We start from the raw sequence: 107,617 nt of genomic DNA on the forward strand, positions 1-107,617 counted from the left end.
GGTTGGGGGGGGGGGCGGGTTGAGGTTAGGTGGTTGTGTGGTTGGGTGGTTGTGAGGCGCCGGGGTTTGCCACGTTGGTCGATTCGTGAGGGCGTTGGGGGGTGTGCGGGTTGAGGTTAGGTGGTTGTGTGGTTGGGTGGTTGTGAGGCGCCGGGGTTTGCCACGTTGGTCGATTCGTGAGGGCGTTGGGGGGGGGGCGGGTTGAGGTTGGGGTGACCCACGGTCGGGAGAGGTTGTGTGGTTATGCGGGTTTGAGGAGGTTGAGGGGGCCTGATTGGGTGGCGTCGGGGGAGAACTCGGCGGGTTGCTGGAGGCGAGCCTGGGGGTAGGTGCAGTAGAGAGGGGCGAGGATGGCGGCGGGGCGGTGGTTGCCGCTTTTTTTGGTGCCGCCGAAGGGGAGGCGGCTTGAGGCGCCGACGGTGGAGCGGTTGAGGTTGAGGATGCCGCAGTCGAGCTCGTAGGTGAGGGCGTCGAAGCGCTCGGGGTCGGCGGTGAAGACGCTCATGGCCAGGCCGTAGTCGGTGGCGTTGGCGATGCGGGCGGCGGTGGACTCGTCGGAGGCTTCGTAGAGGACGATGTCGGGGCCGAAGAGCTCTTCGCTCTGGTGTTCGCCCTCCGGGTTGAGTTGGGAGGCGCGCCAGAGGGCGGGGCGAACAAAGTAGCCTTTTTGAAGATCGGGGTGGGCGCCGCCTTCGAGGATGGGGATGAGGGTGCCTTCGTCGTCTTGCTGCTGGGCGTTGAGGAAGTTCTCAAAGCCGCGGCGGTCGGCCAGCGGGCCCATAAAGGGGGCGGTGTCGCCCTCGGTGGTGGGATCGCCGGTGGTGACGCGCTCCAGGAGGTCGACCAGGCGTTGCTGGAGGTCGTCGATGATGGCCGCGTGGGCGACGACGCGGCTTGTGGCCGAGCAGCGCTGGCCGGTGGTCAGGCAGCTGGCCAGCAGGATCTCGTGGGCGGCCTGGTCGAGGTTGGCGTCGTCGAGGACGATCGCGGTGTTTTTGCCGCCCATCTCCAGGGCCAGCAGCTTCCAGGGCTGGTCGAAGGTGGCGCGGCGGATGCGTTGGGCGGTGGCGAAGGAGCCGGTAAACAACACCCCGGCGACCTTCGGGTGGGCACATAAGGCCGCGCCGACCTCGCCGGGCCCCTGCACCAGGTTGAGGACGCCGGGGGGGAAGTCGGCCTCCTGGGCGCACTCGAAGTAGAGCTGCATGGAGAGGGGGGCGAGCTCGGAGGGTTTGACGATGAGGGTGTTGCCGGTGAGCAGCGCGGGGATGATGTGGCCGTTGGGGAGGTGGAGCGGGAAGTTGTAGGGGCAGAGCACGGCCAGAGGTCCGAGCGGGCGGTGGTGCCAGGAGCCGCCTTTAAGTCCTTTGGGGTGGACGGGGCGGGTGAGGTCGAGGCCCTCGGTGCTCATGATGTCGATCTTGGCGGTCAGCGCGCCGGCTTCGCCGCGGGACTCCCAGAGGGGTTTTCCCATCTCGGTGGTGATGGCGCGCGCGAGCTCGTCCTTGCGGGCGTCGAGGGCCTTGCGGAAGCGCTCGACGTAGGGGAGGCGGCCCTCCACGCCGAGCTTGTCCCAGGCGGGCAGGGCTCTTCTGGCGGCGTCGACGGCCAGGTTGACGGCGTCGGTGGACCAGGGGGTCTCGAAGATCAGCTCGTCGTTTTGAGCGGGGTTCTCGCGGCGCAGGGTGTTCTGGGCGCGGTCGGGGGTGGTCCACTGGCCGGCGATGAAGTTTGCGCGAGAGGGGATCATGAGACCTCGGGAGGTGGTTGGAGATGTGCGGAACAGGTTGGCAGGCGGCTCTATTGTGGCGACGTGGGGCGGGATGTCCAGTGGCGCGCGGAGGTTGCTCCGGCGAGCGAGGTCAGAGTGGGCCGCATAAACACAGGGCGTTGCGCGACCCCGGGTCAGGGCAGTGAGGCGACCCGGGGTCAGGGAAAGGTGAGCAGGGTGGGGAGGTGGGAGGTGAATTGGCGAAGGCGGTCGGCCGGGGGGGCTGCGATGGCGTGGCCTTCGAGGACTGACGCCGGCTCGTTGTGTGGGGGGATTGTGTGGCGGCGAAGCGTCTCGGGATTAAAGCCCCGGAGGCCGTCGGTTAGTCGCGGTGTCCGGGGTGAGGTCTGAGGCTGGCGAGGTTGTCGCGATCTGAGGGCTGCCCTAGAGTTTGCAGGCGTTGCCGGAGGGGAGGGGATGGGGTGGCGGAGCGTGTCGGACGATAAGAACTTCAGCGATGGTCATGTATGCACGATGAGACGAAGCAGCCGGAGAGCGGGGCCCGGGATGGCGGGGAGGGGCATGCACCGCAGGAGTCGGTGGCCCAGGGCCCGACCGAGGCCTCGTCGGGGGGCGTTGCGGGCGCCGATGTGAGCTCGTCGCTGACGGCGTTGAAAGCGTTGCTAAGGCGCACCGAGCGCGATCTTCGCCGGCCTGTGCTGGTGGAGGGGGCGTTGTGGGCGATGTCGGCGGCGGTGGCCGTGGCGTTGAGCGCGCTGGCCGTTGCGGCGGTTTATGAGACGCAGGGGGCGCTGGTCGCGCGGTGGATCCTGGCGGTGGGGTTTGGGGCGGTGGGGGTGAGCGCGGCGGTGGCCTACACGCTTTTTCGGGCGAGGCGGCGCGGGGAGCTCGCGTCGGCCCGCATCGTTCAGGCGCACGCGCGGGAGTATCGCAACGATCTGGTGGCGGCCCTGGAGTTTGGCGAGCGTCTGGGGGCAGCGGGGGCCGATGAGGAGCTCAAGCGTCAGGGGGTGAGCGCGGCGTTGGCCTCAGCGCACGTGCGTCGCACGGCGAAGAAGGCGCTCGCGGGCGCGAAGGAGCAGTCGCTGGCGCATGTGGTGCCGCCTCGCGATCTGCGCGCGCCGGCGGGAGCGGCGGCGCTCGTCTCGGTGGTGCTTCTGGGGGTGATGGCCTGGCAGCCGGGCTGGACGCTCGGGGTGCTCAGCGGCGACCGGGTGGGGGCGTCGGTGGTGGGGGATCGGGCGCGGGTGCGGCCGATCGTGGGGCAGATCGACGCGATTTTTGTTTACCCGGAGTACACCGGGATGCCGCGGCAGATGGCGCGGCTGGGTTCGGGGTTTGTGGAGACGCTGGAGGGCACGCGGGTGCACCTGCAGCTGGGGCTGTGGCCGCAGGACTGGCAGAAGGTCGAGCTGGTGCGCCGCTGGCAGGGGGAGGCTGGTGAGGAGCAGGAGGTGCTTCCGGTGCAGCTCGGTGAGGGGCATCAGGGGAGCGTGAGCCTGACCTTAAAGGAGAGCGGAAGTTATGCGTTTCGGGCGGTGACGGCCGAGGGCGTGCCGGTGGAAGACGGGGTGGAGCGCACGATTCGCGTGGTGGCCGATGCGCCGCCGCAGGTGCGCTTGACCTCGCATCAGCCCGGTCCGGAGCCGCTGATCGTGCAGCCCGATGATGTGCTGGAGCTCTCGGTGGAGGCGCTCGATGACTTCGGGTTGAGCGGGCTGAGTCTCGTGCATCAGTTCGGTGACGATGAGGAGGGGGCGAAGCGCCAGTCGCTGGATCTGAGCGAGCTGGCCGCGAAGCCCCAGGGGGTAGAGCACAGCCTGAGCTTTGATCTGGCGGAGCTGAACTTGCAGCCGAAAGATCAGGTCTCGATCTATTTTTCGGCCACGGACATCAACACGGTGACCGGCCCGGGGGAGGGGCGCAGCGAGGCGCTGGTGATCTATGTGGAGAGCCCGGAGGACCAGCATCTGCGCAACATCGCCGACCAGCAGGCGCTGCTGGAGGCGCTGCTCTTGCACCTGGCCGATGTGCTGGAGGCGCCGGTGGGAGAGCGGGTGGCCAAGGGGGATGAGGGCTACCGCATGGAGGTGGACGCCGGGCTGGATGCGGCCGCGCGCAGCGCGATCTACGAGCAAGGGGTGGCCCATCATCAGGCCCGCGAGCTGATCTTGAGTGAGCTTGAGGGGCTGCGCGAGCGGGTGGCCGAAGATCCGATGATGAGCGGGCGAAACGCCGCGCTCTTTGACGGGCTGGCCGCGCAGCTCAGCGGCCTTCAGGAGGAAGGCACCCGGCTGTGGGAGAGGTTGCAGGCGCGCTCGGAGCGCGGCGATCTGACGATGGGGCATGTGCAGACGCTGGCGGATTTTAGCCTGCAGGTCGAAGACGAGCTGGAGAAGGCGCTTTTGCGTTTTGATGAGCTTCTTGCCCGCCAGAAGATGGAGCTTGTGGAGGCGACCGCCGAAGATCTCAAGGCGATGCGCGAGCGCTTGCGCGAGCTTCTGGAGCAGTACCGCGACACCGAGGATGAGGCGCTTAAAGAGGCGATCAAGCGCGAGGTGCAACGACTTCGTCAGCGCATGGCCGAGCTGATGGCGCGGATGCAGATGCAGATGGAGCAGCTGCCTCAGGATCACGTCAACATGGAGGCGCTCGAGCAGATGCAGATGGAGGGTGAGGCGCAGCAGATGGGCGACCAGCTGCAGTCGATCGAGGAGCTTTTAGAGAAGGGAGATATTGACGGGGCGCTGGCCGAGCTCGACCGGATGGATGAGCTGATGGAAGGGCTCAACTCGGAGGTGGAGCAGGGCATGGAGCAGGCCGCCCCGCAGGGCATCTCGGAGCTCGATCGGCAGATGGGCGAGCTGATGGAAGATGTCAGCCAGCTCCAGGAGATGGAGCGGGCCATCGAGCAGGAGACCCGTCAGATGGAGGATGCGCTGGCCGAGGAGCGGCGCGAGGCGATCCAGGAGATGGTGGCGCCGGCGGTTGAGGAGCTTTTAAAGAAGGTGGCCGAGCAGGAGCGCGATCTGGGGCGGATGGAGGGGCTCGAGCTGCCGGTGCGAGATTACGGGCAGATTGAGTACAACGCCGAGCAGGTTGAGCGCTTGCGCGAGATGCTTGAGCAGCAGGATTTGCAGCTGGCGCTGGAGGCTGCGGAGCTCTCGGAGCGGCGACTTCGGGGGATGCGCAGCACGTTGAGCCTCTCGGAGCGCTATGTGCGCGAAGACGCGCAGCGCAACGCGCTTCGTCGCGCGCACGCCACGAGCGATACGATGGCGGGTCGGGCCGAGGAGATCGTGGAGATGCTCCAGGAGTTTAAGGAGCAGGCATCGGAGCAGCGCCAGCAGGAGCAGGGCGACCAGCAGGAGCGCTACGAGGAGCTGGCCGAGCGTCAGCAGCAGGCTCGCCAGCGCGCCGAAGCACTTCGCCAGAAGGTCGAGCAGACCGGGGAGCGTTTTCCGATGGTGCGCGACCAGGTGATGCCCTCGCTGGAGCAGGCCACCGAGGCGATGCAGCAGGCCGAGGAGCGGCTGCGCCAGGGCGAGGGGCAGCAGGCGCTGGATCGGGAGCGCTCCGCCCTCGATCAGCTCGGGCAGCTTGGCGAGCAGATGCGCCAGGCGATGCAGCAGGAGCGGCGACAGCAGCGTCGCTCCGGGCGTCAGCAGAAGACCGAAAAGGTTGAGATCCCGGGGGAGTCGAGCCGGGAGGCTCAGGAGCGGCTGCGTCGCGAGATGATGGAGGGGATGCGCGAGGGGCGGCTGGAAGATTACGACTCGGAGATCGAGCGCTACTACCGGAGTCTGGTCGAGTGAAAGGAGAGCATGTGAGAGGACGCGCGACGATCGTTTGGGTGGTGATGGTGATGGCCCTGATGTGGGCAGTGCCGGTGTGGGGGCAGAGCTCGCTGGAGGACTACCGTCAGGCCGAGGCGATGCTCTCGGCCTGGCAGCTCGATGAGGCGCGCGAGGCGATCGACCGGCTCAGCGCGAAGGAGCCGGGGCTAGCCGAGATCGATTATCTGGAGGCGCGCTACGCCTTTTATGACGGCGACTACGAGCGCGCGCTGGAGCGCATCGATAGGGCGCTGGAGGCACGTGAGGTGGGGAGCTGGCAGGCGTTGCGCGAGATCATCGCGGAGACGATCGCGGTGACCGAGCCCTATGTGCGTCACGTCAGCCCCTCGGGGCGTTTTGAGGTGTTTATCGAGCCGGGGCGCGACGAGGTGTTGTTGCCCTATGCGTTTGAGGCGCTGGACGCGGCCTACGAGGAGTTGGGCGAGGAGCTGGGCTACTACCCCTCGACGCCGATTCGGGTGGAGGTGTACCCGCGCACGGCGACGCTGGCGCAGGTCTCGATGCTGACGGACGAAGAAATTCGCACCTCGGGCACCATCGCGCTGTGTCAGTACAACCGCCTGATGATCACCAGCCCGCGGGCGGTGTTGCGCGGCTACGGGTGGGTGGACACGCTGATTCACGAGTATGTGCACTATGTGATCAACCGCAAAACCTACAACCAGGTGCCGATCTGGATGCACGAGGGGCTGGCGAAGTTTTTGGAGCGGCGGTGGCGCGGGGAGGATGAGGCGCAGCTCTCAGCGAGCTCGGAGCATCTGTTGCATACGCGGCTCAAAGCCGATGATCTGATTTCTTTTGAGGCGATGCACCCCTCGATGGCGAAGCTTCCCAGCCAGGAAGATGCGGCGGTGGCCTTTGCCGAGGTGTATACGACGATGGAGTATTTGCGCGCGCGGGTGGGGCCGGGGGCGTTCGGGCAGCTGCTGGATACGATCAACGAGGGGTACGGCGCTCAGGAGGCGTTTGCGCGCGTGCTGGGGACGAGCTGGGCGCGTTTTGAGAAGGACTGGCGCGCGTATTTGCATACGCGGCCGGTGGTGGAGTTTGAGGATGAGGCCGAGCCCTTTGAGGAGCGGCTGGTCTTTGAGGATGAGCGCCACAGTGGCGGGGAGCTCGATCAGGTGGAGGCGCCCGGGGCGCAGGATCACATCAAGCTGGGGCAGATGTTTCAGGTGCGCGAGAGGTTCGGGGCGGCGGTGGTGCAGTATGAGAAGGCCACGCGGCTGATCGGTCAGCGCAACCCGGTGCTGCAGGGGAGGCTGGCGCAGAGTCTGATCGCCACTGGCGAGCCGCAGGCGGCGGTGGAGGCGCTCTCGGAGGTGCGGGAGCTCTACCCGGGCTATGTGACGACGTGGCTGGAGCTGGGGAACGCCTATCTGGCGCTCGGGGAGTATGCGCTGGCCCGAGAGGCGCTGGAGGAGGCCGCGCGCATCAACCCCTTCGATCCGGGGGTGCATCAGGGCTTGAGTCGGGCGTACTCCGGGTTGGGAGACGGCGCGCAGGCCGAGCGTGCGCGAGGGGCGGAGCGCCTGCTCCAATGATGTTGATGAGGAAGTAAGGTGGGGGGGCCAGGGTGCGCTATTCTGACTCCCGGTCGCGCGAAAAGCTGACTCCCGGTCGCGCGAAAAGCTGACTCCCGGTCAGGAGAAGTTCAGTGTTTATGCGGTGAAGCGAGGGTTGAGGGTTGACCCCCGGTCATCGCACAAGCTGCCCCCCGGTCGTCGAAAAGCTGCCCCCCGGTTGTCGGGGTAGCAGACCGGGGGTTGGGTGTGTTTCAGGGCTTGAAACGTCTTGAAACGTTAAGATCTACCAGGGGATGACGTCGCGGTGCTCGGCCAGGCCGCCCCAGTGTCCGGCGCCGATCACGGCGAAGGAGGCCACCCACCAGAGCAGGCCGCCGAAGCGACGCCAGTCGGCGATGTCGCGGCGCGTGCCGTAGTCGTAGCTCAGGGCGGCCAACGCAATGACTGCGAAGGCGGTGATGCCCAGCAAGCGGTGGTGGGAGAGGTCGTCGGAACCGCCGGAGAAGCCCCCGGCGACAAGACCGGAGAACACGGCCAGGGTGGTCATGGCGAGGTTTGCCAGGCCGCCCCAGCGCAACAGGGGGATAAGCGTGGGGGGCTCGTCGTTGCGCAGCGCGTAGGTCGCCGCGGCGGCCAGGGCCATGGAGACGACGATGGGGAAGTGCAGCGAGAGGTGGTGCAGAAAGGAGGGCCACATCGCTCAGCTCCCCCGGTGCACGAAGGCGATGGTGACGCCGTCGCCGCCTTCTTCGCGTTCGCCGCGACGGAACTCGCGCACGTAGCGGGACTGGGGGAGGTGGCCGCGCACGGCGCGTTTGAGGGCGCCGGTGCCGTGGCCGTGGATGATGTAGACGCCTTCGATGTTCTGGAGGTAGGCGCTGTCTAAGAAGAGGTCGAGCTTGTCGAGGGCCTCATCGGCGCGCATGCCGCGCAGGTCGACGGAGTTGTCGGAGGTCTGGGGCAGGAGGACGGCGTCGCCGGAGGGGGAGGCGGTCGGGCCGGGGGCTGTGCGTCGGGAGGAGCCCGAGGAGGTGGGGCGGCCGCGGCGGTGGTTGCGGCGCTCGGACTCGCTGACGTGGAAGAGGTCGTCGGTGTTGACGTTGACCTTGAGATCGCCCAGCTGCACGCGGGCCTGGGCGTCGCCCGGGGCGTATTGAAGCACCCGGCCAGCGCGCTTGAAGGGGCGGCAGTAGACGGTCATGCCCTCTTCGAGCTCGTCGGGGGTTACCGGGCTCAAGCCCTCGGGGCCGGAGCGCGGGGGGCGCGTCTTTTCCTGGGTCTTTTCGACAGTCTCTTCGGCCGCTTTGAGGCGTTTTTGCATGGCCTGAAGTTCGTGTTCGGTGCGGTCACCGGCCTCGACGGTCTTCTGGCTCTTGAGCGTCTTGAGCTCCTGGCGGATGCGCTCGCGGGCCTGGCGAAGATCCTCGCGAAGTTTGCGCGTCTCGCCAAAGAGCTGGTCGCGATCTTTTTGCAGAAGCTCGGCGTACTTCTTTTTGTAGCGAGCCGCGCGGGTCTCGGCCTCCTGGCGGGTCTGGCGCAGGCGGTCTTTTTCGAGGTGCAGCTCGCGGACCTGATCTTCGAGGCTCTCCAGGACCTCTTCGACGCTGTGGTGGTCCTGGCCCTCCAGGATGGCTAAGGCGCGGTCGATGAGGGGCTGCTCCATGCCCAGTCGTGCGGCGATGCGCACGGCGAAGGAGCTGCCGGGGATGCCCATGGTCATCTGGTAGGTGGGGCTGAGCGAGTCGAGGTCAAAGCCCATCGACGCGTTGGCAAAGTGCTCGCTCTGGTAGGCCAGGGTTTTGAGGCCTTCAAGGTGGGTGGTGACCACGGTGGTGGTGCCGCGGCTGGCCAGGTTCTCGAGCAGCGAGACGGCCAGGGCGGCGCCCTGCATGGGGTCGGTGCCCACGAAGAGCTCATCGAGGAGCACCAGCGAGCGGGGGCCGCAGCGGTCGAGGAAGCGGTTGATGTTGGTGACGTGGCCGGAGAAGGTGCTCAGGTCGCGCTCGATGGACTGCTCGTCGCCCACGTCGGTGTAGATCTGCTCGAAGAGGGGGATGGCGCTGCCCTCGTCGGCGGGGATGGGCAGGCCGTGGCGGACCATCATGGCGAGCAGGCCGGTGGTTTTGAGCGAGACGGTCTTGCCGCCGGTGTTGGGGCCGGAGACGATGAGCACGCGGCGCGGTGGGGTGATGGCGATGTCGTTGGGGACGGTCTCATTATGCGGTCGGCCGTCGGGGAGCTCGCTGGCGAGCTTGAGAAAGAGCAGGGGGTGGCGGGCCTGGCGAAGCTCCAGCGGGCCCTCGGTGAGCGTGGGGACGGTGGCGCGCAGTTTGCGGCTTAAGCGGGCGCAGGCCAGGACCACGTCGAGGTAGGCCAGAAGCTCGACATTTCGGAAGAGCGTGGCGGCGTGCGTGGCGACCAGGCCGGAGAGGCGTTTGAGGATGCGCTCCTCCTCGTCGGCCAGCTCGATCTGGGCCCAGCGCAGCTGGTTGTTGAGTTCGACAAGCTCGGTGGGCTCGATGAAGAGGGTCTGGCCGCTGGCGGAGTAGTCGTGGACGATGCCCGGGACGTGGCCTTTAGCGCCGGCGCGGATGGGGATGACGTAGCGGTCCTCGCGCACGGTGACGTAGTCGTCGCGCAGGGCGTGGTCGAGATCGCGGGATTTGAGCAGGCGGTCGACGCTGGAGGCGATGCGATCTTGCTGATTTTGCACCGCGCGGCGAAGTTTGCCGAGGTCGGGGCTGGCCTGATCGGAGAGGCGTCCGCCGGGCTCGATGGCAAAGGCCAGCGTGGAGCGAAGATCGCTTAAAGGATCGACGAGCGCGCCGATGGCGCTCAAGCTCGGGAGCTCGGCGCTGCGGCTTGTGAAGTAGCGGGCCACCCGGGCGGCGACGTCGCAGTTGCGGGAGATGGCCTCGAGATCTTCGGCGCGAAGCGCGCCCTGGCGGGTGACGTGCTGCAGGGCGCGGCGGATCTCGCGCAGGCCGCCCAGCGGGGGGGCGTCGTCGGTTTCGAGCAGGGCCATCAGCTCGGCGCACTCCTTGAGGCGGCGCTCGACCAGGGGGGCGGCGGGCAACGGGCGCAGCTCCTCGATGAGGAATTGCCCCTCGGGGGTGCGGGCCAGGCGATGGAGCTCTTCGAGGAGCTCTGGCCACTGCAGATCGCGCAGCGACTTTTTGGGGATGTCGCGCTCGGTGTCGGCGGGCTCTTCGACCAGGGGGCGCAGCGTGGCCTTGAGCAGGCGCGCGGCGTCGGGGGGAAGTTGGTCGAGGACGGCGTCGCAGGCCAGCGACGAGGTGGAGGCGTTCTCAGAGGTCATAGCGAAGCTTAAGCTTAGGAGCGCTTGGAAGCGAGGTAAGGAGGATGGGACGGGGTGTCACTGGGCCGGGGCGGTGGGCAAATAGACGCGCACGCGGGTGCCCTGGCCGGGGGTGGAGTCTACGGAGATGTCGCCGTCCATGCCGGCGACCAGCCCCTGGCAGACGAAGAGTCCCAGGCCGGCACCGTCGCCGATCCCCTGGGTGGTGAAGAAGGGCTCAAACGCCCTGGCGAGGACGTCTTCGCCCATTCCGCGGCCGTTGTCACGGATCTCGAGCAAAACGAAGTCCTCGCGATCGCTGAGTTTGAGGGTGACGTCGATGCGGGCGTTCTCCGGGCTGAGGTCGCTGACGGCGTCCGCGGCGTTGTCGATGAGGTTCCAGATGATCTGGACGACGCCGATCTCGCTGGCCCAGACCTGGGGGACGTCGTCGATGCGGGTGACCAGGCGAGCGACCGGGAGGATGCGAGACTCGGCTCGGCGCAGCGCCCAGGTGGTGAGTCGGGCCATATCCAGGTGTTCGGCGCGGCTCTGCGCGGCGTCGGAGAAGGAGCGAAGATCGTCGATGATGGAGCGGACCCGGTCGATGCCGGTCTGAACTTTGAGGATGGCCTGTTGGATGTCGTCGACGGCTTCGGTCACGACGTGGTCGGCGGCGTAGGCCTGGTGAATGGCGACGAGCTCTTCGGTCACAAACTCGAGGTTGGCGAGCACGATGGCCAGGGGGTTGTTGATCTCGTGGGCGACGCCGGCGGCCAGGCTTCCGACGGCGGCCATTTTGCTGCTGGTGAGCAGGCGCTGGCGCAGCCGGTGCAGGTCGGTGACGTCGAAGATGGCCCCGTCGAGGTAGGTGATCTGGTCGACGCCGGCGTAGACCGCGCGGCCGCGCTCCCAGATATGACGCACCGAGCCGTCAGTGTGGATCATGCGGTAGTGCAGCTCGAAGGGCTCGTGGCGGGCGACGGCGCTGGAAATCTCACTTCGAATATAGGCGCGATCCTCGGGGTGGGTGACCTGATCGAGGCTCGTACGGTGCTCGAGGAAATCGATGGCAGGGCGTCCGACGAGCTCCTCGATGCGCTCGGAGATAAAGATCGCGCTCCAGTCTTCGTCCATCCGGCAGCGGTAGACGACCCCGGGGAGGTTCTCGACCAGGGCGCGAAAGCGCTGCTCGCTCTGCCGCAGGTTGTTGCGCTCGCGGAAGGCGGCGGTGACGTCGCGCAGGATCAGCAGGGCGCGCTCCGAGCTCAGTGGCGAGAGTCGGGCCTCGATGCTGGCCAGGTTGTGCTCGTGGGGGACCAGGCACTCCAGGGTAACGCTCTGCTGGAGGGTGAGCGCGTCGGTCAGCGCCGACTGAAGTCGGTCGGCGGTTGCGCGGGGTAGAAGATCGCGCAGCGCGTGGCTTTCAAGGGCTTCGGGAGGGTGCGCGAGCACGGCGCCAGGGCTTCCGGCGTGGTGCGCGCAGATGGTTGCGACCGCGTCGAGCTCCAGGATGAGGTCGGGGAGCGCGGCGAGGATGGCGGAGGCGCCGGAGGGGGCCGGAGTCTCGGAGGCGGCGATGTCGGGGTGTTTGCGCGCAGACATGAGGAGCTCGCGATGAGTCGGTTTCCGAGGCGGTCGGCCGTTGCCAGAGTCATGAGGCGCGCACCCGACAAGGCCGATGTGCTCGCCCCTTCGCTATCGTAGCCTTGATGCTCGCGAAAAGTCGAGTTGACCGAGAGGTGAAAGCCCCGTCGATCAGGCGTTGGGGTAGGTGCGACCGGCCCAGGTGAGCTGGCCACGAAGGGTCTGGCGAAACGAGTTTAAGGCAATCGCGATCAGCGCCAATACACCCAGGGGGTGAAGCAGCACGCTTAAGGGGGGGTGAGCGAAGCGGATGGCGAGCAGCGTGCGGTAAAGGAGGTTAAGCGCGACGGCGACCAGGAGCGGGGTGGTCGGCGGCGCGAGTGCGGGGAGGAGCACGCTGAGGGGCAGGAGGAGAAAGGGCAATACAAAGGCGCTGAGGTAAAGGATGACGACCAGAAGGAGCAGGGCGGGGTTTTTGCCCATGCCCGGGTAGATGTTTTTGGTAAACCCCTCCCAGACTGAGGGGGCGTCGCGGTACATGCGGCATCGCGCCAGATGGGTGCCGTCGGCGAACGCGACGGTGAGGCCGGCCTCTTTGGCGCGGCGACCGAAGGCCATATCATCGACCAGGGCGTCGCGGATGGCCTCAAAGCCGCCGATGCGCGCGTAGGCCTGGCGCGAGGTCATGAGGATCTGGCCGTTCATGGCCAGGAAGTCAGCGCGTCGGGTGTGGGGGATGAGCAAGAGCGGCAACCAGCTCACGTACGTCAGGTGGAGCAAGGGCAGGATGAGGTGCTCAAAGAAGGAGCCTGTGACCTGAGCGGGTACGGCGCTGACGACGTCGGCGTTGTAACGCTTCTGCCAGGCGGCGAGCTGCGAGAAGGCGTCGGGGAGGAGCCGTACATCGGCGTCGATGAAGAGGAGGTGTGGATGGGTGGCGTGGCTGGCGAGCTGGTGGCAGGCGTGACATTTACCCGCCCACCCGGCGGGCAGCGGCTTTGCTGCGGGGAGGCGCAGCGCGGGGAGCTCGCTGGCGAGCGTCTGGAGGATGTGGGAGGTGCGGTCGGTGGAGTGGTCGTCGTAGGCGATGATCTCGAGCTGCATCTCGGGGTGAGCTGCGGCAGCCGTGGCCACGCTGCGGACGCAGTCTTCGATGTTGGCTTCTTCATTGCGGGCCGGGATCAGCACGGAGATCGCCGCCGGGGGCGCGGCGGCCCGGAGGCGGCGCGGCCAGGTCAGCAGGTTGAAGAGACCGATGGCGGTGGCCAGGGCGATAGGGGCCACAATCAGGGAAGTCAGGAGCACGGCTGGCCTGCTTGATAAGGAGCGAGAGGGAGAGGCGACGACACCAACGGCGCCAAGATGGTCTCTGCGCACACTATGTCCAGCGCGAAGTGGTGAGGGGGGGGTGGGGTATGACGCCGTGAGCGATCGTTGACGGCGTGTCTGCTGCGTTGAGAGCACCTCGGGCAGGGTTGCAAAGCCTCGACGATGCTGCCGCATTCTCTTTCGTTTCTCGCCTTGCTCGAGACGCTCTCAACCTCGCCGTCATCGACATCCATTTCTGCCCACGGCGTCGTAGGGGGTGTTATCGAGAAGGCGCGTCGGGTAGAGAGAAGGGGACGTGTATCTGTGTGGCGAGGTCAGAGGTGGTGGACGTTCGAGACATTCGAGGGAGGACGAGGCCGGGGCGGCTGCGGATGCTGGATCGTTTTGTCGTGGCGCGACTTCTCGGCGCCTTTAATACGGGCTCGACCGAGGTTGTGGTGGACGTGGGGTTTGGGCAGGAGGGGTGGACGACGCGGGAGCTTTTTGAGGCGCTCTCCGAGGCGGCGGTGGCCTGCGAGGTGGTCGGTGTGGAGGTGGAGCCCGGGCGGGTGAGGGCGGCGCAAGAGTTGGCCTGTGAGGGGCTTCGCTTTGTGGAGGGCGGGTTTGATTTAAAGCGGGCGGTGGGGAGGGAGGCCCGGCTTGTGCGGGCGATGAATGTGCTGCGTCAGTACGGGCCGCATGAGGTTGCCGAGGCGCATCGTGCCTGGGGAGAGGTGTTGGGCGAGGGGGGCTATCTGGTGGAGGGGACCTGCGATGGGGAGGGCGCGATTGGCTCGGCGCACCTGATGCAGAAGCGTCAGGGCCGAGTTGAGAAGGTGGGGCTTATGATGTGGACGGATTTTTCCAAAGGGTTTGGCCCCTGGATGTTTCGGGACTGGCTGCCGGCGGATCTTCGCCGAAGTCTGCGGCCGGGGCGGCAGGTCGACGGGGTGGAGATGTACGGGGTGTTGCAGCGCTGGGCGGAGCTCGCCGGTGAGGAGCGGCGGGCAGGCGTGCGAGGGAACCGGGAGGTGTTTGAGCGCTCGCTTGCGCGGCTCGCCGACGAGGTGGGTGTGCTGGAGGAAGGTCGGGCGTTGTGGGGCGAGGGGATTGTGGTTGTGGGTGGGGCGTGTGGGTGATTTGGGTGTGGTGGAAAGGTGTTGTTTTTCAGTGGTTTAGGCGCATTAAGGGCAAGGCGTGGAGAGGCCGAGGGTCAGGTTTTGCGGTGTTGTGAGGGTGACCGGGGGTCAGGTTTTGCGGTGCAGTGAGAGTGACCGAGGGTCAGGTTTTGCGGTGCAGTGAGAGTGACCGAGGGTCAGGTTTTGCGATGATGTGAGCGTGACCGAGGGTCAGGTTTTGAGGTTCGGTTTCGTGTGCGGAGCGGTTGAGGATGGACGAAAAACGTGGAGCAGCGGGGCGGATTCTGGTGAGCGCGTGTTTGCTCGGCCGGGAGGTGCGCTATGACGGACGAGCGTCGCGGGTGGAGGAGGACGAGGGGAGCCGCTGGCTGCAGCGTATGCAGGAGCAGGGGCGTGTGGTGATGGTCTGCCCGGAGGTCTCGGGAGGGCTGGGGGTGCCTCGGCCGCCGGCGGAGCTTGTGGGTGGGGATGGGGAGGCGTTCTGGCGCGGGGAGGCGCGTGTGATGACGCGCGAGGGCCAGGATGTGAGCGCGGCCTTTGAACAAGGGGCTCGGGTGGCGCTGGAGCTCGCGCAGCGTCACGGGGTGTGCGCAGCGGTGCTCAAAGCACGCAGCCCCTCGTGTGGAGGGGCTGCGGTGTACGACGGACGTTTTCAGGGGCGGCTGGTCGCAGGGCAGGGCGTGAGCGCGGCGCTACTACGACGCGCCGGCATCCAGGTCTTCAGCGAAGAGGAGCTGGACGCAGCGCGCCGTTTTGTCGAGGGGGACGGCGTGCCCGGCTAGCGCTCAGACGCTCTGGCCGCTGGGGCCGCTCTTGATGAGCTGAAGCTCAAACTGCCCGACCGATTCGCCGCCGAAGCTGGTGACGACGACCTTGTAGGTGCCCGGGGTGAGCTGGCGGTTGATGCGAGAGTCGGTGGTCTGGCCGTTGTCGTCGTTCTCTTCGATGAGCTGGTTGTTCTCGTCGAGGAGCACCAGGTAGGTGTCGAAGGCGTCGGAGCGAAGATCGATCTGGACCTGCGAGGTCTCGTCGACTTCGAGGGTGTAGACCTTGCCGACACCGGGGCGGTTGGGCAGACCGCTGTCGGCCGGGAGGATGAAGCTGGAGAAGGAGTCGCCGGGGGTCACCGAGGTGCGATCATCGAGGGTGATGTGCTCGGTGTTGAGCGTGTAGGGGCCCGAGGGGCGGTTGGCAATCGAGCTTGCGACCAGAGTGTAGTCGCCGGCTTCGAGCTGCTGGACGATCCGGGGGTTGAGCGCGCCGGCGGAGTCGTCATCTTCGGCCACCACTCGCCCGTTGCTGTCGAGCAGGTAGAGGTAGGCGTCAAAGGAGGAGGTCTCCATTTGAAGGCTGACCGCGCCGGCCTCATCGAGGGTAAAGGGGAAGGCGAAGCCGGGGCGGCTGGCCGCGCCGTGCACCGTCGGCGCCAGGCCATAGATGCCGCGGTAGGGCTCGCCGAAGATGAACTTCTCGGAGACCTGGGCGTTCTCGGTGGCGACGTCCAGGATGAACGCGCCCTGGCCCTGGCCCTGGTAGGAGTTGACCAGGATCTGGTAGGTGCCCGCCGGGAAGAGCGAGAGAATGCGCGAGTTGGTGGAGGCGGCGGCGACCGGGTCGTTGGCGTCGTCGTTTTCGGCCAGAAGTTGCGAGGTCTCGGCGTCGAGGACGCTCAAGTAGGTGTCAAACTCGGTGGAGCGGGCGCTGATGTTGAGCAGGGCATCGTCTTCCAGGGTGAGGGTGTAGGAGGCCGCGGGCACACCGCTGATGGGGTGGGCGCTCATGCCCTGGAAGAGAAAGCCGGTGGCGGAGCCGGGAAGATCGACGTCTTCCTGCATCGCGAGCAGAGAGGTTTCCAGCGAGAAGCTGCCGCTGCCGCCGGGGCTCTGGCTGGAGAGGACGATCAGGTAGGTGCCGGCGGTGGGGGCCTGGGCGATGAGGCGGGCCTGGGCGTCGGCGCTGGTCTGATTGAGGGTGGTGGCCAGCGGGGTGTAATCGGGGGCAAAGACGGTGAGCGCGGGGCTAAAGCCGTTGGCCGTGGATTTGACACGCAGGACCTGGCCGGCGTCGAGGTCGACGGCGTAGGTGGTGTAGCGCGAGCCGTTGTTAGGGCTGATGAGTCCGGAGGCGCTTAAGGTGCCCGAGGCGCTGTCGTCGGCGCCGATGGTGCCGAGGTCCTCGGTGAGGAAAGGCCCCGAGGAGGAGGCGCAGGCCACGCTGAGCGAGGTGCAGAGGGTCAGGGAGAGACCGAGCAGAGAGTGTTTGGTGAGGCGCGATGAGAGCGAGAAAGACACAGCGAACTCCGGGAAAACAAAATCCAGTGATGAAAACACGTCGGTGACCATCGAGAGGCAGGACTATAGTTGAGGAAGCGCGTGCATAAAAGGGGCAAGGTGGGTGGGCGCGGAAGGTGATGTGGTCACGAGCGCTCAAGGGGTTAGGTTCCCGGGGAGAGGGGTGGAGCGATGACGCGATTGAGGGAGGGGCGGGATGGAGGTGCCGGGCTGGCTGTGGGCGGGGTTGGGGCTGGGGCTGTTGGTCGGGGCGATGCTCGATCTTTTCTGGACGACGTTGTGGCAGGACGGGGGAGCGGGGCCGCTGACCACGCGACTGGGCGCGGGGTTGTGGTGGTTGGGGCGATCGGCGCTGGGGAAGTTGGCCGGGGTTCGGCTGAGCTTGATGGGGCCCTTTATTCTGCTGGCGACGGTGATGATGTGGATGACGATGTTCTGGCTGGCGTGGGTGTTTTTGCTCAGCGCCAGTCCGGTGCTGTTGGCCCCGGCGTTCGGGGAGGATGGGGTGGCGAGCTGGCCGGAGCGCTTCTATTACGTGGGCTCGGCGTTTTTCACGCTGGGTAATGGCGACTACCAGACGGCGGGCGAGTTCTGGCAGATCAGCTCGGTGTTGTGTGCGGGGAGCGGGATGCTGATGATCACGCTCTCGATCAGCTACGTCATCGCGGTGCTCTCGGCGGTGGTGACCCGGAGGCGTCTGGCGACGCAGATCTTTGCGATCGGCTCGACGCCGGAGCAGTGGGTGCTCAACGCCTGGGATGGAGAGAGTCTGTCGGGGAGCGACGGGGTGTTGCCGGCGATCGCCGAGCTGCTTACGGAGGTGACCGAGCAGCAGCTGGCCTACCCGGTGGTGCACTACTATCACGCCGATGCGCCCTATAAGGCGATGCCGATGGCGGTGGCGATGTTTGATGAGGGGTTAACGCTGATCGAATGCGGGGTGGAGGAGAGCTGCCGGCCGGGGCGGTTGACGATGCTGCTGGCGCGCAACAGCGTGCAGCGCTACCTGAGCACGCTTCGGGAGGGGTGGATCTCCCCGGAGAAGCCGATGCCGGAGTTTCCCAACCTGGGGGAGCTTCGGGAGTCGGGGATGGCGACGTTGGACGAGGTCTTTTATGAGGCGCAGGTTCACCAGCTGGAGCGCCGCCGCAAGATGTTACGGGGAGCGGTCGAGCATGATGGGTGGGAGTGGGATGATCTGGGACGGGTGGGACGGTCGGTGGCCGGAGGCGGAGCGACAGAGTGACGAGTGAGGTGTGGAGGTCCCCGGTCGCGATGAGGCGACCGGGGAGAGCGCGCGATCAGAGCCGTGGGGGCAGGGGCTCGGACTGGTGTTCGCCGCGGATGCGGTTCCAGCCGAAGCGGATGGCGTCGCGGAAGAGGGGCCAGGGGCCGGTCTCGCGGGTCTCCCAGCTCTGGTGGGCCATGGGTTCGACCTGGTCCCAGGTGTGGTCTTCGTAGCGGGGCTCTTCGGCCAGGGCGACGCCGTAGCGGTAGGCCAGGGCGAAGTCCTCGTAGGCGTAGCGGCTGTCGGCGAAGTTGCGCTGGTAGTGCTCGCGGAAGCTGCTGTCGAAGCGGGAGACGTCGTTACGGGAGGCGGAGCGCTCGGCGGTGCCGGCGACGGTGGAGCTGCCGGAGAGGCGAGGCTGGTGGCTGGTGCTCTGGGTTCCGGAGGTCACCTCGCTGCTGTGCGGGATGTTCGAGGAGGTCCGGGGGCCAGCAGCGCTTGAGCTGGATGCGGTGGTCGGCTCGTCGACGAGCGAGGAGGTGGAGATGCCCTCGGATTTGGCGCTCTCGATGATGCCGCTGCCATGCCTTCGCCCCAGCTTTTCGGGGGTGGAGGGGCGGCCCGTGAACGCTCGCCGATCCATGATCTGGCGGGCGGTGTGGGCCTGAGCGTCGTCGTCGAGGTCGACGATGATCAGATCGCAGCCCTGGCGCACGCCGCTTGCGTAGCGGCGGGCTTCATCTTCGCGGATGCCGCGTGAGGTGAGCTCGTTGAGGGATTTTTTGGCGTCTTTCTGGCTGTCTTCGCGACCGGAGAAGAGGCCCTTGAAGATGCCGGTGTGCTCGTTGCCTGGCGAGGCGATGTGCTCGATGTGGCGTCGTTTGATGCCGGCGTCTTTGAGCGCGTCGATGGTGTCTCTGGCGCGTTCTTCGTTCTCATAGAGAGCGAGTATGAGGGTGTTCATAAGTGCCTCAAAAGACGGGGGAAGTTGTTGTTGTGGGGCGCTCTGTGGAGCTGTTGGGCTAAATGTGTGCGCGAGGTCGCGAAGGCATAATGATTGGCGGGTTGGGAAGGCGGGGAATCTGTGTGCGGGGGGCCTGTTTGACCGGGGGCGATGCCCGTGCTAGTCGGGGCCGAGCGAGGTGCCCGAAATTGGCAGGGGCATTGAGGACGATGGTGGCCGCCGGGTGGTGGCGTGAACAGTTAGCGAGCAGGAACACAGCGATGATCACAACCTCTGGCGTGATGGTGAACTTCAGCGGGCAGCCGCTCTTTGAAGATGTGAACGTGAAGTTTCTTCCGGGGAACTGCTACGGGCTCATCGGGGCGAACGGCGCGGGGAAGTCGACGTTTTTGAAGGTCCTCTACGGAGAGCTGGAGCCCTCGGCCGGGGTGGTGAGCATTCCCTCGAACCTGCGCATGGCCAGGCTGGAGCAGGATCAGTTCCGCTACGACGATGACGTGGTGATGGACGTGGTGCTGCGCGGGCATCCGCGCCTCTTTGAGGTGCATAAGGAGCGCGAGGCGCTCTACGCCAGCGCGGACTTCAGTGAGGAGGACGGCGCGCGGGCGGCCGAGCTGGAGATGGTCTACGCCGATCTCAACGGCTATGAGGCCGAGGCCGAGGCGGCCATTTTGCTGGCCGGCCTGGGCGTGGGCGATGAAGAGCATCACCGTCGGATGGGGGATCTGGAGGCGGGGCAGAAGGTGCGCGTGTTGCTGGCGCAGGCGCTCTTTGGCAAGCCGGATATTTTGCTGCTCGATGAGCCGACGAACAACCTGGATGTGCACACGATCGCCTGGCTGGAGGATTACCTGCAGCGGCTCGAGTCGCTGGTGATCGTGGTCAGCCATGACCGCCACTTCTTGAACAATGTGTGCACGCATATTGCGGACATCGATTTTCGGCGCATTCGCATCTACGCGGGCAACTACGACTTCTGGTTGCAGGCCGCCGAGCTGGCGTTGCAGCAGCGCCGCGATGCGCAGAAGAAGGCCAGCGATAAGGCCAAGGATCTGAAAGCCTTCATCGAGCGCTTCAGCTCCAACGCCTCGAAGGCGCGTCAGGCGACCTCCCGTAAAAAGCTGCTCGACCAGCTCACGCTCGACGATCTGCCGGTCTCCACGCGCAAGTATCCGCATATTCACTTCGGGTATGAGCGCGAGTGCGGCAAGAAGGTGCTCTTGCTCGAAGATATCAAAAAGTCGATCGATGGCGAGGAGCTGCTCAACGGGTTCAGCCTGAATGTGCAGTCGGGCGATCGCATCGCGTTTGTGGGGCCGGACGGGCGTCCGCGGACCACGCTCTTTCAGATTCTTGCCGGCGAGCTTGAGCCGGACAGCGGCAACGTGGAGTGGGGGAGCACGATCACCAGCGCGTATTTTCCCAAGGAGAACGACGCGTATTTTAAGGATGTGGATCTCAACCTGATCGACTGGTTGCGCCAGTTTACGGTGGATATGCACCTGGAAGATGTGCGCGGCTTTCTGGGGCGGATGCTCTTCAGCGGGGAGGACACCAAGAAGAGCGTCAAGGTACTCAGCGGTGGGGAGAAGGTGCGTTGCATGCTCTCGAAGATGATGCAGGTGGGTGCGAACCTGTTGATTCTGGATGAGCCGACGAACCACCTGGATCTGGAGAGCATTACGGCGCTGAACAAGGGGATGCAGGCGTTTAGCGAGAATAACGTGATCCTCTTTGCCAGCCACGACCGTGAGCTTGTGCGGACGGTGGCCAACCGCATCATCGAGATCGGTCCGAACGGGCATCTGGATTTCTACATGCCCTTTGATGAGTACGTGACCAGCGAGCGGGTGGCCGAGGCGCGGCGCGAGCTGCACGGCGCGGATCTGGGCCTGTAAGTCAGGTCGGGCGTGGAGAGGGGGAGCGGGTTATTGCCGGAGGTCGCGCGGGGCGCGGCCTCCGGTTTTTTGTGGCTGCGCGCCCCCCGGGGCCGGAGCGGGCGACGACTTCTGGGGTGGGCGGAGGCTGGATCGGGGGACGGAGGACGTTGAGTCCGGGCGCGGTGATCGGCGGTGTGCGCCGGGCGGCTGCGAGTATCGACGGGGTCGATTTGCGGGGCCCTGTGGAGGTGTTCGGGAGGGTGATGTGTGCGTTGACCAATGTCATACATGTACCTACATTGCGCGGCGGAGGTCGGGTTTGAAGGAAAGCGGAGGCAGGATGCGCGTTCTATGCAAGATCGGGGCGATGCTTGGGATGGTCGCGGTGCTGGCGGGATGTGAAGGTGGCGAGCCGCAGGATGTGGCGGTGGGCTATCTGGAGGCGATGCGCGATGGCGAGATGCGCGAGGCCTGGGAGCGGGTGCGGGCGGAGGATCAGGCGGCGATGCCGCCGGGTGTGCTCCAGGCGCAGGGGGAGCAGGCGGCCGCTCAGGTCGAGGCGATGGCGGGGCGAGTGCGCTTTGAGGTGCTGGGGGTGGAGACGATCTCGGAGGAGGAGGTCGTGGTGCGGGTGGATGTGGTGATGGACGGGCAGTCCGGCGCGCAGGTGGAGGAGGTCCGTCTGTGGAGGGAGGCGCAGGGGTGGCGTGTGGATACGGACTGGTCGGAGCGAGAGGCCGGGGTGTTGGATCGTCCGGAGGACGAGATCACGAAGCCGTGATGGGAGCGGGGGAGGTCGGGTAGCCATTGCATAGCGCCGACGCCAGGGCGCGGTGAGGATCGGGAGCAGGTATGGATGAATCAAAGCAGTACCACGCGGTGTTGGCCCACGAGCTTGAGCAGGCCGGTCTGAACGATTCGGGGGTGCCTGATGAGGAGGCCTGGCGCGCGTTTCTGGGGCGCGTCTCGCATCGTCTCCATGAGGCGTACGCCGGGACCGTGATCCTCGATGAGCGTTTTGACAAGATGATTCGCCATGCGGTCGATCCCTTCTTTTTGCACGACACGGAGGGGCGAGTGATCGAGGTTAATCACGCGGCGTGTGAGATGCTCGGTTATACGCGGGAGGAGCTGTTGGAGATGGGGGTCGGGGACTTTGAGATGGATCTGGCGCCGGGGGCGATCTGGGATCGGATGCGGGTCGACGAGGTGTTTACGGTGGAGGGGCGTCACCGGAGCAAGGGGGGGCGAGTCTATCCAGTGGAGACGCGGGTGGGGGCGTTTATGGCGGGGGGGCGCAAGGTGATTCTGGCCTTGTGTCGGGATGTGAGCGAGCGGGTGGAGCGGGCCCGTGAGCTCGAAGCGCTGAATCAGGCGCTGGAGCGTGCGCGCGATGAGGCGGTGATGGCGAGCTCGTCGAAGAGCGCGTTTCTGGCCGATATGAGCCATGAGTTGCGCACGCCGCTCAACGCGGTGATCGGTTATTCGGAGTTTGTGCTCGAGCAGATGCAGGATGAGGGACCGGTGCGCTACCGCGACGAGCTGGAGCGCATTCGCGTGGCCGGCCAGCATATGCTCTCGTTGATCAACGATGTGCTCGATCTCTCGAAGATCGAGGCCGGGAAGCTGGAGGCTCGGGCGGCATCCTTCGACCTCTCTGAGCTCCTGGGGGACGTGGAGAGTACGGCGGAGCCGCTGGCGATGGTCAACGGCAACCGGCTGGAGATTGCGTGTGCGCCCGGGGCGTTTGCGATGCACACCGACGCGACGAAGTTGAGGCAGATTCTTCTGAACCTGCTGGGGAATGCCTGCAAGTTTACCGAAGGAGGAGAGGTGGGGGTGCGGGCCACCTCGGACGAGGCGGGATGGGTGGAGTTGCAGGTGTGGGACACCGGGGTGGGGATGAGCAAAGAGGCGCTGGGGCGGGTGTTTGAAGCGTTTGAGCAGGCCGATGAGCAGACCGAGGAGCGCTACGGGGGGACGGGGCTGGGGCTGACGCTGACCGAGCGCTTCTGCCGCCTGTTAGGCGGACGGATTTCGGTGCGCTCGCAACCGGGAGAGGGGACGGAGTTTCGGGTGCGACTTCCGCAGGTGCTGCCGGAGCTCAGTGAGGTTTGAGGGAGGGCGCCTGCGGGGGGCGTTATTGTCAGCGTACATTGGGCTGGAGGGGATGGCGTCGCGTTATCAGGCGGTCATGACGTACGCGTGAGGCCATTGGCGGGCGCCGCAGCGGAGCGTGTTTAAATCCCATGATTTCGAGCGAATGCGTTTCGTGGGCAGCGCTTTAGTGCCGGACGCTCTTCTGAGCCTGTGGTTTTCTGGGCCGGCAGGTTTTCACTCACGTGCGCGTCGCACGCTGCGATGGTTTTCATCCGTCAGTCTGCGTCCCGGGCGGACAGTCGACGACGTTGTCGCGCGACCAGCAACCAGCGCCGAGTCTCGCCGCAGGTCATGTGCGATGGGTCAGGGGTTGAAGGGGCGGTCGCCATTTGGGAGCGCGATATCGCGCTTAGTTTCCTGGTACAGGTGGAGAGGTTGCCGGGAGCGGACCATGAAGAGTCAAGAGCAGATCGAGGCGATGGACGACCCGCCGGAGGATAGCGCGGAGAAGCGCACCGATTTTGCGTATGAGCGGACGGTGCAGGCGGCGAGTCGCACGCTTATGGCGGGGGTACGGACATCGATCGCGATGATCGCGTTTGGGTTTACGATCTTTAAGTTCTTCGACTACCTGGAGCAGGGGCCCTCGGACATGTTGGGGGAGCTGTCGGCGCAGGGGCCGGCGAATGCGGGGTTATTGCTTTTCGGGGTGGGGATGATCGTGCTGTTGCTCTCGGTGGTCGATCACGTACGGGATATGTATCGGCTCAGCGATCGGGAAGATGAGCGTTTTCCGTTTACCGCGTCGCTTGTGGGGGCGGTGCTCCTGCTTGTGTTGGCGGGGTTGGTGCTGGTGAATCTGCTGACAGGGGTGGGCCCGCTTTAGGGACTCGGGTAGGACCGGGGGTCAGGAGTTTGACCGGCGGTCAGGGGTAGGACCGGGGGTCAGAGGTTCGACCGGGGGTCAGAGGTAGGACCGTGGGTCAGGAGTTCGACCAGGGGTCAGGGGTTCGACCGGGGGTCAGGAGTTCGACCGGGGGTCAGAGGTAGGACCGTGGGTCAGGGGTTCGACCGTGGGTCAGGGGTTCGACCGTGGGTCCGACCGTGGGTCAGGGGTTCGACCGTGGGTCAGGGGTTCGACCGTGGGTCAGTGTGTTCGGCCCGCGCCAGTGCGTCTTTGCGGGGATTGCGCGGGCCTGAAACGTTTTTGAAACGTTGACCGGGGTTCAAGCGAAGACGTTGACCGAGATGATGAGGACGGCGGTGAAGAGAATCGTCATCGCCGTGCCGGCTTTGAGGAAGTCGCGCACGCCGTAGCCGCCGGGGCCCATCAGCAATGCGTTGACCTGGTGGGTGGGGAGAAGGAAGGCGTTGGAAGCCGCCAGCGCGACGATGAGACCGAACTGCGCGGGGTCTGCGCCGACCCCTACGGCCACGTTGGCTGCCAGCGGTACGAGGAGGACGGTGGCGCCGACGTTGGAGATGGTCAGTGTGAAGGCGGTGGTCAGCAGAGCGATGGTGAGTTGAACGCCCCAGATGGGGAAGGCGGAGGTCAGGCCGATGACGCGCTCGGCGATCCAGGCGGCGGTGCCGGTATCTTCGACGGCCTGGCCCAGCGGGATGAGTGCGGCCAGCAGAAAGACGGTCTTCCAGGAGACAGCGCGGTAGGCCTCGTCGGCGGTGAGCACGCCGGAGATCAGCGCGATGACCGCGCCGACCATCAGGGCAAGCGAGAGCTGCATGGACGAGAAGATGACCAGCGAGAGGGCTACGCCGAAGGCGAGGAGTGCCCAGGGCGTCTTGTGGGTACGAGGGGGCTCGGCGGGATAGTCGGTGAGGACCACGAAGGCTGCTTCACGGGCGAGCGTTTGCAGTCGCTCCCAGGGGGAGAAGAGGACGAGGACATCGCCGGCCTCCAGGACGATCTGGCGCAGATCTTCGGTCAGCAGGGTGCCTCGGCGGTGGACCCCGAGCAGGGTGACGCCGAAGGCTGCGCGAAGTTTGAGGTCGATGACGCGTTTTCCGACGATGTCGCTTCCCGGGCGCACCAGGACTTCGGCCAGACCGGCGTGCTGATCGTCGTGCAGGGCGGCGAAGGCGGCGTTGGAGGAGAGTTCAAGGCGTTCGGTTTGCGCGAAGTGCGCGACGTGATCGGTGGGGCCAACGACAGCGAGGACATCGCCGGCGGCGATGCAATGCTCGGCGGTTGGTGCGCGGGTAAGGGCGTTGTCGCGTTCGATCGCGAGCAGAACGATGCCTTGTCGCCGGGCCTCAATGGCCTGGACGCTGCGGCCGGCAAGAGGGCTGTGTTCGGGCACGGAGAAGGCGTGAATGGTCTGGTCGATGCCGTAGGTCGCAGCGAGGTCGGGGGCTTGCGCGCTGCTGGAGGGTTGAAGCGAGGGAAGCAGCCACTTGCCTGCCACGGCGAACATCGCGATGCCTGCCACGGTCAGGGCGATGCCGATGGGGGTGGGGGTGAAGAGGCCGAGAGGTTCGATGTCGACGCCGAGGTTCTGAGCGCTGGCGGCGAGCAGATCGTTGAGGAGGATCAACGGGCCGGAGGCTACCAGGGTGATGGTGCCGCCGAGGATGGCCGCAAAGCCCATGGGCATCAGGATTCGGGAGATGGAGATGCCCGTGCGTTCTGCCAGGCGCTCGCTCACCGGCAGAAAGAGAGCGGCCGCGCCGATGTTTTGCATAAACGCGCTGATGGTCGCGACGCTCCCGGAGATAAGCGAGATGATACGGCCTTCGGTGCGCCCGCCGACGCGCAGCAAAAAGGCGGCGACGCGTCGCATGATACCGACGCGGTCGAGCGCAGCACCCAGGATCATCACGGCGATAATGGAGATGACGGCGTTAGAGGCGAAGCCATCGAAGAGTTGAGTGGCGTCGACAAGGCCGGTGAGACCGACGGCGACCATGATGATGATGGCTGCGACATCAATACGTACGATCTCGGAGACGAAGAGGTAGATGGCACTGGCGAGGATCACCAGGACTGTGATCATGTCTGGCGTGAGAGCTTCCATAGGTATGACTCCTGGCAGATACACGGCTATTGGGATGCGCGATGCGTCGAGGGTGACGCTGCGTTCGGGGGCAGCTCTTGCATTGATTGTGCCAGGTGCTGGTTATGGTGGGTTGAGTGTAATGATTTCAGGGGTTTGAGGGGTCTTGGAGGGGTTGGGGAGCGGATGTGGGGGTGTGGTTAACGGTGTTGAGGGGGAGGATGTTTCACGGGTGTTTCAGTGTCGAGGTTGCGCGTTTCGGAGGATGGGAGGTGGGTACAGTGCGGGGCGACCCGGGGTTGGGAGAAGGTAACCCGGGGTTGGGAGAGGGTAACCGGGGGTTGGGAGGGAATGACCGGGGGTTGGGAGAGGGCGACCCGAGGTTGGGACGGGGCGAGTGGGTTCAAATGGGCGCATTGTTGGGTGTAAATGCGACGCGAGAGCCGTCGGAGAGCCGGTGTTTTGCGAGCAACGTCGGGAGATGGATACACCAGGGCCTTCACGGCACCGGAAGGTGACATACTGGTGCCAGGGCGCGACGGTGGGGGGACCCGCGCGTGGGAAGGATGCGTGATGTGTCGCGATACGTGCGATGAGCCGGAGGCGTGCGACGGGATGACGGACGTCTCCTCCGCGCTTTATGCGCTCATGGCGAGCTTAGCAGACACCTGCGAGCGTAGCGTTTGATTCTGGCGAGTCGCCCGACCTGCGTGAGCGGGCTATCCGGGGGAGGCGGAGCGCATGGCACGGCGCTGTGACGTCGAAGTGCGATGGTTCCGCAAGGGAAGGTGCAGTCACGTTCGCCTGTTTTCCACCGGCTGCGTTGAAAGGCATAGGCCTCAAGAAAGTCGCGTCGGGCCGCTTCGGCGCGCTGCATGAGCTCGGCATCTCTGGTGGCGAATCGGGGAATGAAGCGTCTCGCTGCCGTCGGCGTGTCGGGCGAGGCAAAGGGGTCGAGCTGTTGAAGTGCCTCGCTTGCGTACTCAACCTTCGCACTCTCGTTCTTACGTGCCGCAAGGATTTCGAGGCGCGCTTCTTCGATGCGTGCTTCGAAGTGGGCGATAGTCTTGTCGAGCGGCCAGTCTTCGTATCCAGGAGGAGGCTCCGGCGTCAGCTCAATCGACTTCGGAGCGTTGTTGCCGAAAAACCGGGAGGGACGGGTAATCTGGAGGGGCTTTCCCCAGTCTTTGGGCTGGATCATGAACCCCGGCCAGTCTTCAAGGCGATCGACAAGGCCTGCTCGCACCGGGTTAAGGAGGGTGTAGATGAGCTTGCGATCGCTGGCGTCCTGGTCGAGCAAAACGCAGTCGCAGTAGGTTCCAGCCTCCCAGAAATGGCCTTTGCGCTCGAGAGCCTTGTTTCGGGCCCGCGCGATGCTCGCAAAGCTGTCTCGAGCCATACTGCTGCGCTCTCCTGTGCTGTCCGTGAGGACGAGGTGGACGTGGTTGGACATGACCGTGACCGCGTGAATCGTCTGGCCGTGGCGGGTAGCGGCGCGGGCGAAAGCGTATGCCGTTAACTCGGCGAGTTCCGCGTCAGGACGCAGAAAGTAACGTCGTTCCGAGGTGCGTCGTGTGATAAATACCAGCTGATCGGGGAGGTGTTGGCGAGGCGCGGTCATGGCAGTTCTCCAAGAGTGGTGATGGTAACAGCGCTGTGTGACTGTTATCGCGGCTCACCGGAGAAGTTTGCGCGACGCCCTTACTTTTTTGACGGAGCGGGACGTTTTTCGAAGCGCGAGTCACGAGTGGATCCATGTTTCACACGTGAAACATGGGCAAGTGACGCGCGTTGCCCGTCGACAACCGTCGGGAGTTGCGAGGGTGACCGGGGGTTGGATGACGGGCCGGGGGTTGGACAATTGACCGAGGGTTGGTGTGGGCGTGATCGAGACGAGCGAGGTGGACGATGCAACAAGACGGGGGCAAGGCTGATGCGCAACCGTTCTGGACCCTGGAGCATCCGGGGGAGGCGGAGTTGGTCGTTGAACGAAGCAGGTTTATCGGCTTTGCAAGTCGGGTCAGCACCGAAGAGGATGCACTGGCACGTGTCGATGAGATACGACGGCGGTTTCATGACGCGCGTCATGTTTGCTACGCGATGCGAATCGGACGAGGAATCGAGCAGGTTGAGCGCGGCGCGGATGATGGGGAGCCGAGTCGTAGCGCGGGATTTCCGATGCTTCAGATTCTGCAGGGGCGTGAGCTATGCGATACGCTGGTCGTTGTCGTACGCTACTTTGGCGGGATAAAGCTCGGGGTTGGGGGACTTGCCCGTGCGTATCGAGAAGCAGCGAGGATGGCGCTTGATGATGCCGTAGCGGTTGAGCTGTTTCCGGAGGATGTCGAAGACTTGGTGATTCCCTACTCGGTGCAAGCCCAGGTGGAGCATCTGCTCGATGGTCAGCAGGGGGTGCGCATCATCGCAACGGACTATGGCGCGGCGGTGCGTATGCGGCTGGCGATTCGCTGTGTGGATCGACGGGCTATTGAGAGTCGTCTCGCCGCCTTATTGCAGCGTGATGAGCGTGAGGTGTTTGAGGAGCGCGCACAGGTCGATGCGTCTGAGTGACGGAATCACGTCGCGAAGAGGCGGTGTGACAGCTTCGCGTTCGCGGCTTTTTTGACGTGCTCCTGACCCCCGGACGTCCTCCTGACCCCCAGACGTGCTCCTGACCTCCGGTCGTCTCCCCAACCCCCGGACGTCTCCTCAACCCCCGGTCGTCTCCTCAACCCCCGGTCGTCTCCCCAACCCCCGGACGTGCTCCTGACCCCCGGATACAAGTCTGTCGGCGGGCGCCCTGCTGTCGGGAGCGTGTGCTCGCACTCCCATGCGGTCAGGGACGGGTTGCGATCCAGACGAGATGTCGGCGGCCACGATCGCCGGCGGCGTACGACGTGTGGCGTTTGACCTGAAAGCGCGCTTTTTTAAGGCGCCGGGAGAACGCCTGGTCGTCGGAGACCGACCAGACTCCCAGGACTCCGCCCGAGCTCAGTGCGTGAAAGGCCCGCTCCAGCCCCGTCGCGCCGTAGAGCCCATCATTCTCGCGGGCGGTAAGGGCTTCAGGGCCGTTGTCGACGTCCAGAAGAATCGCATCGAAGCGTTCCTGCGTGCGGGCGATATGTGTCGTGACGTCGCCTTCCAGCAGCGTGACGCGCGGATCGTCGAGAGGGCTGCTGGCAAGGGGAGCCAGAACGCCTCGGTTCCACGCGATGATCTCAGGGACGAGCTCGCTGATGAAGACCCGGGCATCGGGACGAAGGGCATCCAGCGCGGCCCGCAACGTGAACCCCATACCCAGCCCACCAATGAGGACGCGAGCGTTGGGGCGATGCGCGATCGGGGCGACTCCACGAATGCCCAGCGCATCTTCCGAGCCGTGCGCACGCGAGGTCATCAGCTCGACGCCGTGGGCGCGCAGCACGTACTCCTGATCACGCTGTTGAAGAAGTAGCTCTCCGCCATCGGGAAGCGTCGTGCGTTCCAGGGTGAACCACGGTTTCATGCGAATCTCACAGGGGGCAGGCAGGGAAGCGCCAACAGGCGCAGGGGGCAAGGAGTAGCGCTGCGGGCCACGCGATCTCGCGCGTACTCTTAGCGTTTTGAGAGGGGGGCGCGCTAGCGCAAAAGCAGATAGATCGCCGCGACGGGGGCTGTCATCAGAAGAGAGTTCACGGTGGCGAGGACGACAAGCGGCGTGAGTGCGATCGTTCTGGTTTTGTTGCGCAAGCTCAGCAGCCGCGAGTGCGCAGCGCTGAGGGATTCGAGTGCGGTCCCGGCCTGCATCGCCTGTGCGCCCTCAGCGGAAGGCCGAGAGGAAGAAGGCTCCGGCGTCGGTGCAGGAAGCATGCGCGCGATAAGACGTGCGATGGTCTTGTCGAGCGCCCAGGTCACCGGCCGGGCGAAGACGCCCGCGGCTTGCCGTGCCGCCCGACGCACCACCGGGTAGAACAAACCCTGGTAGAGCGTGTGGGAAAGCGTCTGCAGACTGTCGGCTGAGAGTTTGCCTCGGCGAAGGGAGTCGACCTCGGCAAGGGCGGACTCGATCCCTTCGAACACCATCACGACGAGCTGCCAGATGCTGTCCATAGCGAGGTCAACCACGCGCACCGCGCCCCAGGTGGCCCCGAGGCCCAGACCGATGAGGGCTCCGTAGAGGATGAGCAGGGTCTGGGGAATCACGCTCAGCGGCGCAAAGATCCATGCGGAGAGCGCCACGCTGAGGATGATGGCAACCCCGCACCATCGCGCCATCAGGAAGAGCGCGGAGGGAAGACTGAAGACGCGCTGGGCTTGTTGTCGAAGAGCGTTGCCAGACTTCCATTCGTGCCACCATTCGGATGGAAGGGGGGCACCAGACTCGTTATGCGCCGGAAGGTTCGGGGATGTTGAGGGCGCTGACGCGCGTGCTGCAGGTGCAGGTCGGGCGTCGGACTGGCGTGGGGTGCCGAGCATCATCGGGGTCTCGGGTCAGAGGGGCAGGCCAGGACTAATCAAGCTGGCCGGCAAGCGTCGTCCAGGCGAGTGGGTCGTCGGTGACCATGGTCTGAAGGGCATTGGTGGAGAGCTGCCCGACGGAGACAGGCTGACGCCCGGCGGCAGGCCAGACCGTGCGCGCAAGAAGGGCCTCAAGATCGGGCTGACACTCGCATGTCATCCACGCATCGACCAGGTCATCTCGGACCGCCGCAGAGCCCTCGGCCGGGGGCAGAGTAGCGACCCGCTCCATGAGGAGATCGACCGCGGGGCAGGTTTGAGGGTTGGCAAGGTGGCCGGAAGCCGCGGCGCGCTCGAGCGCCTCGTCAGTGGGAGGGGCGGCCCGCTCGACAGGCGCCGGGGCGGGGACCACAAAGAGCACCGACTCGCCGAGTTCATCGCGAAGTGCCCTGAGAACGCCGTTCATGCGCTCGGCCGAGGTGGGGCCGTCGATGCGAAAGGCGATTGTCGCCGGCTCGCCATCAGGTTGTTGCGCTTGCGCCTCTCGAAGCGCGTCGGCCGCCGCGCCGAGGTCGTCTTCAAAGTCGCGACGCAGAAGACTCAGTGAGCCGTCACTGACGCCGATAAGAATCCGCGGCGCCTGACGGGTAGGGCTGAGTGCGTTGATGCCGCGCAGCGTCTGATCGGAGGACGCCGGGCGCGTGGCGTCGATCCAGGCCTGCGCGCGCTCGGCGCTGGCCAGATCGCAGCTCCAGTCATTGGAGGGGAAGGGAAGCGGTGAGGAGGCGTCGGCGACGACATCGTCCTCGGGGGCCTGATACGGTGACGTCAGTTCCTGAGACGTCTCGATGACCTGCTCCGCCGCGGGCTCCGCGCGGTCACAGCCCACACCGAACAAGGTCAGCAAGATCGCACAGGTTGCGGGAGAGCGTCGGCGTTGAAGCAGGCCGGGCGATGAGAGCAGGAACGACGAGCAGGTCACAGTAGGCTCCACAACGAGAGGTCAGGTTACTCCGACGTTCGACGTCCGACACTCGCCCTAAATTCAGCGCGTTATGGCGAGTCATCAGCGGCGATCTCTTCGGAGTTGAGAGCCTCCACAATCGCCTGCCCGACGCCCGTGGCCGAGGCCGGGTTTTGGCCGGTGAGCAGCCGGCCGTCCACGACCACGTTTTCCTGAAAGTTGTCCGCGCCGTCAAAGGTGGCGCCACGCTCCCGAAGTTCACGCTCCAGCAAAAAGGGAACCACCTCTTCGAGCTCCACAGCGCGCTCCTCGGCGTCAGTAAAGCCCGTGACCTCGCGGCCAGCGACAAGCCATTGACCGTTGGAGAGTTTGACGTTGAGCAGGGCCGCCGGACCGTGGCAGACCGCAGCGACCGCACCTCCGGCCTCCCAGATGCGAGCGGTGAGCTCTTGCATGGCGGCGTTGTCTGCGAAGTCCCACATGGTGCCGTGGCCGCCGGCAAAGAAGATCGCCTGGTAGTGTTCCGGATCGACCTGATCGATGGCCAGCGTGGTCTGGAGCCGGCTGCGCCACGCCTCGTTTTCCCAGAACGCCGCGTTGATCGGGTCATCCATGTCCAGGCTTTTGGGGTCGGCGGTGACCGGCCCGCCCTGCGGGCTGGCAACATCGATGGAGTAGCCGGCCTCGCTAAGCACGGACCAGGGGTGCGTAACTTCGCTTAAGTAGTAGCCGGTCGATGTGCCGGTATCGCCCAGCACGGTGTGGTTGGTGAGCACGAAGAGAATCTTACCTTCGTTTTGCTCCGACGCCTCTTCGGAGGGCGTCGCCGAAGTGTCGGTAGCCTGTGTCTCGGTCGAGGAGCCGGTAGCGCAGGCGGTAAACATAAACACAAGCGCAGAGACAAGGAATGTGGCCAGCGGGGAGAGGAGAGGGGGCAGTCGCATAAGAAGATCGCGTCAGGGGTCGATGTGAGCCAGAGACATGCGCACCTGGCTGAGGTGAACAAAAAGGTATCCTGCGCACCGGTTCAGCGTTGGCCAGAAAGCTTTTCCGAATTTCAGGAAGGCGCAATGGCGAGGCGATCGCGATGGACATGTCGCCTCACGGCGATGGTGGTCACGTTGAGTCGACCGGAGGTTAGCTATTCGCGGGCGAATGCGTCGACCGGGGGGCAGCAATCTGCCGGCCAGGCAGGCGACCGGGGGTCAGCTATTCGCGGTCGAATGCGCCGACCGGGGGTCAGCAATCTGCCGGGCCGGGAGCCGACCGGGGGTCAGCTTCCCGGGGGGGGCTTCAGTGCCCCGATGGCGCGGCAAGCCCGACGCGATCGATCAGCCGCTGGCTCTCGGCGTTCAGACCGGTGAGCACAACCTCTTTGCCCAGGGCGCTGTACCGGGTGATGACCCGCGAGATGGCGGCGACCGCCGAGTGGTCCCAGACATGGGAGGCGGAGAAGTCGATCTCCACGCGCCCGGGGTCGGCCTGCACGTCGAAGGTCTCGCTGAAGTCGGTGCAGGTCGCAAAAAACATCTGGCCCTGAACCCGGTAGCGCTTGCTGCCGCACTCCATAAGTTCGTCGGCGATGGCCAGCCGCGCGATACGCCAGCCGAAGATCAGCGCGCTGAGGATGACGCCCACCGCTACGCCTTTGGCAAGGTCGTGGGTGTAGACGACGGTGGCGACGGTGGAGAGCATCACCACCGAGTCGGCCGCCGGGATTTTGCGAAGATCGAGCAGCGAGTTCCAGTCAAAGGTTCCCACGCTGACCATGATCATCACGCCGACGAGCGCGGCCATCGGGATGCGCATAACGAGATCGCCGAGCACCAGAATCAAGAACATCAAGAAGATGCCGGCGACAAGCGCGGAGAGCCGCCCCCGCCCCCCACTCTTCACGTTGATCACGGACTGCCCGATCATCGCGCAGCCGGCCATCCCGCCAAAACATCCGGCGATGGCGTTGGCGATGCCCTGACCGCGCAGCTCTTTGTTTTTGTCGCTGCGCGTGTCGGTCATGTCATCGACGATCGAGGCGGTGAGCAGCGACTCCAGCATCCCCACCATCGCCAGGGTCAGCGAGTAGGGCAGGATGATCAGCAGCGTCTCTATCGAGAGCGCAACCTTCGGCAGCGCAAAGAGGGGAAGCGCCCGGGTGACCCGGCCCATATCGCCCACGGTCTTAAGTTCCCAGCCCGCGAAGAGCACGACGGCGGTGATGATCACAATCGCCATCAGCGCCGAGGGGAGCGCGCGGGTCAGCCGGGGCAACCCGTAGATGATCGCCAGCGTCGCTGCGACCAGCGCGTACATCAGCCAGCCGGCACCCTCAAAATGTGGGAGCTGCGCCATAAAGATCAGGATCGCCAGGGCGTTGACAAAGCCCAGCATCACCGAATGTGGGATAAAGGTGATGAAACGACCCAGCTTGAAGACCCCGGCGATAAACTGAATGACACCGGTGAGGATGGTCGCAGCCAGCAGATACTCCAGCCCGTGGTCGGCAACCAGCGTGATCATCAGCAGCGCCATCGCCCCGGTCGCCGCCGAGATCATGCCGGGACGCCCCCCGGCGATGGCGGTCGTGACCGCGATGCAGAACGAGGCGTAGAGCCCCACCATCGGGTCGACGCCGGCGATGATCGAAAACGCGATGGCCTCCGGAATCAGCGCCAGAGCCACGGTGATGCCGGCCAGAATGTCGCCGCGAAGGTTGAAGAACCAGGTGTCACGAAAAGATTGAAGAGCGGGGTGCAAAACGTCTGCCTTGGAACATGAAAACGAACGAGGGGAAGGTCGCGCGCCTCCCGACACAGAACTCGCCATGCCGCAGCTTGAGGCCGCAGCGGCGCGTGCTCCCCGCCGTGATGGGGCGGGGCGATAACCTCGCGATGGCTTTTGGAGGGGCACAGCGAAAGGAGGGAGGACGGAGGCGTCCTGTGAGGCACGCGCCGGCGTTCCGGCATCGCCGTAGACCCGCGCACGTGACGCGGCCAGTTAACGCAGACGCCGCGGTTACGCAAGTCCGGGCTGGCGTGCGGGGGGGGCTGCGCGAGGGCAGGAGGCGGAGGTGACAGCCCTCCGGGCGCCGTCGTTGAAAGGCTCCTGCAGCCATCCGCGTCGGATGGCTGTCGGATTACCAGTCGATGGAGGAGCCGTCCCAGGCGAAGAAGCGCCCGGAGTCTTCGGGGCGCAGCCCGTCGATGACGTCGAGAAGTTGTGTCGCGGCGCGCTCGGTCGAGAAGAGCTTTGAGGCGGGGACGTGGGCCTGAAAGGGCTTTGAGAGCCCGGTGTCGACTGTCCCCGGGTGCAGCGCCACGCAGATGAGCTCGCCCATGCGCCGATGTTGGCCGAGCTCAATGGCCATCGTGCGCGTGAGCATGTTCTGAGCGGCCTTGGAGGCGCGGTAGCTGTACCAGCCGCCCAGGTTGTTGTCGCCGATGCTGCCGACGCGCGCCGAGAGGTTGGCGATGACGGTGCGCTCTGTGTGGCGCAGGAGCGGGGTGAGATGTTTTACGACCAGGGCCGGGCCCAGGGCGTTGACCTGCATCAGGGCGTTGAAGGCGGCCGGGTCGAGGTCGCCCAGGCGCTTCTCCGGGGTGATCTGGCGCGACGCATCATGAAGCAGCCCGGCCACGTTGCAGACCAGGTGCAGACGCTCAACCTGCGTCCCGAGCTCGCGTGCGGCCGCCTCAATGGTGTGCTCGCGCGTCACGTCCAGGTCGACGCAGACCAGCCTCCCGGGGTGCTCCTCCTGAAGCTCCGCCAGCGCGGCGGTCGTCGTCGCGTTGCGTGAGCAGGCGACGATCCGGGAGAAGTGCGGCGCGCCGAGCAGGGCGCGGGTCATGGCCAGGCCCAGGCCGCGGCTGGCCCCCTGAATCAGGGCAAAGCTCGGATCGGGGAAGGAGGTCCATCGCGCGTCAGACATGGTATGGCGTCCGGGTTTGAGAGGTTGAAGCCAATGGGAGCGTTGACTGCCCAAAGCTCGGAACGACCTTAGGCCCGGGCAAGGCGATCGGCCTTTGTGGGGGGCTTTAACGGTGTGTATCGAGCGACTTGGTGAGGAGTTCAGGATGGGAGTATCATTCAAGATGGTGGCGTCGCTCTCGGTCGTGGCGCTGGGGGCGCTGGCGTGGGCCGGCTGCGCCAGCACCGGTGGCAGCGGGTCGAGCGTGAAGGTCGTCGACGAGCTGGAGATCGAGCGCTACCTGGGCACCTGGTACGAGCTGGCCTCGGTGCCTCTGCGTGCGCAGCGCGATTGTGTGGGTACGACGGCGACCTACTCGCTGCGCGATGACGGGGATATCCGCGTCTACAACCGCTGCCTCAAGGGAGGTTTTGATGGCAAGGTCAGTGACATCACGGGCCGAGCGTGGGTGGATGATGGGCGCGATCCGGCGAAGCTGAATGTGCGCTTCTTCTGGCCCTTTAAGAGCCCCTACTGGGTGGTCGCGCTCGATGCGGATTACCGGTGGGCGGCGGTCTCCGGGCCCGATCAGGAGAACCTGTGGATCTTAAGCCGAACGCCCTGCATGAACGCGCAGACCTTCGCGCAGATCTATGAAGATCTGGACCGGCGCGGCTTTCCGGTGGACGCGTTGCGCGTCACGCCCCAGCAGGATGAGAATGGGAAGCGCTGTGAGGTGAGTTTGCCACCGGAGGTGGCTGAGGTTTCCGAGTAAACTTGATACGTTTGCGGCCGCGCCTCTTAGACCGCTGCGTTGAAGTCACCGCTGCCTCAATGGCGCCAGCGAGCCGTGTGAAAAGGTTCGTGATGGGAGTGTTCGCAGAGATGCAGGGAGTGTGCGATGCGTCGTGATGTTGCAACAACGCTGTTAGCCAGGAAGAACGCGTGGAAGGCCGCTCTACTCGCCGGAGCCATCGCCTGGGGGACGCTCAGCTGTGCGCAGGGCTCCCATAACGATCTCAACCCCGACCCCGGTGAGAATCTGGCGGAGCAGCATGCCGCCGATCAGGATCGGGAGCGTGAGATGCGACGCTCGCAGTGTGCCGCCGGAAAGACGCGTTGCAACGAGTCGTGTGTGGATCTGCAGTCGGACGCGTTTCACTGCGGCGGCTGTGGGGAGGTCTGCGCGCCTCCGGGGATCTGTTATCACGGTCAGTGTTCGCAGGGAGAATGATCGTCGGGGGGCCGCGCTGGTCGGCCCTTGATGCGCACTCCGGCCAGCCCGAGCGTTGACTCCCGGTCGTGGTCAGCTCGGCCTCCCCGGTGAGTGGAGAACGGGGTTTTGCGTTGTAAGGTGTTGATTTTTAAGGGGTTTTGTTTCTTTTTTTTCGGGGCGTCGCGACGATGGGGAGCGGCAGGAGATGCCCGATTGCGCCGAGGCGTCTCTTCGAGGTGGGACACGCACCTTGCCCGAAAGTCCCCTCCCCGGATTGCAGGCGCGTTGCGGGTTGTCGTGTTGCGATCAAATTGTCACAATTGACGCATTCGCCAGAACAATAGCTTTGCCGTGGAGGGGGAGCCATGGTGTCTGCACGATCTGTGACGAGGACGAGATGGCCGCGCGATATATTTTGAGCCAACCGGTGGCATTGGCGGTCGACGTGGCCATCGACGAAGGGCTCGATGTGGACGCCCTGGCGCGAGGTCTCGAGCTCGATCACCGAGCGATCCAACGCACCGCCTATATGCGAGTGCCCTGGGAGAGTTTTGTGATCTTTTTAGAGCGCATGGAGGAGGCGCTCGGTGGCGAGCTCGTCCCTGCGATGACACGGCGATTTGTGGAGAAAAATCCTTTTAGCAATTTTGCGCGTGTCGGTGGTCTCTTCTGCAGCCCGCAGCTCTTATACAGGATGGCGAACTATGTCTTCGGACCGATGATGTTTCCCGTGGCGCGATTCGATGTCGAGGAGCTGGGGAGCATCGGGTTTCGGGTGATGTTGACGCTGCCGCCGGACGTTCGCGACTGCCCCGTGTTTTTTCGTATTTGTGGTGAGTTCTTGCGCCACTCTCCGGCGTTGATCGGGATGAAACCGGCGCGGGCCCATCACATCTTCGGTGTGAGGCAGGCGACCTTTCAGATCGACTACCCTCCCTCGCTCTCGCTGCTGGCGCGTCTGCGCCGTTTTACGGATGCGGCCCTGGCCAGCCGCGCGTTTATGGAGGAGTTGCAGGCGCAGGGAGAGCGTCTGCGGGAGAGCTATGACGCGCTGCAAGAGTCTGAGGAGACCTTCAGGACGATGGTGGAGCGCAGCCCGGATGGGGTGATGGTGCTTCACGAGGACGCGATCATCTTTGCCAATGACGCGCTCGCCAGGATGCTCGCGTTGCGTGGTGGGCCGGAGCTTGTGGGAGAGCGCATCGAGACGTTGGGCGCGCCGGGCTACGATGTGTCGGGCCTGCTGCGTGAGGCGCAGGAGCATGGCGAAGCGGTCGCGTTGCGCTTGCGCGTGCCCGAAGATGATACCGCGGCAGCGGTGCCGGTGGAGGCCAGAGCGCTTCGCGCGCGCTTTCTGGGCCGCGACGCGCTGATCGCCACGATGCGTGATGTACGGGAACGCGAGGCGTCGATGGCACGGGCGATCGACACCGATCGTCTGGTCACGATGGGAACCCTGGCCGCCGGTGTGGCCCATGAGGTCAACACCCCGCTGGGCTACGCGCAGGCGAACCTCGAGTTCATCGACGAGCTTCTGGAGGACACCCCCGACCTGCGTGAGCTGGATGCGGAGGCGCAAGCCGACGTGCTCGCCTCGCTGCGAGATGCTCGAAAAGGGTTGGAGCGGGCGATCGAGATCGCGAGCGATCTCAAGGAGATCGGGCGCGAGGGCGACGTGCGCGGCGAGGTGCTTGACCCTCGCCAGTCTGTGGAGGGCGCGCTGCGCTGGGCGCGCGCTGAAGTGCTGCAGGTGGCCCGGCTGCACATGGCCCTGGAGGCGTGTGGCGAGGTGATCGCCAGCCGGCGGCGTTTGAGCCAGGTGGTTCTCAACCTGCTGATCAATGCGGCGCACGCGATGAGCTCGGACAGGAGGCACCAGAACCTCGTGGAGATCACGACCTTCGCCTCCGACGAACACGCCTGCATTGAGGTGTGCGACAACGGGCCAGGTATGACGCCGGAGACCCTGGAGCGCGTGTTTGAGCCCTTTTACACGACCAAGGAGCCCGGGCGAGGCACCGGACTGGGTCTCTTTGTGAGCCGTGAGATTGTGGAGGAGTTCGGCGGAACGCTGCACCTTGAGAGCGAGCCGGGGCGAGGGACGCGGGCGACGATCCGGTTGCCGCAACGCCAGGCGGTGACCAGTAAGACTGCGACGACATCGGCATCCTGAGCGGTCGAGCGGCATGGCGCCGCGTCGCATCATGTCGCAATAAGGTCGGGGAACGTCTTCAGCCACCCCACGGCGTGGACACCCCAGAGGCCGATCAAGATGGCCTCGGCCGCGTCGTGCCGGAGGGTGGTGGGGGCGGGGGCGCCCGACCAGGCGATGACCTCGCGAGCGACGTGGTCGGCGGCGGCTTTTGCGTCGGCGCCGCTGCGTTGCTGGCGATCGAGGAGCAGCGCCTGGCGCCAGCGCTCCGGGGCCACCTGAAGCATCTCGGCGCCCTGGCGCGTGGCGGCTTTCTGCCAGATCTCGGCCAACCCCCGGTCGCCTTCGAGCACCACGTATGCCAGCGGGGCCTCATCGCGAAGCACCGCCCAGGCGGCGTCGCGCAGCCGTCGTTTGGAGCCGAAGTTCGTCGATCGGTAGCGCAGCAGGCGGCCCTCGGCGTTGTAGGTGGCGAAGCCGCAGCGCAACCCCAGGTCGATCGCGAGAAGATGGGGGGACATGGTCTTGAACTCCTGAAAATGCGTTTACCCTTCCCCGGAGTCGTTCGTGACAACGGTGATCTCCGGTGGCCCACCATGAGGCCACGCCGGGAGGCGTCAAGCATGAAGGAGAGCGGGTGCGAGAGGCAACGATGTGGAGAGCGGGAGGGATCGTCAGAGGCGTGATGTGGGCGGGGGCGCTCACCGCCGCAACCTTCTGTGCGGTCGCCGCGCTGAGCCGTCCGGCGCTGGCGGCTGAGCCCGCAGATGCCCGGGCCGAGGCCGATCCATCGCCCGAGTCGCGCGCGTTGCCCACGTCAGCCGCGGCGCAGACCTCGCCGGGCATCACCCGTTGGCCCTCACCCGCGGAGCTTCGCCGGGTCAACCAGGCGCGCCTCGATCGTCAGGCTCGCGGCATGGGTGTGCTGCTCGGCTGGTCGGCGCTCAACATCGGCGTCGGAACCGCGGGCTACCTGATGACCGACGGTCCTCAGCGCTATTTTCACCAGATGAACGCCGCCTGGAATGTGGTCAACGCTCTGATCGCCGGGTTCGGGCTGCGTGGCGCGCTGCGGGACGACGCGGCGAGCTTCGATGGGCTGGAGACGCTCGAGGAGGGGCGCTCATTTGAGCGCATCCTGGCCATCAACATCGGTCTCAATGTGGCCTACATGGCCTCGGGGGCGTTTATGTGGGAGCGGGGCCTGCGCCGCGATGATGATCGCCTCCAGGGCTACGGGCCCTCGCTGCTCGTGCAGGGGGCGTTTTTGCTCGTCTTTGACAGCACGCTCTTCACGCTGCAGCGACGCGCCTCGGCGCGTTATCTCGAAGGGGTTCAGGTGGGTATGGGGCCTGATGGAGGGCTGCAACTGGGCTATGGCGCGAACTTCTAAGGTCGCTGCGTGACGAAGGTATGGAAGTTCTGAGAGGTGCGGAATGAGTGTGTTTTTTGAACATCTGCGCGAAGCCCAGGCGTCGCTCCGCGAGGGGAAGCGGCGCTGGATCTACGTGGCCTACGATCAGCTCAACGCGGCGCTGGAGCCGCTGGCGTCGACCCCGGCTGAGGAGCTGGGGGTGGTGCTCGTTGAATCCCAGGCCAAAGGTCGCCGGCGGCCCTATCATAAACAGAAGCTGCTCTGGGTGCTTGCCAGTCAGCGTCATTTTGCCCTGGAGCAAGCGCGGCGTGGGGTGCAGATCCATTACGCGATAACCTCGGAGGATTACGCCACGTGCCTGCGTCAGATCTGCGAAGAGCTGGGTTCGCTGGAGGGGATCGAGCCCGCGGAGCGCGAACTTCGCAGCGAACTTCAACCCCTGGTGGAGGAGGGGCTGCTTCGCTGGCATGACCACAGCGGCTGGCTCTCCCGCGCCGAAGACTTCCTCAAGAGCCAGAAGCATAAGGAGGGGCCCTGGCGCATGGACGCGTTCTACCGCTTCATGCGCAAGAAGACCGGCATTCTGATGGAGCAGGGAAAGCCCCGGGGCGGCAGCTACAGCTTCGATGATCAGAACCGTGAGCCCTGGTCGGGGGAGCCTCCCGCGCCGGAGATGCCTGTCTTTGAGCCGGACGCCATCACCAGGGAGGTGGCGGAGATGATCGCCTCGGTCTTCGCCGATCACCCCGGAGCGTTGCACCCCGAACATGTTGCGGCGAGCGCGGAGGATGTTGACGCGCTCTGGCGTTGGGCAAAAGACGCCTGCATGACTTATTTTGGCCCCTACGAAGACGCGATGAGCCACCGGTCGCGCGGGCTCTTTCACACGCGCATCTCCGCGGCGATGAACCTTCACCGGCTGATGCCGGCGCGTGTGATCGAGGAGGTGTGCGCGCTGGAGATCCCGCTCAACAGCAAGGAGGGGTTTGTGCGGCAGGTGCTGGGCTGGCGCGAGTTTATGCGCCATGTGCATCGTCAGACCGACGGGTTTCGTGATCTCCCCGGGGAGCGGGCCGAGCGGCGTTCGGACCAGGCCGCGCCGAACTTCTTAGGGGGCGCCCACGATCTTCCGGCGGCGTACTGGGGCGAGCCCTCCGGGCTGGTGTGTCTGGACACGGTGGTCGCCTCCGTCCTCGACGAGGGCTACAGCCATCACATCACTCGCCTGATGGTGCTGGCCAACCTGGCGACGCTGCTGGATGTCGAGCCCGGACAGATCAACGACTGGTTCTGGGAGCTCTACATCGACGCGTACGACTGGGTGGTGGAGCCCAACGTGTTGGGCATGGGCGTGTTTGCGCTGGGGGATCTGTTCACGACCAAGCCTTACGTCAGCGGATCGAACTACATCGCGAAGATGAGTGATTATTGCGGGACGTGCGCGTTTGATCCGGGCTCGGACTGTCCGATCCGCGCGCTCTACTGGGCGTTTCTCGCCAGGCATGAAGCGAAGTTGCAGGAGCAGGGGAGGATGAACCTTGTGATGGGTTCGTTGCGTCGGCGCTCGGAAGAGCAGCGCGCCGCCGACGGCCGGGTCTTCGAGCTCTTGTGGGAGCAGCTCCGGCGGGGAGAGCCCGCTGCCCCGGCGATGTTTCGGAAGAAGGATGGCCAGGAGAGCCTCCCGGGGCTCTCGTCATCCTGAGCGCGAGCGGGCTGCCGGTGTGGCAGCCCGCTCGCGGGTTTTCCAACGTCGGGGCCTTGCACGTGGTCTCAGGCCGACTCGGAGTTGGAGGAGAGTGAGGAGCCGTTGGAGGGGCTGCGCGCGCCGCGGTTGACCGCGTCGCGCACCAGCCCGAGGAGATCATCTCGGCTGTAATGACCCTTGTTGAGCACATGGTGCACTCGCTGGGTGAGCCGGGAGCGATCGCGCTGGTTGAGATCCATCGCGGTGACCACGACCACCGGGATGTCTTTCCAGCGCGGGTTCTCCTGGAGGCGGTCGAGGACCTCGAAGCCGTCCATCTCGGGCATCATCAAGTCGAGGAGGATGAGGCTGGGCATGGCGCCTTCATCCAGAAGTTCCATCGCGACGCGGCCGTTGGGTGCGCTCTCTACCTTCCAGCCGGCCTGAATCACGGTGCGTTCGAGCACGTCGCGGGTGGCGTCGTCGTCTTCGACGATCATCAGGCTCTGGCTGCTCTTGCGGCCCTGGCCAAAGATGTCGAGCACGCGGGTCAGACGGCTGCGGTCCACCGGTTTGAGCAGGTACTCGGAGGCGCCGAGCGCGTAGCCCATGCTCTTGTTGCTGACGATGGTGAGCATGACGACGGGGATCTCGGCGATCTCCGGGTCGGCTTTGAGGCGAGTGAGTACGGTCCAGCCGTCCATCTCGGGCATCATCACGTCGAGGGTGATGACGTGCGGCTGCAGCTCGCGGGCCATATCCAGGCCCTCGGAGCCGCTGAGCGCGGAGCTGACGCGGTAGCCTTCGCGGTTGAGGAAACGTCGCATCAGTGCGTGCACGGTGGGGTCGTCGTCGATCACCAGCACCGAGGGGGCGTGCTCGGGAAGGTCCACGCTGAGATCTTCGATCTCTTCGTCGAGGATCAACGGATCGTTCTCGGCCAGCTCCACCTTGCTGGGCAGGCGCACCCGGAAGGTGGAGCCCTCGTCGACCTGGCTTGTCACGGAGATGGCGCCGCCCATCATCTCGGTGAAGTGGCGGGTGATGGTCAGGCCCAGGCCGGTGCCGCCGAAGCGGCGCGTGGTCGACTCGTCGGCCTGGGTGAAGGCGTCGAAGAGCGCCTCGAGTTTCTCCGGGGAGATGCCAATGCCGCGGTCCTGGACCTCAAAGACGCACCACTCACGGTTGTCGGCCGACTCACTGTAGACGTTGAGGCGCACCACGCTGTTATGCGTAAACTTGGCAGCGTTGGAGAGCAGGTTGAAGAGGATCTGCCGCAGCTTGGTGAGATCGACGACGATCGCGGTGGGCGCGAGCTCGGCGTCGACGCTGAAGCGGTTGCCGTTTTTCTCGATGAGGGGCTTGATGGTGGCTTCGACGCTCTTGAGCAGATCGGGCAGGTTGATGGTCTCCAGGTACATGTCCATCTTGCCGGCCTCGATCTTGGCCAGGTCGAGGATGCCGTTGATCAGGCTGAGCAGGTGGTTGGCGGCGCTGCCGATCTTCTGAAGATCGTCGAGGTACTCCTTCTGGCCGTCCATGGCCATCTCTTCGCTGATGAGCTCGCTGTAGCCGATGATGGCGTTGAGCGGGGTGCGCAGCTCATGGCTGGTGTTGGCCAGAAAGGCGCTCTTGGCCTCGCTGGCCTGCAACGCGGCGTCGCGGGCTTCGCGCAGCTCCACTTCGGCCAGGCGACGCTCGGTGATGTCGCGCAGGATCACCACGCGGCGCTCCTCAAGGTCGCTCTCAATTCGGCTGACGGAGAGCTCCACCGGGAAGCGTTCCCCGCTCGATCGCACCGCGTCGGATTCATGAAGGTCGCCCTCCCAGGCGGCGATGCCGCCCGGGGTGTTCTGCTCGGCGAAGAGGCTTTTTGTGGGCTCTTCGGCGGTGTCTTCGGTGCCCTCTTTTAAGGGGCTGGCCGCGTGCGGTCGCCCGGTGATCGCCGGCACGATCGCGCTGAATGGCGAGCTGACGATGGCATCCTGCGGGTAGCCGAAGATGCGGGCAGCTGCCGGGTTGAGCTCCTCGATCTGGCCGTTGGCGCGGATGGTGAGGATGCCGTCGGCGGCGGTCTCTACGATCGCGCGGGTGTGCGCTTCGCGGCGCTGCATCTGGCTGACCGCCCAGTTTTTAAGCGCCTCGTAAGCCAGGGTGAGGCTGAGCACCAGCACGTAAAGTCCGGCCAGCACCGTCATCTCAAAGATGATGGACTCGCGCTCTCCGAGCGAGGGAGAGCGCTCGCTGCCGGAGAGCACCTGGATGTAATACGTCGCCGACGCCGTCAGGCTGAGCACCAGCCAGACCACCCCGGAGCGGATGTTCGCCACCAGAATCGCGAGCATCGGGACCACCGCCAGCCATAGCAGCGGTGGGGAGCCGAACCCGGCGACCATCGTCACAAAGATCATGACCCAGTAGACGTTAAAGGCCAGCCAGTTGCCGATCACGTTGAAGCTGACGTTCTTACGCAGCATCAAGATCGAGGCGCAGACCATCGCCGCGCAGATCATCACACCCAGCGCGCTCACCCAGGTGCTGCTGAGCGCGTACATGATCACCGAATAGATCGGCGCCCAGATGGCCAGTGAGAGGGAGAAGACGATGACGATCTTCGCACGGAACGCTTGCTCTACGGGGGCATCGGCGAAGGAGGGGGCGACGCGGGCGAGCAGCCCGTCGAGGAGGCCGCTGCGGGTGGTGCCGGAGGTGGTGCTCATGAGGGAGATCCTGAATGGGTACGACCATCGCGCTCCCGATAAGGGGCGCAGGTTGTGCACGGGCGTTCACCTGACCCCCCGGTGGCGAGCTGCCCGGGCACTGGTTACGGCTTCGTTGTTTCGCAGACCTTAAGGTAATAGCTGCCGGGTGCGCTCGACGGCAAGCGCGCTGAGTGTCAGAAGTTGTTTTCTTATGTGACCGACGCGGGTGCGCACGAGCGTTGGCCAGTCGCGTGCATTGCGAAGCTGGTCGGTCTCGGCCAGTCGGCGGGTGTGCTGGCGTTTGATCTTGCCGCTGGACGTCTTGGGGATGGAGCCGGGCGGGACCAGCTGAAGATCGGCCAGCGCCAGCCCGAAATGATGCTGGAGGGTGTGGCGAACCTCGCGCTCCAGCTCGTCAAACGAGCGCCAGGTGCCCGGGGAGATCTCCGCGACCAGATGCAGGGCCTGGGTGCCCAGCGCGTTCGCTCGGGTGTAGGCGACCACCCGGCCCAGTCGCAGCCCCCGGACCCGGCCGACGTGACGTTCGATGTCGGAGGGGGCGAAGTTCTGGCCGGCGATGATGATCAGATCTTTGAGGCGATCGATGATGTAGAGCTGATCGTCGGCGACGTAGCCAATGTCGCCGGTGGCGAGCTCCGCGTCGGGATCGACGTCTTTGCCCCAGTAGCCCGGCGAGACCGAGGGGCCGCGGACGTGAATCTGGCCCACCTGACGCTCGCCGAGAGCCTGACCGCTCTGAAGATCGCGTAGAATTAAGGTGTGCTCGGGCACCACGTGCCCCACGCTGACGGATGTGAGCGCGTGGGTGGCGCTGGATTCTTCGCAGGGGGCACGGCGCTCATCGGCGACCGCGTGACGGTCGACGCTGTCGTAGCGCACCCGGGTGTTGGGCCGCGGGAAGGCGACAGCGAGCGTGGCCTCGGCCAGCCCGTAGACCGGGAAGAAGGCTTCGCGCTTGAACCCGAAGGGCTCAAAGCGGTCGAGGAAGGCGTCGACGGTGCGATGGTCGATGGGCTCGGCCCCGTTGAAGGCCAGACGCACCGAGGAGAGGTCGACACCGTCGAGCAGGCGCTCGGGCAACTTCTGTGCGACCACCGCGTAGGCGAAGTTCGGTGCGACGATGAAGGTCGCGCCAAAGCGGGTGATGCCTTTGAGCCAGCTGTCCGGGCGCGCCACAAAGCCCGAGGGGCGCATCAGGTAGGGGGCAAAGCCCACGAAGAGCCCCAGCAGCGGGCCGCCAATAAGGCCCATGTCATGGTAAAGGGGCAGCCAGGAGAAGGAGCGGTCGGCTGTCGAGAAGTGCCCGGCGAGCGTGCTCGCGCGCAGGTTCGCCACCAGGTTCTTCTGCGTGACGATGACGCCCTTGGGCGAGCCGGTGGAGCCGGAGGTGTACTGCAGGTACGCGGTCTGGTGGAGGGGGCGCTGCCAGTCTTCTTCAGCCACAGGGTCGCCGGGGGCATCGCCATCGAGGAGCGCCGGGCCGTCGAGGAGCGCGGTGGTGCCGAGGCTTGCCAGATCGAGGGCGTCCCAGCGGTCTCGGTGGTCGGCGACAAGGGCGCGAGGCTGGCAGTCGGCGCAGACCGCGCGGATGCGCTCGTTGAAGCTGCGCGAGAGCTTGAGCTCGGTCAGCGGAGGCAGCGGCACGGCGATGGCCCCGAGCGTCATCGACGCCAGCATATAGGCCATAAAGATGTCGACGTCGTCGAGCGAGAGGATCACACGTTCGCCCTCGGTGACGCCGTGATCGCGCAGCGCGAGTCGGGCGCGCTCCACCGCGCGCACCATGTGCTCAAAGCTGATGGGCGAGGCGGTGGGACCGTCGCTGCTCAGGGTGACGTCGTAAAAGGCGGGCTTCTCGGGTGAGGCGTTGGCACGCCGCCAGAAGATTGCGGCGAGCGATTCGTCGGGAGAGGGGATGGCGTCGAGGACCGCCTGCGGCGTATCGAGGGCCGAGGCCGGGCGAACCCAGCAGGGTTCCGAGAGGGGCGTCGGAGCGGTGGATGTGGACATGGCAAACCTCAGAACGACGGGTGGGAGGGCTCAGACGTAGAAGGCGCGGGCGTGCTCGACGAAGGCCTGCGCAAGCGCGATGTGGGCGGTCGGGAGCAAGCGCGGGTCGACCTGCTCAAGCATCGTCTCGACCCGAGCGGGGGTCAGGTGCTCGCAGAGGCTTGTGCGCCCGACCGGGTAGCCGAGGAGCTCACGGGCGATGACGTCAGAGACCGTCGGGTGGGCCAGCTCGCCGCGCTCGCGGGCGGTGAGGATCGTCGCCAGCAGGTTGAGGTGAATGGCCGCGTCGAGGCGCGCGGAGGGGGCGCCGGCTTGCGCGGGGCGATCGTCGAGAAGATCGCTTAGATGCTGGCCGACAGGCCCCTCCCAGGTGTCGGGAAGGTGGGGGGCAAGCGCGCCTTCGAGGTCGTCGGGTGTGAAGCTCTGGCGAGCGCTGAGAAGTGGCGAGGGGACCATGCCCATGTGGCGGATCGTGGCGTGCACATCGCCCGGGCTCAGCCCGGCGCGGAGGCTCGCAAGCGACGTGGCGAGGGTGGCCAGCAGAAAGCGATCGCTGAGGAAGGTGGCTCTGGCGCGGGAGAAGATCACCGCGAACCCGCAGGCATCAAGCCACTCAAAGAGGTGGCCCGGGGCGCGTTCGCCGCCCGACGGCAGGCGCACCTCCAGCAGGGGGCGGGTGCCGGTGCCGGGGAGGGCGCGCTCGCAGGCTTCCAGGGTGAGCCCGGGAAGCGGTCGGCGCAACCGGAAGACGGCGTCGTCGGGGAGGGCGGTGGGCGGCGCGCCGCCGTGCATGGCAAGGGCGATGGGGGGCGGTGCTTCGGTCTCGTCGGCGTCGCGGGTTGGGGTGAGGTGCAGCGAGAGGGGGGCGTCGCTGGCGAGGGCGTCGGCGCGGTAGTGGACGAGGCGAAGAGGCCGCGCTTCGAGCTCGTCGAAGAAGGCGTCGGCGTGGACATCGACGCCGCGCCGAAGGGTGAGCTCAAGGGGTTGGCGCGCCGGGAGGCGGCGCACATGAACGCGCTCGGCGACCTGCCGCAGGTAGAGAAACGAGCGGGCCGCCTGGGCCTGCTGCTCCACCAGGGTCTCACCGGCGGCGGCGAGTTCTCGGCGAAAATCGTCTTCGGTGGGCGGATGCGCGCCGCGTTTTGCGGCGAACACCATCAGATCGAGGCAGCGGGTGTAGATGCGGTGGTAGTCGTCGGGGAGGCGGTCGATCAGCGCGCGTGTTGCCCTTGCGATGCGAGTGATGTCGTCGGCCGACTCCACCTTCGGGGCGTGAGGCTGAAGATGATCGCGTTGGATCTGGTCGATGAGCGCATCGAGCGAGGCGTCGATGTCATTGAGGGGGAGCAGCGCATCGATGAGGCCGTGATCCAGCGCGCGTTTGCCCCACAGGCGGTGCCCCCAGAGCAGGAAGCCCAGTCCGCGCTCCAGGCCCATCATTGCCGGCAGCCGCTGGGTGCTGCCGAAGGCCGGGGTGTTCAGGTAGTCGGCGATCTCGGTCATGTAGAACGTGGCGTCGGGGCTGTCGGTGGCCACCCGGAAGTCACAGTTGAGCGAGAACTCCACGCCGCAGCCGTAGCACGAGCCGGTGACCAGGGCGATGGTGGGCACCGGGCAGCGTTTGACGCTGGCGTAGGCGCGGCGCAGCAGCGCGGTCATCTCAAAGATGCTCTCGGGAGACTGCACGGCGCTCGCCAGCATCAGCTGCGCGCCGTTGATAAAGCTGCGGGCTTTGGCGCTCTTAAAGACGAGCGCGCGGGTGGTCTGCGCATCGACGGACGCCATCAGCTCAATGAGCTCTTCGGCGGCGCGGGCGCTGAAGATGTTGACTTCGGAGCCCGGCGTATCCATCTGCACATGCAGCACGCCGCCGGCGTCGAGATGGGTTGAGAAGATCGGAGGGCTCATGCGCTCACCACCTGGTCGAGGTAGTCGCAGAGCGAGCCTACGGTGAGGTCGGTGGGGTTGGAGGCCGACTCCACCCAGCGATTCAGGAGCACCGGCTGGCCCACGTAGCCTTCCAACTCCAGGGTGAGCACGGTGATGGTCAGCGAGTCGAAGCCCAGGTCGAGCAAGAATGAGTGATCTTCGCGGATCGTCTCCGGCAGGGGGTTGCTCGCAGCGGCGCGGATCGCCTTTTCGACGGTAGAGAAGGACGCTCTCACGGTACACCTCGTGGGGGAGGATGGGCCTTAAAGGGCTCATCGCGTGGGCGGAGCTGGAAAGTGATGTTAGCGACTTCAGTATCGTGAGCGTTGTCGTTGGTTTCAAGTTCTTTTTTTGGGTTTTTAACGATCGGTAAGAGTTGAATTGGTGGGCGACGCGCCGATCAGCGCCTGATGAGGTGCGACGCGAGGTCGCCAGATCGGCAACGGAGAGTGTGACGGCTGTGTCGTGCTACAGGTTGTTGATTTTTATGGTCTTTTTGTGCGGCCTGTGCGGGCTGGTGAAAAAAACTTCTCCGAAAGTTGACGCAAAGCTTGAGTGGTCGTAGAGTTTCAGGAGACGAAGATTCAACAGAGTGAAGCGCCGCTGTCGCCGCAATTTGTGCGTTTGCGGGTGATGTGTGGTTTTAAGTTAAGCGTGCCTCGCGTTGTGGTGAGTTGCGTCTTCGAGATGCCATGAATTTCCCCCAGAAGTGGTGTGCGCGCGATGTCTTTGCCTCCCCGACCCGACCTCTCCAGTGCCCAGCAGACCCTGCAGTGGATGACCCGACCGTACGGGTTTCTGGAGGAGTGCGCTGCGGGGCTGGGTGAGACCTTTGCGCTGGACTTTCGCGGCTACGGCGTCGGGGTGATCTTCAGCAATCCAGACGCGATTCAGGAGGTTCTGGGGGGTGATCCGGAGGTCTTCTGGGCGGGGGCCGGGAACGGCATCCTCAAGCCCTTTCTCGGGGAGAACTCCCTGCTCTTGCTGGAGGGTGAGCGTCACCGCCGCGAACGCAAGCTGCTGATGCCGAGCTTCGGACGGGGCAGGGTGCAGGCCTACGGGGAGCTGATCCACCGGGTGACCGGCGAGATCTGTCGGAGCTGGGCGTACGACGAGCCCTTCGCGGTGCGGCCTTCGATGCAGAAGGTGGCGTTTCGGTTGATCATCGAGATGGTGTTCGGGCCGGAGCGCACCGAGCGCAGGCGGCAGCTCTCCCGGGCGTTTGCGGCGGTGCTGGACGACGAGCTCTTTAACCTGGCGCTGCTCAGTCAGCGCGCCGGGGGGGAGGCTGCCGGGCAGCGATGGACGCAGTTCGTGGCGCAGCTCGATGAGCTCTCGGCGTTGATTTATGAGGAGATCGACGAGCGACGCACCACGGATAATCAGGACCGGGCCGACATCCTGGCGGTGCTGCTGGAGGCCCGTGATGAGCAGGGCCAGCCGATGCTGCGCGAGGAGATCCACGACGAGGTGCTCACGCTGATGGCGACCGGGCATGAGTCGACGGCCACGGCGTTGGCGTGGGGGATCTACTGGTTGCTCAGCTCACCGGAGGTCTACGAGCGGGCGCGGCGCGAGATGATGGCGTTGGGGCCGGAGTGTACCGGGGCGCAGATCGCGCGCAGCGATTATCTGGAGGCGGTGGTCAAAGAGATCTTGAGGCTGACCCCGGTGATTCCGGTGATCGCCCGACAGGTGCAACGCGAGGTGCGGGTGGGAGGTTATACGTTGGAGCCGGGGATGGTGGCGATGCCCGCGATTTATCTGGCGCATCGGCGCGCGGAGGTCTTTGAAGAGCCCGAGCGCTTCTGGCCGGAGCGCTTTCTCGATCGCACCTACCGATCCCATCAGTTTTTGCCCTTTGGCGGCGGGGTGCGTCGCTGCATCGGCGCGCGGCTGGCGATGTTTGAGATGAAGATCGTCCTGGGCACTCTGCTCCGAAACGTGGCGTTGGAGTTGGACGGGGAGCGCGCGCTGCGCCCGGTGAGACGACTTGTGACGATTGCCCCCTCGGGAGGAACTCAAGTGGTGCGACGTCGGGTGACGGAAAGGATCGAAAACGCTTGATCGTCGGCGGTCAACCTGTCACCCTGAAGAGGTAAACCTTTACGAGACAAGTCATCTGGCTCGCCGTTGCGAGTCTTGGAAGCCCGAAGAGACTGGCGAGTTGCGTCTGTGTTTTGGTGGCGTTGTTGTCCCTGGCTGCAGGAGGTCGAGATGCGTGGTGTGCGTATGAAGACGGCGGTAGGTTCGAGTGTGTTGGTGGCGGCGATGGCGTTGAGCGCGACGTCGTGGGCGCATGGGCCTTCGAGCGATGAGCCGATCTGTCGGTCGATCAGCGCGTCGCTGAGCGCGACGTTTTTTGCCGAGGGTTGCGAGAGCGCGGTGGGCCTTTGCACCGCCGGCGACCTGACACAGCGCGGAGGTCGTGTGGTCGGCTCGACGCGTTATGTGGCCGATGGGATCGGCGGCGGGGTGATTGGCGAAGACAGCGTGGTGTTTCCGCCGGTGGAGCCGGCGACCACCTGGACGTACGCCGGTGTGCTCACGCTGATCACGCCCTACGGGGAGCTTCAGAGCTCGGATGCGGGCATTCTGGATAACGCCGCGGGGATCTTCACCGAGTTCAACCGCGTTCAGGGAGGCACGGGGATCTTCGAGGGGGCCAGCGGTACGTTCTACATCAACGGGACGACGTTGGCCGACGGCAGCGGCTTTGAGGCGGAGATCACCGGTGAGGTCTGCGTGACGAGCTGGTGGTCGGCGATGAAGATGCGGCGGGTGTTCTTGCCCTGAGCGATGCGGGTGTGAGGGCCGATGCGCCGGGAGGTCGCCTCCTGGCCGGCGCTTCACACCCCTTCTTCGTGGCGGCAAGGCTGGTGGGCGCGGAGCGCGCTCGCCAGCCTTTTTTATGCGCTCCGTGCCGATCTTCTTCGACCTTTGCACACGTGGTGCGTGGAGAGCGCGTGTGTTCCGGGGGCCTGAAGTGATGCGTGAGGGGCAGGGCCGGAGCGCGTTGAAGACGATGCGCGCTTTGGCAGGAGGGCGTGGTCCATTCTCATATCGAGGCTTGAAAGCTTGTCCGGCGAGTTGAAGATTGCGTCGTGAGTCTGCTCCGAGGCCTCTCCAGGGCTTCGAGGTCGTGAACCGAAAGAACGGTTGAAGAACAAGGGTGGTGTGAGATGAAAACGTGTAACTGGTGGGTTCTGGTGCTTGTGCTTTCGGTGTCTGCTGCGGGCTGTGATGGGGCTTCGAACGACGGGGAGGGCAGCGTCGGTGGCGAGGCCCCCGCGCTCCAGGAGGGGGGTGAGGCGGGCAGTCAGGAGCGGGCCGAGGAGGAGCTTCCGGTGGCGCCGACTCCCAGGGTGGAGGGGCCGGCTGGCGAGCTCGCGACGGGCGTATTTGAAGCGCACGGCGGTCCGCGCTGGCCGCAGGTCGAGGAGCTGGGGTTTCGTTTCGTCGTCAAAAATGAGGGTAAGGAGGGCTTCGCGGCCACCCATGACTGGAAGGTGTGGGAAGGGGTCGATCGGGTGCGCTGGACCGACGAGAATGGTGTGGCCTGGGATGTGACCGTCAACCTGGATGATGGGGTGGCCACCGAGGCCAGCCGCGACGGGGAGGCGCTGGAGGGGGAAGCGCTGGAGATCGCCGGGAAGGGCGCGTACACCCGCTGGGTCAACGACGCCTACTGGCTCCTGATGCCGCTCAAGGTCTTTGATCCGGGCGTCTCTCTGAGCCTTGGGGGGCAGGTCGAGCGTGAGGGGGAGACTCTGGAGGTGCTCGAGTTGAGTTTTGAGGGGGTGGGGTTGACGCCCGGAGATCGCTACCTGGTGCAGGTCGATCCGGAGAGCTACGAGGTTCGCGCCTGGGAGATGCATCTTCAGGGTGATCGTCCGCCGCAGCTGGTCTACTGGGAGGACTATGAGACGCTCGGGCCGCTGCGACTTCCGGTCACGCGCAACTTCGAGGGGACGGAGCGTCAGATCATCTTCGATGAGCTTCGTGTGAAATAGATCGTCGCCGTCTCACCGGGGCAATTCGCCACATCGCGGTGTCGCTGCAGCCCTTCTATGGTGCTTCTGAAGCGCTGATGCGGACTCCAGGTGGAGGTGGATGATGAGTGAGCCAGTTGTGATTGTGGGAGCGGGGATCGGGGGGCTGAGCGCGGCGTTATGCCTGGCGCAACGCGGCTGCCCGGTCGTGGTGGTCGAGCGATTCGCTGAGGTTCGGGAGGTCGGCGCCGGGATTCTGCTGGGGCCCAACGCCTCCGGCGTGCTCTACGGCTGCGGTCTTGGTGAGGCGTTGGAGGGCGTAAGCGCGCCGATGACGCGACTGGGCATCGGAGCGGATCGGGGGGAGCTCTTCGTCGCCAAAGACGTCGACGCATCCGACGACGCTCCCTTTCGCATGGTGCATCGCGCCGCATTGCACGGGGTGCTCTATGAGGCGGTTCAAGATCATCCGCTCGTGGAGGTTGAGCTGGGGCGGCCCGTGGAGGGCTTTGAGCAGGATCGTGAGGGAGGGCGTGTGCGGGCGCTTGGCCCGGGGCTGTCGAGCTGTTGGGGTGTGGCGTTGGTCGGCTGCGATGGGTTGCACTCCGCGGTCCGCGCGCAGCTTCACCCCGGAGAGCGCGAGCCTCTCTACCACGGCTACACCTGCTGGCGAGGCATCACCTCGTCGTTTGAGCATGAGGGGTTCCCGCCGGGGAGTTTGCTGGAGCTGCAGGGGCGCGGTCTGCGCACGGGGATGGGCTACATTGATGAGGATCGAGTCTACTGGTGGGCGACGGCCAACGCGCCGCAGGGAGAGCGCGACGGTGAAGATGTGATCGCGCGTTTGCAGCAGCGCTTTGAGGCGTTTCCCGACTACTTTCGGGCGATGATCGCGGCGACGCCGCCCGCGCAGGTCTTGCGCAATGACATCTTCGATCGCGCCCCTCTAAAGCGCTGGGGCCAGGATCAGGTCACGGTCCTCGGGGATGCGGCGCACCCGATGGCGCCCAATCTCGGGCAGGGGGCGTGCTCGGCGATCGAAGATGCCGCGATGCTCGGCCGGTGCCTGGGCGAGCTCTGGGAGGAGGGTGGCACGCCTCAGCCGGACGCGGTGAGCGCTGCGTTGAGGCAATATGAGGCCGCGCGCCACAAGCGCACCGCGACCTTACAACGCCTCTCTCGTCGGTTCGGTACGGTGGGGCAGCTGGAACATCCACTGGCGGTCTGGATGCGCGAGCAGGCCATGCGGTGGACCCCGCAGGCGCTCCTGGATCGGCAGCAGGCCGCGATCTGGGAGTACCGGGTCGAGATGGCGTCGACGCGTCGGTGACGATGTGACGATCGACCTCAACGATCGACCGGGGGTCAGGTTTCGGGCTGACCCCCGGTCGCGAGATGTGGGTCGCGAGATGTGGCGAGGATAAAGGCCGATCGGCGGTCAGGGCTCAGGTAGTGGGCTGACCCCCGGTCGGTCATTTCTCTGGCCGGTTTTAGACCTTGGAGAAGCCCGCGTCGGCGATCGGATCAACCTGAGCGGACGCGACTTCGGGGCCGTCTTCGTCGAGCTCGACCATGGGCGTGGGCAGGCTGAGTTCGTTGGCCGAGTAGACCGCCTCGTACTTGATGGCGCTGGCCACATCGGGGGTGACATGTTCGCAGAGCAGGCGCACGGCGCGCTCCACGGTGGTCTTGCCGAGTGAGGTGATCTCGACGCTGCCGGAGTTCACCGAGAGGATGCCGCTGAGGTTGGGATCGGCTTCGAGCAAGGCGTAGACCTCATCGCCGATGGCCTGGCGTGCGACTTCGACCAGGCGGTTGAGCACGGTGGTCCAGGCCTGCAGCTCTTCGGGGCTGCTGTGGCGGTCGTCGAGGATGTCCAGCCCCACCGGCAGGTTCCAGAGGCGGTCGATGTACTCTTTGACCCAGGGGCCGCGTAGTACGCGGCCGTGCTGGGGGGCGATGATCTCCACGGCGGGGCTCAGCTCGCGGATCTTGCTCAGAGCGTAGCGCACCGCCCCCTGGGTGGGCATGTAGATCTGGTGGAAGGCGCGCATGCCCGCCCAGTCGGACTCGTCGACGTAGAGGCCTTCGGCGTCTTTGTCGGTGAGGCTGCCGAAAAGATCGCCGGTGAAGAGCACGCGGGTGGCCGGATCGTAGAGCATCATCGCGCCGACGAAGTGGCAGAAGGGGCTGGGGACCGGGCGCACGACGTCGCCGGTGGGCAGCTTGATGCCTCGGGGAAAGCGCTCCAGGGCCACGAAACGCTCGCGCGGCACGTTGTAGTACTGGATCAGCCGCCAGGTGTCTTCGGTACAGAGCACGTGGGCGTTGGGGGTGTGGCGCCCCAGGAGCACACCGACCGAGGAGCCGACGTCGGGATCCTGGTGGTTGATGAAGATGGAGCTGAGGTTGTTGATCGTGCCGATGACGCGTCCGACCTTGGCCTGGACCACGCTGAAATCTTTGGTGGAGCCGGGGTCGATGATCAGGTTGAAGTCCTCCTGGCCCTGCTCACCAGGGAAGTGGCGCAGGTAGGGGTTGGCGTAGAAGATCTCGTTGGGAGGGCGCTTGCCGACCCAGTAGGTGTGGGGGGCGATCTCGACCGGTTCGGTCACAAGGTTGGGGGTGGGGATAGTCATGGTGGGCTCGGCAGTTGGGGGCGCGTAAGCGATGGTTCTCGAAGATGTTTTGGAAGTCGGGTCGGGACGTTGCTGCGCGAGCCACTGCTCAAGTTCGGTGGCGAGCTGGGCAGCGGAGGAGGGGCGCAGATCGCGCTCGCGGGCAAGAGCGCGATCGAGGATGGCGACAAGCTCGGGAGCCGATGTGGATTGACCCAGAAGCTGCACCTCGCCCAGCGGATCGTGGGGCTCGCTCATCAGGCGATGGGCGACGGCCAGCGGGGAGCGCCCCGGGAAGGGGAAGCGGCCGCTGAGGGCGTAGTAGAGCGTGACGGCGGCGGAGTAGATGTCGGCGCGAGCGTCCACCTCTTCGCCCCGCCATTGCTCCGGCGGCATGTAGTAGGGGGTGCCGACGACGGCGTGTTGGGCGGTCAACTTCTGGGTGGCCTCGGTGTCTTTGACGAGGCCGAAGTCTAAGAGGCGCGCGCGATCGGAGGCGTTCTCGACGATGATGTTGTCGGCTTTGACGTCGCGATGGAGCATGCCCTTCTGGTGAGCGTGCTCCAGGCCGCGCAAGACGCCTACGATGTAGGGGATGGCGCGCTCTGCCGGCAGCCGCTCGTGGCGGGAGAGGGTGTCTTCGAGGCAGACGCCGTCGACGAACTCCATCACCAGATAGTAGAAGTCGTTGTGTTGATCGGCGGTGATCACCCCGACGATGTTGGGGTGTTTGAGGCGCGTGGCGTGGCGGGCTTCCTGAAAGAAGCGACGCGTGAGCTGATCGTTTCCGACCCACTCGGGGTGGAGGATCTTCAGGGCGAACTCGCGGTCGAGGATCTTGTGGTGGGCCAGGTAGACCTGTCCGGCGGCGCCTTCACCGAGCTTGCGGATGACGTGGTACTGGCCCACGGCGCTGCCGGGGGGGAGGGTGTCGGTCTTCACAACGTGTTGCCTTTTGCTGAGGAGGGATGGTGAGGAAGGGGGGATTACGAGAGTGGGTCGACCCCCCCCCGGGGGACCGCGACCCTCGCAGGTCGGATCGGTGGCCCAGCAAAGGTCGTGCCAGAGGTGCGAATAGGGAGAGATAAGGGCGAGTGGTGAAGAAGTTTTCGCCTAACGCCGTTGTTACGCGCAGGGGAGGGGAGGCCCTGTGAGGTGCAGGTTTTGCGTCCGCGGACGTTGGGCGTAAAAAATTGCGTTGAGCGAAGCCCATCCGCAAACACGTGGTGCAGCGCCCGAGGGTGGCGTCTTGCTTCGGTCGCTTCGATGCCCAACACTGACGCCAGCGCAGGCCAGGGGTAGGCCCCTGGTAAGTTTGTAGAGCGTGACGACGATGTCTGAATTCGTACGAGGTGGAGCGATGCGGGTGAACGAGAAGCGAATGATGGTGGATGCAGCGGGTGATGGGGCGGGCTTGCGAGGCGCGCGCGCACTGGTCGCCGTGATGGTGTTGGCGTGGGCGTGCGGTGCGGGTATGGGGTGTGAGCGCGCGCCCGAATCGCAGCCGGAGGCTCGGGCGACGGAGGTGGAGGCTTCGGAGGCCACGCCCGAACCCGGCGATGGAGAGGGCGAGCACGACGAGGACCACGCTCACGATGAGGTGCACCTGGGCGCGCATATGTTTGAGATCGGTCGCCGATACGCGGCGGTCTGGTACGCGGGGGAGGCGGGCAATAAGGCGATGGTCGACTATCAGATCCACGAGATCGAGGAGGTCATCGAGGAGCTGCGCGAAGCCCAACCGGTGGAGGAGGGCGTGGACGTGGTCGACTACTTCGATCGCAGCGTCCTGCCGGGCCTGGAGAAGGTCGAGGAGGCCATTGAGGCTGGCGACAGCGCGACCTTCGAGCGCGAGTACGACGCGGTGATCGCCCAGTGCAACGCCTGTCATACCGCGACCAAGCACGCCTTTATCAAGATTGGCCGGCCCGCGTTTAACCCCTACGCCAACGTGAACATGGACACGAAGTAAGTTGGCGCGGGCTCGCGGCGCGGGCGCGGTATGGCGAGCGCCGCTTTGTGACCGGCGCGGTGCCGGCGAGAGCGGTTGCGAGTCTCAGCGCATCGCAAAGGCGTCAGAGATTGTGTGATCGCCGGAGGTCACCTCGGCTTGCAGTGGCGAGGCGTCGGGGTGCTCGACGAGATACGCGATGAGGGCGGCAACATCTTCGCGGGGGATCTCGCCGGGGGCGACGCGCTCGCCAAGCGTGATCCTGCCGGTGCCGGTGTCGTTGGTGAGTCGGCCCGGGCGGATGATGGCGTAGTCGAGGCCGCTCGCTCGGAGCGCGGCGTCAGCCTGGGCTTTGGCGTCGACATAGGCGGCGAAGACCTCGTCGTCGTAGTTGCGGTCCTCATCAACCCCCATCGCGCTGAGCATGATGTAGCGATGAATGTCATTTGTTTTGGCCGCCTCGATCAGCTTGAGGGCGCCGTCGCGGTCGACGGTGTACTTGCGCGCCTTGCCGCTTCCGGGCCCGGCACCGGCGGCAAAGATGACGACGTCGGCCGGGCCGATGGCCCCGGCCAGATCCTCATCCTTCTCCAGGTCAAAGATGATGGGCTCTGCACCCGCTGCGCGTAGCTCATCGGATTGCTCGGCCTTTCGGATCACGCCGCGCACCGTGTGGCCGCGCTCGCTGAGCATGGGGTGCAGGTGCATGGCGACGGTTCCGTGGGCTCCGACGATGACGACATCCATAGGGTCTTTCCTTAGGTTGGCGGCGAGGTTACGACACGCGTTGAATGTGCGAGCGCGTCGGTTCACTCCAAAGGAAAGCACAAGGGGCCGTAGAACAACGTCATCGGGTGCGATTGGGGAGGGGGCGAGGCGGGGAGGCGCACGCATCGCATGGGGTTTGTGGAGCCGGGATAGATACGCGCCCGACCTGGTCATTAAGGCCCTGCTTGTGAGCCACCCGGTCTACGCTAAGTTCATCCCGAAAATCTTGCTTCAAAACAGACCCATCCGCGTCCTGCCCCCTCCACCGCTCGCGGGGAGGAGGGGAGGGAGTCGGGATCATGCTACGGCCAGGCCCCCGTCGACCGACAGCACCTGTCCGGTCACCCACGTAGGCGAATCCGCAAGTTCCACGACCCACCGCGCGACCTCGTCGGGATTGCCCAGCCGTCCCAGAGGCATCTGGGCGGTCAACTGCGCGTTGGATGCTTCGAGCATCTCGCGGGAGAACCCGGCGCGCTCCAGGATCGGCGTTCGAGTCGGTCCCGTGGCGACGGCGTTGACGCGGATACCTCCGGGCCTAAGCTCGATATCCAGTTATATTTGACCGACACGGTGGTCGACATCGTCTATGATGCTTTTGATGTCGCCATCCGCATTGGCTCATTGGACGACTCCTCGCTCATCTGTCGTCGGCTCGCCGCCAACGACTATGTGGTGTGCGCCTCCCCCACCTATCTCGAACGTTACGGCACGCCCGAGCACCCCGAGGCGTTGCTCGGGTACAATTGCCTGACGGCTCTCAACTGCGAACCGCTAAGAGAGTGGCGATTTCTCACCGACAAGGGCGAGCAGCGCATTTCCGTATCGGGCACCCTGTCGACCAACAACGCCCTGGTGATGCGACAGGCGGTGCTCGACGGCGAGGGCATTGCGATGCTCCCGCGTTATATGGTCGTCGAGGATCTGGCGAACAAGAGGCTGACAAGCCTCTTCGATGGACAGGTGCCGGCCAACGGCGACATCTGGGCTCTGTATCCAAGCCGCCAATTGTTGCCGCGTCGGGTCGAGGCTTTTCTGGAGCTGCTTGGCGAGCATTTCGCCGAGGTGGTGTGAGGGCCCCCCCTGAGGGCGCTCCATTCTCCGACCGCCGTCGGGGACGAAACGTCTTCGATGGTCTTATGCAGGATCTGGCGCTTTATATCTTGCTCTCCCGTCGGGTCTTCCAACGTCCAGATGGTCTGACATCGAAGGGTGACAACACAAAAAAGCCCGCCAAACTCGTTGAGTTTGGCGGGCTTTTTAAAGTCGGGGCGAGAGGATTTGAACCTCCGACCCCTTGCTCCCGAAGCAAGTGCGCTACCAGGCTGCGCTACGCCCCGACAAGGCGTTCACCGGCGACAGGCGCCGAGTGAGGACTGTATATAAGGGGGCGTTTGCAGGGTGTCAACCCGTTCTGCGCATCCCGGTGCGATTTATCGCTGGCGGGCGTGGAGGGTCAGAAAGAGGCGCAGGGCGCGCAGGTATTCGGTGCGGTTGGCCTCGAAGATCGAGTTGTGGTCGCCGTTCTCAAAGATCGCCAGGCGCTTCTGGTAGGAGCGTGACCAGGCGTGCATGCGGCGCGCGTGGCTGACGTCGACGAGGTGGTCGCGTAAGGCGTGCATGATCAGCAGAGGCTTTCCAAAGTCAGCGAGCTTGGCTTCGTGATCGAAGTAGCGCCGGGTCTCGCGCTGAACCTCGTTAAAGGTGGTGTCGAGGTCGGAGGGGCTCACGCGCAAGAGCACGCGCTCGAGCACATCGGCGATGCCGCTCTCCAGGACCAGGCCGGCGATCTCGGGGTGGCGGTGGGCCAGCTCAAGCGCATAGATCGAACCGATGGAGCGACCGAACGCGAAGAGGCGATCGGCGGGCTGGTCGATGGCCTCAACGATGGCGTCGACGTCGTCGAGCATGCTGACGAGCCCGGGGCATCCGGTGGAGCCGCCGTAGCCGCGGTACTCGACAAAGAAGCTGTTGAGGCCGAAGCCGGCCAAAAGATCGGCCATCCAGGGGATGTAGTCGGCGACGACTTCGCCGTTGCCGTGAAAGTGCACCAGTGTGTGGGCGTCGGGGTCGTGCACGTGGCTCGCGCAGGCCAGGCGGGCCTCGCCGCTGTGCACAAAGGTGATGTCGTCGGGGGTGTCGGCGCGGGGGAAGAAATAACTGCGCGTGATGCGGGGGTGCTCAAGGATGGAAGTGCTCATAGCGGGCCTGCAGAAAACGGGGAAACGACGGCGTGCTCGAAGCAACCTAAACGCGCTCAGCTGCGTTTCGAGCGTCCGTAGTCGCGGGCCAGTCGAAATCCGGTGCCGACCGAGGTGGCGGTGCCCGAGCGCAGCTCGCGCGAGGTCAGCCGGCAGTTCTCAGGGGTGGCGAACCAGAAGCCGCCGCGGTGGGGGTGGGTGGGGTTGTCGGAGGCACCGATGGTGTCGGCGCACCAGTCGCGGCAGTTGCCGGCGGCGCCCCTCAGTCCGTAGGGGCTCTCATCATCGGGGAAGGCGTGGACGGTGGTCGGCGTCTGTGTGCCGGAGTGGACCATGTTGCACCAGGTGGGATCGAGGAAGTCACCCCAGGGGAAAAAGCGGCCGTCGACGCCGCGGGCGGCTTTCTCCCACTCCGCTTCGGTGGGGAGGCGCCAGGGCTTAAAGGTGCGGGCGCTCTCCCAGGCGGCAAAGGCGCGCGCGCTGTGCCAGCTGATGTGGGTGACCGGCCAGGCAGCGACATCGGGATCCAGGGTGTCGTCGATGGCGTAGTTTCCCATCGCGTCTTTGCGGTACATGAGCGCGCCGCCCTGATGGACGGCACCTCCGGGAGCGTGCAGCTGGGCCTCATCATGTCGGCCCTGTGCGATGAGGTCGTTGAGAAACTCCAGGTACTCGCCATGGGTGACAGGATGGCGGCGGATCACAAAGGCGTCGACCCAGGTCACCTCCCGTGGCGGGCTGCTGCTCACAAGAGGATCGCCGCCCTGCCAGAAGTAGCCAGGGGGCACATAGACTTCGTCCTCGGTGAGCTCATCGGTGAAGGGAAGTTCGATGGGGCGCGGGCGGTCGGTGCCGGGGGGGATGCCGGTCCAGCGCTCCTGGCGTTCGATGACCACCGGGTAGCGCACCGACTGGCGGCCCGCGGCGTTGAGCACAACCAGGTAGCTGCCCATGGCCAGCTCGGTGCCAATGAGGGGGGTGAAGCCCAGGAAACGTTTGAGGCCGGGGATCAGCCGACGATCTTTTTGAACGTAGCGGAAGATCTCCACGCGCGCCCCGGGCGGGTCGGTAAGCAGGTTGAGCTGGCCGTTCCCGGCGAGGTAGTCGTCAAATCGCCCGGTGTTGTGGGCGCGGATGAAGATCTCCAGGGAGGTGGCGCGCGTGAGGTCGCGCTCGAGCTCGGCGCGGGCGTGGTCGTGCTGGTAGATGCCGGCCAGGCGGTCGTGGGCTTCGCCCAGATCGGGGACGTGGGCCAGGGCCGACTCCAGGTGACGGACCGCCTGGGCGCGCATTGCGCCGGCCTGACGATCGAGAAAGAGGGCCTCCTCCTCAAGCTCCCAGGCGGCGCGTTTTTTGTCGACCGGGGCGGTGTGGCTGAGCTGGTCGAGGTGCTTGCGCGACTCACGGCGCAGGCGGTCGGCGCGCTCGCGCAAGGCACTGTGACGGGGAATGAGCTCATCGGCCTGGGCGACGAGGCTTAAGGCCTGCTGGCGGCGGTTGGCGCCGTCGCGCCAGTCGCTGATAAGCGTCGCGAGCGCCTCGGCGTCGGGAGGGCGGTGCTCGGGCTCGGGAGACATCGCGCGCAGACACACCTCAATGAGGGCCGAGGGCGCGCCCAGGGCCTCACCCGGGGAGCGCTCCAGACCGCCCATCACCTTGAGAATGATCGCGGTGGCGCTGGGGCCCTCAAAGGGCGGGCTGCCATCGAGCACCTTGAAGAGGATCGCACCCAGGGAGTACACGTCGGCCGCCGGGCCCAGACGGTCGTGCTCGCCGCGGGCCTGCTCCGGCGACATGAACGCCGGCGTCCCCACGATGCTGCCCTGGTGGGTCTCATAGACGGCCTCCTGATTGCGATCGGTGGTGACCTCGCTCTCGGCGTTCCCCAGCTCGCCATGCTCCTCGCTGCGACCCCGGATCTTCGCCAGGCCCCAGTCCAACACCTGCACCTCACCGTAGTCCCCGACCATGATGTTGGAGGGCTTTAAATCGCGGTGCAGGATTCCGCGGGAGTGGGCGTACGCGATGGGTTCACAGGCGCGCAAAAAGATGCTGATCAGCGAGCGGAAGGTGCGGTCCCAGTCCCGCTCGGCCGCCGGCAGGGCGCGAAACTCGGCGTGACGCTCGGCGATGACTTTGGAGAGGGTGCGACCGCGCACCTCGCGCATCGCAAAGAAGACGCGGCCATCGTCAAGCCGGCCCAGCTCGTGCACGGGAACAATCCCCGGATGATCAAGCTGGGAGGTGAGCTGGGCTTCGTCGATAAAGCGCGCCAGCGCGCCCGGGTCCGCGACGCGATCGGGGCGGATGACCTTGAGCACCAGGCGACGGTTGAGCGTGGGGTCGCGCACCCGATACACCTCCCCGCTGCCCCCGCGGCCTATCAGCCCCAGGTTGATGTAGCGGCCGATCGTCTGACCCACCTCCGGGGTGCTATGGTACGCCACCGCTCCGGGCGTCACTCGCCGCTCAAAAGGCCGCGGCGTCGACGGCTGCGCCGGGTTGGTCGGCTCCGGCGCGTGGGTTAGCGTGTCGGCCACCGCAGGGCTATCCGCCGGGTTGTCATCGTGATGGGACATCTCGCAAGTCCACCGCAGTCGTGAGAAACCATGCACTGTGTCGGGTCCGAATCGACCCATGACGCGTTCGGGTGAGTGGCGAGTTTAGATCATCGCCGGCGGTGGTGCACGTGGTCTTCGCCTCGACGCGAGATCATGGTTGGCGAGTGCGGATCCTCGACCGCAGCGCCCGGGTGTGCAACCTTGCCGCGTGCGTCGCGCACCTCGGGTGTGCGTTGCGCCTATCGAAACAACCATCGCCGCACCCGCCCGGTGCGGCCCCCAGGAGTAATGATGAGTGAGACGATCCGTGTGGAGCGGCACGAGGGCGTGCTGGAGATTATCTTTGATCGCCCCGAGCGCAAAAATGCCCTGACGCTGGCGATGTATACCGAGGCCGCCCGTCAGTTGCAGCTGGCCGGCGATGACGACGCCATCCGCTGTGTGATGGTGCGCGGGGAGGGCGGCCACTTCAGCAGCGGTAACGATCTCAAAGATTTTATGAACGATCCGCCGGTCGATGAAGACAGCCCGGTGTTTCGCTTTTTGCTGGCGCTGCGCCGCTGTCCCAAACCGGTGATCGCCGCGGTGGAGGGCTACGCCATCGGCATCGGCACGACGATGCTGCTGCACTGCGACCTGGTCTACGCTGCCCGCTCGACGCGATTTCGCCTGCCTTTTGTGGAGCTGGGGCTTGTGCCCGAGGCCGGCTCCAGCCTGATCCTGGGGCAGATCGCCGGGCACCGCCTGGCCGCCGAGCTCCTTTATCTGGGCGACTTCTTTGATGGCGAGATGGCGCTGCGCTGCGGCATCGTCAACGAGCTCGTCGAGGATGGCGAGGTGGCGACTCGGGCCCATAAGGTCGCGCAGAGGCTGGCGGCGAAGTCGCCCCAGGCGCTGCGCCTGACCAAGTCGCTCTTGCGCCGCGGTGATGAGCAGGAGGTCATCGAGGCGATGCGAGCGGAGGCGGCGATCTTTGCGGCGCGCCTGGGCTCGGAGGATTTTCAGGCCGCGGTTGCGGGCTTTCTGGGCAAAAAGTAGCCCGATCAGATACGCCGGCACCTCATGCCTCGTAGATGCCCCGGGGCGGACTTCTCGGATGAACAAAAAGCCTCGCCGGGGCCGCAAAGCAGCGGCCCCGGCGAGGCGGTGGTTTGAGGTGAGCCGGGGGACGTGGCTCACGTCAGGAGGGCAGACTGCCGATCAGTACTCCTCGGGCGCTCCGCTCTCGGAGGGCTCGGTGGTGCCAGGTTGGGAGTCGGCCGGCGCAGCTTCGGGCGCTGCCTCATGCAGCTTGCGAAGCGACTCGGTGATCTCTTTCTCGAAATCGTTGGTCTTCTCGCGGATCTCCTCGGCGGCGTCGGCGACATCTTCGGTGCCTCCGGCGGCCATGCGGTTGGCCTCATCGCGTACCTGATCGAGGCCCTCCTGGACCTGCTGCCAGCCCTCACCAAACTCTTCCTCTCCGGTGGGGCCCCCGCCGTAGGGCTCGGTCGTCTCCTCAGCCGAGGGCGACTCCATGTCGCCTGCGGCCGGATCCTCGGTGCCCTGTTCGGCCGGTGCCGGCTCGGTGGGCATCGGCTCGGTGGCCGGCTCTTCTTCAGCCGGGCCGCTACCGTAAGGCTCGTTGGTCGGCTCGTTCTGGTCGGTGTTCATATCACAGGCCGCCAGCGAGAGGCCGCCGGCCAGCAAAAGCGCCAGTAGGGCGCGTTGAATCGATGTTGAGCGCATGATGATACCTCGTGGCTCGGGTCTGTTGCGCGGCCCGATCGGTTCGTCGTGCTGCTCGATGCTCGATCCCGGCGAACGCCGCGCGTCTCCTGATAAAGTTAGGAGCGAGAGCGACCCCACCAAATATTGGTTTCGGATCGCAGGGCTTGTCTGCGGCGATCGATCTTTTAGAATGCCGGCCCCAACCGCCTCCCCGGCCGACGAATGAGGCCCGGGAGAGGGGCGTGGTTTTTTAGATTTCGACGTAATTTCAACAGGATAGGAGAGGTTGTTATGGCTCAGGAAAAAGAGACGCGGGCCTTTGAGGCCGAGGTCAGCCAGGTGCTGCGGCTGATGATTCACGCGATGTACTCCAACAAGGAGGTCTTCTTGAGGGAGCTGGTCTCCAACGCCTCCGACGCCATCGACAAGCTGCGCTTTGAGGCGCTGGCCGACGCCTCGCTGCGCGCCGACCAGAACGAGCCGGTCATCACGCTGACGCTCGATAAAGAGGCGCGCACGCTGACCATCGCCGATAACGGCATCGGCATGAGCCGCGAGGAGGTCACCCGCAGCATCGGCACCATCGCCAGCAGTGGCACCCGCGAGTTTCTGGAGCGCTTAAGCGGCGACCAGAAGGCCGACGCCAACCTCATCGGCCAGTTCGGCGTGGGCTTCTACTCGGCCTTCATCGTCGCCGAACGCGTCGTGCTGACCACACGCCGCGCCGGCAGCCAGGAGGCCGTGCGCTGGGAGTCGACCGGCGAGGGCGACTACACCCTGGAGGCGGCCGAGAAGGAGGGGGCGGGCACCGAGATCGTGCTGCATCTTCGCGAAGACGAAGACGAGTTCCTTGAGCCGCTGCGCGTCGAGACGGTGATCCGGCGCTACTCCGACCACATCTCCTTTCCGATTATGCTCGTCGAGAAGGTCGAGCAAGGCGATACGCAGGAAAGCGATGAGACCCGCCAGCTCAACCAGGCCTCGGCGCTGTGGACTCGCCCGAGCTCGGAGATCAGCGAGGAGGACTACACCGAGTTCTACCGCCACGTGGCCCGCGCGTTTGATGAGCCGCTCACCCGGGTGCACATCACCGTGGAGGGGCGTCTTAAATTCACGCTGCTCCTCTTTGTGCCCTCCGCGCGACCCTTCGACCTGACGATGGGCGGCCAGGAGCGCACCGGCGGGGTCAAGCTCTACGTCAAACGCGTCTTCATCATGGATGAGGCCGAGGTCTTTCTGCCGCGCTACCTGCGCTTTGTGCGCGGGGTGGTCGACAGCGACGATCTTCCCCTGAACGTCTCTCGCGAGCTTCTCCAGGATAACCGCGTGGTGCGCTCGATGCGCCAGACCGCGGTCAAGAAGGTGCTCGAAGCGCTCGAAGAGCTCAGCGCCGACGCCGAGAAGTACGCCACTTTCTGGAAGGCCTTTGGCCCCATCCTCAAAGAAGGCGTGATCGAAGACGCGGACCGTCGCGAGCAGGTAGCGGCGCTCGCGCGCTTTGCCTCCACCGGCACCGAGGGGGCTGAGCAGACGCTGAGTCTTGCGCAGTACATCGAGCGGATGCGCCCCGGCCAGGACGCCATCTACTACGTGACCGCCGACAGCTATGAGGCGGCGCTGGCCAGCCCCCACCTCGAGATCTTTAAGGCGCGCGGGGTGGAGGTGCTCGTGCTCACCGATGCGGTCGATGAGTGGCTGGTCAACCACCTCAATGAGTACGAGGGCAGAGCGTTGCGCTCGGTGGCGCGCGGGGCGCTCGATCTGGAGTCACTTGGCGAGTCGGATGATGCGGCGAGCGAGGAGGACCCTGAATCGAAGGATGAGGAGGGAAGCGAGGAGGACGCCTCCTCGCAGGAGGCCCCGGCGCCCTGGCTTGGCGAGGTCGGCGAGCTGCTGGGAGAGCGGGTGCGGGAGGTGCGCCTCTCCAATCGCCTGACCGACTCGCCATCGTGTCTGGTGCGCGAGGAGTGGGAGATTGGCGAGCGCATGCGGCGGATTCTTGAGCAGGCCGGAGAGTCGGTGCCTTCGAGCGCGCCGATCCTTGAGCTCAACGAGCACCACCCCCTGGTAGCGCGCCTGATCTCGGAGTCGGATGACGAGCGCCGCCGTCGTTTTGCCGAACTTCTGCTCGACCAGGCTCGCCTCGCCGAGGGCGGCCAGCTTGAGGCGCCGGCGCTCTTTGTGCGGCGTCTCAATGACCTCTTGCTGGAGCTTCTGAGCGAAGATCCGACCGAGGCATGAGCAGGCTTGGTGTCGAAGTGCCCTTTTAGATCAAGGGTTTGCGTGGTGTTTCGGGGCGTGGCGATGTGGAGCAAAGCGGCAGGAGGCCGCCCGGGCTCCGGCTCGTCGCGCCCCTTTTATAGGACCGGGGAGGGGGGGAGGTGCGGGGGGAAACCGTACGAAAAGGGGGAGGGGGGATGCCTCGATTGAAGATCGGCGCGCGCGCTGCGTCCTACCCACACGACAGGCTCGGGCAGGCTGCCGGGCGTTGTGGGAGGCCCGTGGCGAGGCGGCTGCTTAACCACCCGTTACGTCAGCATCGTTGGAGGTGGCCTCGACGCTTTGTTAGGTTGAAGGGTGGCCCGGAACCTCTCCGATGTTCGGAAGAGGTGGGGGGTCAACGTGATGATTTCATCAGGGGTAGACGATGATGTGGAGCAGGATGGCGCGGGTGATGAGCATCGCGATGATGGCGTCCATGATGGCGGTGAACGCCGGCGCCCAGGAGACGCCTTCCTCCAACCCGGTGGAGGCCCTGCAGCGCGCCAACCGCCTGGCGATGGCCGGGGCCTGGACCCGCTCGGTGCCTCATTATGAGGCGGCGATCCTCAAGGCCGGAGAGAACTTCCCCATCGCCTACTTCAACTTCGCCGAGGTTTTGCGGGCGAAGAAGCAGTGTGAGCGCGCGGTGCTCTTCTACCAGGCCTACCTGGATCGCGGCGACGCGCAGGACGTCATCGAGGAGTCGCGCCAGAACGTGCAGAATTGCATCGACGGCGGCGCCGAGATGGTCTTTGAGGGAAACGAGCCGCCGCTCTCGGAGGGCGAGCCGCGCTGGGTGCGCGTCACGCTCGTCGCCCGGGATGTGGCCCGGGGCCGCATCGACATCGACGGGTTCCCGATGTTCTTCAGTGGTGAGGAGCGCCAGCTCTGGATGCGCTCGGGAAGCTACCGGGTGGGGGCGACGCTTGCGGATCATGAGCCGCTGCAGACCGAGATCGTGATCGGCAGCGCGCCGGAGCAGCGCGTGGAGCTCAACGCCGAGCCGATGCTCTTTACCGGCAGCCTGAAGGTGCTGGTGGACAGGCCCGGCGCAAAGGTGCGCGTGGAGCCGCGGGAGTTGGATGCGCCGCAGCGCGCCCGGATCGAGACCTTCGAGGTGCTGACCCCCTGGGAGGAGGCCCGCGAGCTTCCCACCGGCACCTACTTTGTGGAGGTAACCCTGGCGGACCACCACCGCTGGATCCGCAACGTGGAGATTGAGCGGGACCGGCCCTCCGAGGTCAATGTGCGCCTGCGGCGTATGTTGCCCGAGGCGATCCGGCCCCGCTGAGTCGCGCCCTTTTGACGGGCGTCACGGCCGGTGCGCCGTGGCGCGTTCAGTCGTCCTGGCGAGGCCGGCGCACCTCCTCGACGATCTCTTCCGGGGAGGCGCTGCGGCCGGGCACCAGGTAGGCGCCGCCGAACCATTTCCCCAGATCTTCGCTTTTGCAGCGCTCCGAGCAGAAGGGGAAGGCCTTGTTCTGATCGAGCAGCGCGACCTCCGCGCGGCAGATCGGGCAATGCGGGTGCGTCTTTTTTTCACTCATGGCGGGGGCCTCGTGGGTCGTGGTGCATGCCTCTTGCGGGCTTAAAATGGAGCTGAAGTGAAGGTTGGGCGCGCGGCCCTGGCGGCGTGATGCAAAAAAGCGACACGGCGTTGCGAAGTGTGAACTTGAATCCCCGGCGGGGGAGTCTAAACCTTCGGGGCGCTTTTCCCTACGTGTCAGCGCAACGCTACCTTCGGCTCAGGATGTCATGACGTGAACGCTTCCAACCCCTTCAGCACAACTCTGCGCGTTCGAGGTTACGAGCTCGACGTCTTCGGACATGTCAACAACGCTGTCTACCTCAATTATTTTGAGCATTGTCGCTGGGAGGCTTTTGGCCAACTCGGTGGCGATGTGCGCAAGAGCGACGCGCAGATGGTCGTGCGCAAGCTCAGCGTGGAGTACATGGCCGCGGCCTTTCTCTTCGATGAGATTGAGGTCTCGTTGTGGATCGAGCGCCTGGGTCGCACCAGCGCCACCTTCGGGCAGTCGCTTCGGCGAGTCGCCGATGGGCAGGTGCTGGCCACTGCGGAGTTCGTCATGGTGACGATCGACGCGAGCGGCCGCCCGGTGGAAGTTCCGCAGTGGTTGCGGGAACAACATCAGGCCTGAGTTTGTAAGGTTGCCCGGCGCGCTCACCTGCTGGTGGGCGCACCCCGAACACCGTCACTCAACGACAAGGGTCAGGTCTCATGTGGAGGCCGCCCGCGTATCAACCCCCTTTAAGGAGTACCGACGATGCACACCAAGACCTGGATGATCCTTCTGATTGCTGCGCTTACCCTGGCTGTGGCCTGTGAGAGCGAGATCGATGGCAAGGCGGCCGCCGAAGTGGCCGAGCCCACCACCGAAGAGGCCGCTCCGGCTGAAGAAGAGGCCGCCCCGGCCGAAGAAGCCGAGGCCAAAGAAGTCCGCGAGCTGGCCTTCAACACCGAGACCTCCAAGATCGAATGGGTTGGCGCCAAGGTCACCGGCGACCACACCGGCGGGTTTGAGAAGTGGGAGGGCGTCGGACACGTCTCCGGCGATGCGACCCTGGAGAAGGTGGTGTTCACCGTGGACACCACCTCGATCTACTCCGACAACGAGCGCCTGACCGGCCACCTCAAGAGCGATGACTTCTTCGCGGTCGAGAAGCACCCGACGGCGACCTTTGAGTCGACCGAGATCGTGGAAGGCGCCGAAGGCGACGCCACCCACACCGTCACCGGCAACATGACCATGCTGGGCAACACCAAGCAGATCACCTTCCCGGTGACCGCTTCGGTGGAAGACAACACGCTCAAGGTGGCCAGCGAGTTCACCATCAAGCGTTTTGACTTCGGCATCGAGTACAAGGGCAAGGCCGACGACCTGATCCGCGACGAGGTGCTGATGAAGCTCAACATGGAGCTTCCGCTCACCGCTGAAGCTGTCGCTGAAGAAGCGGCTGCCGCCGAAGGCACCGAAGGCTAAGGCCTTGCAGGCGGGATATGCGCTGCAGGCCGACGTCAGGGTCGAGAGGCTCGCCGACGGCGACGTAGCGCTGCTCGCTGACGATACAAAGAACCCCCGGTAACCAGCGGTTGCCGGGGGTTTTTTGTTCAGCGTTTTTGTTCAGGGCGCCCGGGCGATGCGGTTGGGACGGCCGCATGCAAGACGGTGCGTCATCCTGACCCCGGGGCCTGTTGAGACCTGACCCACGGTCGGCCGAAGTCGTTGTTTTAAGCGTGCAAGACGGTCGTCGGGGGCTGACCCAGGGACGGCCCGAAACCTGACCCACGGTCGGCCGAAGTCGTGATTTTATGCGGGCAAGAGGGGCGACGCAGCTGACCGTGGGTCGGTCTCAGAGCCGACCCACGATCGCGGTGCCAAAATGAAATCAGCCGCGGTAGGTCTCGTTGAGCAGGGCGTCCATCGAGAGCTCCTGCGGGTCGCGGCGCCAGCGGTTTTCCAGGCGCAGCACCCCGCGGGGGCAGACCTCCGCGCAGATGCCGCAGCCCACGCAGCTTGCGCGCACAAAATCCTGGTTGCGCTGGGCGTAGGCCCGCACGTCGATGCCCATCTCGCAGTAGGTCGAGCACAACCCGCAGCTGATGCACATATTGTCTTTGACGCGGATGCGGTAGCGCCCAAACTTCTGCACAAGCCCCAGCAGCGCGGCCATCGGGCAAAAATAGCGGCACCAGACCCGCGTGCCCCCCACCGGGTAGAGCGCCACCCCGATGATGCCCGAGAGCAGCGTCATGACCACAAAGCCGTAGAGCGAGCGCAGGCTGGCGGCGCGCTCGGCGAAGACCGGATAGTTCTGGCCAACGCCCCACGACGCGATCACCAGCGCTGTGGTCACCAGCGCTAAGAAGAGCGTGATGTGGATCGACCACTTCTCAAAGGCCCACGCCTTGCTCGATTTATTCGAGAGGTGCCGAAAGGGCTCGCCGGCGGTGTTCGCCAGCCCCCCGCAGCCGCAGACCCAGGAGCAGTACCAGCGCTTGCCAAAGAAGATCCCCAGCAGCGGCACCATGATCAGCGAGCCCAGCAGGCTGAAGAGGATAAAGGGCAGCGGCATCGACAGGATCGTCGAGGGGTAGAAGTAGTCGATCTGCAGGGGCCAGAGGTAGCTGAAGTAGTACTCGGGCTGCTCGAAGATCGTGAGCACCCAGGGCACCGAGAACGCCAGGGTGGCCTGCACAAAGATCACCACCGAGGTGCGGATCACCTGGTAGCGGTTATGCCGGTATTTATAGATGACGTACGCCCCGCCGATGGCGATCGCCAGCGTGTAGAGCAGGCCGTAGAAGGTCCACTTGCTGGGGAGATGCAGCGCCTGGGCGATGGGCGTAAAGAGATCCGGGATGGCGACGCCGGCCAGGGTGCGGCCGCCGTAATAGAGGATGAAGTAGAAGGCAAAAAGCCCCAGCGTCAAAAGCCAGGCGGTGGGGCCGCGGTGGGTCAGGTCGTGTTTCAGCCAGCCCAGAGATCCTTTTTGTCTCACAGCGTGCGCTCCTCTTCCTTGAACGTCGTAAGGTCGACGCGGCCGAACTCCACGTCGAACTGGGCGCGGTGCAGGTGCTCGCGCACATAATCGAGCGGGCGTCGCTCGGCGATCCACTGCTGCAAGAGCGTGTGGTCCCAGCGCGAGCCCAGCATGCTAAAGCCCAGCACCCGATCCTCATTGAAGAGGATACGCTGGGTGATGGGGCGTTTGGGGTGGCTCCGAAAGAGCGAGCGGGTGCCCGAGGGCACGCCCACACACTCACCGACGGTGGTGTATTCGATGCCGAAGAACTTGGAGCTGTTGTAGAAGATCGGTGGCGAGTAGTGGACCTCGTCGCCGAGGATGGCGCTGGCGGCGCGCTGGCCCTGAAGTTTTGCGGAGTACCAGATGGTCTCCAGCAAGGGCGGCTCATCGGCACCGCCGATCTCGGCGCAGTCGCCTGCGGCAAAGACGTCGGGCAGAGAGGTGCGAAAGCTGCGGTCGACGCGGATGCCTCGCCCGAGCTCCGGGGAGGTCTTGACCTTGCGCAACCAGTCCACGTTGGGCACCACCCCGATCGCCACGCCGAGCATCTGCGCCGGCAGGTGGCGACCATCGCTTAAGCGCACCCCGCTCACCCGCCCGGCCTCATCGCTCTCGATGACCTGGAGCTCCTGGTCGACGATCAGATCGATGCCGTGGCGGCGGATCTCCTCGCCAATCAGCTCCCCCTCGTCAGCGGCCAGCGCCGCCGGCCAGAAGTAGGGCTCGCGCACCACAAAGCTGACCTTGAGCCCGTGATGCACGAAGCTCTCAGCGAGCTCCACGCCGATGAGGCCACCGCCAAGCACGACGGCCTCCTCGGTCGACCAGGTCAGCCGCTCGCAGTGATCGAGATCCTGCATCGAGACGAAGTTCACCAGCCCGTCTTTGACCTCATCAAGCCCCTCAAAGGGCACCATCCGCGGGCGCGCGCCCACCGCAAGCAAAAGTCGGTCGTAGCTGAGCGTGGCGCCGGAGCGCAGCGTGATGGTGTGGGCGTCGGCGTTGATGTCGACGACCCGATTCTGGATGCGCTCGATCTGCTGGCGGCGGTACATCTCGCGCTCGTAGGGCTCGAGATCCCGACGCTGCATCGTGTCCATGTAGGCGTACATCAGCGCGGTGCGCGAGAAGAAGTAGGGGTGCTCCTCGCTGATCAGCGTAATGCGTGCATTCTGCGGGGAGAGGCGCCGACGGATGGCCAGCGCGGCCTCAGTACCAGCAACGCCGTTGCCGACGATGACAACATGCATGGGACTCTCAGGTGCTATTATTAGGGGGGGCGAAGCGCTTAAAAGCGTGATGGAAGGTGGCGGGTTGCATCCCGCCAGACACACCGTAACACTTGTGGTCGTCTCCCCCTATTCCCGTGGCCAGGCGATCTTATCTCGGCCACGCTGGTGATACATAAGGGCGATCCGCTCCGTAGGTCTGCGCCAATCGGGTGCCACGGTGAGCAGAAGCGGAGCCCGCGGATGCGACATAAGCGCCGAACTCGGACAGCCTCGTGCTCTCGGCCAGAGACACAAAAGCGATAGCTAACGCGGGCACCAGGGGCGTGCTACCAGGAGATTTCTCGCGTCTGGCCCGATCGGGTGGTATCCGGGAGATCTGAAGTTGAAATTTCGTCTCGTTTTGTTACAATTCTTTGCAAGTCTCGACCAGCCTGGTGTACGTGATCGAGGGGTTGCAATGGCTGTACTGCTCAATGGAGAGGATCATGGTGCGTAGTCGTAATGAAGTTCGTGGACTTTGGGGGGCGGCGCTTGCGCTCTTGCTTTTGATGCCGCAGGCTGCCTCGGCGCAGGGCTTTGAGTTGCAGCAGTTCAACCCGATGCCCAACCCCTCGGGCAACCTGTTTAGCACCTCGTCGGCGGATGTCGGCGAGCACCTGGACTGGTCGGCGGTGGCCATCTTTAATTACAGCAACGATCCGCTGGTGCTGCGCAACAGCGACGGCGATCGAATTGACAGTGTGGTCTCCGACCACGCCACGACCCATCTTCTGGTGTCGCTGGCGCTGCTGGATCGATTTGAGCTGGGTCTGGATCTTCCCTTTGTGGTCTGGCAGCGAGGCAGCGGTGTGCCCGGCGGGGAGCAGGCTCCGGGCGAGGGTGGTTTCGGAGTGGGGGATATCCGGGTGGTGCCCAAGGTGCAGATCTTCTCGACTCGGGAGAGCGCTGAAGATAACGGCGTGGCGTTGGCCGCGCTGGCCGACGTGTACATCCCCACCGGAAATGAAGAGCGCCTGCAGGGCGGCGACTTCCGCGTGGGGCCGCGTCTGGCGTTTGACGCCATCGTGGGTGGACCGCGCATCGCGGCCAACGTGGGCTACCTCTACCGCCCCGGGACGTCGTACGAGAACCTGACCATCGACGACACCCTGGGCTGGAACCTGGGTGTGGAGGTGCCGATCGTCGAGGGGCTGCGCGCCACCGCCGAGGCCTACGGCAAGATCACGCCTCTGGCCGACGCCATCGTCACTGAGGACTCGCCCACCGAGATCGTGGGCGGGGCGAAGTACCAGATTGGCAACTTCTTGATGCTCGCCGGCGGTGGCGTGGGGCTTGTCAGCGGCTACGGCACGCCGGACTGGCGCGCGTTTGCCGGCCTGGGATGGGCCCCGGCGCTGAGCAGCCCGGCCCCCGAACCCGAGCCGACGCCGGAACCCGAGCCGACGCCGGAGCCCGAACCCGAGCCCGAGCCTGAATGTCGCGCAGCGAGCGTGGAGGCAGATTGCGCCGATGTTCCCGCGCCCAGCTGCGAAGACGGTCAGATCACCACCTACGTGGCGGCCTGCGAAGACGGAGCCTGCGCGTACCGAAGCTCTACGAGCACCTGCGGGGAGGGCACCGTCTGCGGCACCGATGGCGCCGGTCAGGCAGCCTGCGTGGCGAAGGCGGAGTGTGAGGCCGACGGCGACTGCGCCAACATCCCGGCCCCCACCTGCGAAGACAATATGCTGACCACTTACGCCGGGGTCTGCGTCGAGGGCAGCTGCGACTATGTCGCCAGCGAGACGGCCTGCGAAGAAGGCTTTGAGTGCGGCCTCAGCCGTGGCGTGCCGGCCTGCGTCCAGGAGACCGAGCTTGTGACCATTGATGAGGAGACCAAACGCATTGAGATCAGCGAGATCGTCTACTTTGCGACGGGCTCCGATCAGATCGAGGAGCGCTCCTTTGAGCTGCTCAACCAGGTCGCTCAGGTCCTGGAGAACAACCCCCAGGTGGAGATGGTGCGCATTGAAGGCCACACCGACAACGTCGGTCGCGCCAGCAGCAACCTGCGCCTCTCGCAAGATCGCGCGACCTCGGTACGTGAGTACCTGATCGGCCGCGGCATTGACGCCGAGCGACTGCGCGCCGAGGGCATCGGTCAGGAGCGTCCGATCGCCGACAACAGCACCGACACCGGCCGCGCGCGCAACCGCCGCGTGGAGTTCCATATCGAAGAGCGCGACTGAGTCTCGCTCTAAGTCGGCAGCCGCCACATCCGTGGCGGCTGCCGGCTACGGACAGTTGACCCATCCCAGGACATCTCGCAGGGGCCATTTATGATGTTTCGAAAACTCGCCGCAGGCCTCGGCGCCGCGGCGCTGACAAGTACGCTATTCGCCGCGCCGGCCCTTGCCAGCGCCCCCATGTTAGAGTGCCCCGGTGGTGGGTACGGAACCAGTCTGCTGTCCTCTGTGACGGGCAACCTGGATGATGGGTCGATTGAAATCTCCATCTCCGAGGTCTTTCCCTCAGGCATGAATGTACTCGGGGTGCTTTTCACCGAAGCCTGGGTCAACATCAACGGTAACGTTACCTTTGAGAATGCCCTGTCGACCTACACCCCGGAAGCGATCCCCGGGCTGACGCAGGCCACCATCGCGCCCTATTTCGCCGACGTCGACATGAGCTCGGGGCAGGGGGATATCTACTTCTGCAGTGATCCCGCCAACCAGCGGGTGCTGATCACCTGGGAGAACGTCGGATATTACGACCGCAGAACGGACAAATTAAACAGCTTCCAGATCGTGCTGCGCAACACCGCGGGCCAGTGCGAGGGAGCGGATACCTACGACGTGCAGTTTCGCTACAACCGCCTGGAGTGGACCACCGGTGACGCCAGCGACGGAAGTGGCGGGCTGGGCGGCACCCCGGCGGTCGGTGGCATTGATGCCGGCGACACCGACAACGCGGTGGCGGTGCCCGGAAGTGGCACCGCGGCGATGCTCGATCTGGTGAACCTGAGCAACACCGGGACCCCTGGCCTCTTTGAGTTTCAGGTGGCCGAGGGCCAACTTCCCACCTGCGGCGACGGTTTTGTCGATGTGTGTGAGGAGTGCGACGGCGGTCCGGGTTGCACGCCGCTTTGCACCTTCAGCGTCTGCGGCGACGGCTACCTGGATGCGGCCACCGAGCAATGCGATGGCGATCAGTTTGTGGGAGGCACCCCGAGCTGCCCGGCGGGCTACACCGGCACGCCGCTGTGCAACAACGATCCGAACAACGCCCAGGGCGATGGCACCTGCACGGTGAGCGCGGTCCCGGGCGGTTGCGTCGACATCGACGAATGTGCGCAGACTTCGGGCCTCTGCGGTGCGGGGCAATGCAATAACATCGGCGGTTCTTATGAGTGCGCCTGTGACTCGGGTTATGAGTTTGACGGCACGACCTGCGTCGATATCGACGAGTGCACCGAGAATCCGGCGATCTGCGGCCAGGGCCAGTGCAGCGACTCCGAAGGCTCCTACAGCTGCGCCTGCGATGCGGGCTTTGAGTTCGACGGCACGACCTGCGTCAACGTCGATGAATGCGCCGAAGACGCCGCGATCTGCGGTCCCGGGCAGTGTCTCGACAACGTGGGCGCCTACGACTGCGTCTGCGATGCGGGCTTTGAGTTTGACGGCACGACCTGCGTCAACATCAACGAATGCGTCGAGACGCCGGACATCTGTGGTGAAGGTCAGTGCAGCGATACCAGTGGAAGTTATGACTGCGCCTGCGACGCCGGCTACACCTTCGACGGCACCACCTGCGTTGATGTGAACGAATGCGTCGAGACGCCTGGCATCTGTGGCGAGGGCGGAACCTGCTCGAACTCCACCGGCAGCTACGCCTGCTCCTGCGCGGCGGGCTATGAGCTTGTCGACGGCGCCTGCGCCGATATCAATGAGTGCGCCGAAGACGCCTCGATCTGCGGGCCGGGCACTTGCTCCAACACCGGCGGCAGCTATGCCTGCGCCTGTGAGGCGGGCTATGCGTTCGACGGAACCAGCTGCGTCGATATCGACGAATGCGTCGAGACGCCTGGCGTCTGTGGTCCGGGTCAGTGCAACGACGCAGACGGCTCGTACAGCTGCAGCTGCGAGGAAGGCTACGCGTTTGACGGAACCAGCTGTGTCAATGTGGACGAATGCACCGAGACGCCCGGCATCTGCGGGCCGGGTCAGTGCAGCGACGCCGATGGCTCGTACAGCTGCAGCTGCGAGGAAGGTTACGCGTTCGACGGAACAAGCTGCGTCAATGTGGACGAATGCACCGAGACGCCCGGCATCTGTGGTCCGGGGCAGTGCAGCGACGCCGATGGCTCGTACAGCTGCAGCTGCGAGGAAGGCTACGCGTTCGACGGAACCAGCTGCGTCAATGTGGACGAGTGCACCGAGACGCCTGGCGTTTGTGGGCCGGGCCAGTGCAGCGACGCCGATGGCTCGTACAGCTGCAGCTGCGAGGAAGGCTACGCGTTTGACGGAACCAGCTGCGTCAATGTGGACGAATGCACCGAGACGCCCGGTATCTGCGGGCCGGGTCAGTGCAGCGACGCCGACGGCTCGTACAGCTGTGCCTGCGAGGAAGGCTATGAGTTCGATGGCGAGAGCTGCGTCAACGTCGACGAATGCGCGCTCGACACCGACACCTGCCACGCTCAGGCCAGCTGCGCCGACACCGATGGCAGCTTCAGCTGCACCTGCCTGCCGGGCTTTGTGGGCGACGGTGAGCTTTGCACCGCGCAGCTCACGATCATCGAGCCGCTGGATGAGAGTGTCACGTCTGAGAACGCCCCCACGCTCAGCGGCGTGGGTGAGCCGGGCGCTGAGGTTGCCATCTCGATCGACGGCGACGAGGTCGCCACGGTGACCGTCGACAGCAACGGCGACTGGAGCGTTACGCTGGACGAGCCGCTTGAAGATGGGCAGTACGAAATCGTGGCCGACGACGGTCGCAGCGATGACACCATCATTGTGGTGATCGACACCGTCGCTCCGGTGCTCACCGTCGACTCCCCGGAGCAGGATGTGCGCTACACCGAGTCGCCCGAGCGCGTTGAGGGGCAGGCCGAGCCGGGCGATATCATTGAGATCATTATCAACGATGAGATCGTGGGCACGACGGTCGCCGACGAGAGCGGCGCGTACAGCTTCGAGTTCGATGCGCCTCTGGATGAAGGTGTTTACGAGCTGCGTGTGACCGCCACCGACGAGGCCGGCAACATGAGTGAAGAGGTTGTCGACTTCTCGGTCGACAGCACCGACGGCGTGCAGATCGACGCGCCGGCCGAAGGCGACCTGGTGCGCACCTCCACCCCCACGCTCAGCGGCAGCGCCGAGCCGGGCGCGACTGTCACCATCCTGGTCGATGGCGAAGAGGTCGGTGAGACCGTCGCCGACGATCTGGGGCAGTGGAGCTATCAGCTTGAGGAGGCGCTTGAAGATGGCGAGTTTAGCCTCGGCGCATCGGTCGAATCGCCCTCGGGTGTGCGTGAGGACCGGGTCGAGGTGACCATCGACACCTCCACCACCGCCGTGATCATTGACGCGCCGGTTGACGGGGCGTTGACCAACGAGGCCAGCCCCGAGATCTCGGGTAGCGCGGCGCCCGGCGCTACGATCGCCATCATCATCGATGGTGATGAGGTGGCCGAAGTGGAGGCCGACGCCAACGGTCAGTGGAGCTACACCCCGGACGATGCGCTGGATGAAGGGCAACATGTCATCGAAGTCGTCGCCGAGGATGCGGGCATCCGCACCGAAGCGGAGGTCGCCATTGAGGTTGACCTCAGCGCCCCCGAGCTCACCGTCGACTCGCCGACCGAGGGTCAGGTCCTCTATGAGGATGAGCGCACGATCAGCGGCAGCGCCGAGCCGGGCGCGGTCATTGAGGTCGAACTCGACGGCGAGGTCATCGACACGGTGGTCGTCGGCGAGGATGGCCAGTGGTCGGTGAGCCTGCCGGAGGATGTTGAGCCCGGCGAGCACACCATCGAGGTCAGCGCACGCGATGAGGCCGGCAACGTCACCACCGAGGAGCGCGGCATCAACGTCGCCGAGGCGCTGCAGATGTACGGCGGTGGCGGGCTTGCCCTGGGCAGCTCCTGCGCGACGGTCCCCGGCCAGGGCCAGAGCGGTGTGCCGCTGTGGTTGCTGGCTGCGGCCGGCGTGATGGTCTGGCGGCGTCGCCGTCGCTGAAGCATGCGTCACTCGACGGGGTTGCGCCCCGTCGAGGCAAGGGCCCGAAGGGAGTCATCGTCGACCGCGAGGATGTCTCTCTTCGGGCCCTTTTGCATCAAGGGCCCTGATGAAGCCGCGATCGCCTTATGGTGCGTTGGAATTGACAGTCCAGAGAGCGCGAGCATAGTATGCGCCGCATTGGCCGCGTATTGTTCGATGTAGGGGCGAGCCTTGACGTATGTATGGCTTGCCCGGCGCGACCAAGGTTGCGGCAAGCTCGGTTCCGGAGCGGGTCCTGATGGCAGGGCATGTACCGGGTTTCCTGATGTGAATTCGAATGAAGGAGAGATTCATGAAGCGTGGAATTCAATTGTTGATCGTCGCCCTGGCGAGCGCCGGACTGGTCTTCTCGGGTTGTGATAAGCCGGCCGAAGAGCCCGCCACCACCGAAGAAGCCGCCCCCGAAGAGCCCACCGAAGAGGAAGCTGCTCCGGAGGAGGAGGCCGCTGAGGAAGAAGAGGCTGCCGAAGTCAACGAAGACATGTACGTCAACGCTGCCTTTGAAGTGACCTGCGTCAACGCGCAGATCGAAGACCCGGCGCGCGCCACCGAGATCAAAAACGAGATCTACCCGCGCTACGGCTTCACCGAAGAGAGCTTCAACGCCGCCCAGGAGCAGATGGCCGAGCGCGAGAGCGTGAAGATGGCCATTGAGACCCGCATGGAGAACTGCACCGCAGAGCTGGCCGAGTCGCTGGCCGAAGCCGGTGCCGCCGAAGGCGAAGAAGCCGCCGGTGAGGAAGCTGCAGCCGAAGAGGGCTCCGCCGCCAAGAAAGCCCCGGCCAAGCCCATGCCCGCCAAGACCGGCGCGATGAGCGGTAACTTCGGTGGTGGTGGCTTCGACGGTGCCTCCATCCGCATGATGGTCCGCCCGGACTTCAAGGTCAGCGGTCAGATCCGCGGTGATCGTGAAGGCGCTGCCTTCGCCATTCCTTTCAGCGGCGAAGTCTCCACCGATGGCAACATCTCTGCCAGCGGTGAGCGCGGCGGCGACACCGTCACCGTCACCGGTAAGCTGACCTCGTCCGGCGCCGCCGGTAAGATCGAAGGTTCGGTGCACGAGCGTGACTACAGCGTGAACTACAACGCCAACTGAGTTTGAAGGCGTGCGCGCCGAGCGCGCACGCTGCTCAGACGATGTACGAGCGTGGCAAAAAGGCCGAGGGAGTCCCCTCGGCCTTTTTGCGCTCCGGGGGGCAGTGAAGGCGTACGCGCCAAGTTGTCGCCACCTGAACAATGGGTTATGGTGGCCCGGCCTTGCGAAGGTATTAGACGACCAGATGACGCTGCCCCGGGGAGCGGAGACGGTCACGACAGGAGGCCACAAGGTATGCGCTTTTGCACCACTTGCGGGCGAAATTTCGAAGAAGCCATCGACGTGTGTCCCCACGATGGGACGCCTCTTTTTGGCATGGCCGGCGATGAGCCGGAGGCCGCACTCGAGCCCGAGAGTGGCGCCGGCGTGCCGCTGGGGGAGACCGAGAACGCGGAGAGCGCAGAACCCTCGCTGACCTCGATGGACGCCTCCGGCGATCTGTTCGGGGATGCCGAGGAAGCGTCGCAGGCGGCGGTGGAGCTGACACCGGCACCCGGTCCTCTGCCCGAGGCGGATGCGCTTGAGGACGACGACCTCGCGCTGGCCGAGGCGCCCGTGGCGAAGGAAGATGACGCGGAGCCGGAGCCGACCAAAGAGGTCGCCGCAGCGAGCGCTCCGATGGAAGATGAGCTCTTCGACGATGAGGATGGCGACGAGCCGGAGGTTGCCGCGGCGCCCGCTCTGGATGAGGCGGCGCTCTTTGGCGATGAGGAGCCTGCGGCGGAACCGGCCGCGGTGGCGCCCACGCCGGAGGTCGCTGAACCGAAGGTCGAGCCCCGCCGTGCCCCCGTGCCCACGCCTGCTCCGGTGGCCGCGCCCGCGAAGAAAGAAGGCGGCTCGAAGATCGGGATTGTGCTGGTGCTCATCATCGTGCTCGGACTCGCCGGCGGCGCGGCCTGGTACTTCACCGTGGGTCCGGGCGCTGCGACGCCTGCCTCCGGTGCGGCGCAGGCGGTGCCCGAAGCGCCGGCGGCCGACGAGCAGCCGGCGGCCATTGACGAGGCGGGTGCCGACGAGGCTCCCGCTCCGCAGGGTGAAGAAGAGGCCGGCGAACCCGGTGTGGAAGCCCCCGCCGACGAGGTGCCCGAAGATGACGAGCTCGCCGGCGAAGAGGCAGTCGAAGCTCCGGAGGAAGAGAGCGCTGAAGAGCCCGCAGAAGTTGAGCAGGCTGCACAGCCCGCCGCAGCTCCTGAGCCCGAGCCGACTCCCGAGCCTGAGCCCGAGGTGCGAGAGCGCCGGCGCCCGGTGAAGAAGGTCGAGCGTCCCGCGCCTGCTCCCGAGCCCGAGCCGACTCCCGAGCCTGAGCCCGAGGTTGTGGCGGAACCTGAGCCCGAGCCCGAGCCGGCGCGCACCATTGAGATCGCGCAGCCCGAGCCTGAGCCCGAACCCGAGCCTGAACCGGAGCCCGCAGAAGAAGAAGCGGCCGCCGATGAGGATGATGGCGAGGAGCTGACCCCGGAAGAGCAGCTCAAACTCGAGCTGGAGCGGATGCGTCAGTAAGCGCCGTACGATGTCACACAGAGAAACGCCCCCGGCCGAAGCGGCGGGGGCGTTTTTTTGTTTTGGATGGTGCGTGCAGCCGAGGCCGCGTCGCTCACGTCGCGCTGCCGTCGCCCGGGGATGTCTTCAGCGCGTCGCTCTCCAGCGCGGCCGGGCGCTGCTCCCAGTCGGGGCGAGAGGCACGGAGCGCGATCCAGTCCATCAACAGGAGCGCTTTCTGGAAGGCCTGGGGCATCAGCGCCGTGAAATAGAGGCGGTAGGCCAGCCAGGCGGCCCGTCCCTCAAAAGCGCGCCCCAAAAGGTCGAGGGCGGCGTTGGCGCGCCCCAGCGTCACAAAGTCGCCGCGATCTTCGTACACAAAGGGTCGGCGCGCGCGGCCGACCAGGTCCGCCAGCAGGTTCTGGGCGGCCTGGCGCCCGGCCTGCATCGCCACCTGCGCGTTGCGCGGCGATGTCCCGGGAAGATCCGCCGCATCACCCACGGCGTACACGCGACGATGACCTTCGACCTGCAGAGTGGGCTCGACCTTCAGGCGCCCGAGTTGGTTGACCGGGAGGCCCGATTCTGCCACCCAGGCGTGCCCGCGTCGGCCGGCCAGGTGAAAGACGTGCGCGGCGTTGATCGTGCTGCCATCGTCCAGCGTGAGGCCCTCCTCGCTCAACGCCAGGACTCGCCGCCCGGTGTGCAGTCGCACGCCGAGGTGTTTGAGATAACGCGTGGCGATCGCGCTCATCTCTTCGGAATGATCCGCCAGGACGCGATCGCGCGCCTCGATCAGTGAGACCTCCACGGGGCGGGCGAGCTCCGGGTTGCGGGCGCGCACATCCTCAATGGCGCTGGCGAGCTCTGCGCACCACTCCACTCCGTCGGTGCTGGCCCCGACCACCGCGAAGCGCCAGGGGCTCCGGTCGCCAAACTCGAAGAGCCCCGCCAGACGATCGCGGATCTCGACGGCCCGCCGAACGGAGTCCGGGGTGAGCGCGCGCTCGGCCCCCTCAAAAGCCTGCTCATCGCGTGCGGTGCCCGGCGCCAGGATCAGATAATCGAAGTCAACCTCGCCACGATCGGTCTGGAGCACCCGGCGCTTCAGATCAATGCGCTCAACGCGGGCCACCAGCACTTCGGTGCTCGCGTCAAAGGCCTCATCCAGCGGGGTAGTGATATGCCCGGGGTCGAGCTCGTCGCTGGCCACATTGTAGAGCAGGGGGCTGAAGACAAAGGAGCTCTGATCGCTGATCAGAGTGAGTTTTACGCGGCTGCGGCTAAGCAACGCGTCTTCCAGGGTGCGGGCGGCGTGGTAGCCGGCAAAGCCGCTCCCGAGCACAACGATCTTACGCATGGACGCTCCAGTCCGGTGTGGCGTGGTCAAAACCCGGTCGCTCGCCAGCCTGGCCAGCGTTTGCGCGCGCTGGCCAGGAGGGGCCGACAGTGAACCCTGTTCGTCTGCGGGGTGCAAGTCCGATCGCCGCGGGGGTTGGGGCAGTCGATACGACGATCCTCCAGCGGTGATGCGCGTCTAAGGCTCATTGATCGATACACGATCGCTGAAGGGGTGGAAAAGTGCAGCTAATTCAATACGTTAGGGTATGCTCTCGCGCCTTCAATCAAGACTTGAAGGGTGCCCCTCTAAGGTCTTGAAATTTAAGAGGTTGCCCCTATATCTAGTGGCATAGCCCGAGGTGGGTATACAAGATGTTGGGGCATCGAGGTGAATAAGTCGTTTGACAGAGGGATCACGGTTGATAGAGTCAGCAGCCGCTTCAGCGTGGTGAGCAGGTCCGAGTTGAGAGGCGTTTTTGGGATGACGCGTCGCAAAAGTTGTCGGGTCCGCTGGTCACGCAGAGCGCTGTTGTTATGTTCAGATTATTGGGGTGATAGAGACCCACCATTCGTTGGAGAGGGAAGTAATGACCACGTCGATCGAGCCGAGCCTGAGCGAGACGCCCGCCACCAAAAAGCAGTCCACCAGGAAGGTGCGGGAGTTTAAGCCCACGGGCAAAGGCCTGAAATTTAAGCGATTCTTCACCAGGGACGGTGTCCATCCTTACGATGAGGTCGAGTGGGAGAAGCGCACCGCCTCGATCGGCAGTGAGACCGGCAAGCTCGTCTTTGAACAACGCGATGTGGAGGTGCCGGCGAGCTGGTCGCAGATGGCGACCAACGTGGTGGTCTCCAAGTACTTTCGGGGGCGCCTGGGCACCGATCAGCGCGAGACGAGCATCCGTCAGCTGATCGACCGCGTGGCCAACACGATCACCGACTGGGGCATCAAAGACGGCTACTTCGCCAGCCCCGAAGACGCCGAGATCTTCCGCGCCGAGCTGACCTACCTGGTGCTTCACCAGAAGATGGCCTTCAACAGCCCGGTCTGGTTCAACGTGGGTGTGGAAGAGCGTCCGCAGGCCTCGGCGTGCTTTATCAACTCGGTAAGCGACCAGATGGAGTCGATCCTCGAGCTGGCCAAGACCGAGGGCATGCTCTTCAAATGGGGCAGCGGCACCGGCTCCAACCTCTCGCCGATTCGTTCCAGCCGCGAGCAGCTTCGTGGCGGGGGCACCGCCAGCGGCCCGGTCAGCTTTATGAAGGGCTACGACGCGTTTGCCGGCGTCATTAAGTCGGGTGGTAAGACCCGTCGCGCGGCCAAGATGGTGATGCTCGATGTCGATCACCCCGACATCCAGGAGTTTGTGACCTGCAAGGCCGACGAAGAGAAGAAGGCCTGGGCCTTGATCGAGGCTGGCTACGACGGGGGCTTCAACGTGCCCGGTGGCGCGTACGACTCGATCTTCTTCCAGAACGCCAACCACTCGGTGCGCGTGAGCGACGCCTTTATGAAGGCCGTCGAAGACGACGCGATGTGGCAGACCCACGCGGTGGTCGACGGGCGCGTGGTCGATGAGTTCCCGGCCCGTGATCTGATGAAGAAGATCGCGGACGCGGCCTGGATCTGTGGCGATCCCGGCATGCAGTACGACACCACGATCAACGACTGGCACACCTGCCCGAACACCGACCGCATCTACGGCTCGAACCCCTGCTCGGAGTACATGTTCCTCAATGACTCCGCCTGCAACCTGGCCAGCCTCAACCTGATGACCTACCGCGATGAGGCCGGTGAGTTTGATGTGGAGAGCTTTAAGGCCGCCGTCGACCTGACGATCACCGCCCAGGAGATCCTGGTCGACAACGCCGGCTACCCCACCCCGGCCATCGAGAAGAACAGCCACGCCTACCGCCCGCTGGGGCTGGGCTACGCCAACATCGGCGCGCTGCTGATGGCCCGCGGTCTTCCCTACGACTCGCCAGAGGGCCGCGCCTACGCCGGCGCGATCACCGCGCTGATGTGCGGACAGGCGTACACGCAGTCGGCGAAGATTGCCCAGACCACCGGGCCCTTTGAAGGCTACCCTATCAACGAAGAGCCGATGCTCGGCGTGATCGGCAAGCACCGCGCCGCCGTCGAAGATATCGCCCATGAGTGGTCGGCGATGAACGACTCCGATCTTCTTAAGGCCGCGCGCCAGAGCTGGGATGAGGCGCTCAAAGCCGGCAAAGAGTTCGGCTTCCGCAACAGCCAGGTCACCGTGCTGGCGCCCACCGGCACCATTGGCTTTATGATGGACTGCGACACCACCGGCATTGAGCCGGACATCGCGCTCATCAAGTACAAGAAGCTCGTGGGCGGCGGATACTTCAAGATCGTCAACCAGACCGTGCCCGAAGCGCTGGTGCGCCTGGGGTATGAGGCCAAAGAGCGCCAGGTGATCATCGACTACCTCATGGAGAACGACACCATTGAGGGGGCGCCCGAGCTCAAAGAGGAGCACCTGCCGGTCTTCGACTGCGCGTTTACGCCGGCGAACGGCACACGCTCCATCAAGCCGATGGGCCATGTGCGCATGATGGCTGCGGCGCAACCCTTCCTCTCCGGCGCGATCTCCAAGACGGTGAACCTGCCCCACGAGGCTTCTGTCGAAGACATCGCCGACTGCTACCTGGAGTCCTGGAAGTTGGGTCTTAAGGCGGTCGCCATCTACCGCGACGGCTGCAAGCGCACCCAGCCTCTCTCCACGAAGCTCGACGATTCGGCGAAGACGTCCCAGACGAGCTCGCCGGTGGCTCAGCCCGAGCCGATGGCCGCTGCGCAGCCGGTCTGGGGCTCCACCGAGAGCCGCCGCCGTCTTCCCGACGAGCGCCCCTCGATCACCCATAAGTTCTCGATCGCGGGTCACGAGGGCTACATCACCGTCGGCATGTACGAAGATGGCCAGCCCGGCGAGCTCTTCATTGTGATGAGCAAAGAGGGCTCGGTGGTCAGCGGTCTGATGGACAGCTTCGCCACCTCCATCTCGCTGGGTCTGCAGTACGGGGTGCCCCTGCAGGTGATGGTCGACAAGTTCAGCCACACCCGCTTCGAGCCCAGTGGCATCACCGCCAACCCGAAGATCCGCTTTGCGAAGTCGGTCACCGACTACATCTTCCGCTGGCTCGCCGATAAGTTTCTGGGCGACGCCGAGCGCGACCTCTACCTGACCAAGAACGCCACCGAGGCCTGGCGCCCCGGCGAGCCGCAGGTCAGCGAAGAGAGCACGAAGATCGTCTTCAACGGTGGCCAGGACGATGACGAGGAAGCGAGCGCCAGCACCGAAGGTGCCGAGAGCGGCACCGACGAGAAGGGTGAAGGCTTCGCCTCGGCCCGCGATGGTCAGGTGCTCTTTGATGCGACCACCGGCAAGAAGACCTCCAGCGTGTACACGCTGCAGGCCGACGCGCCGCCCTGCTCCGAGTGCGGCAGCATCATGGTCCGCTCCGGCGCCTGCTATAAGTGCCAGAACTGCGGCTCGACCAGCGGCTGCAGCTAAGGTCTGACGTTTGAGCGGGTCGGGGCGTCTTGCCCCGGCCCCGAAAAAGCCGCCCCGCGCCTGCGCGGGGCGGCTTTTTTTGTGGCCGCGACGTTGCTAGGCTGCGCGCGATGAGCGCGCGAGCGGTACGTACAAAGGCGTGGGGGTGTGTGGTGGGGCTTGTGGCGGTGCTCGCGCTTGGAGCGTGGGGCTGGCACCTGTGGGGCGGTGTGCGCGGCGGGCTTCCCGAGGAGCTGACCGCTCAGCCCGGGCGCGCTGGCAAGGTCGGCACGCTGCGCGCGCTGGAGGTCGGAGTCGCGGCGCGGCGGGTTGCCCGGGAGATCGCCGCGCCGCGTCTGGCCGCCTGCGATCCGGGCTGGTCCCTCGGTGAGCCGGTGGCGTTCACCTCCGCGCTGAGCTTGCGCGCTAGCCAGGGGAAGTTGGCGCGGCGCTGGGAGGAGACGCTGAACTATCGCGAGGACGCCGCCGGCCGCGGTGAGCTCGTCATCGACGCGACTTCCACCGATGTGCTCGATGTGCCGATGACCCATACCCGCCGCTGGACCTGGACCGCCGAGGAGGCGTTGGAGTGGGTGGGGCCCGGGAGCGCGGTGGAGCATCCCGTGACGAGCCCGGCGCTGGCCCGCGCGCGTCGGCAGGCGCACGGGCAGCTCGAAGCGTTGATGCGCACGCTGGCCGAGGGCTGGGCACCCACCTCCGAGTCGACGCTCACGCCGCAGCAAGGCGCCGGGTATCGGTGCGGGGAGAAGGCGGCCCTCCCCGACGAGGACTGGGCCTCGGTGCTTCGGGCGCGCGCCACGCTGCGCTCGGCCTCGGTCGAGGTGGAGCCCCGCGGGGAGGCGCGCTGTCAGGTGCTCCGCGCCGACTTGACCCTTGCTCAAGGCGGCGAACTCGATCTGAGGCTTGAAACATGCGCCCGACCCGGGCCTGATGCGGTGCGCATTGAGGCTCCCGAGAGCCGAACATCGCTTGACGTTCTGGCCGGTCAGCGCGAGCTTCGCCGGGTTGAAGCCTGGCTCGACGAACGCATCGCCGCCGGCGAGCTTGAGGCTGGCCCCGGGCTGGCCGCTGAGAATGAGGAGTAAGAGGATGTCGAAACGCTCAAGGATCACCGAGGCGGGCCATGTGGTCGTGAAGATCGGCAGCGCGATCTTCATGCGCGAGGGCGGTCGTGTGGACCGACGCACGTTTGCCGCGCTGGTCGATGACCTCGATCGCCTGATGAGCGCCGGGGTGCGCGTCACTGTGGTCACCTCCGGGGCGGTCGCGCTGGGGCGGCAGGCCCTGGGCGTCGCTCCCGGTCCCTGTGCGGTGGCCGAGCTCCAGGCGTTTGCCGCGCTGGGGCAGTCGCGTCTGATGCAGATGTGGGAGGCGGAGTTCGGTCACTACGATCGTCACGTGGCCCAGGTGCTGCTCGGGCGTCAGGATATGGCCGACCGCGGGCGCTACCTCAACGCCCGCAGCGCGCTGGAGACGCTGCATGCGTTCGGCGCGGTGCCGATCATCAACGAGAACGACACGGTCGCCACCGAGGAGCTGACCTTTGGCGATAACGATCAGCTCGCCGCGATGTGCGCCGCGCTGCTCGGGGCGGATCTTCTGGTGCTGCTCTCGGATGTGGAGGGGCTGCTCGAGGTTGAGGAGGGCGAAGATGGCGAGCGCCGCTTTGGCGCGCGCGTCGAGGAGATCGCGCTCGATGATCCGCGCGTAGACCAGTGGGCCGGACCGCCAGCCTCGGGGGTGGGGCGTGGGGGGATGGTCTCGAAGATCATGGCCGCGCGCATCGCCGCGCGCGCCGACACCCCCACCGTGATCGCGCCGGGCAAGCGCCCGGGGGTGCTCGCTGCGCTCTGGGCGCAGGAGCCGGTGGGGACCTTTTTTGATCCGGGGCAGGGCGGGGCGGTGCGCGCGCGCAAACGTTGGATCGACCACGGAGCGCGGGCTCAGGGGCGGATCGTCTGCGACGCCGGCGCGATGCGCGCGCTGCGCGAGCGCGGCGCAAGCCTGCTCCCCATCGGCGTGACGAAGGTGGAGGGGAACTTCGAGGCGGGGAGCCTGGTGGAGCTCATCGGACCCGAGGGCGAGGTGTTCGCGCGGGGGCTTGTATCTTACAGCGCCGCGCAGATCCGCGCGATCGCCGGGCTGCGCTCGGAGGCGATTGAGGAGGCGACGGGCTCAACGGTGATCGACGTCATCGTGCATCGCGACAACCTGGTGCTCACCTGAACGATGGGCCTTTTTAGGCGCCGACGTGCTCAGAGGCCAAGCAGGGAGCGGATCATATCCGGGCCGAGGTAGAGCATCACGACGGTCGACGCCATGATGATCAGCATCAAAAAGGGGTTGATGAAGTTCTCTACCCGCACCTTATCGGCGGCCACGACTTCGCTCTCGACCTTGATCTCGCAGTAAGGGCGAAAGCCGATCACCGAGACGAGCTCGGCTTCGATATGGTGGAGATCGCCGTCTTCGTCCTCATAGATCGCTTCGAGGAGGGGGCGCAGACGGGGGCCGCCGCGGCTGTCGAGCTTCTGGTCGTCGAGCCAGAGCTCGTACTGAGGCGCCAGATAGAGCCAGCGAAGCGTCCAGTCGCCGGTGACTTTAAGGGTGTGGTCGCGCCATTGAACTTCCATCGGGGGCTCCGTCAGAGGAGGGCATTCCTGGCGAGCATGCAGCGATGCCGTCCAGTGTAGCGAGCCGAACGCGGCGGGAAAAGCGGGGCGGCAAAAGAGACGCGGCCCCCGGCCGAGGTTCAGATGGCCGGCGATTCCTGCGCGATCTGCGAGGCGCCCACCAGGATGAACTTCTTATGCACGCGCAGCGCATAGGCGCAGTTCTCGGCGATGGACTGCTCGGTGTAAGGCTCTTCGCGGCAGTCGAGCACATCGGTCCAGCCGGCGACATGGTCGGGGAAGTAGACGTCGAGGCCGGTGCTCTCCACCGGGCCGACCTGGGCGGTGGATTTGGCGTCGTAAAGATAAAGGGGCTGCTTTTCCATCGGTGACATCCAGTGTGGAACAAAGCCGGCCTCCGGACCGCAGGTCAGGAGGCCGGCTCTCGTGATCAGGTGGAAGCGAGCACGTACCTGAACGAAGAGGCACGCGCATCAGAGAACGCCTTACTCAGAGTAGAGCTTCTCGCGGCGCTCCTGCTCTTCTTTGCAGGCGATGCACATGGTGGTGACCGGGCGCGCGCGCAGGCGTTGAATCGAGATGTCGTCGCCGCAGACCACGCACTCGCCAAACTCGCCCTGGTTGATGCGCTCAATGGCCAGGTCGATCTTGTCGATGAGGTAGCGCTCGCGACCGCGAAGACGCAGGCTCAAGCTCTGATCGGTCAGCGCGCTGGCCAGATCGGCCTCATCGGCCATGTCGTCTTTGGAGAGCTCGATCTCGTGCTTGATGGTGTTGGCGGCTTTATGAAGGAGGCGCTTCTTCTCGTCGTTGAGAAGCTGCCGGAATTCCTCGATATGTTCAGGACTCATGGCAAAACCCACACGCTGTCTCGGCCCGAAGACCGAAGGATTAGAGATGGTTGCGGCGGCATAAGCCTCTGGAATAGCGCCAAACGTAAGCACCGTAAAGCGACCTTCCCAGCGACCCTCGAGCGTGGTGCCGGCTCTTTTCGGGCTGGCGACTCGATTCGACGCCGTCCAAAAGAGCCTGCGAAGTGTATTCAAAACCCCGCAGAGTTCAAGGGGGCTGTCGCCCGCACCGGAGCCCCCCAACAACGCAAACCCACCAGGTTTATCCCGGGTGAGAAAAAAACTTTCGCCCCTGTCAGTCCGGGGTACAATCGCCTCAGCACGAATGCCTCATAGCTCTGGGCCGCCTCTCGCCACCGCCCGATGGTGTCGTAGGAGCGGATCGCCGGGCAGGAAGTCGGGGCCTGAAGTTGACACTGTTTTTGCGAGCGTGGCACGATGCGAGCGAATTTCTTCGAGTACAGCTTTAAGTAAGGAGCAGTCACATGGCGATGGCCAATGGACGGAACTGCATCGGTCTCGACATCGGTTCGAGCTCGGTCAAGCTGTGCGTCCTTAAAAGCACAAAACGCGGTCTGAGCTTACAGGCTTTTGATTACGCGCAGCTCCCGCCGGAGACGATCGTCGACGGCGCGCTGATGAACTCGACGGTCGTCGCCGACGCCATCGTGGAGCTTCTGGGGCGCAATAAGATTCGGCATAAAGAGTGCGCGCTGAGCGTCTCGGGCAACACGGTCATCGTCAAAAAGATCCGTCTGCCGCTGATGACTCAGGAAGAGCTCGAGGAGTCGATCCAGTGGGAGGCCGAGCAGCATATCGCCTTCAACATTCAGGACGTCTTCATCGGCTTTGAGGTCGTCGCACCCAAGACCGATCAGGGGCAGATGGATGTGGTGCTGGTCGCGGCCAAAAAAGACATGATCAACGACTACGTGGCCGTCTGCCACGACGGGGGCCTGGAGCCGCTGGTGGTCGATGTCGACGCCTTCGCGCTGCAGAACATGTACGAGGTCAACTACGGCTTCCACCGCGGTGAGACGGTGGTGCTGCTCGATATCGGAAACTCGGTGGTGACGATGAACGTGGTCACCGACGGGATCACGATGTTCACCCGCGATCTCTCGATCGGCGGGAGCGACATCACCGAGGAGATCCAGCGCCAGCTCAACATCACCTATCAGGAAGCCGAACTCTACAAGATGGGCGGAAGCCCCGGGATGAGCTCCGACGAGGTTCTGCCTCAGGAGGTCGAGAGCATCATCCAGGATAAGGCCGAGGATATGGCCCATGAGATTCAGCGTTCGCTGGATTTCTACGCGGCCACCGCCGCCGACTCCAAGATCGATAAGATCGTGGTCAGCGGCGGCACCGCCGCGATCCCCTCGCTGGTGCGAACCATCGGGCGGATCAGCGGGGTGCCCACCGAGCTGGCCAACCCCTTTCGCAACGTCTCCTACGACGAGCGGCAGTTTACCCCGGACCAGATCCAGCGTTGGGCGCCGATCGCGGCGGTCAGCGTGGGCCTGGCACTGCGGAGGATTAACGAGAGATGATTCGCGTAAACCTCTTACCGATAAAGCAAGCTCGCCGCCGGTCTGCCGGTCGCACCCAGCTCTTGCTCTTCGCCGGGCTGCTGATCGCCGAGCTGGCCATCCTCTTTGTCTTCTACCTGGTGGAGTCCGAGAAGTTGAACACCCGCGAGAGCGAGGTGAGCGGACTGCAGCGTGAGGTCAAGGCCCTGGAGAGCGAGGTCGCCGACGCCCGCACCCTGGAGAAGGAGGCCGAGGCGCTCAACGCCCAGCTCGCCGTGCTCAACAACCTGGAGGCCCAGCGCATCGGTCCGGTGCGTATGCTCGATGAGATCCAGGCGATGCTCAGCCCCCCGCGCAACGAAGAGGAGCGCGTGGCCCAGCTGCGCAAAGACTGGAACGTGGAGTGGGACACCCGTCGGCTGTGGGTCGAGAGCTTCTCGGAGGGCGAGGGCGCCTTTGAGCTTGAAGGCATGGCGGGCTCGGCCGACGACGTCGCGGAGTTTTTGCAGCGCATGACCACCGCGCGCCACTTCGCCAACGTGCAGCTTGAGTACGTGGAGACGGCCTCAGGCGGCGGGCGCAGCGGCGCCGGTCAGGTCCGCCTGGTCAACTTCCGCATCTTCGGCGAGCTGAGCTACCTCGGTTACGCCCCCGCCCCGGAAGCTGATGCCGAGCAGGGTAGCTGAGCACCCTACCCGCTGAACTCGCCACTGGAGGGCGATGACGATGAATGACTTAATCGACAGATTTAACGCCTACCCGCTGGGCCAGAAGGTGTTGGCGGTCTTTATCCTGATGATCGGGATCTTTGTGGGCTTCCTCACGCTGATCTACCGGCCGATGCAGGATGAGATCGCCGCCGCGGAGACGCAGCGCAGCGAGCTGCAGCGCGAGCTGGGCCGCCTCAAAGAGATCAGCGAGAGCCGCGCCGAGGTGGTCGCCCGCCTCAACGATCTGGAGCGCCAGCTGCATATCGCCCGCGAGAAGCTGCCGGTCTCCGCCGAGATCCCCAGCCTGCTGCAGCGCATTCACAACCAGGCCAAGACCGCCGGCCTGGAGATCAACCGCTTCCGGCGCAACGAAGACATCGCCAGCGAGGACTTCATCGAGATTCCGGTGGAGATGGAGCTGGTCGGGTCCTTCGATGAGGTCGCCAACTTCTTTTACTTCGTGGGTCGGATGACGCGAATCGTCAACGTCAAGGACATCAACGTCAGCCGGCAGGCAAGCGGGCTGGTCGCCGATGGTCAGCTTGAGGTGAGCGCCAAAGCCACGACCTACCGCTGGAAAGCCAACTAAGCGCCGAGCGTCCGAGACGAGCCCATCCCTTTGAGGGTGGGACGCTGAGATAAGGTGAGCAGGATGATTGAGCTTTTGAACAGATCGCGCCGCAGAGCGACCAGGCCTTCTGGCCGGCGCCTGTGGATCATCGCGGCGCTGATCGCGATCAGCGCCCCCTCGATGGTCGCCTGCGGCGGAGACGATACCGCAAGTGGGGTGCCGCCGGAGCTTCTGGAGCGGCGCAAAAAGCGCGCTGAGCGCCAGAAGCAGGCCGAGGATAGCCCGGCGGCTGAAGCCGAGCTTCAGGTCGCCGCCTTCGACCCGGCTGAGGAGTATCAGCGGCCCGATTATCCGGTGCGCCGCAATCCCTTCCAGCCCGATCTGGACGTGTTGCAGCCGGAGCCGGCCGCGGTCGATGACTCGGTGCGCCCGCTGGAGCCGCTGGAAGAGTTCCCCTTGAGCTCGCTCAACCTGGTGGCGGTCATCAGCGAGACGGCTGTGCCGCGGGCGATGTTCGTCGATCCCAACGGGCTCGGTCATTTTGTGAAAGAAGGTGATCGCATCGGCCGCAACAGCGGGGTGGTGCGCGTCATTCGAGATAATGAGGTGGAGATCCGCGAAGGCGGCGCCGACGAGAGCGGCGCGGTGGTCACGGTGCGGCTGCGCGATCAGCAGCTGCGTGTGGCCGAGAGCGGCTTGACACCGGAGGAGCGCGAGGCGCTGCAGCGTCTGCTTGAGTCTGAAGAGGGTCGTGAAGCGATTGAGCGCTCCTATCGCGACATGGCCCCGGGTGCCTCGGCCACTGAATCGGCCAACGAGAGCGCATCTGACACGCGATTTCCGGGGCTCGCCCCGCCCTCACGGCGGCAACAATGAAGAGAACAAACGTCGATGAACGACGGGGTGTGTTCGGTTGGAGCGCCCGCGCTTTTTGCCAGGAAGGCATCACCCACGCTGCAAGACGCAGGAGTCATGCTATGAGATGGAAGATACCGGTAGTGATGCTGTGCGCGACCCTGGGAATGGGCGCGCCGGCGATGGCGCAAACCCCCGCGGCCACCGAGCAGTCCAGCGCGCTTAATCAGGTCAGCGCCTTTACGGTGGAAGAGGGCGCCGACGGCACCTACATCCGGATTGAAGGCACCGAGGTGGCGACCTTCTCGGTCTTCAAGCTCGATGATCCGCCGCGCCTTTTTGTGGATCTCTCCAACAGTCGGCTCGCCGGTGAGGCATCGAGCGAGCGCGTCGACAACGGGGTGATCTCGCGAGTGGGGCTGATCGAGTTTGAAGACAGCTTCCAGACGGTCGCGCGCCTTGTGATCGGCTTTGAAGAGAGCGCGCATTACGACGTGCGCACCGAGGGCAGCGACGTGCTGGTCTTTGTCGACGGCGCCGGTCGCCGCGGGCAGAGCGGGGCGGCAGTCGCCGCCAACGCCGGCGCCTCTCAGGAGGAGCTGGATCGCAGCCGTCAGGCTTATGAGCGCGCCAACGCCGAGCTCAGCCGCACCCAGGCGCAGCTCAGCCGCGCCCAGCAGGAGCTGGCTCAGGCCCGCGCCCAGCGTGAGCAGGCCCGTGGCCAGGAGCGTGAGCGTCTGGAGCGTGAGGTCGCCAGCCGCACCCAGGCTCTGCAGCGCGCCCAGCAAGAAGCCAACGCCCGCCAGGCCGAGGCCCAGGCGCTGCGCGATCAGCTCGCCAGCCTGGAAGCCGAGCGCGACCAGAGCCGTGAACGTCTGGCCGCCGCCCAGCGCCGCGCCGAGCAGGCCGAGCAGGAGCGTCAGCAGGCGCTGAGCCTGGCTCGCGCCAAAGAAGAAGAGGGCGAGCGTGCCCGTCAGCGGGCGCGTGAGCTGGAGTCGCGTCTGAGTCAGGCCGAGCAGACCCTGGCCAGCGTCAACGCGCAGCGTCAGGGCGCCCAGGGCCAGATCGGCACGCTCAGTGAGCGCGTCGAGGAGGCCGAGCGTCGCCTGGCCGCCGAGCGCCGCCAGCTTGAAGAGGCCCGTCGCCGTGAGGCGCAGCTCCAGGCGCAGCTTGAGCAGCTCGGCACCTCGAGCTCGCAGGCCGATCGTGACGCCATCGCGCAGGTCGAGGCAGAGCGCGAGCGTCAGCGTGAGCTGCAGGCCCGCGCCCAGGCCGAGGTCGAGCGCGTGCAGCGCGAGGCGGCCGCCGCGGAGCGCGAACTTCGTGAACTGAATAACGCGCTGACCCAGCGCGACGCCGAGATCGAGCGTCTGCGCCGCGAGGTTGAGCAGGCTCAGCAGGCCCAGGCCCGCGAAGTTGCCAGCGCCCATGAAGCCGAGCGCGCCCGACTGCGTGCGCTCAACGAGGCGATCGCCCGCGAAGAGCAGCGCGTTGAGGCGCTGGAGCAGGCCCGCCGCGCCGAAGAAGGCCGTCTGGAGAGCCTGCAGGCCCGCCGCACGCAGGAAGAAGACGGCGTTGAGGCGATGCGTCAGGAGCGCGAGCGCATGGAGGCCGAGCTGGCCCAGGCTCGCCAGGCCCTCGAGAACACCCGCGATGAGCTCGCGCGTGCTGAGCAGGCCCGCCAGGCCTCGGAGCAAGAACTTGAGCAGGTCGCCCGCGCGATCCCGGTGGATCCGAAGAGCTCCAACGCGGTGCGCTCGGTGCGCCTTGAGACCGGCGACGACGGCCGCTCGCGCATCGTCGTGCAGCTCGACCGTCCCGGTCAGGTGGAGACGACCCGCAGCCGCGACGGTCGCGCGGTGATGATCCTCAACGATGTGGCGCTCCCCGAGCATTTGGAGCGTACGCTGGCAGCCGACTCCCAGGGTGGGGCGGTGCGCTTTGTCTCCAGCTTTGTCGACGCCCGCACCAACACCGTGCGTATGGAAGCCGAGCTCAACTCGGAGGCCAGCGCCCGTCTGAGTCAGAGCGGCAATGAGCTCGTCTGGGAGTTCGCTCCCGAGCAGGCGCAGCCCGCCCAACAGCTCGCCGCGGACACCGCGCCGCGCCGTGTTCAGGACGGTCAGAGCGTGACCTCGGCGCCCCCGAGCTACCCGCGGGTTGTCACCGACCCCTCGCAGGTCAGCTCGGTGCCCGGCATGAGCCGCAAGCGCATCACCATCGATCTTCGTAACGCCGATGTGCAGAACGTCCTGCGCCTTGTGGCCACCGAAGGCGGCGTCAACATCATCGCCGGCGACGGCGTGGAGGGCGTGGTCACGATGCGCCTTCGCAATGTGCCGCTCGACCAGGTCTTCCTTAACATCCTGCAGGCGCTGCAGCTGGGCTTTGAAGTGCGCGGCAACGTGATTCGCGTCGCGCCGGCCTCGGTGCTCTCCGAAGAAGAGGCCGCCCGCGCCGAAGCGCGCACCCGCGCCCAGCGTGTGCAGCCGCTTGAGGTCTTCCTGCTGCCGGTGAACTACGCCACGGCCGACGAGCTCGTCAGCCAGGTGCAGGGGCTCTTGAGCCCGCGCGGCAGCGTCTCGGTCGATGCCCGCACCAACACGCTCATCATCAAAGATCTGCGCGAGAACCTCACCTCGATCCGCATGCTCGTTGAGACGCTCGACTCCCAGGTGCCGCAGGTCCTCATTGAGGCCCGCATCGTGGAGACCAGCGACACCTTCAGCCGCCAGATCGGTGTGCAGTGGGGTGGTGATATCGGCTTCTCCCAGGGCACCGGTAACCCCACCGGGCTTATCTTCCCCAACGTTCTGGGCCTGGCCGGTGGCGCGACCGACGGCCAGACTCCGGTGGCGGGCACCTCGTCGAACCCCAACTTCGCGGTCAACCTGCCCGCGCCGGTCGGTACCGGTGCCGGTGGTGCCATCGGCCTGACGATGGGCAGCGTGGGCGGCGCGGTGAACCTGAACCTGCGTCTCTCCGCGCTGGAAGAGGCCGGTCACGCCAAGATCGTCAGCGCCCCGCGCATCCTGACGATGGACAACAAGGAAGCGTCCATCTCCCAGGGTACCAGCATCCCGATCAGCGTGGTCGGTGCGGCCGGTGTGCAGACGGTGTTTGTCGACGCGACGCTTGAGCTGACCGTCACCCCGCATGTCACCCCCGACGGCAACATCCGTCTGTCGATTGACGCGACCAAGAACGAGCCCGACTTCCAGAACACCGGCGCCCGTGGTGACCCCACGATCATTCAGCGCCAGGCCACCACCGAGCTGTTGATCCCCGACGGCGACACCACCGTCATCGGCGGCATCTACACCCGCAACGCCGGTCACAGCGTCTCGGCGGTGCCCTTCCTGCATCGCATCCCGATTCTGGGCTTCTTCTTCAAGACCCAGTCCGAGAGCGAGCGCCGCTCGGAGCTCTTGATCTTCATCACCCCGCGCATCGTCAACCGCGCCGAGTCGCTCGGCGGCATGTCCGCCGGCAGCGTCTCCGGCGACGGATGGGAGGAGTGATGATGGAAGATTGGTCCAACGCAACAGATTCTGCGACAATGGGGCAAGACCCCACTCAAGAAACGCCACAGGTCAACCGCGCCGAGAGCGCGGCGCCGACGAGGAGATGGATGATGAAAACTCCGATGAAGGTATTGAGCGCGAGCGCCCTGCTGGCCCTGAGCTTGAGCGGGTGCGTGGAGCAAGACGCCACACTCCAGCTCAAAGGTGGCGTGCTGGCCACGACCGGGGAGGGGGAGGTCGCCTGCGTGCTTCCCTCGGACTATGAGTCGGTGGTGGTCTTCTCCTCGAACGGCTTTATCGCCGGCCAGGAGTTTGCGGAGTTTGGCCAGCCGCTGGTCGGCGATGAGTACGTGCCGGGCAGCCAGAACGCGTTCAACCTGGGCGTGGCCTTTCTCAACCGTCTCCCGGACTCCCGCAACGTCGGGGCGACCGGCGGCGGGGGCTCCGGTGGTTTTGAGGGACTCTACCTCGACCAGAACGCCATCACCGTGACGGGCGCTCGCGTCAACGTGCCCTCCGATCTCAACAGCTTCGCCGGTGTCGGTAGCGTGGACTTCCCGGAGGCCCGTCGCGACTTCAGCGCCCTGGTGGAGAGCGGCGGCGGCTCGGTCGTGATGACCGTCCCGCTGATCGCGGGGAGCTCGGAGTATGACGTGCTCGAAGAGTTCGTCGCGTCCTCCGGAGCCAGCCAGATCACCTTCGTCTTTACGATGCAGCTCGTTGGCGAGACCCTGGCCGGCAACGAGGTCACCTCCAACATCTATCAGTACCCGGTGACGATCTGCCCGAGTTGTGATGCCGGAACCACGGGCGTGTGCGTGGTTGCCGAGTGAGGCATAGAACTGTGGCCCGCGCGTGTTTCATGCGCCGGTCAACGTCGACAGCTGGCGTTCTCCCTGCGGAGTGAGCCGGTCTTAGAGCCCCCCGGATGCGTCGCATCCGGGGGGCTTTTTTTGCGCATCGCCCGTAGCACCGGCCGCTGCGATTCCCGGGGAAAGCGCAAGCACGTCCGGGTGAGGCGGGCCGGGCGCGAGGGTACAAAAAAGCCCTCGCTGACCTTAAGGTCGGCGAGGGCTGAACGTCGCAGGCGTCAACCCGGCGTCGAGCGCCGGATCGAAGCTGAGGCATCAGGCCGCGGCGGTCTTATCGTCGCTGTAGAGGTTGTTGATCATGTCACCGTAGCGCGCCATGACCACCCGACGCTTCACGCTGAGCTTGGGCGTGAGCATGTCGTTGTCGGCGCTGAACTCCTCTTCGATGAGCGCAAAGCGCTTGGGACGCTCGTAGCCCTTGAGCGAGGCGCTCACCCGGTCGATCTCTTTCTGGTAGAGCTCCTTGACCTTCGGATGGGTCAAAAGCTCATCGCGGGGCACGCCGTTTTTGTCGGCCCAGCTGCTCAGGTTCTCCAGGTCCACCACGATCAGCGCCACGTTGTAGGCCTTGTTGGTGCCTTCAACCATGACCTGGTTGACGTAGGGCGAGAGCTTGAGCTGCTCTTCGATAGGACCGGGCACCACGTATTTGCCGTTCTCAAGTTTGTACTGCTCTTTGACGCGGCCCAGGATCCAGACGTAGCCATCTTCGTCCACGCGGCCGAGATCGCCGGTGTGGAAGGTGCCGTCATCGTCGAGCACCTTGGCGGTCTGCTCGGGCAGGTTGTGGTAGCCCTGCATGACGTTGGGCCCCTTCACGCAGATCTCACCGGTGCCCGAGGGGTAACCCTCCACATCGGCGATCGTCACGGTGACACCCGGGATAGGCTTGCCGACGCTGCCGATCTTGCGGTTGTTGGGGTAGTTGCAGGTGGCGATTGGCGAGGTCTCAGTCAGACCGTAGCCCTCGTAGACGGTGATGTTGAGGTTGTCGATGAAGCGGGCCACCTCGGGGCTGAGCGCCGCGCCGCCGCTGAAGGCGTATTTGAGCCGGCCGCCGAAGCGCGCGCGCACCTTCGAGAAGACCAGCTTATCGTAGAACTTGTTCATCATCCCCGTAAGCCCGCCCGACTCACCGCGGTCGCGCGCCGCGCGAAGCGCCTCGGAGTTGGCCATGCCCTGGGTGAAGAGCATCTGCTTGATGCCGCCCTCGGCCTCCATCTTCTGCTGCACGCCGTTGTAGATGCGGTTGAAGATGCGCGGCACCGCAAAGAGCAGGGTGGGGCGAACCTCCGAGAGGTTCTCGATGATGGTGTTGACGTTCTCGGCGATACCGAGCGCCGCGCCCATTGAGAGCAGGCAGTGCAGCTCGACGACCTGCCCGAAGCTGTGCGCCCAGGGGAGGAAGGAGAGGCTGACGTCGTCGGGGCCGATCTCCAGCAGTTTGTGCACGCCGTTGACGTTGCTCATGATGTTCTTGTGGCTGAGCAGCACGCCCTTGGGATCGCCGGTGGTCCCGGAGGTGTAGATAAAGCCGCAGACGTCATCTTCTTCCGGGTGCACGATCGCCGCCGGAGTTTTGGCGCCGTGGTCGAGCAGCGTCTGGTAGCTGTCTTCGGAGTCACGGGGGCCGTCGAAGTAGATGACGCGCTCGAGTGAGTCGAGCTCGTCGATCAGCGGCTTGACCTGGTCGTAGATCACCTGGTTGGCCACCAGCGCGACCTTCGCGCCGCTGTCACGCAGGATGTAGGTCCAGTCCTTGACCAGCTGGGCCTCGTACATCGGGCAGTAGCGCCCGCCCAGGCTGTAGGTGGCATACGCGCCGACGGCCCACTCCACGCGGTTGTTGGCGATGACGGCGACGGTGTCGCCTTTCTCCACGCCCATATCCGCCAGCGCGCCGCGGAACTGCTCGACCTGCACGCCGAACTCACCGTAGGTCGTCCACTTGTAGCTTCCGCCGGTCTTGGTGCCGAAGAGCGGAGACGACTTATACGTCGCGACGCTGTGCTCCAAAATCTCGACGAGGTTCTTAAACTCTCTGGCCATCGATCACTCCAAATTTCGCAATACGCGTTAGCACTCGACGCTCACTGTGCCGTAAACAGCTGAGCGTGCGTGGCCAATCAGGACCACGGCTTCCTCGATCATCACCATTCGACAAACTGCTCTTAGCCCGCCAATCTAGCCGCCAATGCAGAGGCGCGCAAGGTGCCCTGAACAGGCTTTGTGCGCGCGTTCGTTTTGCCGATAACTCCATCTCTCGCAGAGACTTATGACCGACACCCAACGACTTGACCGACTCCCCGACTGTGCCAGTGTTCAGACCCGGGGCAGGCTGGTGCAAACTGAGCACGGCTGGCGACTTCGCAACCTTCATATCACCTGCGATCTGGCGTTTTCTGGCGGGGATCGGCCCGCCGCGCGCGATCACCTCGCGCTGGTGGAGGTCGGTGGAGCGCGGGAGGGCGCCGTCCTGCAGGTGAGCACCTGGCGGGTCATTACGCGCGCCGGAAGCGGTCCGACGCGCCTGAGCGCCGGCCGCACCACCGAGTTGGGCCGGGCCATCGAGGCCCGCGCAGCTTTCAATCGCCGGGCCCGCAACTTCTTTGAAGCCCGCGACTTCATCGAGGTCGAGACCCCCGCCTGGGTGCGTGCCCCGGGCACCGACGTGCATCTTGCGCCGGTGGGAGCCACCGTGCACCTCGACGGTGCGCACCACCCGCGCCCGGGTTACCTGCACACCTCGCCAGAGTTCAGCATGAAGCGCCTGCTGTGCGAGGGCGCGGAGCGCATCTACCAGCTGGCCCGCGTCTGGCGCGATGGCGAGGTCACCGCGCGCCACAACCCGGAGTTCAGCCTCCTGGAGTGGTACCGCGCCTGGGAGCCGCTCGACGCCATCATCGACGATGTGGAGCAGCTCGTCTGCCAGACGCTGCACGCCGAGAGCGCGCGCCCCGTCACCGCGCCCATTCGCCGCGTCACCATGCAGGAGGTGGTGTGGGAGGCGTGCGGCTTCGACATTTTGGAGAACCTCAACGCCGACGCGCTGCGCGAGACGGTGCGCCGCCTGGAGCTTCTCCCGCCGCATCTGTGTGAGACACCGCACTGGGACGACCTCTTCTTTGCGCTGGTCGTCGAGCATCTCGATCCTCATATCGCCACGATGGGCGCCGTCTTCGTCACCGACTGGCCCGCGCCGCTCGCTGTGCTCGCCAGAAAGAACCCCGACGATCCGCGCACCGCCGAGCGGTTTGAGCTTTATGTCGACGGCGTGGAGCTGGCCAATGGCTTTGGCGAGCTGACCGACGCGCAGGAGCAACGCGAGCGTTTTGAGGAGGATGCCCGGGCGCGCGAGGCCCGCGGGCTGCCCGCGCTGCCGATGCCGGAGGCCTTTCTGGAGGCGTTGCGCTTTGGCATGCCCCCCTCCTCGGGGGTCGCGCTCGGGGTGGACCGCCTCTTGATGCTGCAACTGGGCACCGACACCATCCGCGACGTGGCGCCTTTTGCCCTCTGGCGCGATGAGGCCGGCGAGCTTGTGGACTGGCCTTAGAGGCCCATAAAGAGCGCGAAAAGCGGCGCGCTGGAATGCGCACCGCGGGCGAAGCGCTCCCTGTAGGGCCGGCTCGCCGCCGGGGCCATGAAGAGGCCTCAAAATGACGCCTGCCGAGGGGCGTTTGTTGGCCTCGCAGACCCGGTTGCATTGTCGAAATGCCCCCACTACAGTGCCGCCGCCGACGCCCCGGCGCGCGGCCTGCGTATCCTGACTTCCCGCACAATCTGGTTAACCCGTACCACCGAGAGCGCACCATGAGTGAGTTGCCCGAACACCTCAAAGCCTGGCCCTACCGCGAAGCCCACAAAATCGTGGAGCGCGTCGAGAAGACCAAATCTGGCGACGAGAAGGGCGATAAACCCACGCTCTTTGAGACGGGCTTCGGGCCCAGCGGGCTCCCGCACATCGGCACCTTCGCCGAGGTCGCTCGCACCACCTGGGTGCGCAAGGCCTACGAGCACCTCACCGGCCGACCCACGCGCCTGGTGGCGTTCAGCGACGACCTCGACGGGCTGCGCAAGGTGCCGCAGAACATGCCCAACCAGGAGCTCATCGCCGAGCACCTGGGCAAGCCCCTGTGCGACATCCCCGATCCTTTTGGCGAAGAAGAGAGCTTCTCGGGTTATATGAACGCCCAGCTGCGCCGCTTCCTGGACTCCTTTGGTTTTGAGTACGACTTCGTCTCGTCCAACGAGCAGTACCGCAGCGGCGCGTTCAACCCCGGGTTGACCCGCATCCTGGAGAAGTATGAGGAGGTGCGCGGCGTCATCACGCCCACGCTCAGCCAGGAGAAGCGCGCCGACTGGAGCCCCTTCTTCCCGATCTGCCGCAAGTGCGGCAAGGTCTACACGACCCGCATCACCGGGGTAAATCCCGACGCGGGCACGGTGTCGTACGCCTGCGATAAGTCCTTCCGCGGCATCGCGTCCTGCGGAAATCAGGACACCGTCCCGGTCACCGATGGCAACGTCAAAGTCGGCTGGAAGGTCGACTGGGCGATGCGCTGGTACGTGCTCGGCGTCGACTACGAGATGTACGGCAAAGATCTCATCGAGTCGGCCGAACTCTCCGCCAAGATCGTGCGCGTGCTCGGCGGCGAGCCGCCGGCGGGCATGTTTTATGAGCTCTTTTTGGATGAGAACGGGGCGAAGATCTCCAAGAGCGTCGGCAGCGGCCTGACCATCGACGAGTGGCTGCAGTACGGCACGCTGGAGAGCCTGAGCTGGTTTATCTTCCAGAACCCCACCAAGGCCAAGAAGCTGCACTTCGACGTGATCCCGCGCTCCACCGACGATCATCTGCAGGCCCGCGCCGAGTTCGGCCGCGCCGACGACGAGCAGGAGCGCCTCAACAACCCGATCACCTTCATTGAGTACGACAAGATCGACGCCGGCCAGGAGCTCGGCTTTGAGAGCGATCTGACCTACTCAATGATCCTCAACCTGGTGAGCGTGCTCAACACCGGCGACAAAGCGATCATCCGCGAGTACCTCCAGCGCTACGATGCGCATTCGGAGGACGATGACGCGGTGATCGACGACATGATCGACCGCGCCGCGCGCTACTACCAGGACTTCATCGTTCCCACCAAGAAGTACGAGCTTCCGTCGGACGAGATGATGCCGAGTGTGCGTCAGCTGCGGGAGTTTCTGGCGGGCTACGAGGGCAACGACGCCGAGGAGCTGCAGGCGGCCACCTACTCCGCTGGCAAAGATCAGGGCGTGGCGCTGGGTAAGTGGTTTAAGACGATGTACCGCATGCTGCTTGGCCAGGATCGCGGCCCGCGCCTGGGCACCTTCATTCACCTCTACGGGGTCAAAGAGACCCTGGCGTTGATCGACGAGCGCATTGCGCAGAAAGAGGCCGAAGATCGCAGCGCTGACGGCGGCGATGACGCCTGAGCACGTCCCCACGCACCTCCAAAGGGCGAACCATGAGCAACGATAAGATCGTCGAGTTGAACCCGCATCGCACAAGCCCGGGCATTGCCCGGGCGCTGATCGCCGGTCAGGACACCTCGCTGGGGCCTGGCAACCCGGTCGAGCAGATTCAGGCCATCCTCGATCGCCCCGACGCCGAAGGCTTCATCCCGAGCATCAACCCGCACAGCCTCTTTCGACTGATTAAAGAGGCGGGTTTTGATCAGGGCGTCGACCTGGTGCCCTACGCCAGCCCGGAGCAGATCCAGGTCATCATCGACCTGGACTGCTGGGAGGGCGACCACTTAAGCGGCCGCCGCATGGCCACCTGGATGGCCGTATTGGTGGCCGAGGCCGACGACGCGCGCTTTAAGCAGGTGATCCGCGAGCTCGATCCGGAGGTCATCGCGCTCTACTTCAAGGCGCACGTGGAGGCCGTTGAGGTGCTCGATCCGGAGGAGGGCATCCCGGACCATCTGCCGGACCGCGTGGAGCTGAGCCCGGACAACGCCTACGCGCTCGTCTACACCGACGATGAGGACATCGCCGCGCTGATGCGCGCGATGGTCAAGCGCCTCTACGAGGTGGACCCGGCGATGGCCTGGACGCTCTTTGAGGCGGTGCGCTGGGAGCTGACCTCGCAGATGGAGGAGATGGCCCTGCAGTGGCGCACAAGCCGCCTGGAAGAGTTCGGATATGTCGCGCGCACCGAGGCGCTGGCGGTCTACGCCTACCTCAACCCGGTGCGTTTTCGGGAGCGCTGGGAGAAGGGCGACATCGAGGCCAAAGTCCAACTCGCTGCGCCCGAGACCTTTGATGTGCCGCGGGTGCTCGTTGAAAACCTCGATGAGCGCCTCTTCTTCTTTAAGGTCGTCGACGCCCTCGACGATGACGCGCTTGTGGAGCGCATCGCCGCCGAGCTCACCGCGCTCAACAACCGCACGATGATCGCCGACGGCATTGAGCCCGGCGAGATCGAGACGGGCAGGGAGGTGGTGCGCCGCACCGGCGGGTATTTGAGCCTGGGGCTGGAGTTTGTCTCCCGCACCGAGCTTGAGCGCGCCGAGCGGGTGATTCGCACCGTGCCGCTGCGCCAGCTCTTTCAGGTGGGTTACTCGCTGGCGCATAACCTCAAGCTCAAGGCGGCGCAGCTGGAGCAGCGCCCTACGCTCACGCTCGTCGAAGATCTTCCCTACTCGCTGCTCAACCCCGATGAGGCCGCGCTCTTTGAGGGTTTGAGCGCGGTGCGTCCGACCTTTGCCGCCGATCGGGCCACCTTCGACATCTTTCACACGCAATCGCAGGTCGATCAGGCGGCGCTGCGCATCGGGATGCTGGCGTTTAAGCAGATCTGGCTCTTCGGGGTGACGCGTCACCGGGTCGAAGATCTGGCCGCGCTCCTCTACAACGACAAGCTGCGCAATGAGGCCGACCAGGCCAGCTTTGACGTCTTCTTTGCGAGCTCGCTGGCCACCCACCTGATCGCCGGGAAACCCTGGGTACGCGGGCTCACCGAAGCCGAGCTGCGTGAGCTTCCCGCCAAACTTCGCCAGGCCCCCTGGGGCGACGATCCGATCGGATATTTTGAGCCGGTGATCGGGCCGATCCTTGTGGAGCTTCCGCCGGCCACAAGCGGGTTGGCCACGCGCTGGTTGCGCGAGACGTTGGCGCAGCTCGTCGATGAGCTCGGGCAGGTCAGCGACTTCATTGGCGCCGAGCCCTATACGGAGCTTCTGCTCGTGGCGGCCGAATAATGCGCCGTGGATCGGGGGGCGAGGCGATGCCATCGTGGGATTGTGGCATCGCCGACCGCACGTGTGGTAGGATGTAGGTGCAAAAGCGACGTACAGCCGGTCCACCCCGATCTTCGACCCCGCCTCAAGGGAGAGGTTCATGCGCCAGATCTTCGTCGCCCTCATCGCCCTGATTGTTCTGCTACCCACCTCGCAGGCCTTTGCCGGTGAGCTCAGCGGCCGCCTGGCCGACGGCTGGACGGATACGCCCATTGAGGGCGCCACCGTCGAGGTGCTGGGCCTCAACGTCCAGACCACCACCGACGCCGAGGGGCGCTGGGAGTTCGATCTTCCCGAGGGGGAGTACGAGCTCGCGATTGAGGCGCCGGTCTTCGATGAACGTCATCAAAGTCGTCTGGTTCACCAGCGTGTGCCGCAGCTGCGCCCGGCGCGCGCCTACGTCTACACCTCGGCGTTTTATGATCGGGGCGTGCCGGCGGCGCCCTATCCGGTGGGGCTCCCTTCCACGTCAGGGCGCATCGAAGATCCGGCCGGACCGCTGGAGTTGTGGCGCCTCTGGGGCAGGGATCCGGAGATGGCCAGCGCGCTCTACGAGATCCCGGCCTCCCAACCGCCGATCATTCGCGTGGGCCGGCGCGCCGACCACACCGGCGCTCAGGGGTGCACCGACAGCTCCAACCCGATCGTGGCCATCGATGAGATGACGCTCGATGAGTACGTCAAAGGCGTGCTCCCTCCGGAGATTGGCGTTTTTCGCAACCTCGCGGGTGCCAGCGAGGTGTACAAAGCCTTCGCCATCGCCGCGCGCAGCTACGGACTCTACTTTGTGCTGCGCTACGGCCCGGGCAACCGCCGCGACCTTGGGCGCTCGGTGCCGCCGCATAACTACTCCTGGTTTCATATCGACGACACCGCCTGCAACCAGCGCTACGACGATCAGCGGCTCACGATCACCACAAATGCCGCCGAGGCCGTCTCGGAGCTGATCATGGTCAAGCGCGGCTCACCCTCGACCATCGATAAGTACGAGTACGCGGCGAGCTGCGGGAAGCACGGCTCGCGCCCGGCGTACCAGTCGGCGATTGTGCCGGATAACGCCCCGACGAGCGCCTGCGCCGGTAGCTGGTGCGGGCATAACAGCTGTGCGGCGCACGAGGATCACCCCAACGTCTCCGGCAGCGACCGCTGCCTGGTGCGGGGCATCTGCCAGTGGGGCTCGATCTCGTGGGCGGCCAGCGGCAAGACCTACACCTGGATGCTCGATCATTATCAGCCCAACACCGAGCTCCGAACGCTGGCTTCCGCGGGCAGTGAGCCGGCCGTGCGACTGACCGGCTACGTGTATGAAGACCCCGATGACATCACCGGCAGCGCCATCGCCGGCGCCACCGTGCGCTTGAGCGACGGTCAGCAGGCCACCTCCGGGGCCAACGGCGCGTACAACTTCGATCGTGTGCTGCTCTCGGAAGGGGAGGTCACCATTGAGGCCAGCGCGCCGGGCTACCACACGGCCACGCTGGAGAAGACCCTGGAGGCCGGTGTGACCAACTGGGGGAGCATCCGCCTGGAGCTCGACCCGGACTGGGAGCCCGAGCCCGAAGACCCGGAAGATCCCGAGCTGCCTGACGATCCGGTCGATGCGGGCAGCGACGTCCCGGATGCTGATGGTGCCGATGTGGGCGTCGATGACGCCGGCTTTGACGACGCCGGAGGCGTCGCGCGCCCCGAAAACCCCTGGACGGGTGGGGAGTCGCAGATGAGCGTGCTGAGCGCCTCGCCAGGCGTCAGCGGCGGCTGCCAGGCCGCGCCCGGCCTGCCGGCGCCGCTCCTGCTCACCCTGGTGCTCTTTCTGCTGGGCGTGCCGGGAGGTCGCCGGCGCTAAAGGTGCCAGGCGCGTCTCTGCGTTCAACGCAAACGACATCCCCATCGCGATGAAACAAAAAGCCCCGGTCGTGCGGACCGGGGCTTTTTTCATGCGTGATGTGATGGCGCGCAACCTCAGGTCAACGCATCGCTTAAGTTGACGCGCAGCGCGCGGGCGCGCTCGATGCTCTCAAGCTCGTCCTCCTCAAGCTCGCCCTCACCGAAGATCGCCGCGCGTTCTGCGGCGCGCGCGCCCTGGGCGAGCGCGGAGAGGGCGGCCTGGCGACGGCGCTCCTCGTCGGCGTCGAGCTCCACCCGTGAGTGGGAGCGGCCAGGTTCAAAGCTGCCCTCGGGGCCGATGATGATCTGCGCGTCGACCGCACCCAGGTCCAGAGTCTCAATGATGTCGCTCAGCCCACCCAGCTCGGGGGGGACGCGCAGGTAGAGCAGCGTGGTGTGGCTGGCGTCGCGGGTGGAGACGAGCTGCTCGCTGACCATGTCGACCAGATCGGCCAGCCCCACACCCCGGGCCACGGCCTCGGGGGCGTGGGTGTGGGTGAAGGGCTGCAACGTGGGGAGCGTGAGCAGGTTGAGCGTGGCGTGGCTGTGACGCATCGACGCGGCCAGCGCCACGGCCAGACGCAGCGCGCTGGCCTGCTCGCCAGGGGAGTTCTCGGTGACCACCCGGGTGTCGGGACGGTCGAGATGTCCCGTCATATCAAGGGTGTGAAGCGCCCCGTAGGTCTCTTGAAGATGGGCTCGCACCCGCTGGCCCACCCGGGCGAAGAGCTCGCCGGGGGAGGAGGCTTGCTCGCGCGTGTCGATGATGAGGTTGATGCCGCCGCGTGCCAGGGGGGCGAGCAGGTCGAGCACCTCCACCCCCACGGGGATGCGCTCGCGTTTGCCTTCAAGCTCGCTCATGGCCACGCGCTCCGGCCACAGGGGGGTGGTGCCTTCGGCGTGCGGAACGACCTGCGCCGAGGCGAGCTCCACCACGCCCCCCGGGCTCACACCCAGGGCGGCGCGTTTGCCCGTGGCCTCCACGCTCACGCCCGGTGCGCACCACGCGGGCCACTGCGGCGCCCAGAGCCGGGCGCGGCG

78 protein-coding genes and 1 tRNA gene are annotated in these 107,617 nt (G+C 65.4%); 43 read left to right on the forward strand and 36 right to left on the reverse strand.

All coding sequences use genetic code 11. From position 1 onward, the window contains the following. Positions 1-241: 241 nt before the first annotated feature. Positions 242-1,750, reverse strand: a complete 1,509-nt coding sequence (locus FRC96_RS13920; protein ID WP_146975217.1) for an aldehyde dehydrogenase family protein — start codon at positions 1,748-1,750, stop codon at positions 242-244. A 488-nt stretch (positions 1,751-2,238) separates the two neighbouring features. Here FRC96_RS13920 and FRC96_RS13925 point away from each other — a divergent pair, with 488 nt between their 5' ends. Beyond that, positions 2,239-5,547 carry a DUF4175 family protein gene (locus FRC96_RS13925; RefSeq protein WP_146975218.1) on the forward strand — a complete coding sequence of 1,103 codons (3,309 nt, stop codon included), beginning with the start codon at positions 2,239-2,241 and terminating at the stop codon, positions 5,545-5,547. Positions 5,548-5,558: 11 nt separating this feature from the next. Further along, positions 5,559-7,133: a peptidase MA family metallohydrolase gene (locus tag FRC96_RS13930; protein ID WP_146975220.1), complete on the forward strand. Its 1,575-nt coding sequence runs from the start codon at positions 5,559-5,561 to the stop codon at positions 7,131-7,133. A gap of 265 nt (positions 7,134-7,398) precedes the next feature. On the opposite strand, the gene FRC96_RS13935 is transcribed toward FRC96_RS13930, so the two are convergent. The 4 genes from FRC96_RS13935 to FRC96_RS13950 all read right to left on the reverse strand — a co-directional run bounded on the left by FRC96_RS13935 (position 7,399) and on the right by FRC96_RS13950 (position 13,305). Then, positions 7,399-7,812 (reverse strand): hypothetical protein, encoded by a 414-nt coding sequence (locus tag FRC96_RS13935; protein ID WP_146975221.1) that lies wholly within the window; start codon positions 7,810-7,812, stop codon positions 7,399-7,401. Between the two features lie 3 nt (positions 7,813-7,815). Beyond that, positions 7,816-10,434, reverse strand: a complete 2,619-nt coding sequence (locus tag FRC96_RS13940; RefSeq protein WP_146975223.1) for an endonuclease MutS2 — start codon at positions 10,432-10,434, stop codon at positions 7,816-7,818. A 57-nt stretch (positions 10,435-10,491) separates the two neighbouring features. Continuing rightward, a complete protein-coding gene (locus FRC96_RS13945) occupies positions 10,492-12,018 on the reverse strand; it encodes an ATP-binding protein (RefSeq protein WP_146975225.1) in 1,527 nt (508 codons plus the stop codon). Between the two features lie 153 nt (positions 12,019-12,171). Further along, positions 12,172-13,305 (reverse strand): glycosyltransferase, encoded by a 1,134-nt coding sequence (locus tag FRC96_RS13950; protein WP_230470255.1) that lies wholly within the window; start codon positions 13,303-13,305, stop codon positions 12,172-12,174. Between the two features lie 395 nt (positions 13,306-13,700). On the opposite strand from FRC96_RS13950, the gene FRC96_RS13955 reads away from it, so the two are divergent. Both FRC96_RS13955 and FRC96_RS13960 read left to right on the forward strand, forming a co-directional pair. Then, the gene (locus tag FRC96_RS13955; protein WP_146975228.1) at positions 13,701-14,447 is read left to right on the forward strand and encodes a class I SAM-dependent methyltransferase; all 747 of its coding nucleotides are present in this window, start codon (positions 13,701-13,703) and stop codon (positions 14,445-14,447) included. A gap of 251 nt (positions 14,448-14,698) precedes the next feature. After that, positions 14,699-15,229 carry a DUF523 domain-containing protein gene (locus FRC96_RS13960; RefSeq protein WP_146975230.1) on the forward strand — a complete coding sequence of 177 codons (531 nt, stop codon included), beginning with the start codon at positions 14,699-14,701 and terminating at the stop codon, positions 15,227-15,229. Between the two features lie 3 nt (positions 15,230-15,232). Here the strand turns inward: FRC96_RS13960 and FRC96_RS13965 are convergent, their stop codons facing one another. Continuing rightward, entirely contained in the window at positions 15,233-16,738 is a 1,506-nt protein-coding gene (locus FRC96_RS13965) for a DVUA0089 family protein (RefSeq protein ID WP_146975232.1), read from the reverse strand. 196 nt (positions 16,739-16,934) lie between these two features. Between FRC96_RS13965 and FRC96_RS13970 the strand changes: the two genes are divergently transcribed. Beyond that, complete coding sequence (locus FRC96_RS13970) at positions 16,935-17,984, forward strand: hypothetical protein (RefSeq protein ID WP_146975234.1); 1,050 nt, start codon at positions 16,935-16,937, stop codon at positions 17,982-17,984. Positions 17,985-18,039: 55 nt separating this feature from the next. On the opposite strand, the gene FRC96_RS13975 is transcribed toward FRC96_RS13970, so the two are convergent. Next, positions 18,040-18,930, reverse strand: a complete 891-nt coding sequence (locus FRC96_RS13975) for a hypothetical protein (RefSeq protein WP_146975236.1) — start codon at positions 18,928-18,930, stop codon at positions 18,040-18,042. Positions 18,931-19,190: 260 nt separating this feature from the next. Here FRC96_RS13975 and FRC96_RS13980 point away from each other — a divergent pair, with 260 nt between their 5' ends. From FRC96_RS13980 to FRC96_RS22190, 4 genes are all read left to right on the forward strand, one after another. Beyond that, the gene (locus tag FRC96_RS13980) at positions 19,191-20,828 is read left to right on the forward strand and encodes an ABC-F family ATP-binding cassette domain-containing protein (protein WP_115607059.1); all 1,638 of its coding nucleotides are present in this window, start codon (positions 19,191-19,193) and stop codon (positions 20,826-20,828) included. A gap of 322 nt (positions 20,829-21,150) precedes the next feature. After that, the gene (locus FRC96_RS13985; protein WP_146975238.1) at positions 21,151-21,591 is read left to right on the forward strand and encodes a hypothetical protein; all 441 of its coding nucleotides are present in this window, start codon (positions 21,151-21,153) and stop codon (positions 21,589-21,591) included. Positions 21,592-21,662: 71 nt separating this feature from the next. Continuing rightward, entirely contained in the window at positions 21,663-22,928 is a 1,266-nt protein-coding gene (locus tag FRC96_RS13990; RefSeq protein WP_146975239.1) for a PAS domain-containing sensor histidine kinase, read from the forward strand. 433 nt (positions 22,929-23,361) lie between these two features. After that, complete coding sequence (locus tag FRC96_RS22190) at positions 23,362-23,796, forward strand: YidH family protein (protein WP_230470256.1); 435 nt, start codon at positions 23,362-23,364, stop codon at positions 23,794-23,796. A 340-nt stretch (positions 23,797-24,136) separates the two neighbouring features. On the opposite strand, the gene FRC96_RS14000 is transcribed toward FRC96_RS22190, so the two are convergent. Further along, a complete protein-coding gene (locus tag FRC96_RS14000) occupies positions 24,137-25,942 on the reverse strand; it encodes an SLC13 family permease (RefSeq protein ID WP_146975243.1) in 1,806 nt (601 codons plus the stop codon). Between the two features lie 625 nt (positions 25,943-26,567). Next, positions 26,568-27,542 carry a hypothetical protein gene (locus FRC96_RS14010; protein WP_146975246.1) on the reverse strand — a complete coding sequence of 325 codons (975 nt, stop codon included), beginning with the start codon at positions 27,540-27,542 and terminating at the stop codon, positions 26,568-26,570. 287 nt (positions 27,543-27,829) lie between these two features. On the opposite strand from FRC96_RS14010, the gene FRC96_RS14015 reads away from it, so the two are divergent. Further along, a complete protein-coding gene (locus tag FRC96_RS14015) occupies positions 27,830-28,492 on the forward strand; it encodes an IMPACT family protein (protein ID WP_146975248.1) in 663 nt (220 codons plus the stop codon). Between the two features lie 265 nt (positions 28,493-28,757). Here FRC96_RS14015 and FRC96_RS14020 read toward each other — a convergent pair whose 3' ends face one another. From FRC96_RS14020 to FRC96_RS14045, 6 genes are all read right to left on the reverse strand, one after another. Then, a complete protein-coding gene (locus FRC96_RS14020) occupies positions 28,758-29,426 on the reverse strand; it encodes a spermidine synthase (protein WP_146975249.1) in 669 nt (222 codons plus the stop codon). 113 nt (positions 29,427-29,539) lie between these two features. After that, positions 29,540-30,379 carry a hypothetical protein gene (locus FRC96_RS14025; protein ID WP_146975251.1) on the reverse strand — a complete coding sequence of 280 codons (840 nt, stop codon included), beginning with the start codon at positions 30,377-30,379 and terminating at the stop codon, positions 29,540-29,542. A gap of 31 nt (positions 30,380-30,410) precedes the next feature. Beyond that, the gene (locus FRC96_RS14030; protein WP_146975253.1) at positions 30,411-31,340 is read right to left on the reverse strand and encodes a hypothetical protein; all 930 of its coding nucleotides are present in this window, start codon (positions 31,338-31,340) and stop codon (positions 30,411-30,413) included. Positions 31,341-31,411: 71 nt separating this feature from the next. Then, the gene (locus FRC96_RS14035; protein WP_230470257.1) at positions 31,412-32,266 is read right to left on the reverse strand and encodes a type 1 glutamine amidotransferase domain-containing protein; all 855 of its coding nucleotides are present in this window, start codon (positions 32,264-32,266) and stop codon (positions 31,412-31,414) included. Positions 32,267-32,615: 349 nt separating this feature from the next. Further along, positions 32,616-34,145 carry a SulP family inorganic anion transporter gene (locus tag FRC96_RS14040; RefSeq protein ID WP_146975254.1) on the reverse strand — a complete coding sequence of 510 codons (1,530 nt, stop codon included), beginning with the start codon at positions 34,143-34,145 and terminating at the stop codon, positions 32,616-32,618. 310 nt (positions 34,146-34,455) lie between these two features. Then, the gene (locus FRC96_RS14045) at positions 34,456-35,247 is read right to left on the reverse strand and encodes an SDR family oxidoreductase (RefSeq protein ID WP_146975256.1); all 792 of its coding nucleotides are present in this window, start codon (positions 35,245-35,247) and stop codon (positions 34,456-34,458) included. 145 nt (positions 35,248-35,392) lie between these two features. On the opposite strand from FRC96_RS14045, the gene FRC96_RS14050 reads away from it, so the two are divergent. The 3 genes from FRC96_RS14050 to FRC96_RS14060 all read left to right on the forward strand — a co-directional run bounded on the left by FRC96_RS14050 (position 35,393) and on the right by FRC96_RS14060 (position 38,615). Then, positions 35,393-36,001: a lipocalin family protein gene (locus tag FRC96_RS14050; RefSeq protein ID WP_146975258.1), complete on the forward strand. Its 609-nt coding sequence runs from the start codon at positions 35,393-35,395 to the stop codon at positions 35,999-36,001. A gap of 126 nt (positions 36,002-36,127) precedes the next feature. Further along, a complete protein-coding gene (locus FRC96_RS14055) occupies positions 36,128-36,460 on the forward strand; it encodes a hypothetical protein (RefSeq protein WP_146975260.1) in 333 nt (110 codons plus the stop codon). 379 nt (positions 36,461-36,839) lie between these two features. Then, positions 36,840-38,615 (forward strand): sensor histidine kinase, encoded by a 1,776-nt coding sequence (locus FRC96_RS14060; RefSeq protein WP_230470259.1) that lies wholly within the window; start codon positions 36,840-36,842, stop codon positions 38,613-38,615. 29 nt (positions 38,616-38,644) lie between these two features. On the opposite strand, the gene FRC96_RS14065 is transcribed toward FRC96_RS14060, so the two are convergent. Next, positions 38,645-39,115, reverse strand: coding sequence for a hypothetical protein (locus tag FRC96_RS14065; RefSeq protein ID WP_146975263.1), 471 nt, complete (start codon positions 39,113-39,115; stop codon positions 38,645-38,647). A 116-nt stretch (positions 39,116-39,231) separates the two neighbouring features. On the opposite strand from FRC96_RS14065, the gene FRC96_RS14070 reads away from it, so the two are divergent. Together FRC96_RS14070 and FRC96_RS14075 are read left to right on the forward strand one after the other, a co-directional pair. After that, positions 39,232-39,987: a DUF6992 family protein gene (locus tag FRC96_RS14070; RefSeq protein ID WP_146975265.1), complete on the forward strand. Its 756-nt coding sequence runs from the start codon at positions 39,232-39,234 to the stop codon at positions 39,985-39,987. 43 nt (positions 39,988-40,030) lie between these two features. Continuing rightward, entirely contained in the window at positions 40,031-41,671 is a 1,641-nt protein-coding gene (locus tag FRC96_RS14075; protein WP_146975267.1) for a cryptochrome/photolyase family protein, read from the forward strand. Between the two features lie 68 nt (positions 41,672-41,739). Here FRC96_RS14075 and FRC96_RS14080 read toward each other — a convergent pair whose 3' ends face one another. From FRC96_RS14080 to FRC96_RS22195, 4 genes are all read right to left on the reverse strand, one after another. Beyond that, positions 41,740-44,373 (reverse strand): response regulator, encoded by a 2,634-nt coding sequence (locus FRC96_RS14080; protein WP_146975269.1) that lies wholly within the window; start codon positions 44,371-44,373, stop codon positions 41,740-41,742. A 129-nt stretch (positions 44,374-44,502) separates the two neighbouring features. Next, positions 44,503-46,386, reverse strand: a complete 1,884-nt coding sequence (locus FRC96_RS14085; RefSeq protein WP_146975270.1) for an AMP-binding protein — start codon at positions 46,384-46,386, stop codon at positions 44,503-44,505. A gap of 30 nt (positions 46,387-46,416) precedes the next feature. Further along, positions 46,417-48,294: an enoyl-CoA hydratase/isomerase family protein gene (locus tag FRC96_RS14090; protein WP_230470260.1), complete on the reverse strand. Its 1,878-nt coding sequence runs from the start codon at positions 48,292-48,294 to the stop codon at positions 46,417-46,419. After that, complete coding sequence (locus tag FRC96_RS22195; protein ID WP_230470261.1) at positions 48,291-48,551, reverse strand: hypothetical protein; 261 nt, start codon at positions 48,549-48,551, stop codon at positions 48,291-48,293. The genes FRC96_RS14090 and FRC96_RS22195 overlap by 4 nt, the downstream gene beginning before the upstream one ends. A gap of 487 nt (positions 48,552-49,038) precedes the next feature. Between FRC96_RS22195 and FRC96_RS14095 the strand changes: the two genes are divergently transcribed. From FRC96_RS14095 to FRC96_RS14110, 4 genes are all read left to right on the forward strand, one after another. Further along, complete coding sequence (locus tag FRC96_RS14095) at positions 49,039-50,382, forward strand: cytochrome P450 (protein ID WP_146975274.1); 1,344 nt, start codon at positions 49,039-49,041, stop codon at positions 50,380-50,382. Between the two features lie 150 nt (positions 50,383-50,532). Beyond that, positions 50,533-51,111, forward strand: coding sequence for a hypothetical protein (locus FRC96_RS14100; RefSeq protein WP_146975276.1), 579 nt, complete (start codon positions 50,533-50,535; stop codon positions 51,109-51,111). Positions 51,112-51,497: 386 nt separating this feature from the next. Next, entirely contained in the window at positions 51,498-52,328 is an 831-nt protein-coding gene (locus FRC96_RS14105) for a hypothetical protein (protein WP_146975278.1), read from the forward strand. 103 nt (positions 52,329-52,431) lie between these two features. Then, on the forward strand, positions 52,432-53,637 hold the full coding sequence (locus tag FRC96_RS14110; RefSeq protein WP_230470262.1) for an FAD-dependent monooxygenase: 1,206 nt from the start codon (positions 52,432-52,434) through the stop codon (positions 53,635-53,637). 160 nt (positions 53,638-53,797) lie between these two features. On the opposite strand, the gene FRC96_RS14115 is transcribed toward FRC96_RS14110, so the two are convergent. Further along, entirely contained in the window at positions 53,798-55,867 is a 2,070-nt protein-coding gene (locus tag FRC96_RS14115; RefSeq protein ID WP_146975282.1) for a protein kinase domain-containing protein, read from the reverse strand. A gap of 424 nt (positions 55,868-56,291) precedes the next feature. On the opposite strand from FRC96_RS14115, the gene FRC96_RS14120 reads away from it, so the two are divergent. After that, positions 56,292-56,897, forward strand: a complete 606-nt coding sequence (locus tag FRC96_RS14120) for a hypothetical protein (protein ID WP_146975284.1) — start codon at positions 56,292-56,294, stop codon at positions 56,895-56,897. 84 nt (positions 56,898-56,981) lie between these two features. Here the strand turns inward: FRC96_RS14120 and FRC96_RS14125 are convergent, their stop codons facing one another. Further along, on the reverse strand, positions 56,982-57,623 hold the full coding sequence (locus FRC96_RS14125) for an SDR family oxidoreductase (RefSeq protein ID WP_146975286.1): 642 nt from the start codon (positions 57,621-57,623) through the stop codon (positions 56,982-56,984). Positions 57,624-57,941: 318 nt separating this feature from the next. Next, on the reverse strand, positions 57,942-58,199 hold the full coding sequence (locus tag FRC96_RS22840) for an SDR family oxidoreductase (protein WP_146975343.1): 258 nt from the start codon (positions 58,197-58,199) through the stop codon (positions 57,942-57,944). Here FRC96_RS22840 and FRC96_RS14135 point away from each other — a divergent pair. Further along, positions 58,194-58,718 (forward strand): substrate binding domain-containing protein, encoded by a 525-nt coding sequence (locus FRC96_RS14135; RefSeq protein ID WP_146975287.1) that lies wholly within the window; start codon positions 58,194-58,196, stop codon positions 58,716-58,718. The two genes, FRC96_RS22840 and FRC96_RS14135, sit on opposite strands and share 6 nt — an antisense overlap. Before the next feature lie 192 nt (positions 58,719-58,910). On the opposite strand, the gene FRC96_RS14140 is transcribed toward FRC96_RS14135, so the two are convergent. The 3 genes from FRC96_RS14140 to FRC96_RS14150 all read right to left on the reverse strand — a co-directional run bounded on the left by FRC96_RS14140 (position 58,911) and on the right by FRC96_RS14150 (position 62,424). After that, positions 58,911-58,984, reverse strand: a tRNA-Pro gene (locus FRC96_RS14140). A 93-nt stretch (positions 58,985-59,077) separates the two neighbouring features. Next, entirely contained in the window at positions 59,078-59,845 is a 768-nt protein-coding gene (locus FRC96_RS14145; RefSeq protein ID WP_146975289.1) for an alpha/beta hydrolase, read from the reverse strand. A 56-nt stretch (positions 59,846-59,901) separates the two neighbouring features. After that, a complete protein-coding gene (locus FRC96_RS14150) occupies positions 59,902-62,424 on the reverse strand; it encodes a bifunctional serine/threonine-protein kinase/formylglycine-generating enzyme family protein (protein WP_230470264.1) in 2,523 nt (840 codons plus the stop codon). 273 nt (positions 62,425-62,697) lie between these two features. Between FRC96_RS14150 and FRC96_RS14155 the strand changes: the two genes are divergently transcribed. Further along, a complete protein-coding gene (locus tag FRC96_RS14155; RefSeq protein WP_146975292.1) occupies positions 62,698-63,444 on the forward strand; it encodes an enoyl-CoA hydratase/isomerase family protein in 747 nt (248 codons plus the stop codon). Between the two features lie 162 nt (positions 63,445-63,606). Here FRC96_RS14155 and FRC96_RS14160 read toward each other — a convergent pair whose 3' ends face one another. Then, the gene (locus FRC96_RS14160) at positions 63,607-64,134 is read right to left on the reverse strand and encodes a hypothetical protein (protein WP_146975294.1); all 528 of its coding nucleotides are present in this window, start codon (positions 64,132-64,134) and stop codon (positions 63,607-63,609) included. A 273-nt stretch (positions 64,135-64,407) separates the two neighbouring features. On the opposite strand from FRC96_RS14160, the gene htpG reads away from it, so the two are divergent. Together htpG and FRC96_RS14170 are read left to right on the forward strand one after the other, a co-directional pair. Then, the gene (gene htpG / locus FRC96_RS14165) at positions 64,408-66,357 is read left to right on the forward strand and encodes a molecular chaperone HtpG (protein WP_146975296.1); all 1,950 of its coding nucleotides are present in this window, start codon (positions 64,408-64,410) and stop codon (positions 66,355-66,357) included. Between the two features lie 406 nt (positions 66,358-66,763). Then, entirely contained in the window at positions 66,764-67,669 is a 906-nt protein-coding gene (locus tag FRC96_RS14170; RefSeq protein WP_146975297.1) for a hypothetical protein, read from the forward strand. 46 nt (positions 67,670-67,715) lie between these two features. Here the strand turns inward: FRC96_RS14170 and FRC96_RS14175 are convergent, their stop codons facing one another. After that, positions 67,716-67,925: a DNA gyrase inhibitor YacG gene (locus FRC96_RS14175; protein ID WP_146975299.1), complete on the reverse strand. Its 210-nt coding sequence runs from the start codon at positions 67,923-67,925 to the stop codon at positions 67,716-67,718. 213 nt (positions 67,926-68,138) lie between these two features. Here FRC96_RS14175 and FRC96_RS14180 point away from each other — a divergent pair, with 213 nt between their 5' ends. Next, positions 68,139-68,537: an acyl-CoA thioesterase gene (locus FRC96_RS14180; RefSeq protein ID WP_146975301.1), complete on the forward strand. Its 399-nt coding sequence runs from the start codon at positions 68,139-68,141 to the stop codon at positions 68,535-68,537. A 126-nt stretch (positions 68,538-68,663) separates the two neighbouring features. Further along, positions 68,664-69,380, forward strand: a complete 717-nt coding sequence (locus FRC96_RS14185) for a YceI family protein (RefSeq protein WP_146975302.1) — start codon at positions 68,664-68,666, stop codon at positions 69,378-69,380. A gap of 406 nt (positions 69,381-69,786) precedes the next feature. Here FRC96_RS14185 and FRC96_RS14190 read toward each other — a convergent pair whose 3' ends face one another. Further along, positions 69,787-70,899: a 4Fe-4S binding protein gene (locus FRC96_RS14190; protein ID WP_146975304.1), complete on the reverse strand. Its 1,113-nt coding sequence runs from the start codon at positions 70,897-70,899 to the stop codon at positions 69,787-69,789. Continuing rightward, positions 70,896-72,176 (reverse strand): NAD(P)/FAD-dependent oxidoreductase, encoded by a 1,281-nt coding sequence (locus tag FRC96_RS14195; RefSeq protein WP_146975306.1) that lies wholly within the window; start codon positions 72,174-72,176, stop codon positions 70,896-70,898. Before FRC96_RS14195 ends, FRC96_RS14190 begins: the two co-directional genes overlap by 4 nt. Before the next feature lie 467 nt (positions 72,177-72,643). Here FRC96_RS14195 and FRC96_RS14200 point away from each other — a divergent pair, with 467 nt between their 5' ends. The 4 genes from FRC96_RS14200 to FRC96_RS14215 all read left to right on the forward strand — a co-directional run bounded on the left by FRC96_RS14200 (position 72,644) and on the right by FRC96_RS14215 (position 81,014). Then, entirely contained in the window at positions 72,644-74,386 is a 1,743-nt protein-coding gene (locus FRC96_RS14200) for an OmpA family protein (protein ID WP_230470265.1), read from the forward strand. 288 nt (positions 74,387-74,674) lie between these two features. Further along, positions 74,675-78,376, forward strand: a complete 3,702-nt coding sequence (locus tag FRC96_RS14205) for an Ig-like domain-containing protein (RefSeq protein ID WP_230470266.1) — start codon at positions 74,675-74,677, stop codon at positions 78,374-78,376. 334 nt (positions 78,377-78,710) lie between these two features. Further along, entirely contained in the window at positions 78,711-79,514 is an 804-nt protein-coding gene (locus FRC96_RS22200) for a hypothetical protein (protein ID WP_230470267.1), read from the forward strand. Between the two features lie 234 nt (positions 79,515-79,748). Beyond that, on the forward strand, positions 79,749-81,014 hold the full coding sequence (locus FRC96_RS14215; RefSeq protein WP_146975310.1) for a hypothetical protein: 1,266 nt from the start codon (positions 79,749-79,751) through the stop codon (positions 81,012-81,014). A 94-nt stretch (positions 81,015-81,108) separates the two neighbouring features. Here the strand turns inward: FRC96_RS14215 and FRC96_RS14220 are convergent, their stop codons facing one another. Next, complete coding sequence (locus FRC96_RS14220; RefSeq protein WP_146975312.1) at positions 81,109-82,353, reverse strand: NAD(P)/FAD-dependent oxidoreductase; 1,245 nt, start codon at positions 82,351-82,353, stop codon at positions 81,109-81,111. 568 nt (positions 82,354-82,921) lie between these two features. Here FRC96_RS14220 and FRC96_RS14225 point away from each other — a divergent pair. The 3 genes from FRC96_RS14225 (at position 82,922) to proB (ending at position 88,102) form a co-directional block, all read left to right on the forward strand. After that, positions 82,922-85,876, forward strand: coding sequence for a vitamin B12-dependent ribonucleotide reductase (locus FRC96_RS14225; protein WP_146975314.1), 2,955 nt, complete (start codon positions 82,922-82,924; stop codon positions 85,874-85,876). A 110-nt stretch (positions 85,877-85,986) separates the two neighbouring features. Next, entirely contained in the window at positions 85,987-86,961 is a 975-nt protein-coding gene (locus tag FRC96_RS22205; protein ID WP_230470268.1) for a hypothetical protein, read from the forward strand. Between the two features lie 4 nt (positions 86,962-86,965). After that, on the forward strand, positions 86,966-88,102 hold the full coding sequence (gene proB, locus FRC96_RS14230; protein ID WP_230470269.1) for a glutamate 5-kinase: 1,137 nt from the start codon (positions 86,966-86,968) through the stop codon (positions 88,100-88,102). A gap of 29 nt (positions 88,103-88,131) precedes the next feature. Here the strand turns inward: proB and FRC96_RS14235 are convergent, their stop codons facing one another. The 3 genes from FRC96_RS14235 to FRC96_RS14245 form a co-directional block, all read right to left on the reverse strand. Further along, complete coding sequence (locus FRC96_RS14235) at positions 88,132-88,509, reverse strand: hypothetical protein (protein WP_146975317.1); 378 nt, start codon at positions 88,507-88,509, stop codon at positions 88,132-88,134. 119 nt (positions 88,510-88,628) lie between these two features. Beyond that, complete coding sequence (locus FRC96_RS14240; RefSeq protein WP_146975319.1) at positions 88,629-88,874, reverse strand: hypothetical protein; 246 nt, start codon at positions 88,872-88,874, stop codon at positions 88,629-88,631. Positions 88,875-88,994: 120 nt separating this feature from the next. Next, positions 88,995-89,360 (reverse strand): TraR/DksA family transcriptional regulator, encoded by a 366-nt coding sequence (locus FRC96_RS14245; protein WP_115607201.1) that lies wholly within the window; start codon positions 89,358-89,360, stop codon positions 88,995-88,997. Between the two features lie 485 nt (positions 89,361-89,845). Here FRC96_RS14245 and pilM point away from each other — a divergent pair, with 485 nt between their 5' ends. The 6 genes from pilM to FRC96_RS14275 all read left to right on the forward strand — a co-directional run bounded on the left by pilM (position 89,846) and on the right by FRC96_RS14275 (position 97,385). Then, positions 89,846-90,913: a type IV pilus assembly protein PilM gene (gene pilM / locus FRC96_RS14250; protein ID WP_230467484.1), complete on the forward strand. Its 1,068-nt coding sequence runs from the start codon at positions 89,846-89,848 to the stop codon at positions 90,911-90,913. Further along, a complete protein-coding gene (locus FRC96_RS14255; RefSeq protein ID WP_146975320.1) occupies positions 90,910-91,578 on the forward strand; it encodes a PilN domain-containing protein in 669 nt (222 codons plus the stop codon). The genes pilM and FRC96_RS14255 overlap by 4 nt, the downstream gene beginning before the upstream one ends. 40 nt (positions 91,579-91,618) lie before the next feature. Next, positions 91,619-92,191 (forward strand): type 4a pilus biogenesis protein PilO, encoded by a 573-nt coding sequence (locus FRC96_RS14260; RefSeq protein ID WP_230470270.1) that lies wholly within the window; start codon positions 91,619-91,621, stop codon positions 92,189-92,191. Between the two features lie 63 nt (positions 92,192-92,254). After that, positions 92,255-93,049 (forward strand): pilus assembly protein PilP, encoded by a 795-nt coding sequence (locus FRC96_RS14265; protein ID WP_230470274.1) that lies wholly within the window; start codon positions 92,255-92,257, stop codon positions 93,047-93,049. Positions 93,050-93,150: 101 nt separating this feature from the next. Then, positions 93,151-96,549, forward strand: coding sequence for a type IV pilus secretin PilQ (gene pilQ / locus FRC96_RS14270; RefSeq protein ID WP_230470271.1), 3,399 nt, complete (start codon positions 93,151-93,153; stop codon positions 96,547-96,549). Positions 96,550-96,659: 110 nt separating this feature from the next. Beyond that, a complete protein-coding gene (locus FRC96_RS14275; protein WP_230470272.1) occupies positions 96,660-97,385 on the forward strand; it encodes a hypothetical protein in 726 nt (241 codons plus the stop codon). Positions 97,386-97,679: 294 nt separating this feature from the next. Here the strand turns inward: FRC96_RS14275 and FRC96_RS14280 are convergent, their stop codons facing one another. Then, positions 97,680-99,473, reverse strand: coding sequence for an AMP-dependent synthetase/ligase (locus FRC96_RS14280; RefSeq protein ID WP_146975329.1), 1,794 nt, complete (start codon positions 99,471-99,473; stop codon positions 97,680-97,682). Between the two features lie 226 nt (positions 99,474-99,699). Between FRC96_RS14280 and epmA the strand changes: the two genes are divergently transcribed. The 4 genes from epmA to FRC96_RS14300 all read left to right on the forward strand — a co-directional run bounded on the left by epmA (position 99,700) and on the right by FRC96_RS14300 (position 106,535). Next, a complete protein-coding gene (epmA, locus tag FRC96_RS14285) occupies positions 99,700-100,977 on the forward strand; it encodes an EF-P lysine aminoacylase EpmA (RefSeq protein WP_146975331.1) in 1,278 nt (425 codons plus the stop codon). 257 nt (positions 100,978-101,234) lie between these two features. Next, positions 101,235-102,881, forward strand: coding sequence for a lysine--tRNA ligase (locus FRC96_RS14290; RefSeq protein WP_146975333.1), 1,647 nt, complete (start codon positions 101,235-101,237; stop codon positions 102,879-102,881). A gap of 32 nt (positions 102,882-102,913) precedes the next feature. After that, on the forward strand, positions 102,914-104,653 hold the full coding sequence (locus tag FRC96_RS14295) for a DUF6178 family protein (protein ID WP_146975334.1): 1,740 nt from the start codon (positions 102,914-102,916) through the stop codon (positions 104,651-104,653). Between the two features lie 139 nt (positions 104,654-104,792). Further along, positions 104,793-106,535, forward strand: coding sequence for a carboxypeptidase regulatory-like domain-containing protein (locus FRC96_RS14300; RefSeq protein WP_146975336.1), 1,743 nt, complete (start codon positions 104,793-104,795; stop codon positions 106,533-106,535). Between the two features lie 116 nt (positions 106,536-106,651). Here the strand turns inward: FRC96_RS14300 and FRC96_RS14305 are convergent. Further along, on the reverse strand, positions 106,652-107,617 hold a 966-nt coding region (locus FRC96_RS14305), incomplete at its 5' end, for a hypothetical protein (protein ID WP_230470273.1).

Origin of the sequence: Lujinxingia vulgaris (genome assembly GCF_007997005.1) — a bacterium.
GTDB lineage: Bacteria > Myxococcota_A > Bradymonadia > Bradymonadales > Bradymonadaceae > Lujinxingia.

Coding starts and splice junctions, on each gene's coding strand:
- FRC96_RS13920 (WP_146975217.1), bottom strand. CDS start 1,750: ATGATCCCCTCTCGCGCAAACTTCATCGCCGGCCAGTGGACCACCCCC.
- FRC96_RS13925 (WP_146975218.1), top strand. CDS start 2,239: ATGCACGATGAGACGAAGCAGCCGGAGAGCGGGGCCCGGGATGGCGGG.
- FRC96_RS13935 (WP_146975221.1), bottom strand. CDS start 7,812: ATGTGGCCCTCCTTTCTGCACCACCTCTCGCTGCACTTCCCCATCGTC.
- FRC96_RS13940 (WP_146975223.1), bottom strand. CDS start 10,434: ATGACCTCTGAGAACGCCTCCACCTCGTCGCTGGCCTGCGACGCCGTC.
- FRC96_RS13945 (WP_146975225.1), bottom strand. CDS start 12,018: ATGTCTGCGCGCAAACACCCCGACATCGCCGCCTCCGAGACTCCGGCC.
- FRC96_RS13955 (WP_146975228.1), top strand. CDS start 13,701: ATGCTGGATCGTTTTGTCGTGGCGCGACTTCTCGGCGCCTTTAATACG.
- FRC96_RS13960 (WP_146975230.1), top strand. CDS start 14,699: ATGGACGAAAAACGTGGAGCAGCGGGGCGGATTCTGGTGAGCGCGTGT.
- FRC96_RS13970 (WP_146975234.1), top strand. CDS start 16,935: ATGGAGGTGCCGGGCTGGCTGTGGGCGGGGTTGGGGCTGGGGCTGTTG.
- FRC96_RS13975 (WP_146975236.1), bottom strand. CDS start 18,930: ATGAACACCCTCATACTCGCTCTCTATGAGAACGAAGAACGCGCCAGA.
- FRC96_RS13980 (WP_115607059.1), top strand. CDS start 19,191: ATGATCACAACCTCTGGCGTGATGGTGAACTTCAGCGGGCAGCCGCTC.
- FRC96_RS13985 (WP_146975238.1), top strand. CDS start 21,151: ATGCGCGTTCTATGCAAGATCGGGGCGATGCTTGGGATGGTCGCGGTG.
- FRC96_RS13990 (WP_146975239.1), top strand. CDS start 21,663: ATGGATGAATCAAAGCAGTACCACGCGGTGTTGGCCCACGAGCTTGAG.
- FRC96_RS22190 (WP_230470256.1), top strand. CDS start 23,362: ATGAAGAGTCAAGAGCAGATCGAGGCGATGGACGACCCGCCGGAGGAT.
- FRC96_RS14000 (WP_146975243.1), bottom strand. CDS start 25,942: ATGGAAGCTCTCACGCCAGACATGATCACAGTCCTGGTGATCCTCGCC.
- FRC96_RS14010 (WP_146975246.1), bottom strand. CDS start 27,542: ATGACCGCGCCTCGCCAACACCTCCCCGATCAGCTGGTATTTATCACA.
- FRC96_RS14015 (WP_146975248.1), top strand. CDS start 27,830: ATGCAACAAGACGGGGGCAAGGCTGATGCGCAACCGTTCTGGACCCTG.
- FRC96_RS14020 (WP_146975249.1), bottom strand. CDS start 29,426: ATGAAACCGTGGTTCACCCTGGAACGCACGACGCTTCCCGATGGCGGA.
- FRC96_RS14025 (WP_146975251.1), bottom strand. CDS start 30,379: ATGATGCTCGGCACCCCACGCCAGTCCGACGCCCGACCTGCACCTGCA.
- FRC96_RS14035 (WP_230470257.1), bottom strand. CDS start 32,266: ATGCGACTGCCCCCTCTCCTCTCCCCGCTGGCCACATTCCTTGTCTCT.
- FRC96_RS14040 (WP_146975254.1), bottom strand. CDS start 34,145: ATGGCGAGTTCTGTGTCGGGAGGCGCGCGACCTTCCCCTCGTTCGTTT.
- FRC96_RS14045 (WP_146975256.1), bottom strand. CDS start 35,247: ATGTCTGACGCGCGATGGACCTCCTTCCCCGATCCGAGCTTTGCCCTG.
- FRC96_RS14050 (WP_146975258.1), top strand. CDS start 35,393: ATGGGAGTATCATTCAAGATGGTGGCGTCGCTCTCGGTCGTGGCGCTG.
- FRC96_RS14055 (WP_146975260.1), top strand. CDS start 36,128: ATGCGTCGTGATGTTGCAACAACGCTGTTAGCCAGGAAGAACGCGTGG.
- FRC96_RS14060 (WP_230470259.1), top strand. CDS start 36,840: ATGGCCGCGCGATATATTTTGAGCCAACCGGTGGCATTGGCGGTCGAC.
- FRC96_RS14065 (WP_146975263.1), bottom strand. CDS start 39,115: ATGTCCCCCCATCTTCTCGCGATCGACCTGGGGTTGCGCTGCGGCTTC.
- FRC96_RS14075 (WP_146975267.1), top strand. CDS start 40,031: ATGAGTGTGTTTTTTGAACATCTGCGCGAAGCCCAGGCGTCGCTCCGC.
- FRC96_RS14080 (WP_146975269.1), bottom strand. CDS start 44,373: ATGAGCACCACCTCCGGCACCACCCGCAGCGGCCTCCTCGACGGGCTG.
- FRC96_RS14085 (WP_146975270.1), bottom strand. CDS start 46,386: ATGTCCACATCCACCGCTCCGACGCCCCTCTCGGAACCCTGCTGGGTT.
- FRC96_RS14090 (WP_230470260.1), bottom strand. CDS start 48,294: ATGAGCCCTCCGATCTTCTCAACCCATCTCGACGCCGGCGGCGTGCTG.
- FRC96_RS14095 (WP_146975274.1), top strand. CDS start 49,039: ATGTCTTTGCCTCCCCGACCCGACCTCTCCAGTGCCCAGCAGACCCTG.
- FRC96_RS14100 (WP_146975276.1), top strand. CDS start 50,533: ATGCGTGGTGTGCGTATGAAGACGGCGGTAGGTTCGAGTGTGTTGGTG.
- FRC96_RS14105 (WP_146975278.1), top strand. CDS start 51,498: ATGAAAACGTGTAACTGGTGGGTTCTGGTGCTTGTGCTTTCGGTGTCT.
- FRC96_RS14110 (WP_230470262.1), top strand. CDS start 52,432: ATGAGTGAGCCAGTTGTGATTGTGGGAGCGGGGATCGGGGGGCTGAGC.
- FRC96_RS14125 (WP_146975286.1), bottom strand. CDS start 57,623: ATGGATGTCGTCATCGTCGGAGCCCACGGAACCGTCGCCATGCACCTG.
- FRC96_RS14145 (WP_146975289.1), bottom strand. CDS start 59,845: ATGAGCACTTCCATCCTTGAGCACCCCCGCATCACGCGCAGTTATTTC.
- FRC96_RS14150 (WP_230470264.1), bottom strand. CDS start 62,424: ATGTCCCATCACGATGACAACCCGGCGGATAGCCCTGCGGTGGCCGAC.
- FRC96_RS14155 (WP_146975292.1), top strand. CDS start 62,698: ATGAGTGAGACGATCCGTGTGGAGCGGCACGAGGGCGTGCTGGAGATT.
- FRC96_RS14160 (WP_146975294.1), bottom strand. CDS start 64,134: ATGCGCTCAACATCGATTCAACGCGCCCTACTGGCGCTTTTGCTGGCC.
- htpG (WP_146975296.1), top strand. CDS start 64,408: ATGGCTCAGGAAAAAGAGACGCGGGCCTTTGAGGCCGAGGTCAGCCAG.
- FRC96_RS14170 (WP_146975297.1), top strand. CDS start 66,764: ATGATGTGGAGCAGGATGGCGCGGGTGATGAGCATCGCGATGATGGCG.
- FRC96_RS14175 (WP_146975299.1), bottom strand. CDS start 67,925: ATGAGTGAAAAAAAGACGCACCCGCATTGCCCGATCTGCCGCGCGGAG.
- FRC96_RS14185 (WP_146975302.1), top strand. CDS start 68,664: ATGCACACCAAGACCTGGATGATCCTTCTGATTGCTGCGCTTACCCTG.
- FRC96_RS14195 (WP_146975306.1), bottom strand. CDS start 72,176: ATGCATGTTGTCATCGTCGGCAACGGCGTTGCTGGTACTGAGGCCGCG.
- FRC96_RS14200 (WP_230470265.1), top strand. CDS start 72,644: ATGGTGCGTAGTCGTAATGAAGTTCGTGGACTTTGGGGGGCGGCGCTT.
- FRC96_RS14205 (WP_230470266.1), top strand. CDS start 74,675: ATGAATGTACTCGGGGTGCTTTTCACCGAAGCCTGGGTCAACATCAAC.
- FRC96_RS22200 (WP_230470267.1), top strand. CDS start 78,711: ATGAAGCGTGGAATTCAATTGTTGATCGTCGCCCTGGCGAGCGCCGGA.
- FRC96_RS14215 (WP_146975310.1), top strand. CDS start 79,749: ATGCGCTTTTGCACCACTTGCGGGCGAAATTTCGAAGAAGCCATCGAC.
- FRC96_RS14220 (WP_146975312.1), bottom strand. CDS start 82,353: ATGCGTAAGATCGTTGTGCTCGGGAGCGGCTTTGCCGGCTACCACGCC.
- FRC96_RS14225 (WP_146975314.1), top strand. CDS start 82,922: ATGACCACGTCGATCGAGCCGAGCCTGAGCGAGACGCCCGCCACCAAA.
- FRC96_RS22205 (WP_230470268.1), top strand. CDS start 85,987: ATGAGCGCGCGAGCGGTACGTACAAAGGCGTGGGGGTGTGTGGTGGGG.
- proB (WP_230470269.1), top strand. CDS start 86,966: ATGTCGAAACGCTCAAGGATCACCGAGGCGGGCCATGTGGTCGTGAAG.
- FRC96_RS14235 (WP_146975317.1), bottom strand. CDS start 88,509: ATGGAAGTTCAATGGCGCGACCACACCCTTAAAGTCACCGGCGACTGG.
- FRC96_RS14240 (WP_146975319.1), bottom strand. CDS start 88,874: ATGGAAAAGCAGCCCCTTTATCTTTACGACGCCAAATCCACCGCCCAG.
- FRC96_RS14245 (WP_115607201.1), bottom strand. CDS start 89,360: ATGAGTCCTGAACATATCGAGGAATTCCGGCAGCTTCTCAACGACGAG.
- pilM (WP_230467484.1), top strand. CDS start 89,846: ATGGCGATGGCCAATGGACGGAACTGCATCGGTCTCGACATCGGTTCG.
- FRC96_RS14255 (WP_146975320.1), top strand. CDS start 90,910: ATGATTCGCGTAAACCTCTTACCGATAAAGCAAGCTCGCCGCCGGTCT.
- FRC96_RS14260 (WP_230470270.1), top strand. CDS start 91,619: ATGAATGACTTAATCGACAGATTTAACGCCTACCCGCTGGGCCAGAAG.
- FRC96_RS14265 (WP_230470274.1), top strand. CDS start 92,255: ATGATTGAGCTTTTGAACAGATCGCGCCGCAGAGCGACCAGGCCTTCT.
- pilQ (WP_230470271.1), top strand. CDS start 93,151: ATGAGATGGAAGATACCGGTAGTGATGCTGTGCGCGACCCTGGGAATG.
- FRC96_RS14275 (WP_230470272.1), top strand. CDS start 96,660: ATGATGAAAACTCCGATGAAGGTATTGAGCGCGAGCGCCCTGCTGGCC.
- FRC96_RS14280 (WP_146975329.1), bottom strand. CDS start 99,473: ATGGCCAGAGAGTTTAAGAACCTCGTCGAGATTTTGGAGCACAGCGTC.
- epmA (WP_146975331.1), top strand. CDS start 99,700: ATGACCGACACCCAACGACTTGACCGACTCCCCGACTGTGCCAGTGTT.
- FRC96_RS14290 (WP_146975333.1), top strand. CDS start 101,235: ATGAGTGAGTTGCCCGAACACCTCAAAGCCTGGCCCTACCGCGAAGCC.
- FRC96_RS14295 (WP_146975334.1), top strand. CDS start 102,914: ATGAGCAACGATAAGATCGTCGAGTTGAACCCGCATCGCACAAGCCCG.
- FRC96_RS14300 (WP_146975336.1), top strand. CDS start 104,793: ATGCGCCAGATCTTCGTCGCCCTCATCGCCCTGATTGTTCTGCTACCC.